Source organism: Comamonas denitrificans (assembly GCF_017368815.1).
Lineage (GTDB): Bacteria > Pseudomonadota > Gammaproteobacteria > Burkholderiales > Burkholderiaceae_C > Comamonas > Comamonas denitrificans.
Genome location: NZ_JAFNME010000003.1, coordinates 1 through 110,879 on the forward strand (window position 1 = coordinate 1; position 110,879 = coordinate 110,879).

Genomic DNA, 110,879 nt, shown 5'->3' on the forward strand with positions numbered 1-110,879 from the left:
TTGTACAACCACCAACTGCCCCAGTCAGCATTGCACAGCAAAACACCTATGCAGGCCATGAAACAGTGGCATCAAACTCACCCTGAGTTGTTCAATAAGCGACCATATGATCGTCCGGGATGCAACACCTATTCGGCAGTGAACATACACAGGGCGATTTTCTTTTAGCTGCTGCTTTTCTGAGCTGCCTATTCGGCAGTGAACAGCGGGGGGCGACGGCTCCCCATTTTTTTAGGGTTTCTGAGCTGCCTATTCGGCAGTGAACCTTGAATGACAGTAGGAACACCGCCGGAAAGTTTTCTGAGCTGCCTATTCGGCAGTGAACAGAGGGCACAGCAAGTGCTTACGGCAAAAGCTTTTCTGAGCTGCCTATTCGGCAGTGAACTTTGAGCGCCGCGCCACCGACACGGGCGAGCTTTTCTGAGCTGCCTATTCGGCAGTGAACCCCTGCCGGTGTTCGATCAGCAAAGCTGGGACTTTCTGAGCTGCCTATTCGGCAGTGAACGCTGCCCGGCAGGCACGGGCTGTTTTTTTTCATTTCTGAGCTGCCTATTCGGCAGTGAACACGATGCCAGCACCACTGGCAGAGATCATCAATTTCTGAGCTGCCTATTCGGCAGTGAACGTCAAACGCCCCGTGCCCCTGCATCTACAGCTTTTCTGAGCTGCCTATTCGGCAGTGAACTGGGACAAAAGCATTTACAAGACCGTCAAATATTTTCTGAGCTGCCTATTCGGCAGTGAACCTTGAATGACAGTAGGAACGCCACCAGAAAGTTTTCTGAGCTGCCTATTCGGCAGTGAACTTTATAAAACAACGGTTTGCGCCGTTGTTTTTTTTCTGAGCTGCCTATTCGGCAGTGAACAAGTCGGAAGGAGGCTGGACGAGCCGCGCAGGTTTCTGAGCTGCCTATTCGGCAGTGAACATCATCAGCCAAAAACAGAAAATAAACCTGATTTTCTGAGCTGCCTATTCGGCAGTGAACTACGGGTTTACCCTCGGTCTTTGGGCTTTCGGTTTCTGAGCTGCCTATTCGGCAGTGAACCCCAGGCGTTCACCGTCGGCACTGCCGCATCTTTTCTGAGCTGCCTATTCGGCAGTGAACCCTGGCCCCGAAGGGTATGAGCACCCCGCAGATTTCTGAGCTGCCTATTCGGCAGTGAACAGCTGCTCAAAGCGCGTAGGGTGGCCGCCGGGTTTCTGAGCTGCCTATTCGGCAGTGAACTCACCCAAACGGGCTGACCATCTTCAGGGTCTTTTCTGAGCTGCCTATTCGGCAGTGAACGAGTTTGTTTTCTTCCAGGTACTGAAAGGCAATTTCTGAGCTGCCTATTCGGCAGTGAACTTCAGCCTTGTTTATTCTTTAACTCCTGATTTTTTCTGAGCTGCCTATTCGGCAGTGAACTCATGGTCGGCAAAAGTGCGCCAGCTTTTGGCTTTCTGAGCTGCCTATTCGGCAGTGAACGTATCCGGTTTTTTGCTGACCAAAAAGCTGCGTTTCTGAGCTGCCTATTCGGCAGTGAACACCTGCACGCAGCCTACCTGGAGGCGCGTAAATTTCTGAGCTGCCTATTCGGCAGTGAACTCCGCGCTGCCATGGGTGATATGCAGTCTTTGTTTCTGAGCTGCCTATTCGGCAGTGAACTCGCGCTAGATCAACTCGCCAACACCTTGATCTTTCTGAGCTGCCTATTCGGCAGTGAACTCGGACCGATAGCGCTTTCCTTTACGCGCCTCCTTTCTGAGCTGCCTATTCGGCAGTGAACCCCGCCTGCGATCCCGCTGCAGCGCAGCTGCTTTTCTGAGCTGCCTATTCGGCAGTGAACATTTCAGAGGGAAGGCTGTTATAACTGGTTTGGTTTCTGAGCTGCCTATTCGGCAGTGAACACACCACGCCCATGTCCACCGAATACCACCACTTTCTGAGCTGCCTATTCGGCAGTGAACCTTGCGATGCAATCGCACTAATCAGAGGCTGTTTTCTGAGCTGCCTATTCGGCAGTGAACGAAAGGCTGGGGCCTGCGGCGCTGCTATATATTTTCTGAGCTGCCTATTCGGCAGTGAACGATTTCTTCGATCATTCGATTGCAATCCTAAATTTCTGAGCTGCCTATTCGGCAGTGAACAAGGTGCGCATCCCCGTCGGCGCTTTCGTGGCTTTCTGAGCTGCCTATTCGGCAGTGAACGGCGGCATTTAGGGCTTTAGCCCTGTTGGCATTTTCTGAGCTGCCTATTCGGCAGTGAACAACCCCCGTGGAATTTTTCAATTCCTGGGGTATTTCTGAGCTGCCTATTCGGCAGTGAACAATCTGACGATTTACAAACCCTCCCCCCTCCATTTCTGAGCTGCCTATTCGGCAGTGAACCATCGCGCAGGTCAATGCCATGTTTGAAGCTGTTTCTGAGCTGCCTATTCGGCAGTGAACGCAATGTGTCCCACGCTCTTGGCGATGTACTTTTTCTGAGCTGCCTATTCGGCAGTGAACGCCGCCCACCGCGTGCCGCCCGAGCTGATTGCTTTCTGAGCTGCCTATTCGGCAGTGAACCGCAACGAGATTCAGCCCCTGCAAACGCACCTTTTCTGAGCTGCCTATTCGGCAGTGAACCTTTGCTTTCTAATCTCGATAGCGCAATCTCTTTTCTGAGCTGCCTATTCGGCAGTGAACTGTAAACAAAGCGGGGAACCCGCGCCCACCATTTTCTGAGCTGCCTATTCGGCAGTGAACAGCAAGTATAGCTTTGCAATCTGTTGATTTTTAAAGAACAAATGCGGCAGAAGATGGTTTGCCCTAATTTTTTAGGGCAAACCGTAACCTTTTGATTTTTAAAGATTTAATTTTTAACGTAAAAAAAGGGTCAAAACCAGGGGATGCTGGCGTGGGGGCCTAGGCCGTAGGTGTTGAAGTGCCCCACCACGGCGGTGGCCAGCTGGGGGCCGTGGGCGATGAACAGGCAAAACGGTTGGCCGGTGCTGCTGCTGCGCAGGTGGGCGTAGGGCAGGTCGGGGCGGCGTTCCACGCTGTCGGGGATGGCTGCCTGGGCCTGCGCAGCGGTTTCGCCCTTGCGCTGCATACGACGGCGGCGCAGGCGTTCGGCATTGGTTTTGAACTGGCGGCGCAGCACCAGGCGGTGCGGCGCGTTGGGCGGTGCGGCGGCCAGCAGCGTGAGCACCACATGGTCGCGCATGCCGCGCAGCCAGTCTTGTGCCATCAGTGCCTCCAAGGCGTGCTGGGGGCCGTGCAGCCGCAGCACGCTGCCCAAGGTGCGTTTAGACAGGGGCGCATTCACATGCTGCGGAAAGCTGGTGCCAATGTCGCCCGCGCCGTGCTGCACCAGCGCCCGGTGCAGCTTGGCCAGCAGCGCGCCCAGCAGGTGGGCGTGGCTGAACTCGGGGTCGGGCAGCAGGGTGATGTCGATGTAGTGCGTGGTCATAGTGCCTCGCGCGTTAGCTGGCATCGCCAAACACACCGCCACGGATGAGCACGGCCATCACAAAGTGCTGCTGCTCCACGGGCGGCACCTGGTCTTTCAGCAGCCAGTGGTCCAACAGGGTGTAGAAGTCCTGCTTTTGCTTTGGCTGGCGGTAGGCCTTGCCTTGGGTGGTGACGGAGCCGTAGGGCTCCACGGCGATGGGGCCGAGCTCCTCGGCACCTTCGTACCAGGTGTCGATGGTGCGAATGGCGTTGCCGATTTTTTGCGAGTGGATGGCTGCCACGCCGTCCACGCTGTACAGCGTTTTGCTTTTGCCTGCGCTGGCTTTGTCCAGAATCAGCTCTTGCGATGGGAAGACTTCTTGCCCCGCACCTTGGCGCACTAAGGCCGTCACCCGCAGCAGCACATGCTGCGTTCCCGCCAGCCCATCCGCAATGGTTTGGCCGAGTTCTGTCAAGCCTTCTGCTTCATGATTGATAGCTGCTAGCGCTCGTGTATTCAGGGCTAGAGCGTTAAAAGACCATGTTTTTTTGGCCTGTCCGTTTTGCATGTGCTCCACGGTGACTTCTACCTGTTCGGCACCCATGCGGTTGCGCCACAGAAAGCGGCCATTGGCCAGGTTGGCGGCGTAGCGCTGCGCTAGCTCGCCAAAGCCATGCTGCTGCACATAGCCCTGCACAGTGGCCAGCAGCTTGGCCCGGTAGGCCGCACTGTTGCAGGCCGAGGGCGTGCCCGCACCGCCCAGCACGCGCAGGGTGAATTGCACCTTGAGCGTGTCGGCCTCGGCGGGCAGGGCGGCCACGTCCACCGTTTGCAGGTTGGGGTTTTCGATGGCGGCATCCAGCTTGGCCGGGTCTTGGTCTTTGGCTTTGAGGCGGTTGCTGATGGTGCCGCGCACAGATTTCTCACGGACAACCACGGGCTGCCATGCGTGCGAGTTGGCGCGGTCGTCCCAGCGGCCTGCGTGGAATACGGCGTCGGAGGGGTCCAGCTTGCGTTCAAAAGCCAGGACGGATGCGGTAGTGAGTTTGTCGGTCATGGTGTCAGTCTTTCCAAAAGGTGCTGGGAGAGGTCGATGGGCGTGGGGGTTCAGGTGTAGGCATAGGCTTCATCGTCGTCCCATGCGTCTTGCGTGTCCGTGTGGGCAGCGGTGGCGTCGTCCGCTGGCGGCGGTTGGTAGCCATTGCGGCAGCGGTACAGGCCCAGGGCGTCGTCGGTTTCGGCATGCCACAGCAGCTGGCCCAGGTGCGTCAGGCGGTGCGGGCTGATCCACTCGCCCAGCGCATAGACCGATTCCACAAAGCGCAGCGGCACGTTGGCATCGCGCGCGTTGCGCACCGTACCGGCTGCGTGTGCTTGGGGCGTGAGTGCGGCATAGCCCACGGGGATGGGCACGATCCAGCCGCTGCCTTTGCGGCGCTGTGGGTCGGCCCACTGCACCTGCCCGTCGGGCACAGGCGCTGCGCCTTCAGGCAGCACCGGCGCGTAATTGAAGCGCGCCGCGTGCAGCCAGGCGTCCAGCAGCGTGGCGGTGGGTTGAGTTGTGAGCAGGTCTTGCAGGCGCTCGGCCAGCAGGTCATCACGCCCCACCAAGGCAAAGCCCGGCAGCCACTGCCGCCGCCATTGGCGGAATGCCTTCTCTGCTGCCACGGGGTCTTCGGGCACGATGGCTATCCAGGGGCGCACGCGTTTGCCGGGCACAGGGCGTGATGGCAGCACACTGCCGCCCGCCACGCGCATACCCTCCAGGATGTGACCGGCCTGCGCTGCCCAGTCGTCCAGCTGCGCCTGGTTGCCTTGCACCAGCGCCGCCGGGGTGCCGGGCGTGCGCTTTTCTGACACGGCCAGCACCAGCGTGAGCTGCAGGTGCATGCGGCCTTCTTCCACGATGGCAGCGGTGCTGCCGTCTTTGCCGACTGGGTTGCGCGTCAGGTTGAAGTTGCGCACATAGCCTTGCGTGACCTGCTCTTGGTGGTGGTGGCACACCACGCCCACGCCGTGCAGCTGCAGCGGCACACCGGCTTGGGCCAGCTTGCGCTCTAGCGCCCACATCACGCCGGTAAAGGCCGTGATGGAGGGGAAGCTGTGCGTCAGCGGGCTGGCAATGGCATTGGCGTTTTGAATGCGCAGGTGGGGGAGGACGAGGATGGCTTGGGCTTGCGTCATGGTGTGGCCTCCGTGGCGGTGTCGTTCAGCCGCTGGCGCAGTGCGCGCAGTTGCTGTTGAAAGCCGTCCTCGTCGGTCAGCAGCTCTTTTTGCCAGGCGTGCGCTTCGGCATCGCCCAGCGGCAGCTTGCCGCGCAGTTGCGCGTTGAGCCAGTTGGCAAAGCGCTGGCCTACGGCGGCAGGCCAGTCCATCTGCAGCCACTCGCGGGCAAATTCGGCTTCGTCAGGCTGTTCGGCACGCAGCGGGTCCAGCCACAGTTGTTCGCTGCGGTGCAGATCGGCAAAGCGCTCATCATCCCGGCTCCAGCCCGGTGGCAGGAGCTGTTGCAACTCAGCTGCCAGCGACACCAACTCGTCCACCAGTGTGTCGAGCAAGGCCTCGCGCCGTTCACGGGTGGCCAGATTGGCGTCGGGGTTGGACTCCAAAAACACCCGCAGTGTCCGCACGGTGCGGCGCACCTCAGGCCGGGCGATAAACAATCGGTCGAACACGGAAGCCGCGTGCACCGGCAACCGTACCGCGCTGGTCCGCCACTTTGGCGGTAGCGACGACAGCAGGTAGTTCACCCCCCGCCGTTCGCTGTTGAGCTGGCTGATGTTCTGCGGTTTGGTACCGCCCATGTTCTGCACCGCCAAGCCGGGGTAGTCGTGGAACACGCCGTCATGCATCCTGCGCTCGCGCCGCGCCTGGCGGGCAGCCTTGTTAGCTTCGCCAAAGCGGTCTTCCTGCACCTGGGCGTGCACCGCATGGGCCAGCGAGGTGGCGTACAGCGGGGCCAGCAGGGTGTAGTGGGCATCGTCGCAGGCATCGCTGCCCGTGAGCCAGTACAGCTGCTTGGCCAGGGTGTGGCTGCTGGGGCCTTCAGCGCGGGGTTGGGTGAGCGACACCAAGGCATCGCGCAGCGCCTGGGCTTGTTGCGGGTCGGGGTGCAGGGCGGCCAGGGCATCGGCATCGTGTACCAGCAGGGCGGTGAGCAGGCTGCGCCCGTGTACTTCGAGCTTGAGCAGCTTGTACACATCCAGCGCTGCCGCATTGCCCACCACATCGCCCACAAAGCGCTCGCCCAGTGCGTGGCTGCCCAGCTCGGCCAGCGCGGGCAGGGTGCTGGGTTCTACGTATAGGCTGGTGCCGCGTGCATCGGGGTGGATGGGTTTGAGGGCGTGGGTGACGGCCTGGATTTGCTGCACGCGCCGTGCCGCATCTTCTAGCCAGGCGGAGGGCTGATGCTGCGCCAGCATCTCCTGGCGTTTGTCGTTTTCTTCGCCTTTCAGCTTGTCAAGTTTGGCGTGCAATCTCTCTTGTAAGAAGGCTGCAATCGCCTCGCGATAGCTGGCGTGATCCGCTGGTGGTGCTTCATTTTTCACTCGACCCTCACTCCTGGTAGCTAAAATGAATAGCCATCATATGTGAATATCTGCAGAAAACGCAGCTTAGAAAATCATCTGTGAGTATCTTTTGATCTGCCGCACAGGCAGCTCAGGCTTTCTTGCTAAAGCCCAAACGCTCATCCCACCACCAGCCCGCCTGCGATTCAGGCAGGCTGGCGGTGGCATAGCGCTTTGCACATTGCTCCAGCGACAAGCCCTGCGCATCTGCCAGTGCAGCCAGTTCCTCCATCAAGCCCACCTGCGGCCAGGGCGATACGCTGGGTGATGCCAGCTGCGCTGCGGGCACGGGGTGGCACAGGCTTTGGTGGATGGGCACATAAACCTTTTCGTAGCGGCGCTCCCCGTCTTGCACGCGGTGCAGTAACAGCATTTCTTCCTCTTCGTCTGGCAGCAGGGCCACGTCGTCGCGTTTTTGGTCGTCCTGGCGGAACCGCTGGAACTGCGGCAGCAGGCCGGTCAGCCACAAGGATCGGGGCGTGTCGGGCTGGGGCTCGTGCCACTGCAGGCAGGCCGCATGGGTGGGCGTTGCGGTGCCTGGGGGCTTGGGCAGCAGGCTGTCGTGCATGCGGGCGTGTTCCAGGTCTGTCCAGCGGCGGTGGGGCAGCAGCTTGTTGTCGGCTGGCAGGGCAACGCGTGGCTGTGCGTCTACCGCCCAGGCTGCGTTTATGCCGATCTCTCGCGCCAAAAGGTCGTGCAAATAGTGCGACTTGAGCTGAAAGGGTGCGTGTGCGGTTTCAAATCCCGGCTTTTCGTACGCAGGCTGACCGGGTGTTTTGAAATGCCGCAGGTTGCTGTCCAGCACCACCATGTTCACCCCGCCCACGGCCCCGCTCCGGTGCCGCCGCACGCGCCCGGCCAGCTGGATGAGCGAGCGCATGGACGAGGGCTCGACCACCGCCCAGTCGTAGTCGTGGTCGCGCCCCACTTCCGTGACGGGGCTGCCCAGCACGATGAACAGGTGGTGCGGCTCGGGGTGGGTGTCGATGAGGGCACGCAGGGCGGGGCGCTGTAGTGCGGGGTCGTGGTCGTTTTGGGCACCCCGGCGGTTGAGCAAGGTGTCCAGCTGCTGCTCGATGGCCGAGCGCAGCAGCAGCGGGAACTGCGAGTGGTACACGCACAGGTGAACGCGCACGTCGGGGGCGGGAGCGCCCAGTGCATACATGGCCAGTGCCACGTCGTACAGCGGCGCGATGTTGGCCATGCGAATGAGGCCTAGGCTCACGCACTTGCCACTGGTGGCGTCTAGGCTGTGGTTGTGGGGCCGTTGGTGCAGCTCCCATGCTTGCGCCAGCACCAGGCGGGCAAAGTCCTTGCGGCGCTCGGCTTCGTCCAAGCTGCTCCAGGTATCGGGCAAAGGCGCAATCTGCGCCAAGCGCCGCACCTCGGCCTGCTGCAGCTTGGCAACGCGCTTGCGCACGTACTGGCTGTGCGCCTCGCGGAAGGCGGGCCCGTCCGCGCAGTCTTGCGGGGTCTGGTGGAACTCGTCGATCCACAGGCAGCAGGGGTTCACTGGCTCGCTGGGCTGCTCGCTGCGGTGCTGCTGGTACACGGCACGCCCGGCGCGGTAGGCCAAAAATAGTCCTTCCACCAGCGCAGGGGCCAGCGTGGCCGAGGACAACAGCACGCGGCTGCCCAGCAGGCCTGCCCAATGCACCAGCCGGGTGAGGGCGGGCAGGTCGGCCATGTCAAAGTCGTCGGGCTCGTCCAGCACCAGATCGCTGGTCAGCAGGCGCAGCATGGGCGCGATCTGGCGGCCACCGCGCAGGCTTTCGGTGGCGGGGGTGAGGTGGTCCACGGTGCAGACCAACAGGGGCGCGGCAATGAGCGCGCGGGCTTTGGCGTCGTCGGTCAGGCGCTGCAGCAGCGGGTGCTGGTCGTTGCCCTCAAACAGCACGGTGCCTGCTTCGTCCAGCAGCGCTTGGCTGGAGGCCGAGCCGGTGGCCTGGGCCTGCTGCTCCCAGTAGTCAAACAGCGCCCGGCTGGCCGCACCGCCGACCTGGATGGCCAGTTGCTCGTCGTTCAGTTGCAGGTCGTGCTGGAACACGCGCCCGGTTTGCAGCGTGAGCGTGCGCAGCCCCATGGCAAAGGCGCAGCGCAGGCCGGTCGCTGGGTTGGCAAGCGCGTTCATCACCCGGGCGTTGCCCAGCGTCTTGCCGCAGCCGGTAGAGGCCATATTGACGATGAACGCGCCTTGCTGCGCCGCACGGGCGCGCACGCTGGTGGCCAGCTCGGCGGCCTTGTCTTGCCAGGCAAAGCGCGGGTCGGCGCTGCGTTTTTTGAGGGGCTTGTGGTGCTTGAGTGCGGGCAGGTTGTGCGTGAGGCTGGGTAGGGAGCGTGCTACCAGCGTGGCGTGGGCCTGCACACCCAGCAGGTGTTCATCTAAGGTTTGGTTAAAAATTGGGCTTTTACCCTTATGCAGCAAGCGCAAGCAGCTATCTTTTTGGTAGTCATTGCGGCGCGTATTGGCATAGAGTGGGTAGGCCGCGTTGCGGTACGGGGTGCGCTGGGTTTCATCGGTGAGGCTGGAATAGTGGTGATCGGCCAGCATCAGGCACAGGCGGGCGAGGTGCATGGCAAAGGGGTCGTGCAGCACCATGCCTTGCCCGGGGGCTTGCGACAGTGCCAGCAGCTTGCGTGCGTAGCGGGCGGCCTGCTGGCGCCAGGCAGGTTGGGTGACGGGCAGCCCGTGCGGGAAGTGCCAGTGGGCTTGCACCGTGGAGGGTTCTGCGCGCTCGCGTGGTTCGTTCCAGTCGGCGCTGATGCGCAGCAGTATGTCGTCCAAGACGTTTGAATTTAGGAAGCGGGGGCGCGCCCCAAAGCGGTGGTGAATGCGCCTTTCGTCTTCCATGTCATGTGGATCTACATCGTGTGACTTCTCTACTGGCATACAGGGCAGGCGGTGGTGGGTGAACACCAGCCAAGCCACGGCCTGGGCCAGGGGTGGCAGGTGGGCGAAGGGCAAGCGCTGCTGGGCCTGGGGCTCGTCCAGCCCATCGCGCAGCAGCCGCCCGCTGGCATGGTCTAGCCACAGCGACTCAAAGGCTTGCGCATCGGTGCTCGGTGCTGCGCAGTCTGCCAGCCGCTGCAGCCAGCCTGCGTCGTCGTCCTGCCCCACAAACGCCTGGAACAGTCGCACCGATACCCATTCATGGCGGTAGTGGTTGCGCTCGCGCAGTCCTGGGTTCTTGAGCTTGTCTTGGAATGCCTGCGTGGCTTTGCCCAAGTCGTGCAACAGGGCTGCCAAGGCGGCCAGGGCTGTGATGTGCGGCAGGTGGTGCCAGGCGTTTTCATCACCCGTGCGCAGCACGTTGCTGGTGGTGGTGTTGGTGGGCACAGCACCCTGGTCGTTGAACTGGCTGGCATCGCCCACCACCCACAGCAGTTCGCTGTGGTCGCGCCCGCGAATCCAGTGGCAGGCCACGGCGGTGTTTTTGCGCGCCGTCTGGCGCAGCAGCTTGCGCAGGGTGTCCAGCCCCGCCTGGGTGATGGGGGTTTGCCACGTGCGCTCGCCACGGCGTTCGGCAAACTGATCAAGGATGCGCCGGGTTTCGGTCAAGGCGCGCTTGGAGCATTGGGAGACAAGCAGTACGTTCATGCCGCAGCCCCCTGCCCAGGCACCGGTACACCTGCCAGGCGCGCGGTGGAGGTGGCAATCTGTTGCAGGGTCTCGATCATGAAATCGAGCGATGCGCTGCGCGTGAGTGCCTCAATGCACTGGCGGCGAAACTGCTGTTCTTCATCGCCGCGCATGGCCGACAGAAAGGCCTGCGGCAGGATCACGGCATCTTTGACCAGATCAGCCGCATCAAACACCAGGCCGCCCCGCCGCGTCTTGCCATGCAGCACGGCCAGTCCGTGGGGCAGTCCCAGTACCCAGGTGGCGGTGGCACCCAGGCCATAGGCTAGGTAGTTGCCGTGGTCCAAGAAGCGGTTGGCTGCATCGGTGCCCGTGCCGCGTTTGGCGCGGGTGAAGTCCCTGTAACCCACCGCCTCCACAGCAAGTTTGAACAAGGCTTTGGTCAGTTGGGCTTCATCGGTGAGCAGTGTGGTGACGTCGGGCGCATGGGCGATGCGTTGTGTGAATTGCGCCACCAGGGCTTGCAGGCGCACGGTATCGGCGGCAAAGCCGGCATCGCGCAGCGCTCGGGTATCCCACGCTGCTTGCAGGCGCTGTAGCCGTGCTGTTTGCAGCTGCTGGGCAGCGTGCAGGCGCAGTGCATCGTCAAACCAGAACTTCACCCAGGCTTGCAGGTACTCGGTGGGCCGGTATTCGCTCTGCGGCGTGAGCCAGGCCACCTCAACATCCACCTCATTGGCACTGAAGAGCGGCGTACCACCGCCACCGCAAAATCCCACCAGCACACCTGCCTTGGCCAGCTCGCGCATGGCAGCCTGGGTGATGGAGGTGCCGGTGCCCAGCAAAATGCTCGTGGTGTTGGCAATGGGGATGTTCCAGTACAGGCTTTTTTTGCCCGCATCGGTCACGTACTCCACCCGCCCACCGTTGACCAGTACGCGGCAGTGTTCCAGGTAGTAAATCTGGGCCCGCTTCGAATGGAGGATCGTTTTGAGATCGGTGCTGCGAATTTCCTCTGTCATCTTCCGGCCTCCATCCTCAACGCAGCAGCGCCGTCAGCGCGGGCTCCAGGTGCGGGTAGCGCCAGTCAAAGCCGCTGGCTTGCGTGCGCTGGGGCTGCAGGTGCTGGCCGCCCAGCAGCAGCACCGACATGTCGCCTAACACCAGGCGCAGCGCCCAGGCCGGGGCGGGCAGCAGGGTGGGGCGGCGCAGCACTTTGCCCAGGGTGCGGGTGAAGTCGCTGTTGCGCACCACCTCGGGCGCGCAGGCGTTGAAGGCGCCCTGGGCGTCGTCGCGCTGCAGCAGGTGGTCGAACAGGGCCACCAGATCGTCCAGATGAATCCACGGCATCCACTGCTGGCCGCTGCCCAGGCGCCCGCCCAGGCCCAGTTTGAACGGGGGCAGCAGCCGCGCCAGCATGCCGCCCTGCGCTGCCAGCACGGGGGCAATGCGCAGGCAGGCCACGCGCACGCCGTGGGCGCTGGCACGTTCGGCCTCTTGCTCCCAGGCCATGCACAGCGTGCTGCCAAAGTCTGTACCGCCGGGGGGGCTGGCTTCGGTGAGCGGCGTATCGCCCTGGTCGCCATACCAGCCGATGGCCGAGGCCGACAGCAGCACGCGCGGTGCGGTGGGCTGCTGACCTATCCAGTCCACCAACTGGCGCGTCAGCTCCACACGGCTGCGCCAGAGCAGGTCGCGGCGCGCTGCCGTCCAGGGCCGGTCGGCAATGGGCGCGCCGGCCAGGTTCACCACGGCGTCAAAGGGCGGGGCAGCGCTGAGTTCTTCCAGCCGTTGCACGCTGTGTGCGCCGCTGCACAGGCGCTGGACTTTGCGCGGGTCGCGGCTCCAGACCCACAGCTCGTGGCCTTGGCGTTGCCAGTGTTGGCACAGGGCCTGGCCAATCAGGCCGGTGCCGCCGGTAAGCAGGATGCGCATGGGGTTCTCCTTGGTGCAGTGGGGAAAAGGTGGGGAAAAGTGGGGAAGGGGTCAAAAATGATTACCAGGGAAGACGCTGGCCATCGTAGGCCCAGAAGCCGCCGCTGTCTGCGGGCTGCAGTGTGTCCAGCACGGCGAGCAGGTCGCGCGCGGCATTCGCGGCGGGGCGGCCGATCTGCGCCCCGCGAAACGGTGCCGACAGCGCCGAATCTACCGTGCCGGGGTGCAGGGCCGCCAGCACGGCCTGGGGATGGGTGCGTGCCACTTCGATGGCTGCGGTTTTGAGCAGCATGTTCAGCGCCGCCTTGGAGGCGCGGTAGCTGTACCAGCCGCCCAGGCGGTTGTCGCCGATGCTGCCCACCTTGGCCGACAGCACCGCCAGCAAGCTGCGCTCCCCTTTGGCCAGCTGCGGCGCGAAATGCGCCAGCACCAGCGCCGGGCCGATGGTGTTGGTGGCAAAGCTGGCGGCCAGGTGGGCGGCGTTGAGCTCGGTCAGGCGTTTTTCCGGGCCGCCGGTGGGGCCGGTGAGCATGCCGGTGGCCACCACGATCAGGTGCCAGGGGCCTTGCGGGCGCAGCGCTTCGGCGGCAGCGGCAATGCTGTCGGGCTTATCAAAATCAATAGCAGGCGTGCTCTGGCGGCTCAGGGTGAGCACTTGGGCGCAGCGTGGGTCGGCCTGCAGCTGTGCGGCGATGGCACCGCCGATGGCGCCGGAGGCACCCAGGATGAGGGCTTGGTAACCAGAGGGGAGGGATTGCATGGCAGGCCTTGTTCAGTGTGGGGGTGGTTACAGGGTGCCCAGCTGCTGGCGCACCTGCTGGGCGTGCGCTTGCAGGGCGGTTTGCTGCTCGGGTGGCATTTTTTGCCACTGGCGGTACACCAGCGCCAGCCGGTGGTTGGCCCCCAGCGTTTCGGCATGGCGCGCAAAAAAGTCCCAGTACAGGGCGTTGAAGGGGCAGGCGCGCGGGCCGGTCTTGAGCTTGGGGTGGTAGGCGCAGCCCTGGCAGTAGTCGCCCATGCGCTGCAGGTAGGCCGCGCTGCTGACATAGGGCTTGGTGGCGATGGTGCCGCCATCGGCGCGCTGGCTCATGCCCAGGGTGTTGGGCAGCTCCACCCATTCAAAGGCGTCGATGTAGATGCCCAAATACCAACGGTGCAGTTCGGCGGGGTCCAGCCCGGCCAGCAGGGCAAAGTTGCCAATCACCATCAGCCGCTGGATGTGGTGCGCGTGGGCGGTCTGCAGCGACTGGCGGATGGACAGTTGCAGGCAGCGCATGCGCGTGTCCCCATTCCAGAACCAGTGCGGCAGCGGCAGGTGGTGGCCCAGGGCGTTGCGCTGCTCGTAGCCCGGCATGTGCGCCCAGTAGATGCCGCGCACGTATTCGCGCCAGCCCAGAATCTGGCGCACAAAGCCTTCTACGGCGGCCAGCGGGGCATGCCCGGCGTGGTAGGCAGCCTCAGCGCGCTGCAGCACTTCCAGCGGGTGCAGCATCTTGACGTTCAGTGAAAATGAGAGCAGCGAATGAAACAGGCGCGGCGCCTGGCTGGCCATAGCATCTTCATAGTCGCCAAAGTGCGGCAGCGCGTGGGCGATGAAGGCATCCAGGCACTCCAGCGCCTCGGCGCGGTTCAGTGGCCAGCGCACCGCGTCGGCCTGCGGCTCACCCATGCTTTGCACGCCGCAGCGCTGCAGCATCTCCCACAGCGCACGGTGGTCGTGCGTGGGGCGCCAGTCGGTAGGTGCGGGCGGGGTGCCGGGCCAGGGCTTGCGGTTGTCATGGTCAAAATTCCACTGGCCGCCGATGGGCTGATCGTGCTCGTCCAGCAGCAGCCGGTAGCGGCGGCGCATGGGGCGGTAGAAATGCTCCATCAGCCACTGGCGGCGGCCGTGCATCTGGGTGGCCAGATCGTCACGCGCCGTCAGAAAGTGTTCGCTGTCCACCACGCTGCAGTGCAGGCCACTGGTGCTGGCCCAGGCTTGCAGCTGGGTATCGAGCCGCCATTCGTCAGGCTGTTGCCATTGCACCGATTGGGCACCGTAGTGGGCGGCCAGTGCGCTCAGGTTGTCGGGGATGGACTGGCGGTTGCTGGCATCATCCAGCGCCACATAGCGCACGCGGTGGCCCGCAGTGCGCAGCTGGCGCGCCAAATCGCGCATGGCGGCAAAAATGGCCAGGATTTTCTGTGCGTGGTGCAGCACGTAGTCGGTTTCCTGGCGCACCTCCATCAGCACATACACCACCTGCGCATCCACCTGCTGGAACCAGCTGTGCTGGGGGTTGAGCTGGTCGCCCAGCAGCAGGCGCAGGGTGTGGGCCGGGGCGGGGCTGCTCATGCCGTGCCCCACAGGCGTTGGTAGGTGCCGCCCGGGTCGTAGGTGGCGGCTTGTTTGATGGGGTCAAAGCGGCGCCCCCCGCGCGGGTCGGTGCCCCGGCCAGCGATGTAGAGCCAGTTGCCCTGGTTGCTGTACACGTCGTAGTCCAGTAGCTGCGCCTCAAACCACGCCGCGCCAGCGCGCCAGTCGCAGGCCAGGTCGTGGATCAAATAGCTGGCTGCCACCTGGCGCAGGCGGTTGCTCAGGTAGCCGGTGGCGGCCAGTTCGCGCATGGCGGCATCTACCAGGGGCTGACCGGTCTGGCCAGCGCGCCAGGTGGCAAAGCGCTGGTCATTGTGGGACGTGGCCTGCGCCGGGCCCAGGCCACGCGCCCGGTACAGCGCGGGGCCGTGCTGCAGGTGCAAAAAGCGGAAATAGTCGCGCCACAGCAGTTCAAACCACAGCCAGTAGCTGCCATCGCTGGCACCGTGCTCGGCCTCAAACTGCCGCAGCTGGGCCATGGCCTGGCGCGGCGACAGCGCCCCCGTGGCCAGCCAGGGCGACCATTTGCTGGAGTAGTCCAGCCCCAGCAGATCGTTGCGCGTGCGCTTGTAGCTGTGGGGCAGGCCGCGCGCCAAATACTGCTGCAGGTGGGCCAGCGCCGCTGCTTCACCGCCGTGCAGCTCGCCTTGCAGATAGGGGAAGGCGCTGCGTGCATAGGCAGCGGTTGGACTTCCTGCCAACGCTGCCAGGGTCTGTGTGGGATCGCCCAGCCAGTCGTTGGGCACATTAGGTGGCGCTGGGGGCAGCGTGGCAGGCGCTGGCAGCGGCGCGGCGGGTTGTAGCCCTGCCTGTTCAATCTGCTGGCGAAACGGCGTGAACACCGCAGGCAGACGCTGCACCGGCCAGGGCAGGTGCTGCGGGTGCAGCAGGCTGCTGTGCCACACGGTATGCACCTGCAGGCCCGCGGCGCGCAAGGCGGCAACTTCGGCCTGCTCTTCGGGCGCGGCAATGTCTTCACAGACGATGGTGCTGGCACCCACGGCGCGCGCCAGGGCAGGCAGGGCCGTAGCGGCAGGTTGATTTAAAATTAATAGCTGGCTGCGCTTATCCAATAAGCCTTTTAGTAGGTTTTGAATGGTATTGACCATCCAGGCGCGCCGGTGTGGGCCGATGCGGGCAAAGCCCCAGGCGGTGGTGGCCTGCATATCGGGCAGGCAGACCACGGGCAGCAGGTGCTGCGCACCCAGCTGGCAGGCGGCGTGCAGTGCGCTCTGGTCGTGCAGGCGCAGGTCGTTGCGAAACCAGAACAGCACCGTGCTCATGGCTGGGCTCCGGCACTGCCAGCCGTGGGGGTGGCACTGCGCTGGCGGCGGCAGCGCTCGGAGCAGTACTTCACCTCGTCCCACACATTTGCCCATTTTTTGCGCCAGGTGAAGGGGCGGCCGCAGCACTGGCAGGGCTTTTCGGGTAGGTAGGGTTTGCGGTGCATGAGGAGCGTCCTGTGTCCTGGGGCGTGGTTTATGCCGTGTGCGTTGTCAGCGTGGCGTGTACGCGCTGGGCCAGATCGCGGCCACTGAGCCAGGCACCTTCTACGGTGCCGTTGTGCAGCCAATCGCCGCACAGGCCCAGGCCTGCCTCAGGTTGCCACCAGCTGTTCACATTCAGCGGCGGTGCGGTGTCGGCATACAGCCAGCGGTGGGCGGTGGCCTGCACGCTGGCTGGATTGGGGCCGCCCAGCTGGGCAAACGCCTGCAGCAGGGCGGCGGTGACGGCGGCGGCATCGTCGTGTACGTGCGCCTCGCTCCAGGCGTGGCTGGCGTGCAGCAGCCAGGTTTCGGGGCCGCTGCGCCCGGGCTTGCTGCTGTCGCGCGCGATCCAGCGCAGGGGGCTGTGCTCGACAAAGCAGCCATCCACGGGCAGGGGCACCGGCTGGGGGCAGCGCACCATGACCGACCAGCAGGCACGCATGGGGGCGCTGCGTGCCAGGGTGGCGGCCTCGTGGGCTACTGCGTCCAGCAGGGGCGCGGCTTGGGGTGCGGGCACGGCAAGCAGCACAGCTTGGTAGCGCTGCGCTTCGGGGCCGTGCTCGGGGCTGTGCAGCTGCCAGCCAGCGCCTGCCGGGGCTTGCAGCGCTTGCACGGTGGTTTGCCACTGCAAGCGCACGGGCTGGGGCAGCTGCTCCATGTGGCGCACCAGGTGCGCGGCGGGCGAGGTCATGCGTGGGGTGCCGACAAAGCGCTGCAACGCGCTGTCGTGCAGCACAAAGTGTTGGCCATCGTGCGTGCCGATGCGGCCTTGCCACAGCGCGGCTGCGCCGGTGTGCTCCCACTCGGCCACCTGGGCGCGAAAGTGCGTATCCCGCGCGGTGAAGTACTGGGCGCCGTGGTCGCACTGCCACTCGGTGCTGGCATCGCTGCTGCGGCGCGTGCTCATGCGCCCCGAAGGGCCACGGCTTTTGTCGAACACGTGCACGTGGTGGCCCGCCTGGGCCAGAAACTGCGCACACGTCAGCCCGGCCAGGCCCGCACCCACGATGGCAATCGGCAGGCCCGCTGGGGGGAGGGAAGGGGTTGTGGCCATGGTGGTCTCCTGGGTCAAAGGGAAGAATGGGTGCTGCGCCACTGCAGAACCAGGGGCTTGAGCGCCGACAGTGGCAGCGTGGCGGTGATGCCTTCCAGCGGCTTGTGGTACAGCGCAGGGCAGGAGCCGCCCACCCACAGCGCGATCCGGGAGGGCAGCTGCGCGCGCAGCTCGCGCAGGTTGGCCAGCACCACGGTGCCGTTTTGCGCGGCGGAAAAACTCAGCAGCACCACATCCACCCGGTGCGCTTGGGCGGCCTGCACCACGTCCAGCAAAGGCGTTTGGGTGCCCAGGGACACACAGGTGCAGCCCTCCAGCACCAGCATCGCCTCCACCATCAGTAGGCCCAGGCCATGCAGCTCTTGCGGCAAGGTGGTGAGCAGCACTTTGGGCCCCAAGGCCGGGGGCGAACCATGCAGCGGAGCGAGCGAGGCAATCGCCTGGCGCAGCACGCCGGTGATGACCTCGGTGTACAGGTGCTCTTCAAAAATTTCAAACCGCCCCTGCATCCACGCCTCGCCCACGGCCACCGTCAGCGGGGCCACCAACTCGGTGATGAACGGCCCCAGGCCCATGCGCATTTGTGCATGGTGCAGGGCATGGCGCAGTCCTTGGGGGTCGTGGGCGGCAATCGTGTCCAACAGGGCCGACAGCTCGGCGGGATGGGAGGGCAGGGTGGTGCTGTTTGTCTTGGACAAAATTGCGCTGCTGGCCTGGCTGTGTTGGGACAAAAGCTGGGTCAGTGCTGCCGCATCCAGCCCAACCACTTTGTTGGGGCGCAGGCCAGCATCGAGCAGACGGCGCACCAGCTGCAGCCGCTGCACCTGCTCTGCAGGGTAGAGGCGGTTGCCACTGGCATCGCGCAAGGGTTGCGGAAAACCATAGCGCTTTTCCCATACACGTAGGGTGTCTTTGGCCAATCCTGTCTCGCGTTCGACAGCGGCAATGGGCAGGCCAGTTTCGCTAGAGGGGATAGGGGGGGCGTTCATGCGGCAGCCTCCAGGCAAAGCGGATAGAAAAGGGGTGAAACCTGAGCAGGCATGGTCATGGACAAAATCGTGATTTTTAAAATTGTCTAGGACAAAATTATGTTTGTCTAGTACAGTAGCGATCTTATCAGCCCCACACACAGCGCCTGCTGGGCGTTGGCAGATTGCGAGTCGCTATGAAAATTGCTGTCATTGGTTCGGGAATTTCGGGTTTGGCCGCTGCGCACCGTTTGCGCCAGCATGCGCGCGTCAGCGTGTTTGAAGCCGGCAACTACTTTGGTGGCCATACGCACACGGTGGATGTGACGCTGCCCAATGCGCAGGGGTACCCAGTCACCCATGGTGTGGACACCGGCTTTCTGGTGTTCAACGAGCGCACGTATCCCGGCCTGATCGCTTTACTCGATGAGCTGCAGGTGCCCAGCGCCCATTCGGATATGTCGTTTTCTGTGCAGGTGCCCGGCGCAGGGGCGCTGGGGGCACAGGCGCTGGAGTGGAGTGGCGCGAACCTGGCCACGGTGTTTGCCCAGCGCCGCAACCTGCTGCGCCCGCGCTTTTGGGGCATGTTGCGCGAGCTGCTGCGCTTTAACCAGCTGTGTACCGCCCTGGCCGAGTCGGGCGAAGAGGCGGCGCTGGCCCAGCCCTTGGGCGATTTTTTGGCGCAGCACGGCTTTGGCAGCGCGTTTCGCGATTGGTATTTCTTGCCCATGCTGGGCTGCATCTGGAGCTGCCCGACCGACCAAATGCTGCGCTTTCCAGTGGCTACCATGATCCGTTTTTGCCATAACCACGGCCTCATCCAGGTGAGCAACCGGCCGCAATGGTTCACCGTGGCCGGTGGTGCGCGCCAGTATGTCGATAAATTGCTGCGCGGCTTGGATGCGCGTTTGGGCGTGCCGGTGCAGCGCATCGTGCGCGACGCCGCTGGCGTGCAGGTGCATACCCCTGGCCACAGCGAGCGCTTTGACGCTGTGGTGCTGGCCGTGCACAGCGATCAGGCGCTGCGTCTGCTGGCCCAACCGACGGCGCAGGAAAGCCAGGTGCTGGGCGCCATCCGCTACCAGCCCAACCGCGCCGTGCTGCATACCGATGACAGCGTGATGCCGCGCCGGCGCAGCGCCTGGGCGGCCTGGAACTACGAGCGTGCCGCCAGCAGCCAGCAGGAATCGGCGCGTGTGTGCCTGCACTACTGGCTCAACCGCCTGCAGCCCTTGCCGTTTGCGCAGCCGGTGCTGGTGTCGCTCAACCCGGTACGCCCGATTGCGCGAGACAAAGTGCTGGCCGAATTCGACTACGACCACCCCGTGTTCGACCTGCCTGCGATTGCTGCACAAGACCAAGTGCCTTTGCTGCAAGGCACACAGCGCACGTGGTACTGCGGTGCTTGGACGGGCTATGGTTTTCATGAAGATGGCTTGCAGTCGGGCTACCGCGCGGCCGATTTGTTGCTAGAGCAGCTGCAGCGCCAGGAGGCCGCATGACCGCACCTGCCCCTGCGCTGGCCGCCCACCGGCCCCACATTGGCTTTGGCCATGTGTGGCACACCCGGCTGCGCCCACGCCGCCACCGTTTTATCGTGCCCACATTTTTTCTGCTGCTGCCCATGCGCACGCTGCGCGCACACCCCGAAGCGGCCGGCGTGCTGGCGCTGAACCGGCCCGGTGCGCTGGCCTTTCGCGATGCCGACCACGGCGATGGCCGCAGCCCCCAAGCGGGCGGCGCGCTGGCCTGGCTGGAAGAGCTGCTGCACAGCGAGGGCATTGACGGCGTGGATGGGGAAGTCTGGCTGCATTGCTACCCGCGCGTGCTGGGCTATAGCTTCAAGCCGGTGAGCTTTTGGTACTGCCACCGCGCCGATGGCAGCCTGCGCGCCATCGTGGCCGAGGTGAACAACACCTTTGGCGAGCGCCATGCCTACCTGCTTGATGCCCCGCAGTACGGCCAAGAGCTGCGCGCGCGCAAGGTGTTCCATGTGTCGCCGTTTTGCCCGGTGGAGGGCGGCTACCGCTTTGAGTTCAAGCGCAGCGGTGCCCAGGGCCTGCACTCCACACGCGTGCGCATTGATTTTGACGATGCCCAAGGCCCGCTGGTGCTCACCGGCGTGGCCGGGCGCTTGCAGCCGCTGGACGCTGCCAGCCGCCGCCGCGCACTGTGGCATTACCCGTTGCTCACGCTGGGCGTGATCGCTCGCATCCACTGGCACGCGCTGCTGCTGTGGGCCAAGCGTGCGCCGTTTCACCGCAAGCCTGCGCCGCCCACCCAGCCCGTAACCCGCTCTTCCACGCCTTCCACGCCGAGCCTTTGACCATGAACACCACTACCGCCTCACCGTCCGCGCTTTCGCTGCCTGCCAACATGCCCGCTGCGGCACGCCAGGGCCTGCGCCTGTTGCAACGCCTGCAGCACGGCACGCTGCACCTGGAGCTGCCCGATGGCAATGTGTTGCAGCTGGGCAGTGGTCAGCACCCGCACGCCAGCATGTGTTTGCACAACTGGCAGGTGTTTGCTGCCGTGCTGCGCTCGGGCGACATTGGCCTGGCCGAAGGCTATATCGCCCAAGACTGGAGCACACCCCACCTGGCCGACCTGCTGCGCCTGCTGATGGCCAACCGCGACGCGCTCGAATCGCTCGTCTATGGCGGCTGGTGGGGGCGGCTGGCCTACCGCCTGCGCCACCTGCTCAACCGCAACACCCGCGCGGGCAGCCGCCGCAACATTCACGCCCACTATGACCTGGGCAACGATTTCTACCGGCTCTGGCTTGATCCGAGCATGAATTACTCCAGCGCCTGGTTCCAGGGCGACTTGCAAGGTGATCTGACCCAGGCCCAGCACGCCAAAGTGCGCCGCGCTTTGCACAGCGCCGGTGTGCAGCCTGGCCAGCGCGTGCTGGAAATTGGCTGTGGCTGGGGTGCGTTGGCCGAAATGGCAGCCGGTGAGTTTCAGGCCCAGGTGACGGGCGTGACGCTGTCCACCGAACAACTGGCCTGGGGCCAGCAGCGCATGCAGGCGGCCGGTGTGGCTCCCCAGGTGGATTTGCGCTTGCAGGACTACCGCGACATTCAAGATGCCCCGTTCGATGCCATTTGCTCGATTGAGATGGTCGAAGCCGTGGGCCAAGCCTATTGGCCCAGCTACTTTGGCAGCGTGGCGCGTTTGCTGAAACCAGGCGGGCGCGCGTGCATCCAGAGCATCGTGATTGACGACGCGCTGTTCGAGCGCTACGTGCAGGGCAGTGACTTTATTCAGCAGTACATCTTTCCGGGCGGCTGCCTGCCCAGCCCGGCACGTTTTCGTGCGGCTGCCCAAGCGGCAGGCCTGCGCGTGGTGGAGGAGTTTGCCTTTGGCCGCGACTACGCCGAAACCCTGCGCCGCTGGCACCAGCGCTTTGCCCAGCAGCGCAGCAAGGTACAGGCCCAGGGCTTTGATGCGCGCTTTCAGCGCACCTGGGAGTTCTATTTGGCCTATTGCGAAGCAGGGTTTGATGCGCGCAGTATTGACGTGGTGCAGTACACCTTGATCAAAGATGGAGAGCGCCCAGCATCCAGCGGCACATTGCTATAGATTTGAGTACTTTTCAGCCTGCTTTCGCCCAGCTTTTCTCCCTAGGAGTTCTCCATGTTTTTTTCTCGTATGACCGTCGCAGCCCGCCTGTATGCCGGGTTTGGTTTGATTTTGGCGCTGCTGATCGTGGTCACGGGGGTGGCTGTGGTCAAAGTCAACCGCATTGACCAAGCCCTGCGCGACAACAACAACATCCACGTGCAGGTGCAGCGCTACGCCATCAACTTCCGTGGTTCGGCGCATGACCGCTCGATTGCCGTGCGCGATGTGGTGCTCAGCCCCACGCCTGCCGAGCGCGACAAAGAAATCGCCACCATCGCGGCGCTGGCCGATTTTTACGCCCAGTCGGCCACGCCGCTGGAAAAACTGGTCAACCGTGTGGGTGCGCCGCCGGAGTTGGCACCGCTGTATGCCGGTATTCGCAGTGCCGAAGCCCAGGCCGTGGCCAGCACCCAGGCCATCATTGCCCAGGTGCAGGCCGGTGACGCGCAAGCTGCTCAGACGCTGTGGCAGCAGGCCAAGCCGCAGTACGTGCAGTGGCTGGCAGCCATCAACAAGCTCATCGACTTCAAAGAAGCGCGCATTCAAGGGGCCAACCATAGCGCTATGCAAGAAGCGGATAGCTTTTTGAGTGTGATGTTTACCGCCTTGGCGCTGGCGCTGGTGCTGAGCGCTGCCGTGGCCTGGAGCGTGGCGCGCAGCATTGTGCGCCAGTTGGGCGCCGAGCCCGTGGCGCTGGCCGAAGTGGCCAGCCAAGTGGCCCAGGGCGATTTGCAACCGGTGGCCGGTACCGCCCAGGCCGAGCCGGGCAGCGTGCTGGCCTCGCTGGGGGCCATGCAAGCCAGTTTGGCGAGCGTGGTGGGCCAGGTGCGCCAGGCATCGAACGCCGTCACCGTAGGCTCGGAAGAAATTGCCGGGGGCAACGTCGGTTTGCTGCAACGCACCGAAGAGCAGGCGGCCAATTTGCAAAACGCGTCCTCGTCGATGGAGCAAATGACCGCCTCGGTCAAGCACAACGCCGATTCGGCCCGCCAAGCCACCCAGGTGGCAACCCTGGCCAGCGAAGCCGCGCACAAAGGCGGTGCCGTGGTGGCCCAGGTGGTCAGCACCATGGGGGAAATTACGGCCAGCAGCCACAAGATGGCCGACATCATTGGCGTGATCGACTCGATTGCTTTCCAAACCAACATCCTGGCGCTCAACGCGGCCGTGGAAGCGGCACGCGCCGGTGAGCAAGGCCGTGGCTTTGCCGTGGTGGCCGGTGAAGTGCGTGCCCTGGCTGGGCGCAGTGCCGATGCGGCCCGGGAAATCAAGGGCCTGATTGACGGCAGCGTGGCCAAGGTAGAGCAGGGCGCACGCCTGGTGGAGGATGCCGGTGCCACCATGACCGACATCGTGCAGCAGGCCCAGCGCGTGGCCAGCTTGATTGCTGAAATCAGCACTGCCACGGCCGAGCAGACCGACGGCATTGCCCAGGTGGGCGAAGCGGTGGCGCACCTGGACCGCTCTACCCAGCAAAACGCGGCCTTGGTGGAGCAAAGTGCCGCCGCCGCGCAGACACTCAAGCAGCAGGCGGCGCAGCTGGCCCAAGTCGTGAGCGTGTTCCGCCTGGGCTTTGACGCCACAGCCAGCAGCAGTGCCCACAGCAGCCCACGGCGCAGCCATGCCCTGCCAGACCGTGCTGCAAGTGCTGCACCACGCTTGCCTGGGGTGTGAGTTGATGATCTTAAAATAATAGCTGCTTGCGCTTGCTGTATATGCCGTTCAGCCCATTTTTATGCTTAAAACCTTGGCTGCGTGCCGTCGCCGCCAGCGTGCCACCGACCCAGGCACAGCGTTGGCAGCAGCGCCTGACGGAGGTGATTCCCGATGTGCAGCCGGGCGACCGGCTCACGGGCCTGTACCAGCCGGGCCAGGGGATGCGCTTGTGGCATGGCAACCAGGAGCTGGCCGCGATTGACGACGCTGAACTGGCCCGCCTGTTTTTTGGCATTTGGCTCTCGCCACAGACCTCTGAGCCAGCCCTGCGCAGTGCCTTGCTGGCACGCAGCCTCGGAGCCACAGCACCATGACCCCCTTGGCCACCCCCGCACACACCGGGCCGCTGCCACGCTGGTGGTCGGGCCCGGCCTATGGCTTGCTGGGGTTGCCGTTGGCCTTTGTGGCCTTGCCGCTGTACGTGGTGCTGCCGCACCACTACGCCAGCACCTTGGGCTTGCCGCTGGCCAGCGTGGGGGCCTTGTTGATGCTGGTGCGCCTGCTTGACGCTGCGGCAGAACCCCTGCTGGGCCGCTGGAGCGACCACCTGTACCAGGGGCCGCTGCGTGGGGTGCTGTGGGTGGCGGGTGGCTCAGCCTTGGTGCAGTTGCTGGGCTTGGCCGGGCTGTTCTTTCCTGCGGTGCAGGGGCCGCAGGCGCTGGCCGCCTGGATGGTGGCGGGCCTGCTGCTGACCTGTTTGGCGCACAGCCAGTTGGTCATTGCCCACCAGGCCTGGGGCGTGCGCTTGGGTGGCGATGCCGTGCAGCGCGGCCATGTGGTGGCTTGGCGCGAAGGGCCGGGGCTGATCGGCGTGGTCACGGCCAGTGCGCTGTCGGTGGCCTGGGGGGCTGAGCCCATGCTGTGGGTGTTTGCCCTGGCGTTGTGGATGGGGTGGCTGGCACTGTGGTGGGCACCGCGCCCGGTGGCTGCGCTAGCGCAGGGTGTGCCAGCCCGCTTGCCCTGGTCGGCCATTTGGCAGCCGCTGCGCCAAATGGCGTTTCGCCGTTTGCTGGCGGTGTTTGTCTGCAACGGCATTGCCAGCGCTATTCCGGCCGCGTTGATGTTGTTTTTTGCCCAGGACCGTCTGCAGGCCACGCAAGAGCAGATTGCGCTGTTTTTGGTGCTGTACTTTGTCACTGGGGCGCTGTCTATGCCGGGCTGGCTGCGCGCGGTGCGCCGCTGGGGGCTGGAGCGTGCCTGGCTGGGCGGCATGGTGCTGGCCATCGCCTGCTTTGGCTGGACGGCGTTTTTAGACAGTGGGCAGATTGCCGCTTTTGCGCTGATTTGCGCGCTCTCGGGCATCGCCCTGGGGGCCGATTTGGCTTTGCCGGGGGCTTTGCTGGCCCGGCTGGTGGAGCGCCAAGGTGCCCAGGGCCGCAGCGAAGGTGCTTACCTGGGCTGGTGGAATTTGGCCACCAAACTGAACTTGGCCCTGGCTGCTGGGGCTGCGCTGCCGCTGTTGCAGTGGGGGGGCTACAGCCCCGGCACCCTTGATGCCCAGGGGCTGCAGCGCCTGGCCTGGGCCTACGCGCTGCTGCCCTGCGCCCTCAAGCTGCTGGCCGCAGCGTTGCTCTACCGCTTGCTGATTCACCCTTTTCCGCTGTTGCCTGACCCAGGAGTTTCCCCATGAACACCCGCCGCCATGCCTTGCTGACCTTGCTTGCGGGCACTGCCGTACTCACCGGCTGTGCCAACCCCCAAGTGACCGACTACGCCCAGGAGCGCCCGCTGCTGGAGCTGGACCGCTATTTCAATGGCCGCATCCTGGCGCATGGGGTGTTTCAAAAGCGCAATGGTGCAGTGGCCCGCCGCTTTACCGTGGTGATGGATTGCCATTGGGAGGGCAACCAAGGCGTGCTCGACGAGGCGTTTACCTATTCCGACGGTACTACCGAGCGGCGCATCTGGCGCCTGACCAAACATGCCGACGGGCGCTACACCGGGCGGGCCGACGATGTGGTGGGCGAGGCCCAGGGCCAGACCTCGGGCAATGCCTTTCGCTGGAACTACACCTTGCGCCTGCCGGTGGACGGCAAGGAGTACGAAGTGCAGTTCGATGATTGGATGTTCTTGGTCGATGACCGGGTGCTGCTCAACCGCGCCACCATGAGCAAGTTTGGCGTCACGCTGGGCGAGGTGCTGCTCTCGTTCACCAAGCAATAAGGAGTGGTGCCATGCCTCTGAACCCTGCTATCCCCAACTGGCGCGCCAAGCGTGTGTGGCTGGTGGGTGCCTCCAGCGGCATTGGCCGCGCCGTGGCCGCGCAATTGCATGCCCAGGGTGCCCAGGTGATTGTCTCGGCACGCCAGCAGGCGCTGCTGGATACGTTTGTGCAGCAGCACCCCGGCAGCCAGGCGCTGGTGCTGGATGTGACCGATGCCCAGGCGGTACAGCACGCAGCCGATCACCTGCAGGCCCAGGCGCCGCTCGATTTGGTGTGCTACTGCGCGGGCCACTACAGCCCCATGCGCGCCGACGCGCTGGCCCTGCCCGAGCTGCTGCGCCACCAGCAAGTGAACCTAACTGGTGCGCTGCACCTGTTGGCCGCTGTGGTACCGGGCCTGCGGGCCTCGGCCCAGGCCGGGCGCACGCCGCATTTGAGTCTGGTGGCCAGTGTGGCGGGCTGGCGCGGCCTGCCGCAGAGCCTGGCCTATGGCCCGACCAAGGCCGCGCTCATCAACCTGGCAGAAACCTTGTTTTTGGACTTGCGCCCGCAGGGGGTGGGGGTGAGTGTGGTGAACCCTGGCTTTGTCGATACCCCGCTGACGCGCCAAAACAATTTCGCCATGCCCGCCTTGCTCACCCCGGAGCAGGCGGCCCAGGCCATGCTGCGCGGCTGGGAGCGCGGCGACTTTGAGCTGCACTTTCCGCGCCGCTTCACCCTGTGGCTCAAGCTGCTGCGCGTGCTGCCGTACCGCTGGTACTTTCCTTTGGTACACCGCATGACGGGGCTGTAACGCATGACGCACTTGCCCGATGCCCAAGCCGCTGCCGCCCGGCTGGCCCAGCTCTACGAGCAGCTCACCCCCGCCCGGCTGGCGCAGCTGGATGACTACTATGCCCCCGAGGCGCGCTTCAAAGACCCGTTCAACGACGTGCAGGGCGTGCCCGCCATCCGCGCCATCTTTACCCACATGTTTGAAAGCCTGGAGCAGCCGCGCTTTGTCGTCACCCAGCACGTGGCGCAGGGGCAGCAGGCCTTTTTGCAGTGGGAGTTTCACTTTCGCATGAAGCGCTGGCGCGCGCAGGTGTCGCAGTGCATTCACGGCGGCACACTGGTACATTTCGATGCCCAAGGCCGTGTGACGCTGCACCGCGACTACTGGGACACCGCCGAAGAACTCTACGAAAAGCTGCCCGTGCTCGGGCGCTTGATGCGCTGGCTGCGCCAGGCCGGCTCCACCCCTTTACCTCCCTCACCACCATGCTGACCTTGCACCACCTTGAGACTTCGCGCTCGCATCGTATTTTGTGGCTCTTGGAAGAGCTGGGCGTGCCTTACGCACTGCGCCGCTACCAGCGCGACCTGGCCACACGGCTGGCCCCGCCCGAGCTAAAACACCTCCATCCGCTGGGCAAATCGCCCGTCATCACCGATGGGGAGCTGGTAGTGGCCGAGTCGGGTGCCATTTTGGAATACCTGGCCGAGTGCTACGGTGCGCAGGCCCCGGCGGAGCTGGCCCAGCTGGAGCCCGCACGCGGCACGCCCGCGCATCGCCAGTGCCGTTTCTGGATGCACTATGCCGAAGGCTCGTTGATGAACTGGCTGGTGATGCAGCTGGTGTTTGACTCCATCCCACGCCAGCCCATGCCCTTCTTCGTGCGCCCCATCGCCCGCACCCTGTGCGCCACGGTGCAGCGCAAGCTCATCGCCCCCAACGTGCAGACCGCCCTGGCCTTCATGGAGGCGCACCTGGCCCAGCACCGCTGGTTTGCGGGCGAGCACCTGAGCCTGGCCGACTTTCAAATGAGCTTTGCTGTCGAGGCCGCCCTGGCGCGTGGCAATACAGCCAGCGCCTGGCCCCATTTGCAGGCCTACCTGCAGCGCATACAGGCCCGCCCGGCGTACCAGCGGGCGCTGGAAAAAGGCGGGCCGGTGCTGATGGCACTGTGATGTTTTTCTTTGGTTGCAGGTCGGTGCTGGCACCCAGGTAGCCGCAGGGACTCAAGTAAAATGCGCCAATGGCCACCACATCCCGCACCTCCTCCATTCCCCCTTGCAAAGCCTGCCAGGATCGGCCACCGCTGACAATTGATTTCAGCATGGCGTTTCAGCCCATCATTGATGTGCGCAGCCGCGAGGTGTTTGCCTATGAGGCGCTGGTGCGGGGGCTGGATGGCAGTGGCGCGGCCCACATCCTGGGCCAGGTGAACGAGGACAACCGTTACCAGTTCGACCAGGCTTGCCGCGTCAAAGCCGTGCGCCTGGCGGCCCAGCTGGGCATGGACTGCCACGTCAGCATCAACTTTTTGCCCAATGCGGTGTACGAACCCGCCGCCTGCATTCGCACCACCCTCGAGGCGGCGCAGCAGTACCAATTTCCGACCGACCACCTGATTTTTGAAATCACCGAAAACGAGCGTGTGGTGGACAAAGACCACCTTAAGCGCATCTTGCAAGAGTACCGGCGCCGCGGCTTTAAAACCGCCATCGACGACTTTGGTGCGGGTTACGCGGGCCTGAACCTGCTGGCAGAATTTCAACCCGACATCATCAAGCTCGACATGGAGCTGGTGCGCCACATTGACAGCAACCCGGTGCGCCACGCCATCGTGCAGGGCATTTTGGGCGTGTGCAAGGCGCTGTCGATCGAGGTGATTGCCGAAGGCGTGGAAACGCTGGCCGAATACCGCACGCTGCGTGCGTTGGGTATTCACTACTTTCAGGGCTATTTGTTTGCCAAGCCCGCGTTTGAGCAACTGCCCGCCATCCACTGGCCTGAAGACTGAAGCCGCACGCGCTGGCGGTCGCGCTACGGCGCGACGGCCACTTGGTTGCGGCCGCTGGTTTTGGCGCGGTACAGCGCCTGGTCGGTGCGCCGCAGCAGCGTGGAGCTGTATTCGCCCGGCTGCCATGCGCCCACGCCCAAAGATAGCGTGATGCTGCCCACCACGGCATCCTGTTCCTGCGCCATGGCGGCACGGATGCGCTCGGCCAGTTCTTGGGCGGCCTCTAATCTGCAACCGGGCAGCACAATCAAAAACTCTTCGCCCCCCCAGCGGATCAGCGCATCGCCGCTGCGCACCTTGCGGCTGAGCAGCGTGGCGCAGCGCTGCAGCACCCGGTCGCCCTCTTCGTGGCCAAAGCGGTCGTTGATGGACTTGAAATTGTCAATGTCGGCCAGGATCAGCGCGTAGCCCTGGCCCTCCAGTTGCGCCGCCCGCTGGCAGCGCTCTAGCTGCTGCTCGCCAGCGCGGCGGTTGAGCAGGCCGGTCAGTGCATCGTGGTGGGCCTGCTCGCGCAGCTCTTGGGTGCGCGCTATCAGCTCAGTCACGTCTTTGGTCACGCTGACATAGTGCTGGGTAGTACCCGCCTCGTCCCTGAGCGGGGTAATGGTCTGCGCCGCGTGGTAGATGCTGCCGTCTTTGCGCCGATTGGCAAAAGTGGTCTGGCAGCTGTCGCCGCGTGCCAAGGCATCGCGCAGTTGGCTGTAGAAAGCGGGGGGGTGTTCGCCCGATTGCAAAAATTTGGGCGTACGTCCCAGTACCTCGTCGCTGCGGTAGCCCGTCAGGTCTTCAAAGGCTTGATTAACAAACAAAATCTGCGCTTGTGCGTTGGCAATTACCACCGCATCCTGCGTGGCGTTCAGTGCCCGCGCCAGCAAGGCCTGGCGCTGCTCGGCACGCACCCGCTTGGTGATGTCTTGCTGCACCGAGACGTAGGCCTGCACCTGGCCCTGGGCATCGCGCACGGGGGAAATGTTCCACTCCACCAGGTAGCTGCTGCCATCCTTGCGGTAGTTCACCGTAGAGCCCTGAAAAAACGTCCCGCTGCGCAGGCATTCGCGCAGGCGCTGCAGCACTTGAGGGTCGGTTTTGGGGCCTTGCAGCAGGCGTGGCGAGCGCCCCAGCAGCTCTTGCTCGGTGTACCCCGTCATGCGGCAAAACGCCGGGTTGCAGTAAGTGATGCACGGCCCTTCACCATCCAGCGCGGCATTGGTGATGACCACGGCATTGAAAGCCTGCGCCACGGCCGTGTGCAGCAACTGCGCCAGGTCGGGGCAAGCGGGGGTGGAAGGGGCTGGCAAAGAGGTCACAAGGGTGGGTGCTTCACAAGACGGGGCGATCGCGTGGGGCTGCAAGCATACCAAGCTTGGCCCGATTCGCCTTGCTGGCCCGGTTTTCCTAGGCGCGGCACTGCCTTGGTGTGCATGCGCCTCCGCCATAATCCCCCACCATGCTGGCCTACATACTCAAACGCATTTTGCTGATGCTGCCCACGTTGCTGGGGGTGCTGCTGCTGACCTTTGTGGTGATTCAATTCGTCCCCGGCGGCCCGGTTGAGCAGTACCTGGCCGAGGCCAAGGCCGGCGCGGGCGGTGGTGGTGGGGAAGGTGGGGGGCTGGCCTACCGTGGGGCCCAGGGCGTGGATGCCCAGCGCTTGGCCGAAATCAAAGCGCTGTACGGCTTTGACAAACCAGCGCACGAGCGTTTTGTGCAGATGCTGGGGCAGTTTGCCCGCTTTGACTTGGGGCGCAGCTTTTTTCAGAACAAAGATGTCTGGCAGCTCATCCAAGAAAAGCTACCCGTCTCGGCCAGCCTGGGGTTGTGGACCTTTTTTATCAGCTACCTGGTGGCGGTGCCCCTGGGCATTGCCAAGGCCGTGCGGGCTGGTTCGCGCTTTGATCTGCTCACCACGCTGGTGATTTTGGTGGGCTATGCCATTCCGGGGTTTGTTTTGGGGCTGGCGCTGCTGGTGGTGTTTGGCGGGCAGTTGCAGTGGTTCCCGCTGCGCGGGCTTACCTCCAGCCATTGGGCCGATTTATCGCTCATGGGCAAGGTGGTGGATTACCTGTGGCACATCACCTTGCCCGTGCTGGCCATGGTGGCGGGCAGCTTTGCCGTCACTGCCATGCTGACCAAAAACGCTTTTTTGGAAGAAATCCGCAAGCAGTACGTGCTCACCGCCCGGGCCAAGGGCTTGAGCGAGCGCCAAGTGCTCTACCGCCACGTGTTTCGCAATGCGCTGCTGCCCATCGTCACCGGCTTTCCGGCGGCCTTTATCGGCGCTTTTTTTACCGGATCATTGTTGATTGAAACGCTGTTTTCTCTCGATGGCCTGGGCCTGCTCAGCTATGAAAGTGTTATCCGCCGCGACTACCCGGTGGTGCTGGGCACGCTGTACCTGTTCACCTTAATCGGGCTGGTGACCAAGCTGATTTCTGACCTGTGTTACGTCTGGGTGGATCCTCGTGTCAAATTCGACTGAAACGCTTACCCCACAAGCGCTAGCAGCTACTGAAATAGGAGTTTCTCCTGCCCGCCGTGCCTGGCGGCGCTTTGCTGACAATCGGCTGGGGCGCTGGAGTTTGTGGCTCTTTCTGGCCCTGGTGCTGCTCAGTCTGGGCGCGGAACTGATCAGCAATGACCGTCCGCTGCTGGTGCGCTACCAAGGCCAGCTCTATACCCCGCTGTGGCAGGACTACCCAGAAACCACCTTTGGCGGTGATTTTGAAACGCCGACCGATTACCTCGACCCGTTTATCCAGCAGCAACTGCAGCAAAACGGCAATTGGGCGCTGTTTGCCCCCAACCGCTACGGCGCGGACACCATCAACTACTTTGCCACCCAGCCCAACCCCGCGCCGCCGTCCCGCGCCAATTGGCTGGGCACCGACGAGCGCGGGCGCGACATGCTGGCGCAGCTGCTCTACGGCTTTCGCGTCAGTGCCTGGTTTGCCCTGGCGCTGACGGCCGTTGGTGTGGTGCTGGGGGTGTTGGCCGGGGCCGTGCAGGGTTTTTTTGGTGGCAAGACCGACTTGGCCTTCCAGCGCTTGATTGAAATCTGGGGCTCCATGCCCGAGCTGTATTTGCTCATTATTTTTAGCGCCGTGCTCGCGCCCAGCATTGGATTGCTGCTGGTGCTGCTGTCGCTGTTTGGCTGGATGGGCTTGTCGGACTACGTGCGCGCCGAGTTTTTGCGCAACCGTCAGCTCGATTACGTCAAAGCCGCACGCGCGCTGGGTGTGTCCAACGGCGCCATCATCTGGCGCCACATCCTGCCCAACAGCCTCACACCCGTGGTCACGTTTTTACCGTTTCGCATGAGCGCCGCCATTTTGGCGCTGACCTCGCTGGACTTCCTCGGCCTGGGCGTGCCCCCCGGCACCCCCAGCCTGGGCGAGCTGCTGGCCCAGGGCAAGAACAACGTCGATGCCTGGTGGATTTCGCTCTCCACCTTTGGCGTGCTGGTGCTCACACTGCTGCTGCTGACCTTCATGGGCGATGCCCTGCGCGATGCGCTTGATCCCAGAAAGGCGCAGGCATGAGCGTAGCCTCCACTCCCTTGATGCCGTTGCTGCAGGTGCAAGACCTGCACGTTGCGTTTGGTGGCAAGCCCGTGGTGCAAGGCGTGAGTTTTGCTCTGCACGCGGGCGAGAAACTGGCCCTGGTGGGCGAGTCTGGCTCGGGCAAGTCGGTCACGGCGCTCAGCCTGCTGCGCTTGCTCGATGGGGCTCAAATTGGCGGTTCAGCCTTGCTGGATGGGCGTAATCTGCTCACCTTATCGGAGCATGCATTGCGCAGTGTGCGTGGCAGCGATGTGGCCATGATCTTTCAAGAGCCGATGACCGCGCTCAACCCCTTGATGCGCATTGGCCAGCAGATTGCCGAGGTGCTGCAACTCAAGCAAGGGCTGGCGGTGAAAGCCGCCTGGGCGCAGGCCATTGAGCTGCTGGCGGCCACCGGCATCGCGCAGCCGGCGCAGCGCGCGCAGGCCTGGCCGCACCAGCTCTCGGGTGGGCAACGCCAGCGCGCCATGCTGGCCATGGCGCTGGCCAGCCGCCCCAAGCTGCTGCTGGCCGATGAGCCGACCACGGCGCTGGATGTGGCGCTGCGCACGCAGATGCTGGAGCTGCTCAGCGATTTGCAGCGCCAAACCGGCATGGCGGTGCTGCTCATTACGCACGACTTGCACCTGGTGCGCCGCTTTGCCGACCGCGTGGCGGTGATGCAGCACGGCCACATCGTTGAGCAGGCCCACACCGCGCATTTGTTTGCCAACCCGCAGCACCCCTACACGCGCCAGTTGCTCGACAGCACGCCGCAGCGCCATGTGCATCCGGTGCCAGACGATGCGCCCGTGCACATTGCCGCCGAGCAGCTGCGCGTGGCCTATCCCACCCCTTTGCCGGGGCTGCGCGGCTGGTTCAAAAAGGGCGAGTTTGTGGCCGTGCAGGGTGCCAATTTCCAGCTGTGCCAAGGGCAAACGCTGGCCGTGGTGGGTGAATCGGGCTCGGGCAAATCCACGCTGGCCCAGGCGGTGCTGGGCCTGCTGCCCAGCCAAGGGACGCTGGCCGTGGATGGCCAAGCGTGGCAGCAACCGGCGACGCGCAACACCCCCGCCAACCAAGCGTTGCGCCGCTGTGTGCAGGTGGTATTCCAAGACCCGTTCTCGGCGCTGTCGCCACGCCTGACGGTGGAAGAGATTGTGGGCGAGGGCCTGCGCGTGCATGCGCCGCAGCTCGATGCCAGCGCACGGCGCCACCGGGTGGTGCAGGCGCTGGCCGAGGTGGGGCTGCACAGCCACCAATTCCCCGGCCTGCTGCAGCGCTACCCGCATGCGTTTTCAGGCGGCCAGCGCCAGCGCCTGGCGATTGCGCGGGCCTTGATCTTGCAGCCGCAGGTGTTGGTGCTCGATGAGCCGACCAGCGCCCTGGATGCCCGCATTCAAAAACAGGTGCTGGCGCTGCTGCAGCAATTGCAGCATGAGCGGGGGCTGGCGTATTTGCTCATCACCCACGACATGGAAGTGGTGCGCGCCATGGCGCACCAGGTGCTGGTGATGAAAGATGGCGCGGTGGTCGAGTCCGGCAGCGTCGATGCCGTGCTCGATGCGCCCCAGCACCCGTACACCCAGGCCTTGGTGCAAGCCATGTTGTAAATTTTTTAATAGCTGTTTGCGCTTGATTTAAATAGATTAAGTAAGCTTTTATCCTGTTAATCTAATAAATACAAGCGGTGCATGCTCACTTAATTGATTTATTGCCGCACTGCACAGCGCCGCAATGCATGCTGAACGCGGCACAAAGCGCGGGCATAGCGCAGCGTCTGGTGGACAAAGGTGGGGAATTTTCGGCGGCTTGGCTGTCAATGGCGCTTGAGTATGAAAGAATGCAGGGTTTTTTCAACTCACCCCCTCTTTCCTTTGGAGAAATTGTCATGGGCAATAAGATCGTTACTGAAGCTGATCGCAAGCGCACCCCCCGTCCCGTTCCCCCCAATGGCTACGCTGTGCCCACCGGTGGCCGTGGCCAGCGCGTGAGCCTGGAGCGTGGTGTGCACACCCGCTTCAAGAAGAATCCGGGCAAACGCCACGGCTAAGCATCGGCAGCGCCAGCTGCTGCCAGCAGTTCGCTGCGAGCAAGCCCCGTGCGCAAGTTCGGGGCTTTTTATTTATGAGGATGAGGGTGTGCAGGCAACCGCAGAAACAACAACTTGGTATGTCGTGTGTTTGTGTGCGCAGTGGTGCAGCACGTGCCGGGCCTATGCGCCAGATTTTTTAGCCCAAGCGGGGCTGGAGCAGGTCGGCCCGGCAGAGCGCTACCTGTGGGTGGATGTTGAGGCGCACGACGATTTGCTGGGCGACTGGGATATTGAAACCTTCCCCACGCTGCTCATTGCCCAGGGGGATCAGCCCGTTTTTATGGGTGTGTTGCCACCGCAGATCGCCGTGCTTGCGCGGCTGGTGCAGTCCTACAAAAACGAGGGTGCCGCCCCTGTCGGGGTGAATGCAGCGGTGGCCGCCCTGTGGCAGCAGTTGCGGCCCCGTTTGGCGGACGCAAAATAGCACGGCGTTGCAGGCGAATTAGCCCAGTGTGGCGTTGCAGATCAATGGTTTGCAAGCTATAATCTTCGCTTCACGACCAAACGGGCGGGTTTTCACCGCCCGTTTTTTTTGGTCGTTTGTTTTTCACCGAGAAAAATTGAGAAAGATTTCAACGCAGTGGCATTGCAGCAAATTGTTGAACAAACGGTAACCGGACTGGGCTACGACCTGGTGGAGATTGAACGCACCGCCGGCGGATTGCTTCGTATCACGATTGATTTGCCTTGGACTGCGCCCACCGAAGGGGAAGCGGATTTACCAGAGGCGTTCATCACGGTCGAAGACTGTGAAAAAGTCACACGCCAGCTGCAATTTGCCCTGGAAGTTGATGGGGTCGATTACCAGCGCCTGGAGGTCTCTTCCCCCGGAATTGACCGCTTGCTGCGCAATACCGTCGATTTTGAGCGCTTTGCTGGGCAGCTGGTGGATATCACCCTCAAGGCCCCGATTGGTGCTGCGGCCCAAGGCCAGGTGCATGCCAACCGCAAAAAATTTCGCGGCACCTTGGAACGGGTGGATGCCGAGCATTGGCAAATCGTCTGGAGTGATGAGCCGCCGGTCAAGCCCGGCCAGCGCGTGAGCAAAAAACGCGAGCCTGCACCACTGCAGGCACTGGGTTTTGTGTTTGATGAATTGCAAGAGGCGCGTTTGGCGCCCGTCGTCAGTTTTAAAGGGCGTGCAGCCAAGGGCCATTAAGCCAACGGCCAGCGCGTTGAGCCAGAAAAGTAAAAGTGCACACAGGCAAACACTGTGCACGCTATAGATGCAAGAACGAAGGAGTGTGGTCGCATGAATCGCGAACTATTGATGTTGGTAGAAGCCATTTCGCGTGAAAAAAATGTCGAGCGCGACGTGGTGTTGGGCGCTGTTGAGCAAGCCTTGGCCCAGGCAAGCAAAAAACTGTTTGGTGGCGATGTGGATATTCGCGTGGCGATTGACCGCGATTCGGGCCACTACGACACGTTCCGCCGCTGGCTGGTCGTCCCCAATGATGCCGGGCTGCAAAACCCCGATGCCGAAGAATTGCTCATGGATGCCGAAGAGCGCCAGCCGGGCGTGCAAGTGGGCGACTACATTGAAGAGCAGGTCGAATCCGTGCCCATTGGGCGCATTGGCGCGATGACCGCCAAGCAAGTGATTTTGCAAAAGATCCGCGATGCCGAGCGCGAAATGCTGCTGGATGAGTACATGGCCCGGGGGGAAAAGATTTTTTCCGGCACCGTCAAGCGCATGGACAAGGGCGACATCATCGTCGAAGTGGGGCGCATCGAAGGGCGCTTGCGGCGCAGCGAAATGATCCCCAAAGAAAATCTGCGCAGTGGTGACCGCGTTCGCGCCATGATCATGGAAGTGGATTTGACCCTGCGTGGTGCGCCCATCGTGCTGTCGCGGGCTGCGCCGGAATTCATGATTGAGCTGTTTCGCAACGAAGTGCCCGAGATCGAGCAAGGCCTGCTCGAGATCAAGAGCTGCGCCCGCGATCCTGGCAGCCGTGCCAAGATTGCCGTCGTCAGCCACGACAAGCGCGTCGATCCCATCGGCACCTGCGTCGGTGTGCGCGGTTCGCGCGTGAATGCGGTGACCACCGAGTTGGCTGGTGAGCGCGTCGATATCGTGCTGTGGAGTGAAGACCCAGCCCAGTTTGTGATTGGTGCGCTGGCCCCGGCCAATGTCCAATCCATCGTGGTGGACGAAGAAAAACATGCCATGGATGTGGTGGTGGATGAGGAAAACCTGGCCATCGCCATTGGCCGTGGCGGGCAGAACGTGCGCTTGGCCTCGGACCTGACGGGTTGGAAAATCAACATCATGGACGCAGCCGAATCGGCGCAAAAGCAGGCCGAGGAAACCGATTCGGCCCGCAAGCTGTTTATGGAAAAACTCGATGTCGATGCTGAGCTGGCCGACATCCTGGTCGAAGAAGGCTTTAACAGCTTGGAAGAAGTGGCCTACGTGCCGCTGGCCGAGATGCTGGAAATCGAAGCCTTCGACGAGGAGACCGTCACCGAGCTGCGCACCCGCGCGAAAGATGCCCTGCTGACCCAAGAAATTGCCCAGCAGGAAAGCGTGGGGCAGGTTGCCGAAGACCTGCGCACCCTGGAAGGTGTCACACCAGAAATCTTGGCCAAATTGGCCGAGGGTGGCGTGCGCACGCGGGACGACTTGGCCGACTTGGCCATTGATGAATTAACCGACCTGACCGGCCAAAGTGCTGAAGAGGCCACCGCACTGATCATGCAGGCGCGTGCCCACTGGTTCAACCAAGAGCAGAACCAGGATCAGGAATAAAGGGAGGAAAGAACAAGATATGTCATTGAATACCGTGGCTGAGTTTGCCAAAGAACTCCATAAATCCCCCCAAGACCTGCTCGAGCAATTGCACGCAGCAGGCGTGGCCAAAAAATCGGCGAGTGATGCGTTGAGCGATAGCGATAAACAGCAGTTGCTGGCCCACTTGAAAAACACCAGCGGCGTGGGTGACGGAGAGCGTAAAAAAATTACGCTGACCAAGCGCTCCACCAGCGAAATCAAGCAGGCCGATGCCACAGGCAAGGCCCGCACCATTCAGGTGGAGGTGCGCAAGAAGCGCACGTTTATCCAGCGCGAAGACCCTGCCGAGGTAGCGGCCCGTGCGGCCCAGGCCGTCCAGGCTGAGCAAGAGAACCAAGAGCTGGTGCGCCGCGAGGAGCAGGCCCGCCAAGAAGTGGCGGTGATTGCCAAAGAAGAAGCGCAACTGGTGCAAGAGCGCCAGGAACGCCAAGAGCGTGAGCGCAAAGAGCGCGAGGCCGAAGAGCGTGCCCGCGCCTATGCCCAGGCCGAAACGGCCAAGCTGCGCCAAGCCAAAGAAGCCAAAAAAGAAGCCGCGGCCGAGGCTGCTGCAGCCGCGGCCGAACGCATCAAAGCGCAGGAAGAAGCTCGCCTGAAAGCCGAGCAAGAAGCCCAGGCACGTGCCAAGGAAGAGGCCGATCGCGCCAAAGACCTGGTGGATCGGCGCCGCAAGGCACTGGCCGAGGCCGAAGCCATTCGCGCCATGATGGCCGCGCCGAAAAAGGTGCTGGTTGCCAAGAAGCCAGAAAAAGTCGAAAAGCCCGAAGAGGCGAAAAAAGCCGTGGCCAGTACGGCCGCTGGAGCCAAGAAAGCGGCCCCCGGTGCCAAACCTGCGGAGGCTGGCGCTGGTGTGCGCAAAGATGCCAAAGAGGTGAAATCGGCCAAGCTGTCTTCCAGCTGGGCGGGTGACGACAGCGCCAAGAAAAAAGAAATCAAAACCCGTGGCGACACCAACAGCGGCAACCGGGGTGGCAACTGGCGTGCGGGCGGCAACAAAGGCAGCCGTGGTGGCCGCCGTGGCGGCAACGACCGCCATGAGCAGCAGCAAGTGGTGCAGCAAGAGTTCCGCGCCCTGGAGATTTCGGTGCCCGAGACCATCACGGTGGCCGAGCTGGCGCACAAGATGGCCGTGAAAGCGTCTGAGCTGATCAAGGTGCTGATGAAGATGGGCCAGATGGTCACCATCAACCAGCCGTTGGACCAAGACACCGCGATGATCGTGGTCGAAGAAATGGGCCACACCGCCAAGATTGCGGCGTTGGACGATCCGGAAGCCTTCAGCGAGGAAGATGCCGCCCAGTACACCGGCGAGCTGCTCCCGCGTGCCCCGGTGGTGACCGTCATGGGCCACGTGGACCACGGCAAAACCTCGCTGCTGGACTACATCCGCCGCACCAAAGTAGCCACGGGCGAAGCCGGTGGTATTACCCAGCACATCGGTGCCTACCACGTGCAAACGCCACGCGGCATCGTCACCTTCCTGGACACCCCGGGCCACGAGGCGTTTACCGCCATGCGTGCCCGTGGTGCCAAATCGACCGACATCGTGATCTTGGTGTGTGCCTCGGACGACGGCGTGATGCCGCAAACCCGCGAGGCCATCAAGCACGCCAAGGCCGCCGGGGTGCCCATTGTGGTGGCCTTGACCAAGGCCGACAAACCCGATGCCAACCCTGAAAAGGTCAAGCAAGAGCTGGTGGCCGAGCAGGTGGTGCCGGAAGAATACGGTGGTGATTCGCCCTTTGTGGCCGTCTCCAGCAAAACCGGTATGGGCATTGATGAGCTGCTGGAGCACGTGCTGCTGCAAGCCGAGGTGATGGAGCTGAAAGCCCCGGCCGATGCCGCCGCCAAGGGCCTGGTGATCGAGGCCCAGCTGGACAAGGGCCGCGGCCCGGTGGCCACCGTGCTGGTGCAGTCGGGCACCTTGAAGGTGGGCGACATTGTGCTGGCCGGCCAAACCTATGGCCGCGTGCGCGCCATGCTGGACGAAGACGGCAAGACCGCCAAAGACGCGGGCCCGTCTATCCCCGTCGAAATTCAGGGCCTGTCGGATGTGCCGCAAGCCGGTGACGACTTCATGGTCATGCTTGACGAGCGCCGTGCCCGTGAGGTGGCCACCTACCGCGCTGGCAAGTTCCGCAACACCAAGCTGGCCAAGCAGCAAGCGGCCAAGCTGGAGAACATGTTCTCCGACATGACCGCTGGCGACGTGCAGACCCTGTCGCTGATCATCAAGGCCGATATGCAAGGCTCGCAAGAGGCGCTGGCCGCTTCGCTGCTCAAGCTCTCGACCGACGAGATCAAGGTGCAGGTGGTGTACTCCGGCGTGGGCGGCATCAGCGAATCGGACGTGAACCTGGCGCTGGCCTCCAAGGCCATCATCATCGGCTTTAACGTACGGGCCGACGTGCAAGCGCGCAAGACGGCCGAAGGCAACGATGTCGATATCCGCTACTACAACATCATCTACGACGCGGTCGAAGAGGTGAAAGCGGCCATGTCCGGCATGCTGGCGCCCGAGCAGCGCGAAGAAATCATCGGCCTGGCCGAGATTCGCACCGTGTTCGTTGCCACCAAGATTGGCACCGTGGCCGGTTCCTACATCCTGCAGGGCCACGTTACGCGCCATGCGCATTTCCGCTTGCTGCGCGACAACGTGGTCATCTACACCGGCGAGATCGAATCGCTGCGCCGCATGAAGGACGATGTCAAAGAGGTCAAGGAAGGCTTTGAGTGCGGTATCAAACTCAAGAACTACAACGACATTCGCGAAGGCGACCAGTTGGAAGTGTTTGAGATCCGCGAGATTGCCCGTACTCTGTAATTAATAGCTATTGCCGCTTGGTGTAAAAGGATTTTTAGGTATAAATCCTTAAAAATCCTTTTTAAATCAGCGCGAATAACTCTTCTTTTAATGGCAAAAAAACCAAAACCCGCTGCGCCGCAGCGCAGCTTCAAAATCGCCGACCAGATCCAGCGGGATCTGGCCGAGTTGATTGCCCGCGAGTTGAAAGACCCGCGCGTGGGCATGGTGACCCTGCAATCGGTGCAGGTCACGCCCGACTACGCCCACGCCAAGGTGTATTTCAGCCTGCTGGTGGGCGACCCCGATACCACGCAAGAGGCGCTGAACCAAGGTGCCGGCTTTTTGCGCAATGCCTTGTTCAAGCGTTTGCACATCCACACCGTGCCGACTTTGCACTTTATCTACGACCGCACCCAGGAGCGCGCTGCCGACATGAACGCCTTGATCGCCAAGGCAGTCGCTTCGCGTGGCCCCGAACAGGACTGACACGATGACTGCCCCTCGCACCCGGGTGCAGCGGCGCCCCGTGCATGGGGTGGTGCTGCTCGATAAACCCCTGGGCCTGTCCAGCAACGATGCCTTGCAAAAGGTCAAATGGCTGCTGCGCGCCGAAAAAGCGGGCCACACCGGCACGCTCGACCCGCTGGCCACGGGCGTGTTGCCGCTGTGCTTTGGCGCGGCGACCAAGTTCAGCGCCCTGCAGCTCGATGCCCCCAAAACCTACCGCGCCATCGCCCGCCTGGGCCAAACCACCACCACGGCCGATGCCGAAGGGGCGGTGTTGCAAGAGCGCGCGGTCGATGCCGCCCAACTCACCGCCGACAACCTGGCCACTGTGGCGGCCCGATTCACCGGGGCGATTCGCCAAATACCGCCGATGTACAGTGCCTTGAAAAAAGACGGCAAAGCCCTGTACGAATATGCCCGTGCTGGAGAAACGATAGAGCGTCCCGCACGGGATATCTTTATTTATGGATTGAAAATAGCCAAAACGCAAGATGAATCTGCGCAACCAGCTATTGAAATAGAAGTAACCTGCAGCAAAGGCACCTACATCCGCACCCTGGCCGAGGATATTGGCCAGGCCCTGGGCTGTGGTGCCCACTTGCGCAGCCTGCGCCGCACCGAGACGGGCGGCCTGGGCCTGGCGCAGTGCGTCACCCTGGCGCAGCTGGAGGCCTTAGAGGGCGATGCGCGGCTGGCCCATGTGCTGCCCGCCGATCACCTGCTGCAAGGGCACACCCCCATCACCCTGGGGGCCGAGGATGCCGCCCGCTTCCTGACCGGGCTGCGCCGCCGCGGCCCCTGGGCCGATGCGGATGCGGTGGCCGTGTACGCAGACCAGCCCCGCGCCTTATTGGGTGTGGGGCACATTCATGCCGGAGAGCTGATACCCGATCGGTTACTCAGCCCCCTGGAAATTCAACAAATTCTGGAAGGGATGTCGCGCCCCTCATAAACGCGGCCTTTGGAACTTTGAGCAACACTATGAGCATACAAATTCGCAATATCGCCATCATTGCCCACGTGGACCACGGCAAGACCACCATGGTGGACCAGCTGCTGCGCTCCTCGGGCACCTTTGCCGCCCACGAAAAAGTGGTGGACACGGTGATGGACAACCACGCCATCGAGCGCGAGCGTGGCATCACCATCTTGGCCAAAAACTGTGCCGTGCGCTGGAAAGACACCCACATCAACATCCTTGACACTCCCGGCCACGCGGACTTTGGCGGTGAGGTCGAACGCGCGCTGTCGATGGTCGATGGCGTGGTGCTGCTCATCGACTCGCAAGAAGGCCCCATGCCGCAAACGCGCTTTGTGACCAAAAAGGCGCTGGCCCTGGGGCTCAAACCCATCGTGGTGGTGAACAAGGTGGACAAGCCCGGAGCCAATCCTGACAAAGTGATCAACGCCGCCTTTGACCTGTTTGACAAACTGGGTGCGACCGACGAGCAGCTGGATTTTCCCGTGGTGTATGCCTCGGGCATCAACGGCTGGTCGAGCAAAACCGAAGGTGTGCCCGGCGAGCAATGGGGCCCCGATATGTCGGCCCTGTTCGACACCATCTTGGAGCATGTGCCCGCCGTCAAAGGCGATGCCACTGCGCCGGTGCAAATGCAGGTTTCCGCGCTGGATTACTCCACCTTTGTGGGCCGTATCGGCGTAGGCCGCATCAACCAGGGCACCTTGAAGGCCGGGCAAGACGTGCTGGTCATGGCCGGCCCCGATGGCAAAAGCTACAAAGGCCGCATCAACCAGATCCACAAGTTTCAGGGTCTGGACCGTGTGCAAGTGACCGAGGCGGGCCCTTCGGAAATCGTGCTCATCAGCGGCATTGACAACGTGGGCATTGGTGAAACCATTACCGACCCGGCCAACCCCCAGCCGCTGCCGATGCTGAAAATCGACGAGCCCACGCTGACCATGAACTTCTGCGTGAACACCTCGCCGCTGGCCGGCCGCGAAGGCAAGTTTGTCACCAGCCGCCAGATTTGGGACCGCTTGCAAAAAGAGCTGCGCTCCAACGTGGCGCTGCGCGTGAAAGAAACCGACGAGGACGGGATTTTTGAAGTCTCTGGCCGGGGTGAACTGCACCTGACCATCTTGCTGGAAGAAATGCGCCGCGAAGGCTATGAGCTGGCCGTCTCCAAGCCGCGCGTGGTGTTCAAAGACATTGACGGCGAGCGTTGCGAGCCCATCGAAATGGTTACCGCCGATATCGAAGAAAGCCACCAAGGCGGCGTGATGCAAGCCTTGGGCGAGCGCAAAGGCGAGCTGGTGAACATGGAATCCGATGGCCGGGGCCGCGTGCGCCTGGAGTACCGCATTCCTGCCCGGGGTCTGATTGGTTTTACCAATGAATTCTTGAATTTGACTCGTGGTACTGGCCTGATTAGCAACATTTTTGATAGCTACGAGCCCTACAAAGGCGAAATTGGTGGCCGTAAAAATGGCGTGTTGATTTCCATGGACGATGGTGAAATCTTCACCTACGCTCTGGGCAAGCTGGACGATCGGGGCCGCATGTTTGTGAAAGCTGGCGATGCCGTGTACGAAGGCATGGTCATCGGCATCCACAGCCGTGACAACGATCTGGTGGTGAACGCCACCCGCACCAAGCAGCTGACCAACTTCCGCGTTAGCGGCAAGGAAGATGCCATCAAAATCACCCCGCCGATTGAGCTGTCGCTGGAGTACGGCGTGGAATTCATCGACGATGATGAGCTGCTGGAAATCACCCCCACCAGCCTGCGCGTGCGCAAGCGCTACCTGAAAGAGCACGAGCGCAAACGCGCCAGCCGCGATTAATCTGAGCGCCCGTCAGCGCTGACAGAAAAGCAAAAACCCCGCTAGCTTTTAATGGCTAGCGGGGGTTTTTTTATGGCTTGGACCTCAGTGCGGCAGCGCAACCGCTTTCCAGCCCGTGTGGCTGAAGTGCTGGCCGTAGGCATTGGCAGCCTTGGCCACCCGCACCACGCCAGCAGCGCGTTGATTGTCGCCATGCTTGCCTTGGGCGGCTTCGGCACCAGCCATCAGCTCGGCCACGACGATGTGCAACTGCGCGTCGGCATCGGCGGGCAGTTTGCAGTTTTCCACCATGTAGGCGATCTGCTGGTCAATGGCCTGGCCAAAGGCATCGTAATTGGCTGCTGTGGCCTTGCCCTCGTGGGCGGCGGGCAGAATCTGCGTGACCGATTGATGGACGGCGGCCATGGCTTGGCGCAGCGGTGCGTCGGTGTCCCATTTTTTGCCAGCGTTCAGTTGCAACTGCTGGGGGGCGCTGCTGCCGTGGTCATGGGCGTTGTTGGCTGCCAGTGCGGCCAGTGGCGTGAAGAGGGCGGCAGACAGTAGCAGTGCGGTGAAGGATTTCATGAAAAAGCTCCGAAGAAAGTTCGTTGGTTGGACTGTGCAAGGCCGCCAGACGTGTAGCGTGGGGTGGCCTTGCTGGCTTTAAACGAAGGGCGGGGCGCAATGTTCCATGCCCTGTGCATTTTTATTTTCGATGCAGCAATTCTTCTTCGGTTGCTTCCTGGGCATAGCGGCCCAGCAGCAGTTGCAGCAGTTGGGTGCGTTGTTGGTCGTTCAGCACGGCGCGTTCGGCCAGCAGTTGGGCGATGACGAGTTGCTGCTGCTCGTCTTGCAGATGGGCAATGGCGGTCTGCTCGGTATCAATGGCAGCGCGGTCTGGCGTGGCCGCGAAGATGTGGCGCACCAGGGCTTCGCGGTGGTGGCGAATGCCTTCCCAGTTGGTCGATAGCGCCTCCAGAAAGGGCGTTTCCAGCGCGGCCCAACGCGTGCGCTGTTCGGGTGTGAGCGCCAGGTGTTCGGGCAGGTTCAGGCTGGGCGGCGGGGCCACTGGGGCGGGACGCAGTGCCAGTGCGGCGACAACTCCCAGGTTGAGCGCCAACGAGGCAAACAGCAGGGCACGGAGCCAGGGGAAGGGTTTCATGGTCGATTCCTTCATGGTTGGTCTCTGGTGAGGCGGCAAATCTCGGCAGCAGCGCACAGGCCGCCGGGGGGGACGGGGTCGAAAACACGGGTCAGGGTGGGAGCGGGGCTGGTCACCACGCTGCCTGTGCCCAGGAGCAGGCCGCCCAGCCACACGCCCGAAACCAGGGCTGCGCTGGCGGCCAGGCCTGTTGGTAGCCAGTGGGACAGCCCGTCTGCCAGCCAATTTGGCAATCCGCCTCGCCAGCGCCACCCGGTGTGCTGGGGCTGGCGAGGTGCCAGCCGGTCTTGCCACTGCGCGGCCAAGTCACAGCCCAGGGTGGGCGTGGGCAGGCCCTGCAATTGCTGGCGCAGCGCCTGCAGGGCATCGAGCTGCGTGCGGCACATGGGGCAGGTGCCCAGGTGCTGCTGCAGGGCGGCCTCCTGCCGTGTGGGCAGGGCGTGGTCGATGAGGGCGGAAAGGTCTTCCGTACGCGGGCAGGTCATGGCAGCTCCTTGCGTTCAGTGCGGCATGTGGTGTAGCAACCCGGCGCGGGCGCGGGCAATGCGGGATTTGACGGTGCCCAGGCTGATGCCCAGCACCTGGGCAATGTCGTCATACGACAGGTCTTCGATATCGCGCAGCAGCAGGATTTCGCGGTGCTCCAGGGATAGCTGTGCCAGTGCCGTCTCCAGCGCCGTGATGCGCTGGCGGGCCTGCAGTGCCGCATCGGGCGTGGGGGTGCTGGCTGGCAACTGGCTGGTCAGTAGCTCATCGAGTGGAACAAACTGCACATGCCGGGCCCGGCGCAGGCGATCCAGCGCTTGGTTGCGGGCAATGCGAAACAGCCAGGTGGACCAGCGTGCATCCGCTCGCCAACGGGGCAGAGCCTGGTAGGCGTTTAAAAAGGTCTCTTGCGCCAGCTCACGTGCGTCTTCTTGCGAATGCGTCATGCGCAGCAGGAAGCGGTAGATGCGTTCTTGGTAGCGGGCCACCAGTTCAGCGAATGCCGCAGCCTCGCCACGCTGGGCACGGGTAATGCAGTCGGCTTCGTCGAAGGGGCTGAAGGGGGGCATGGAGGGCTTTAACGCAGGGCCGAGGAAAAAGTTCCATCTGCGTGCAAACCTGCAGATAAACCTTGCTTCAATACCCCGATCCTGCCGTAAAAGATGAGCTAAAGCCGCTATGCAATTAAGGTAAATATTGGCAATGCTTGTTGGAATGTCTTTATATTCGTGCGAAACGTGCTATGTATTTTGATGGTCTTCCGATAAGTGGCCTCTACCCAGACCAGCACCCCGTTGGTTTATTCTGCGCTATGGGGCCGGATCGGTGACGAAGCCGATCTTGCGCACCCCGGCCTTTTGTGCAGCGGCCATGGCCTGGGCCACGCGCTCGTAGCGCACGTCCTTGTCGCCCCGAATGTGCAGGTCGGGTTGATTTTCTTTGCCCCCTTCGGCATGCAGGCGCCGGGCCAGCTCGTCGTCAGAGACCGATTCTTTATTCCAGTGGTATTGCCCGTCGGCGCTGATGCTGAGGTTGATGGTTTCGGGCTTGATCAATTCCGGCTCATTGCTGGCGCGGGGCAGGTCGATATTGACCGAGTCTTTCATCACCGGCACGGTGATGATGAAGATGATGAGCAGTACCAACATCACATCCACCAGGGGGGTCATGTTGATTTCGTTCATCACCTCATCGCTGTCATCTTGGGTGCCAAAGGACATGGTTTACGCCCCTTTTTTCAGCGGCAGCACCTTGTTGCTGTCGCTGCCGTGTTTTTCAGAGCTGATGCGTGCCCCGGTCACAAAATAGGCGTGCAGGTCGTGGGCAAAGCTATTGAGGGCATTGATGATTTTTTTGTTGCCGCGCACCAAGGCGTTGTAGCCCAGCACGGCAGGAATGGCCACGGCCAGGCCAAAGGCGGTCATGATCAGCGCCTCACCCACGGGGCCGGCGACTTTGTCGATGGACGACTGGCCCGACATGCCAATGGCCACCAGCGCGTGGTAGATGCCCCACACCGTGCCAAACAGCCCGACAAACGGTGCTGTTGAGCCCACCGAGGCCAGGATCGACAGGCCTGACTGCAGGCGCTGCGTGCAGCCATCGACGCAGTAGCGCAGTGAGCGGGTGATCCAGTCGCTGATGTCCAGTGTGTCGTGCAAGTGGTCGCAGGTCTTGCGGTGATGGGCGACGGCCTCACGCCCTTCCAGGGCCATGATGCGAAACGGGTTGTCGGCCTCCATTCCCAGTTTGTCCAGGGCAATGCCAAAGTCTTCGCTGTGCCAAAAGCCTTCGGCCTTGCTCGCGTATTTTTTCATTTTTACCAGGGCCAAGGCTTTGATGATGATGACCGCCCACGAGGCCACTGACATCAGCAGCAGCAAAATTGCGACGCTGCGGGAAACAAAGTCGCCCTGCGCCCAGACGTGGGCAATACCAAATTGCGATTCCATGAAAACTCCAGGTGGTTTTATTCGAGTACGAAATTAATAGGGACGATGTTCCACATCGCTTCAGCCACGCCATTGCGTGAGCCAGGGGTAAATTTCCAGCGCCGAACGGCATCAACGGCCGCCTTGTCCAGGCGGTCAAAGCCGCTTGATTGTTGGATTTGAATTTGCTCCGGCTGGCCTTGCGCATTGACAAAAACACGCAGCATGACTTTGCCTTGCTCGCCCATGCGTCGGCTGATGGAGGGGTAGCTTGGACGGGGGTTGTTCAAGTATGCCGCGCTGCTCGATGGCATGACGATGGCCGCAGGCGCAGCGGTGTCGGTGCTGGCCTGGGCCGCCGTTGGCGCAGGTGTTGGGGTGGCGGGGGCGGTTGGCTCTGGATCCAGCGTGCCGGTGGGCGCGGTGGCTGGGGCTGGATCGGGGCTGGCAACCGCCTTGGGCAGGGGTTGCGGTTTGGGCTTGGGCTTGGGCTGTGGCTTGGGCACAGGTTTGGGCTGCACCACTGGCTCTGGCGGGGCCAGGGGTATGGGTTCGGGCATGACGATGGGTTCAGGCTCGGGCGTAATAAAGGTGGCGATCACCTGCGCAGGAATAACCATTGGGGCCGGCGTGGCACCGGGCAGGCGCTGCAGTCCCCAAAGTGCGAGCGCATGCACGGCCAACACCATGGCCGTAACGGCCACTTTGTAGCGTACAGAGTGAACAGCAGAAGATTCGAAAGAACGCATGAGGAGAGGGTGGCCTCTGGCTGGGGCAGCGCAGAAGAGGCTGTGGATTACAGCATGGGCGCTGGAGTGTCGATGGCTTTGTGCAAGGCCGCAACCGGTGCTTGGCTGCGGCATTGCGCAACCAGATCACGGGCGGTACTTTCGCAGCAGCCGCACTGGGTGGCGACCCCTAGCTCAAATTGGATATCGTCAAAGCTGCTCCCGGCATGGGCATAGCGAGCAATTTCGCGGTCCGAAATACGGCGGCAAACACAGACAATCATCACGGCATCCTTTTTTGCAGATGGTGCGATTGTAAATGTAAATCTTTCGCATTTGCACAATCCATTGTGTGCAATGGGGATTAAAAAAGCCGACCAAGGTCGGCGTTTTCTAGCAGCAAGGCATTTATTTGGTGACGTGTTTGCCGATCAGGCCAGCCAGTTCAAACATGGTGACCTGGTCTTTGCCAAAAATCGGCTTGAGTTTGGCATCAGCGTTGATGTTGCGCTTGTTGGCAGCGTCTTGCAGGTTGTTGGCCTTGATGTAAACCCACAGTTTGCTGACGATTTCGGTGCGGGGCAGAGGGGCTTTTCCCACCACGGCAGCCAGTGCTGCATCGGGAGTCAGTGGCTTCATGAAGGCGGGATTGGGTGCGCGTTTTTTAGTGGGTTCAGCAGCCGTGGCGGTGGTGCTGGCTTTCTTTGCAGTTGCCATGTGTATTCCTTCGGGGTCTTGTTGCATTGGCAGGCCCTGGTGCCAACCAAAGTGGTGCAGATGCTAATGGGAAAAACATGGGTTTCAAGCAAGGTGACAGACTTTTTCATCTGAAGTGTTGTGTTGTTGTCAGCGAAGGCGCAGCAAATGTTGGCAGTGACCTTGTTTCGGGTGTTCAATGCGCCGGTTTGTGCTGCAGCGTGCAGCACTCTTTATTTCATTAGCCGGAGTTTTCACCATGAAATTTGCTACTTGCGATTTGTGCGATGCCTTTAAAGACGACACCTCAGATGCTGTGCGCGTGCTGCCACCGGTGTTTCAACACTACGGTGCAGTAGGTCACTTTGCCGGCCCTGTGCGCACCGTGCAGTGCTTTGAGGACAACACCTTGGTCAAGCAAGCGCTTGATAGCCCAGGCGATGGTGCCGTGTTGGTGGTCGATGGCGGGGGCTCTTTGCGCAAGGCTTTGGTGGGCGGCAATTTGGCCGCTGCAGCTGCCCGCAATGGCTGGGCAGGGATTGTGGTGTGGGGCTGTGTGCGTGATGTCGCCGAGCTCAATGCCGAACAGCTGGGGATTCGGGCCCTGGGTTTGAACCCTATGCCCACCCAAAAGCGCAACCAGGGCCATGCCGACTTGGCGATTCAGATTGCTGGTGTCCGTGTGCGTCCAGGCGATTGGCTCTATGCCGATGCCGATGGCATCGTGGTCAGTGCTGCAGCGATCCATTCCTAAATTTCACATTGCAAAAAATGAATTGCATTGGATGAAATAAAAAAATGTTGCTTTGCAGCAAATGCGCACGAAAGCCTGCAGTTTTTAGAAAAAATTCAATGTTGAAATTTTTAACTACTTGTTTTTTAAAGAAATAAAAATTTGTCTTATATAAGACATAAGAGATTGATTAACTCTTCTATAAGACTTACATTAGATGCCAAGGTGTTCAAGCAAGCACCACGGTTTTTCAACTTTGTAACTGGAGATCACACATGCCTCAATCCCTGAATCAGCAACTGAGCCGTGAGCAACAAATTGCCGCCCTGGAAAAAGACTGGGCCCAAAATCCCCGTTGGAAAAGCGTCAAGCGCAATTACAGCGCTGCCGACGTAGTGCGTCTGCGCGGCAGCCTGCAGCCTGAGCACACCCTGGCCCAGCGTGGTGCGGAAAAACTCTGGGAAAAAATTAACGGTGGTGCGAAAAAAGGCTATGTGAACGCTTTTGGTGCCATTACCGCTGGCCAAGCCATGCAGCAAGCCAAAGCAGGTCTGGAGGCTGTGTACCTGTCGGGTTGGCAAGTCGCCGCTGACGGTAACACTTCCGAAACCATGTACCCCGACCAGTCGCTGTATGCCTACGACTCGGTGCCTACCATGGTGCGTCGCATCAACAATACCTTCAAACGCGCTGACGAGATTCAGTGGGGCCGTGGTGTCAATCCTGGTGATGAAGGTTTTGTCGATTACTTCCTGCCCATCGTGGCCGATGCAGAGGCTGGTTTCGGCGGCGTGTTGAACGCTTTCGAGCTGATGAAGAACATGATTGCTGCTGGCGCCGCTGGTGTGCACTTTGAAGACCAATTGGCCGCTGTGAAAAAATGTGGCCACATGGGCGGCAAAGTGCTGGTGCCGACCCAAGAAGCCGTTGAAAAACTGATGGCGGCCCGCTTCGCTGCTGACGTGATGGGTGTGTCCACCATCGTGCTAGCCCGCACGGATGCTGAAGCTGCCAACCTGCTGACCAGCGATTGCGATGCCAACGACCGTCCCTTCATCACCGGCGAGCGCACCCAAGAAGGTTTCTACCGCGTGAAAAATGGCTTGGAGCAAGCCATCAGCCGTGGTGTGGCTTACGCCCCCTACGCCGATCTGGTGTGGTGCGAAACGGGTGTGCCGGATATCGGCTTTGCCCGTGAATTTGCCCAAGCTGTACACGCTGCCTGCCCTGGCAAGCTGCTGTCGTACAACTGCTCGCCTTCGTTCAACTGGAAGAAAAACCTCAACGACAGCCAAATCGCTTCGTTCCAAGAAGAGCTGTCGGCCCTGGGTTACAAGTTCCAGTTCATCACTTTGGCTGGTATCCATATCAACTGGTACAACACCTTCCAGTTCGCCCACGCATACGCCCGTGGCGAAGGCATGAAGCACTATGTGAACATGGTGCAAGAGCCTGAATTTGCAGCCCGCGAACAAGGCTACACCTTCGTGTCGCACCAACAAGAAGTGGGTGCAGGCTATTTCGACGACGTGACCACCGTGATCCAAGGCGGCTCTTCCAGCGTGAAAGCCCTGACCGGTTCGACCGAAGAAGAACAGTTCCACTAAGCACTGTGGTAGCTAGGTCACAAACTTAGCACTCAGAAAAAGAAACGGGCTTGCTTTGCAAGCCCGTTTGTCTTTAAGTCGCTAAAATCATAGTTTTTCTAATTTACAAGGGCGAGAAAGGCATCATTGGTTATGACACCGCGAACTACAACGTCAATCACTGCTGGCCGCTAGGGCCAGAGAGTTCGCGCATCCCAAAAGCTTCCCTCTTCTTTCTTTTAGGCGCGGACTGGTTCCGCGCTTTTTTATTGTTTGCGTGGCTTGAATTTTTAAAAGTTAAAACGAAGTTATGTTGAAAATTACCCTTCCCGACGGATCCGTGCGCGAGTTTGATGGGCCGGTCACGATCATGCAGGTGGCCCAGTCAATCGGTGCCGGCTTAGCCAAAAACACCGTCGCTGGCCGTGTCAATGGACGCTTGCTAGATGCTTGCGACGTGATTGCGCAAGATGCCACGCTGCAAATCATCACCCCCAAGGACCAAGAAGGGGTGGACATCATCCGCCACTCCTGTGCCCACTTGATTGGCCATGCCGTCAAGCAGCTGTACCCCACCGCCAAGATGGTAATTGGCCCAGTGATTGAAGAAGGTTTTTACTACGATATTTCGTATGAGCGCCCCTTCACCCCTGAAGACGTGGCAGCCATTGAAGCGCGGATGAAAGAGCTGATTGCCCAAGACTACGATGTCGTTAAAAAAATGACACCGCGTGCCGAGGTGATTAAAGTTTTTGAGGAGCGCGGCGAAGCGTACAAACTGCGTTTGGTGGAAGATATGCCCAATGAAACGCAAATGGGCTTGTACTACCACCAAGAATACGTGGACATGTGCCGGGGCCCACACGTGCCCAATACCCGCTTTTTGAAAGTCTTCAAGCTCACCAAGCTGGCCGGTGCCTATTGGCGCGGTGATGCCAAGAATGAGCAGCTGCAGCGCATTTATGGCACGGCTTGGGCCGATAAAAAAGATCTGCAAGCCTACATCACCCGCATTGAGGAAGCTGAAAAACGCGATCACCGCAAGCTGGGCCGAGAGCTGAACTTATTTCACATTGATGAACACTCGCCCGGTACCGTTTTTTGGCATGCCAAAGGCTGGCAAATTTGGCAAGAAGTAGAGCAGTACATGCGCCGTGTGTACCGTGATAACGGCTATTTAGAGGTAAAAGGTCCGCAGATTCTGGATCGTACGCTCTGGGAAAAAACCGGCCACTGGGACAAATACCGTGACAACATGTTCACGACCGAGAGCGAAAAGCACGATTTCGCGCTCAAGCCGATGAACTGCCCAGGGCACATTCTGATCTTCAAGCAAGGCATTAAAAGCTACCGTGAATTGCCGTTGCGCATGGGTGAATTTGGCCAATGCCACCGCAATGAACCGACGGGTGGGTTGCACGGCATCATGCGTGTTCGCGCATTCACGCAGGATGATGGGCACATCTTCTGTATGGAAGACCAAGTGCAGCAAGAAGTGCTCAATTTCACGCGTTTGCTGCAAAAGGTGTACCAAGATTTTGGCTTTACCGACATTATTTACAAGGTGGCCACTCGCCCTGAGGCGCGCATTGGCTCAGACGAGAGCTGGGACAAAGCAGAGGCAGCGTTGTTTGATAGCCTGAAAGCCTCGGGCTGTGAATACCAAGTTGCTGTGGGTGATGGCGCTTTTTATGGCCCCAAAATTGAGTACACCTTGAAAGATGCTTTGGGTCGCCAGTGGCAGTGCGGCACGATTCAAGTCGATTTTTCTATGCCAGAGCGCTTGGATGCGGAGTATGTCGGCGAAGACGGCAATCGCCATCGCCCCGTGATGCTGCACCGGGCCATTGTGGGTTCGATGGAGCGTTTTATCGGGATTTTGATTGAGCAGCATGCGGGTGCTTTGCCCGTATGGCTGGCACCGCAGCAAGTGGCGGTACTCAATATCACCGATGCGCAAAGTGATTACGTGCAGGAAATTGTCGCAAAAGTGCAAAAAGTACTGCCAGATCATGCACTCAAGATTGCCGCAGACCTTCGCAATGAAAAGATCACGTATAAAATACGCGAACATGCATTGCAAAAGCTTCCCTATATCTTGGTCGCAGGCGACAAAGAAAAAGCTGCTGGCACCGTTGCTGTGCGGGCGCGAGGGAATAAAGATCTTGGCGTGATGAGTGTGCAAGCCTTCATCGATTTGCTAGCCCAGGATATTGCCAATAAAGCTTAAAAGTATTAACGCGGGCTTGTCCCGCGTGCTTTGTGTGTAGGAAGCTACCCTTTTCGTAGCGTTTAAATTTTAGGGTGAGAGCCATAGCTACAGAATTTCGTGATCGTCGCCAGCGTGAAGAGCGCAAGCACCGTTTGAACCGTGAAATCTCCGCACCAGAAATCCGCTTGATGGGGCCGGACAACGAAGCCTTGGGCATCGTGCCTTTGCAAGAGGCGCTGCGTGCGGCCGGTGAGTTGGATGTGGATTTGGTGGAAATTGCTGCCACAGCCAGCCCCCCGGTATGTCGGTTGATGGACTACGGCAAGTTTAAATACCAAGAGCAGAAGAAGGCTGCCGAGGCCAAGGCCAAGCAAGCGGTTGTTGAGATCAAGGAAGTGAAATTCCGTCCCGGCACGGATGATGGTGACTACAACATCAAACTGCGTAATATCCGACGCTTTTTGGGGGAGGGCGATAAGTGTAAAATCACGCTTCGCTTTCGTGGTCGCGAGATTACGCACCAGCAGCTGGGCTTGGATTTGCTCAACCGCTTGCGCGACGATCTGGCCGACTCCATCCAAGTGGAGCAGTTTCCCAAGTTGGAAGGCCGCCAAATGGTGATGATGATTGCCCCAGCACGTAAAAAGCCAGGGGCAGGCAAACCTGCTGAAGCAGGCGCACCAGAAAAAGCAGAGTAATTACCCCTTTGCAGGAGCTTGTCTGAAGCACTTTGTGCCCCAGACAAGCTTTTGTATTGCCCTGGATTTTTTCTGGGGTAAATAAGTGACTCGAGGCCAACAAGTTTTGCTGTGGTGGCAAACGCCTTGCGAGCACAAGTAACAGGAGCATTTCAATGCCCAAAATGAAAACCAAGAGCAGCGCGAAGAAACGTTTTCGCGTCCGTCCGGGTGGCACCGTCAAGCGCGGTCAAGCCTTCAAGCGTCACATCTTGACCAAGAAGACCACCAAGAACAAGCGTAACCTGCGTGGCATCGTCAATGTGCATGAGTCCGATGTGGCCTCTATTGCCAAGATGATGCCTATGGCTGGCCTGTAATTTTTTAGACGAACAAGGAGTAAACATATGCCTCGCGTCAAACGTGGTGTAACGGCCCGTGCCCGTCACAAAAAAGTTCTGGCTCAAGCCAAAGGTTTCCGCGGCCGCCGCGGTAATGTCTTCCGCGTCGCCAAACAGGCGGTGATGAAGGCCGGTCAGTACGCTTACCGTGACCGCCGCAACAAGAAGCGCGTGTTCCGCCGTCTGTGGATCACCCGTATCAATGCGGCTGCACGCGAATTGGGTCTGACCTACAGCCAGTTCACCAATGGCCTGAAAAAGGCTGCCATCGACATCGACCGCAAAATGCTGGCCGACATCGCTGTGCACGACAAGGCTGCGTTTGGCAGCATCGTGGAACAAGTAAAAGCCAAGCTGGCTGCTTGAGTTCACGATCGGTAGTTATAAATAATAGCTACTGACGCACTATCAGCAAGGGCTAGGGCTTGAAAAGGCACTAGCCCTTGTTGTATTTGAATATTGAAGTATTGAAAATGCGACAGCAAGGTCGCAAGCAAAGTCAAAGTCGCTATGAACGAATTGGATTCCCTGGTTGCCAGCGCCCGCGAGTTGTTCGCGCAGGCGGCTACCCCTGTTGAGTTGGAAAACGCCAAAGCCCAGTTTTTGGGCAAAGCCGGCAAGATGACCGAGCTGATGAAGGGCATGGCGCAGCTGTCCGTAGAAGAGAAGAAAACCCGGGGCGCTGCCATCAACGTGACCAAGCAGGCCATTGAAGCGGCCCTGACCGAGCGCCGCAATGCCCTGGCCGAGGCCCAGTTGCAGGTGCAATTGCAGGCCGAGCGCCTGGATGTCACCTTGCCGGGCCGCCAGCGTGGCCAGGGGGGCTTGCACCCGGTGTCGCTGACCTTGGAGCGTATTGAGGGGATTTTTGCCTCGATGGGCTTTGAAGTGGCCGAGGGTCCAGAGATTGAGTCTGACTGGTTCAACTTCACCGCGCTCAATACCCCGGAAGACCACCCGGCGCGTTCGATGCACGACACGTTTTATGTCGAAGGCGGCACGCCGCAGGCCCCGAATTTGCTGCGCACGCACACCAGCCCGATGCAGGTGCGCCATGCTGTGCAGCACGTCAAGCGCTACCGCAACCAGCTCGATGCAGGGCAGGGCATGCCCGAGATTCGTGTGATTGCCCCCGGTCGCACCTACCGTGTGGATTCGGATGCCACGCACTCGCCCATGTTTCACCAGTGCGAAGGCTTGTGGATTGGTGAGAACGTGAGTTTTAAAGACCTGAAGGTCGTATTTACCGACTTTTGCAAGACGTTTTTTGAAAGCGATGACCTGGTGCTGCGCTTTCGCCCGAGCTTTTTCCCGTTCACCGAGCCATCGGCCGAAGTGGACATCCAGTTCCAAAGCGGCCCCTTGGCGGGCAAGTGGCTGGAAGTGGCCGGCAGCGGCCAGGTGCACCCCAATGTGGTGCGCAACATGGGTTTAGACCCCGAGCGCTTTATCGGTTTTGCCTTTGGCATGGGGCCCGATCGCCTGACCATGCTGCGCTATGGCGTGAATGATTTGCGCCTGTTCTTTGATGGCGATATCCGCTTCTTGTCCCAATTTAATAAGTAAAAAGTGAGCTGTTTGCGCAGCTGTATGGATATTTCAGATTGTTTTTAGCCTGAAATGTTGATAAGTAAAGCGGGAACAGCTATCTTTTAATGATTGTGCGCTGAGGCTGCCTCGGCGCATGCGATGGAAAAAAACATGCAGTTTCCTGAATCTTGGTTGCGCCAATACTGCAACCCTCCGCTGAGCACCCAGGCCCTGGCCGATACCTTGACCATGGCTGGTCTGGAGGTGGAAGAGCTGGACCCGGTGGCTCCACCCTTTACCGGCATTGTGGTTGGTGAGATCAAAGAAGCCGTGCAACACCCGGATGCTGACCGTCTGCGGGTGTGCCAGGTGGATGTGGGCGGCCCTGAGTTGCTGAGCATTGTCTGCGGTGCGCCCAATGCCCGCGTCGGCATTCGTGTGCCCTGCGCCACCGTGGGGGCCGAGTTGCCGCCCGGGCCGGACGGCAAGCCGTTCAAAATCAAGGTGGGCAAGCTGCGCGGCGTGCCCAGCTTTGGCATGCTGTGCTCGGCCAAAGAGCTGGGGGTGGATGAGGATGCCAGTGGCCTGCTGGAGCTGCCCCTGGATGCGCCGCTGGGCCAGAACTTGCGCGAGTACCTGAACCTGGACGACACGCTGTTCACCCTCAAACTCACGCCCAATCTGGCGCACTGCCTGAGCGTTTACGGCGTGGCCCGTGAGTTGTCGGCACTGACCGGAGCCCCCCTGGCGGCGCTTGAATTTCCGCACGCCAGTGTGGGGCACCAAGACAGTTTGCCGGTAGAAATTCAAGCGCCTGACCTGTGTGGCCGCTTTTCGGGCCGCATCGTGCGCGGTGTCAATACCCAAGTCAAAACGCCGCAGTGGATGGTTGATCGCCTGGCGCGTTGTGGCCAGCGCTCGGTGGCGCCGCTGGTGGATATTTCCAACTACGTGATGTTTGAGCTGGGCCAGCCGACGCATATTTTTGACCTCGACAAAATCCACGGCGGCCTGCAAGTGCGCTGGGGGCAGGCCGGTGAGCAGCTCAAGCTGTTGAACGGCAGCACCGTCACGGTGGATGGGCAGGTGGGGGTGATTGCCGATGCCAATGGGCTGGAATCGCTGGCCGGCATTATGGGGGGCGATGCCACGGCGGTGTCGGATGGCACGCAGAACATCTACATTGAAGCGGCTTTTTGGTGGCCCAAGGCCGTGGCCGGCCGCTCGCGCCGCTTTAATTTCTCGACCGATGCCGGGCACCGTTTTGAGCGCGGTGTCGATCCGGCCCACACGGTGCAGGTGATTGAGCGCATTACCGAGCTGGTGCTGCAAATTTGCGGCACCGCCGACACCACCTGTGGCCCGATTACCGATGTCCAGCCCAACGTGCCCGCGCCCAAGCAAGTGCAGCTGCGCGTGGCGCGTGCCGCCAAAGTGATTGGCATGCCAGTGACCCAACAGCAATGCCTGGATGCGTTGAACGGCCTGGGCTTGCCCGCAGTGGCCGTGGGCAGCGAGGCGGTGGCGGTGACGGCGCCGACCTTCCGCTTTGACATCAATCTGGAAGAGGATTTGATCGAAGAAGTGGCCCGCATGATCGGCTACGAGCAATTGCCCACCAGCAAACCGCTGGCACCGATTGCGCCCAAACTGCTGAGCGAAAACCGCCGCAGCCCGTTTACCGTGCGCCATTTGCTGGCCGGTTTGGGCTACCAGGAAACCATTAACTTCAGCTTTGTTGAAGAAAAGTGGGAGCAAACCCTGGCCGCCAATAAAGACCCTATCCGGTTATTGAACCCGATTGCCAGCCATTTGAGCGTGATGCGCTCCTCTTTGTTGGGTTCTTTGCTGCAGGTGCTCAAGTTCAACCTCGATCGCAAAGCCGCGCGCGTGCGCGTGTTTGAATTGGGGCGCGTGTTTTTTAAAGATGCTGCGGTTGAAGAATCTGACACCACCGTCCAAGGCTTTGACCAGCCGATGCGGGTGGCTGGGTTGGCCTACGGCAGCAATGCGCCGCTGCAATGGGGTGTGCAGGATGGCCGCGTCGATTTCTTTGATGTGAAGGGCGACGTGCAAGCGCTGCTGGCCCCGCTGCAAGCAAGCTTTGAACCCGCTGAACACCCCGCCATGCACCCTGGCCGTTGCGCCCGGGTGGTGCTGGCCGGGCAAGAAATTGGCCATGTCGGTGAGTTGCACCCGCAGTGGTGCCAGCAGTGGGATTTGCCGCAGGCCCCGGTGATGTTTGAACTGGCGCTGCAGGCTGTGCTGCAGCGCCCGGTGCCGCAATTTACGCCGGTGCCCAAGCACCAGGCGGTGGAGCGCGACATTGCGGTGGTGGTCAAAGAAAGCGTGACCCATGCCCAGCTGATGGCGGCCGTGCATGCGGCGGTGCCGGCGCAGACGCTGCGCTCGGCGGTGCTGTTTGATGTCTTCCGCCCGAAAAAGCTCAAACCGGGTGAAGTCGCCAGTGCCGGTGCGTTGGCACACGATGAGAAAAGTTTGGCCGTGCGTTTGACCTTGGGCCGCCAGGCCGAAGCCTTGACCGATGCCGATATTGATGCTGCCATGCAGGCGGTGATTGCTGCCTTGGCCGAACAACTCGGTGCCAAGCTGCGAGGATGAAGATGATGGAAGAAAACTTTGAAGCCGGTGCCTTGACCAAGGCCGAATTGGTCGATTTGCTGTTTGAGCAAATGGGAATGAATAAGCGCGAAGCCAAAATGGTGGTCGATGGCTTTTTTGACCTGATTTGTCAAAGCTTGGTGCGTGGTGAAGACGTCAAACTCTCGGGGCTGGGCAACTTCCAGGTGCGTGAAAAAGCCCCCCGTCCAGGGCGCAATCCCCGCACCGGGGAGTTGGTGCCGATTGCTGCCCGCCGGGTGGTGACCTTCCACGCCAGCGCAAAATGCAAGGAATTGATGCACGCCGCCACATAAATTTAGCCAGTTTGTAAAACTGCGGGTTTTTCCCCTCTATAATCCGCAGCTTCGGCGTGTAGCGCAGCCTGGTAGCGCACTTGCATGGGGTGCAAGGGGTCGCGAGTTCGAATCCCGCCACGCCGACCAATTTAAAAGCCCTTGGATTGCTTCAATCCAAGGGCTTTTTCTTGTTGGCTTTGATTGGCAGAAAAGTGCTTTAAGCAAATTCTGCGCTGTGTATTTGGGTTGGGACGGCCAGTACCCGGTAGGCCACAACATCCAAGGCGGGGTAGCTGGCACCTTGCTTGTCTGTCCAGACTTTTGGTGTGAGGGGGCCGACGATGGACACCACATCGCCCTCTTGCAAATCCAGTAGCTGTTTGCAGGGGACGGGGTCAAAGGCGACAACATTCACAAACAGGCTGCTGGGGATTTCGGCGGCCGCGTTGGGGCGCAAGTTGCCGTCTCCGACGGTGGCACGCATCCGGGCCACCATGAAGGTTTTGCCAAAGCGGTCGGTGCGCTCGCTGGGGTCGGTGGTCAGGCGTCCGGTGATCAAGCCTTCAATCATGGAATAAAACTTTCGTGGCGAATCAAAAAAAATAGGTAAAAAAACAAAAAAGGCCAACATTTTAAAATGTTGGCCTTTTGGAATCAATGGTCGGCGTGGCGGGATTCGAACTCGCGACCCCTTGCACCCCATGCAAGTGCGCTACCAGGCTGCGCTACACGCCGACAAGATTCAAATTATATACCGGATTTAAAGCGTTTCACAAGATGCGTCAAGCCAAAGCACACAAGTAGGTTGCGGGTTTGGAGTCTGCGCAGGGGTGGTGCTGGGCAATCAAGGGTTTCAGGGAATTTTCTACAATCGCGCCTTTGCAACTTTTCTTTGTTTTTTTGTTATGACGCAACCCACTGAGCGCCCCGCACTGCCCGATCACCTGTCGATAGACCCCCGCAGCCCGCACTTTGTGGCGGCGGTGTTTGAGCACGATGTTGGGATTCGTTTTAATGGCCAAGAGCGCCAAGATGTGGAGGAGTACTGCGTGAGCGAAGGCTGGGTGAAGGTGCCGGCCGGCAAAACCCTGGATCGCAAAGGGCGGCCTTTGCTGATGAAGCTCAAAGGCACGGTGGAGGCGTATTACCGTTGATTCCAGGCCATGGCCCTGCAGTGGCAAGCTGCGGTGGCAGTGTTGCCAGATAAAGCCAGATAAAAAAAGCGCTCCTTTCATAGGAGCGCTTTTTTATGGTCAGCCTGGCCGGGCTGGCGATTTAAACCGCCAGCAGCTCTACGTCAAATTTGAGGGTGGCGTTGGGGGGAATGACACCACCGGCACCGTAAGCGCCGTAGCCCAGCTCAGGGGGGATGATCAAGGTGCGCTGGCCACCCACTTGCATGCCTTGCACGCCTTCGTCCCAGCCGCGAATGACCATGCCTGCGCCCAGGGCAAACACAAAGGGGTCGTTGCGGTCTTTGCTGGAATCAAATTTGGCACCTTGCTGCCCGTTTTGGTACAGCCAGCCGGTGTAATGCACGGTGACTTGTTTACCTGCCACAGCAGTGGCACCCGTGCCGGTGACGGTGTCTTCGTATTGCAAGCCAGAGGCGGTTTGTTGCAGAGCCATAAATGCTTTCGTTTTCGTCGTTGTGTAGGGGGCTAAAAGGAAGTCGAAGCGCTGGGGTTAGTCTTTGTTTTTGACCCAACGATTGGCAAAAGCCTGCAAGTCGTTCAGGCGTTTGAGCAGGTCCTGGCCCTGCAAGGTGACGGTGTAGCCATCGCTGCCGTGCTCCATGAAGCCAGCTTCGCGCAGTTCTTTGATGCGGGTGTTCAAGGTGTTGGGGGTGATGCCGCCCACGCTGTCTTGCAGCAGGCGGAAGGTTTGGGGGTAGCCATCGCGCAGGGCCCAGAGAATGCGCAGGGCATAGCGGCGCTCTAGCTGGTCAAACAGTTGATGAATGGCGATATTGTCTTTCAAACTCATGGGTGCTTCTCCTAGTGCTGCGCCGTGGTGGCGCGTCATTACGCTACAAGTTTAGTAGCTCTGGAGTTGGGGCGGCAACAAAATGCGCGTCAAAAGGGTGCAATTGATTAAAAAATGTTGCTTCGCTGCTACGGTTCTTGGGGGAAAGAAAACGGTGCAAAAAAAATAGCACCCAGGCCAACTGGCAGCTTTGGGTGCTTGGGGTTGCAACGCAGCACAGCAGGGTGTGCTGCGGTGTCGCTTAGAACGTGTTCATGGTCTCGAATGAAGGTGTGGGGGATGCGGTTCGGGATGGGTTGCGAGGCGCAAACCACAGCAATAGCTTGGCTATTGCGAGGATTTGCAACGACGCAGACCGCCCGAAGCCGCGCCCGCACACCCATGAGGAGATCGTGAACACGTTCTTAGGCTCAGATGGCCGCTTCGGGGGTGTCTTTGGGGGCCTCTTTTGGGGTGAGTGCGGCCAGTTTGGCGGCTAAAAATTCGTCATAGCCTTTTTGCACCAGTTCAAAGGTTTGGTTGATGCCTTGGGCAATCGGGCTGCCTTCGCCCAGCACGCCCAGCCCATTCAGGATGTCGCTGGCCTCGTTGAAGCCTTGTTCAAAACCACCGCGAATCAGCTCGACAAAATTGCGGATGACGTCCTCGGGCGCATCGTTTTTGTGCTGGGCGGCATAGGCTTCAAAAAACGCGGTGGACATGCTCACGATGCGGCTGGCGGTGCCCTCGGGGCTGTTGTCCTGGCCCATGGCTTGGCCAATCGCATCGGGGCCCAGCTCGGGAGCTAAATATTCGTTGATGCCGTCAATGGCGGTGCGGTACAGCAAGGCCATGCTGTTGTTGCCCGCTTGCAATGACACTTGCAGCGATGCTTGCAAAATTTGGGCGTTCAGCGTGTCGCGCTGGCCTTGGGGGCGGCTTTGGCTGGCCGCTTTGGCTTGGGTGAGCGCATCGTTGGCTGCGGGGGATGGGGTGGTGGGTTGGCTTGGGGCCAGGCTGGCGGTGGGTGCAACCATGGTGTTCTCCTGCGCTTGTGAGAGGGGGTGCCCCTTTTATCGGCAGGCGCAGGGAAAACTAAAGCCTTATTTTTTAGCGGATGGTTGGCATCGGGGGGTTATTGGCCTTGCTCTGCCAGCAGCTCTTGCAGGGTTTGCACTTGCAGGCGCAGGCGCTGGTTTTCTTCTTCCAAGGTGGCGATGCGCGCTTGCAGGGCCTGGGTGTCGGCGGGTGCGTGGGGGGCCGCGTCGCCGTGCTCGGCTGGGTTGTGGGCTTGGCTGGCTTTTTCTTGGCGGGCAACTTTTTGGGCTTGGCGGATGCGCTTGGCGGCCTCTTTCAGGCCCTGGGCACCGTCTTGGGCGGCAGTTTGTTGCTCGGCCACGGGCAGCTTGGCCAGCACAGCGGCGGTGCTGAGCGAGAGTTCGCCATTTTTGATGGCAGCCACCAGCTCGGGGGCGGCTTTTTCTTGGATGGTTTCAATGTGCTTGACCTGGGCAGGAGACAGGCGGGCGGCCCGTGCCAGGGCTTCGCGGGTGTCCAGGGCCTGGTCCGGCACTTTCGGGACGCTGGCCAGTGCGGCCTGGCTGGCCTCGGTGGGGTCGTCGGCTGCGTCGTGCTGGGTGGCTTGCTGCACGGCGGTGGCGGCGGTGGCGCGGCGCTGGGCGATGATTTCGCGCTTGCGCAGGGCCAGCACGCCGCGCTGAAAGTCCGAGATGCTGCGCCGGCCCAGGTGCTGGTCAATCATCCACAGGTGCACGTCTTCCATGCTCGCAAACTGGGTGTTTTGCACGGTTTGAAAGGGCAGGCCATGTTTTTGGCAAATGCCGTAGCGGTTGTGCCCGTCCACCAAGATATTGCCCCACAGCACCAAGGCATCGCGGCAGCCTTCGGCCAGGATGCTGCGCTCCAGGGCATCGTGTTCGTCTGGGGTAAGGGGGTCGATATAGGCTTTGAGTTCGGGCAGGACGGTGATTTCAGCAGACATGGCAGATAAAAATAAAGAAGCACTCTGCGCAATGGCACAGAGTGCTTTTAGATGGTTAGATAGTATTTTTAAGCTTATTTAAGCGCAAGGCGCTATTTTAAATAGCTTACTTGGTGCCAAAAATGCGGTCGCCCGCATCGCCCAGGCCGGGCAGGATGTAGCCATGATCGTCCAGCTGGCGGTCGATGGCGGCGGTGTAGATGTCCACATCCGGGTGGGCGGCTTGCAAGGTGGCGATGCCCTCAGGGGCGGCCAGCAGGCACATGAATTTGATGCTTTTGGGCTGGCTACGGTTTTTCAGGTGGCTGACGGCGGCGGCGGCCGAGTTGCCCGTGGCCAGCATGGGATCGACGACGATGGCATCGCGCTCGCACATTTTGTCGGGCATTTTGTAGTAGTACTCGACCGGCTGCAGGGTCTGCGGGTCGCGAAACAGGCCAATGTGGCCGATGCGCGAGCCGGGCACCACGTTGAGCATGCCGTCCAAAAAGCCGTTGCCCGCCCGCAGGATGGACACCAGCACCAGCTTTTTGCCGTCGATGACTTTGCCGGTGGTGGTCTCCAGCGGGGTTTCGATCTCGATCTCTTGCAGCGGCATGTCGCGCGTGAGCTCGTAGGCCATCAGCGTGGACAGCTCGCCCAGCATGCGCCGAAAGCTGTTGGTGCTGGCTTCTTTGCGGCGCATCAGGGTCAGTTTGTGCTGGACGAGGGGGTGGTCAATCAGGTGAACAGTGCTCATGGGGGCGCTGGAAAATGGGGGTGAAAAAAGAAAGCAACCAACCAGGGGCGCAAAAAAAACCGCCAGCGGGTGCGGCGGTTTTCGCGTGGAAGGTACAACCGTGTGGGGCTGAACTTTACTGGTATTTTTTCTCCAGCGCATCCCAGATGGGCTTGTTTACCAAACGCTGGCGCTCGGCAAACGAGGCGACCAGGTTGGGGTCTTCTTGGATGTGGCCTTCGTTTTTCAGCACGCCCAGGGCGCGTTGCATGCCGGCCACCGCGCCTTGCAGGGCGGCGTTGGCGTACAGCACGATGCCGTAGCCCATTTTGGCCAGCTCTTCGGTGCTGGTGATGGGCGTTTTGCCGCCGATGACCATGTTCATCAGCTGGGGCGTTTTCAGGCGCTGGGGCAGGGCGGCGATGTGCTCGGCGCTGGTCACGGCTTCGACAAACAGCAGGTCGGCCCCCGCCTCGGCGTATTGCTGGGCACGTTCCACCGCTGCGTCAAAACCGTGGATGGCGGCGGCATCGGTGCGGGCCATGATGATGGTGCCCTCGTTGCGGCGTGCATCGCACGCGGCCTTGATCTTGCCGATCATTTCGCTGGCTTCAATCACTTCTTTGCCGTTGAAGTGGCCGCAGCGCTTGGGGCTGACCTGGTCTTCCAGCTGGATGCAGTCGGCCCCGGCGCGCTCTAGGGTGCGGATGGCGTGGTAGGTGTTCAGCGCGTTGCCAAAGCCGGTGTCGGCATCGACGATCAGCGGCACCTCTACCGCGTCGCGGATGCGGGCGGTGTGGTCGGCAATGTCGGTCAGGCCCATAAAGCCTTGGTCGGGCAGGCCAAACCACATATTGGTCACGCCAGCGCCGGTCACATAAATGGCTTCAAAGCCCATGTCGGCCACCAGGCGGGCGGACATGGCGTTGAACGCGCCGGGCACGATCACGCCGCGGCGTTGGGCGATCAGGGAGCGCAGTTGTTGTTGGGTGGTGCTCATAACAATCCTTTGCTGTGCAAGTGAAAAAAGCTGGCCCCAAATAGCGAGGGCCAGCCTTCATGGTTTCAATAGCTTGTTGCGCTTGTTAAATAAGGATTTCAGCATGTTTTATGGCTGAAATCGTTTATTTATTAGCGGTAGCAGCTACGTTGTTCAATGATTACTTGCGCTCGTCGATGGGCACAAACTTCAGATCGTCCGGGCCGGTGTAGTTGGCGCTGGGGCGGATGATCTTGTTGTCGATGCGCTGCTCGATGATGTGCGCGGCCCAGCCGCTGGTGCGGGCGATCACAAACAACGGCGTGAACATGGCGGTGGGCACGCCCATCATGTGGTAGCTCACGGCGCTGAACCAGTCCAGGTTGGGGAACATTTTTTTGACTTCCCACATGACCGATTCCAGGCGCTCGGCGATGTCGTACATCTTGGTGGAGCCTGCCTCGTCCGACAGCTGCTTGGCCACGCCTTTGATGACCACGTTGCGCGGGTCGCTGATGGTGTACACGGGGTGACCAAAGCCAATGACCACTTCCTTGCGCTCCACGCGGGCGCGGATGTCGGCTTCGGCTTCATCGGGGTTGTCGTAGCGCTTTTGGATTTCAAAAGCCACTTCGTTGGCACCGCCGTGCTTGGGGCCGCGCAGTGCGCCGATGGCGCCGGTGATGGCCGAGTACATGTCGCTGCCCGTGCCGGCAATCACGCGCGAGGTGAAGGTGGAGGCGTTGAACTCGTGCTCAGCGTACAGGTTGAGCGAAATGTTCATGGCCTTGACCCAGCTGTCGGCGGGCTTGGCACCGTGCAGCAGGTGCAGGAAGTGGCCGCCGATGCTGTCGTCGTCGGTTTCCACTTCGATGCGGCGGCCATTGGTGCTGAAGTGGTACCAGTACAGCAGCATGGAGCCCAGCGAAGCCATCAGGCGGTCGGCGATGTCGCGTGCGCCCGCGATGTTGTGGTCGTCTTTTTCCGGCAGGGTGCAGCCCAGCACGGACACGCCGGTGCGCATCACGTCCATGGGGTGGCTGGAAGCGGGCAGCTGCTCCAGCGCCGCCTTGACGTTGGCGGGCAGGCCGCGCAGGGCCTTGAGCTTGGCTTTGTAGCCCTTGAGTTCTGCGCGGGTGGGCAGCTTGCCGTGTACCAGCAGGTGGGCGACTTCTTCAAATTCGCACTGGTCGGCCAGTTCCAGAATGTCGTAGCCACGGTAGTGCAGGTCGTTGCCGGTCTTGCCGACGGTACACAGCGCGGTGTTGCCAGCGGTCACGCCGGACAGGGCCACAGACTTTTTGGGCTTGAAGGTGGGGGCTGCTTGTTCAGTGGTCATCGTGTCGCTCCTTGGAATGAAAAAAGGGGAAAGGGAAAAGAAGGGGTTATTCGAGGGTTTCGGCGGGCACGCGCACCCAGCCTTCCATCAGGATGCGGGCGCTGCGGCTCATGACCGCCTTGGTCACTTGCCACTGGCCATTCACCTGCTTGGCTTCTGCACCCACGCGCAGCGTGCCCGAGGGGTGGCCAAAACGGACGGCTTCGCGCTCACCGCCACCGGCGGCCAGATTCACCAGCGTGCCGGGCACAGCGGCGGCGGTGCCAATGGCCACGGCGCAGGTGCCCATCATGGCGTGGTGCAGCTTGCCCATGGACAGGGCGCGCACCAGCAAATCCACATCGCCCGCTTCAATGGCTTTGCCGCTGGAGGCGGTGTAGCTTTTCGGGGGGCTGACAAAGGCAATCTTGGGCGTGTGCTGGCGCTTGAGGGCTTCTTCCGGCGTTTTGATCAGGCCCATGCGCAGGGCCCCGGCGACGCGGATTTTTTCAAAGCGTTCCAGCTGCGCGGGGTCGTTGTTGATGTCTTCGCGCAGTTCGGTGCCCTGGTAGCCGATGTCGGCCGCGTTCACAAACACGGTGGGGATGCCGGCGCTGATCATGGTGGCGGGAAAGCTACCCACGCCGGGCACGTCCAGCGTATCGACCAGGTTGCCGGTGGGGAACATCGCGCCGCCGTCGTCGCCATCGTCCGAGGGGTCCATGAATTCGAGCACGATCTCGGCAGCGGGGAAGGTCACGCCGTCCAGCTCAAAATCGCCCGTTTCTTGCACCTGCCCGTTGGTGATGGGCACGTGGGCAATGATGGTTTTGCCAATGTTGGCTTGCCAGATGCGCACCACGCAGGTGCCGCTGCCCGTGCCATTACCTGGGATGCGGCTGGCATCGACCAGCCCGGCGTGAATGGCAAACGCGCCCGCAGCGGTGGACAGGTTGCCGCAGTTGCCGCTCCAATCGACAAAGTCGGTGTTGATGGAGACTTGCCCGTAGAGGTAGTCCACGTCGTGATCGGGGCGCGTGCTTTTGGACAGGATCACGCACTTGCTGGTGCTGGAGGTGGCACCGCCCATGCCGTCGATGTGGGCGCTGTAGGGGTCGGGGCTGCCGATCACGCGCTGAAACAGCCGGTCGCGCGCGCGGCCTGGTACTTGGCAGCTTTCGGGCAGGTCTTGCAGGCGAAAGAACACGCCCTTGCTGGTGCCGCCCCGGATGTAGGTGGCAGGGATGCGAAGTTGGGGTTGTGGCATAAAGATTGAACCTTTCATAGCTTGTTGCGCTGTTAAATAAAGGGTTTCAAGGCATTAATACCTTGAAACCCTTATGTATTAAGCGGCACCAGCTAGGAAATCCTGCGCAAAGCGCTGCAGCACGCCGCCCGCTTCGTAGATGGATACCTCTTCCGCCGTATCCAGGCGGCAGGTCATGGGCACACGCACCACTTCGCCGTTTTTGCGCTGAATGACCAGGGTCATGTCTGCGCGTGGGGCCAGATCGCCTTCCACGTCATAGGTTTCAGTGCCATCCAGCTGCAAGGTGTTGCGGTTGGTGCCGGGTTTGAACTCCAGCGGCAGCACGCCCATGCCGATCAGGTTGGTGCGGTGGATGCGCTCAAAGCCTTCGGCCGCAATGGCTTCCACACCGGCCAGGCGCACGCCCTTGGCGGCCCAGTCGCGGCTGGAGCCTTGGCCGTAGTCGGCCCCGGCGACGATGATCAGCGGCTGGCGGCGGTTCATGTAGGTTTCAATCGCCTCCCACATGCGCATGACCTGGCCTTCGGGTTCGACCCGGGCGAGCGAGCCTTGTTTGACCGTGCCGTCCGGGTTTTTCACCATTTCGTTGAACAGCTTGGGGTTGGCAAAGGTGGCACGCATGGCGGTCAGGTGGTCGCCGCGGTGGGTGGCGTAGGAGTTGAAGTCCTCCTCGGGCAGGCCCATCTTGGCCAGGTACTCACCGGCAGCCGAGTCGGGCAGGATGGCGTTGGACGGCGACAGGTGGTCGGTGGTGATGTTGTCCGGCAGGATGGCCAGCGGGCGCATGCCTTTCAGGGTGCGGGGGAAGGCGGCCAGTGCGCCCACGCCCTCGGTATCCCAGTAGGGCGGGCGGCGAATGTAGGTGGAGGTGGGCCGCCAGGCGTACAGGGGCGAGGTTTTTCCCCCTTTGCTGCGGTGGATGCTGAACATGGGTTCGTACACCGCGTGGAATTGCTCGGGCTTGACGCTGGCGGCAACGATGGCATCAATCTCCGCATCGCTGGGCCACAGGTCTTTCAGGGTGATGGGCTTGCCTTGGGCATCAAAGCCCAGCGCGTCCTGCTCGATGTCCAGGCGCACCGTGCCAGCCAGCGCGTAGGCGACGACCAGCGGGGGCGAGGCCAGGAAAGCCTGTTTGGCATAGGGGTGGATGCGCCCGTCAAAGTTGCGGTTGCCCGAGAGCACGGCGGTGGCATACAGGTCGCGGTCGATGATTTCTTGCTGAATCTTGGGATCAAGCGCACCGCTCATGCCGTTGCAGGTGGTGCAGGCGTAGGCGACGATGCCAAAGCCCAGCTTTTCCAGCTCGGGCAGCAGGCCGCTGTCTTCCAGGTACAGCTTGGCCACTTTGGAGCCGGGGGCGAACGAGGTTTTCACCCACGGTTTGCGCACCAGGCCCAGGGCGTTGGCCTTTTTGGCCACCAAGGCGGCAGCCACCACGTTGCGCGGGTTGCTGGTGTTGGTGCAGCTGGTGATGGCGGCAATGATCACCGCGCCATCGGGCATCAGGCCTTGGGCTTCTTCGCCCTTGCCCGCTTGCAGCTTGGCGGCATCGGCAATGCCGCGCTCGGCCAGATCGCTGGTGGGCAGGCGGCGGTGCGGGTTGCTGGGGCCAGCCATGTTGCGCACCACGGTAGAGAGGTCAAAGCGCAGCACGCGCTCGTACTGGGCGGTTTTCAGCGCATCGGCCCACAGGCCGGTTTCCTTGGCGTATTGCTCGACCAAGGCCACCTGGGCGGGTTCGCGGCCGGTGAGTTTCAGGTAGTCGATGGTTTGCTGGTCGATGTAGAACATCGCCGCCGTGGCACCGTACTCGGGGCACATGTTGGAGATGGTGGCGCGGTCGCCAATGGAGAGGCTGTCGGCACCCTCGCCGAAAAACTCCACGTAAGCGCCCACTACGCGCTCTTTGCGCAGGAATTCGGTCAGCGCCAGCACGATGTCGGTGGCGGTGATGCCGGGCTGGCGCTGGCCGGTCAGCTCCACGCCGACGATGTCGGGCAGGCGCATCATGCTGGCGCGGCCCAGCATCACGGTTTCGGCCTCCAGGCCGCCCACGCCCACGGCGATCACGCCCAGCGCATCGACGTGCGGGGTGTGGCTGTCGGTGCCCACGCAGGTGTCGGGGAAGGCCACGCCGTCGCGCAACTGGATGACAGGGCTCATTTTTTCCAGATTGATCTGGTGCATGATGCCGTTGCCCGCAGGGATTACGTCCACGTTCTTGAACGCGGTTTTGCACCAGTCGATGAAGTGGAAGCGGTCGGCGTTGCGGCGCTCTTCGACTTCGCGGTTTTTCTCGAACGCATCGGGGTCAAAGCCGGCGTATTCCACGGCCAGCGAGTGATCGACGATGAGCTGGGTGGGCACCACCGGGTTCACCTGGGCCGGGTCGCCGCCTTGCTCGGCAATGGCATCGCGCAGACCGGCCAGATCGACCAGCGCTGTCTGGCCCAGGATGTCGTGGCAGACCACGCGGGCGGGGTACCAGGGAAAGTCCAGATCGCGCTTGCGGTAGATGAGCTGCTTGAGCGCATCGGTCAGCAGCGCCGGATCGCAGCGGCGCACCAGTTGTTCGGCCAAGATGCGGCTGGTGTAGGGCAGGCCAGCGTAAGCGCCCGGCTCAATGGCATCAATGGCGGCGCGGGTGTCGTAGTACTGCACGTCGGCAGTGCCGGGCAGGGTTTTGCGGTAGGCGTTTTGGTTCATAAAAGGCGGTTTCTTTCTGGATGGACCGAGGAGGCTGCACAAGCTTGATTTGCAATTTACGCAAAACCAGGCGCTTCTAAAACACTGAATTTGCAAAACATAGTAAATTGCACGTCGCTAATTTGCAAATTTTGCGAATTTCTACCTTGGTAAGCACGACGATGTCCAAAATTTTTATGGGAGTGCGCCTGCGCTCCCTGCGCCAAGAGCGCGGCATGACGCAGGTGGCGCTGGCGCAGGCCTTGGGTATTTCGCCCAGTTATTTGAACCAGTTGGAGCAAGACCAGCGGCCGTTTACGGTGTCGGTGCTGCTGAAAGTCCACCGTGTGCTGGGGGTGGATATTCAGCAGTTTTCCGAAGACGAACAGGCGCGGCTGGTCGCCCAGCTGTCCGATGCGGTGGCCGCAGTCCCGGATCTGCCCGCCGTGCCGCAGGCCGAGCTGCGCGAGCTGGCGGCCAAGTTGCCCCAGCTGTCGCAAGCCCTGCTGGCCCTGCACCGGCGGCATCAGCAAGACACCCAGCGCCTGCACACCCTGGCCGATCGGCTCAGCCGCGTTGGCATGGATGAAGCCCCGGGCTGGGTGGACGATGCCTTGCCCCCAGGCCAGATGCCGTTTGAGGCCGTGCGTGATTTCTTTTTTGCCCACCGCAATTACTTTGACAGCCTGGATCGCGCCGCCGAGGCGCTGGCCCAGCAGGCCCAAGCCCAAGGCGGGGCGCTGCCCGAATGGCTGACCCAGCATTTGCGCCACCAGCACGGCGTGTTTGTGCTGCGCAGCGAAGCCGGTGATGCCCCCCTGCGCCGCTTTGATGCCGCCAGCCGCACCTTGCATCTGTCGGCCGATTTACAGCCCAGCCAGCAAGCCTTTCAATTGGCCACGCAGTTGGCGTTGCTGGAGCTGCAGCCGCAAATGCAAACCTTGCTGGCCACCCACCACTGGCAAGACGAGGCCACGCGCCGTCTGGCCAGCATTGGCCTGGCCAACTACGTGGCCGGGGCGCTGATCCTGCCCTATGGGCGGTTTTTGCAGGCGGCCGAAAGCCTGGGCTACGACATTGAGCTGCTGGGCCAGCGTTTTGGCGTGGGCTATGAGATGGTGTGCCACCGCCTCTCGACCCTGCAGCGCTCGGACGCGCCGGGGGTGCCGTTTTTCTTTATCCGCGTCGATCGTGCGGGCAACATCAGCAAGCGCCAGTCGGCCACGCACTTTCACTTTTCCAAGACCGGTGGCTCGTGCCCGCTGTGGAATGTGTACGAGGCCTTCGCCCAGCCCGGGCGCATCCTGCCGCAACTGGCCAGCATGCCCGATGGGCGCGTGTATCTGTGGATTGCCCGCAGCATCACCCACGAAGGGCGCGGTTGGGGCATGCCGGGCAAAACCTTTGCCATTGGCCTGGGCTGCGATGTGCAGCATGCGCAGCGGCTGGTGTATTCCAAGGGACTGGATTTGCGCAACCTGCAGGCGGCCACCCCCATTGGCATGGGCTGCAAGGTGTGCGAGCGCACCGCTTGTCCGCAGCGGGCGTTTCCCTTCACGGGCAAACCGCTGCGGGTCAATACCGATGAGAGCAGCTTTGTGCCGTACGGCGTGGGACAGTGAGGGCCCTGCGGGCAAACCCTGGCGTTTTTCTGGGTAAGGGTGGCAGTCAGCACTCTATAATTTATTTAAAAATATATTGTGTTTGAATAAATTAACTAATTGACGCTTCTTACTCCAGGAGACAAGCATGGACCGCATCAACAACTTCAACCGCCGGGACTGGCTCAAGCTGCTGACGGCGGGTGCCGCCGCCGCTTGCGCCACGCACAGTGCCCAGGCCCAGGCAGCGCAGCCGGTCAAGACGGCTGCTCGCATCGTGATTGCGGGGGCCGGGGCGGCGGGGTTGGCGGCGGCTTCGCGTCTGGCGCAGCAGTTGTCGGGTGCCCAAATTACGCTGGTGGACGCGCGCAAAGAACACTATTACCAGCCTGGTTTTACCCTGGTGGGCGCGGGCATCAAACCGGCGGACTATGTGGTGTCACAAACGGGCAGTTATGTGCCCTCTGGGGTGCAGTGGGTGCAAGAGCGCGTCACCGAGATCGACCCCGAGGGCAACAAGGTGGTTACGCAATCGGGCCAGGTGCTGCCGTATGACTTTTTAATAGTCGCCACCGGCCTGCAGCTGGAATATGGCCGCATCGAAGGCATGGAGCCGGGCCTGATTGGCCAGCATGGCATTGGCAGCATCTACAACGGCCCGGATGCCGCAGCCGCCACCTGGGGCTTGATGAGCCAGTTTGCCACCCAGGGCGGACGCGGCGTGTTCACCCGCCCTGGCACCGAGATGAAGTGCGCCGGTGCGCCGCTCAAATACACCTTTCTCAGCGAAGACCGCGCCACGCGCCAGGGCGGACGCAGCAAGGCAGAGTTTGTTTATTTCTCGAACAACGCGGCCTTGTTCAGCGTGCCCATCGTCTCGGAGAGAAGGTGCGCATGCTATTCAAAGAGCGCAACATCCAAACCCAGTACCACCGGGTGCTGACAGCCATTGACCCCGGCAAACGCATTGCCACTTTCAAGACCCAAGAGGGCACCGAAGAGCAGAACTGGGACTTCATTCACATCATCCCGCCCATGCTGGCCCCAGAAGCCGTGCGCAACAGCCCTTTGCCCTGGCAAAGCGGTAACTGGGCTGCCGAGGGCTGGATGGAGGTGGACAAAGGCACGCTGCGCCACGTGCGCTACCCCAACGTCTTTGGTGTGGGCGACATTGCCGGCGTGCCCAAGGGCAAGACGGCGGCCAGCGTGAAGTGGCAGGTGCCGGTGGCCATCGATCACTTGGTGGCCGATATTCAGGGCAAGCAGTCCGATGCGCGGTACAACGGCTACACCTCCTGCCCCCTGATCACCCGCCTAGGCCAGGCCATGCTGGTGGAGTTTGATTACGAAAATAATCTCACGCCCTCCTTCCCCGGGGTCATTGCGCCGCTGGAGGAGCTGTGGATCAGCTGGGTCATGAAGACCATGGCCCTCAAGCCCACCTACATCAGCATGCTGCGTGGTCAGGCTTGATTCCCAGAACCCCGAACCCCAAGAAGGAAACCCGTCATGAAAGAACTCGATCCGCTGATTTTCTGGTACGTCTTTCAAGAGATGCTGGGCGCACCGCTGCTGTGGTTGCTCATTATTTTGATAGCTGGAGGCACTTTGGCCTTCTTATTTTTACTATTCAAAGAGCGCACAATCGTTGCTCGGCGCATGGTAGGTGCTCAAGCAATAGGATTGCTCGGCGGTGCGCTGGCCCTGGTGGTGATGGCCAAGGTGTCGTCCTCGGGCTTTACCGATGCAGGCGGCCCGGCCGACTGGTTTTTGATTGCCCTGGTCTTTGGCCTGGGGGCTGTGGGCACCACGGTGTTGGGTTACACCGTGGCGGGCTATATGCACTGCAAATGCCCGAGGGCTGCAAAGGCCTAGCCGCTCGTGGCGCTGGGGCTTTTTTAGCGCCGCCCGCGTTGCATGATGGCGGTGCCCAGCACCGCCAAAGTGCCGCCAATGAGCAGGCTGGTATCCAGTGCCTCGTGCAGCAGCAGCGCCGACACCGCCACCCCCACCACCGGCACCAGGGTGATGTAGCCGGCTGCCGCGCCTGCACCCAGGCGCTTGACCCCATCAAAGAACCAGGCATAGGCCAGGGCCGTGGCACCAAAGGCCAAGAACAACAAAGCCCCCCAGGCACTCCAGCCGCTGTGCAGGGCCGCTTGCACTCCGGCAGGGCCTTCCACCAGCAAGCTGGCCACAATCAAAAACAGCGCCCCAAAGCTGGCCGTCACCGCCGTGGCCGAGAGCGCATCCACCCCATTCATCACCCAGCGCCCCAGCAAGGTGTAGCCCACCCAACAGGCCACACAGCCCAGAATCAGCCACTCGCCCAAGCCCAGCTGCCCCTGCAAAATGTGCAAGGGGTTGCCTTGGGAAATCACGATGATGGCGCCGCAAAACGCCATGGCCATGCCCAGGCCGATGATGGCATTGAGCCGTTCTTTGAACAGCCACACCGCCAGCAGCAGCGTGACCACCGGATTGAGGGTGATCAGCAAGGCCGCCTTGCCCGCCGGCAGGTACTGCAGCCCCGACAGGAACAGGCTGGCATAGCCAAATACCCCAACAAAACCGCCTAAAGCCATACCCATCCAGCGCTTCGTGCTCCAGTTTTTAAGTTGTGTGAAGCCGCCACTGTGGTACATCCACGGCAGCAACACCAGCAGCGCCAGCACAAACCGCAAGCTGGCGGCTGCCAGCGGTGGCATGGCCTGGGCCACGATGCGCCCGGCGGGCCAGGAGGCCCCCCACAGAATGACCATGCCTAGCATGCGGGCGTGGGGGCCAAAGTTGGAAAGTCGTAGCATAGGGGGCGCACTATAGGCTTGCTGCACCTGCGTGGTGCTGGATAGTGCCAAGAGGTTTGGGAAAGAGCAGGCCTTTAGGCAGGCCTGGGGGGGGATATTGGATGTTGGGTGGCTGGTGCCAAGCGGCCAGGTCAGCGCCCTTCGCGGGAATTGTTCACCAAGCGTTGCAGTGCCTCTTGGTTGAGGATGCGGATATGGCGCTGTTTGACCTCTACCATGCCATCTTCGACAAATTTGGAGAAGGTGCGGCTGACGGTTTCGAGTTTGAGGCCCAGGTAACTGCCAATTTCTTCGCGCGTCATGCGCAAAATCAGCTCCGAAGAAGAAAAACCGCGTGAATGCAGGCGTTGCACCAAATTCAAAATAAATGCGGCCAGCCGTTCCTCGGCCCGCATGCTGCCCAGCAGCAGCATCACACTGTGCTCGCGCACGATTTCACGGCTCATGACTTTGTGCACATGCGATTGCAGCGCCGTGACTTCGCGGGAGATTTCTTCGATGCGGTTAAACGGCATCACGCACACTTCGGCGTTCTCTAGCGCAATCGCATCGCAGGTGTGGTGATTGTGAACAATGCCATCCAAGCCAATGATTTCCCCCGCCATTTGAAAGCCGGTGACTTGGTAGCGACCGTCCTCGGTGGCGACACAGGTTTTGAAAAATCCGGTGCGAATGGCGTAGAGCGAGGTGAAATCTTCACCGTTTTGAAACAGCATGTCGCCACGCTTGATCTTGCGCCGGGTGGCGACCACCTCTTCAATGCGCTGCATTTGCTGGCAGTCCAGGCCCACGGGCATGCACAGTTCGCGCAGATTGCAATTGGAGCAGGTAACTTGTATGGATGCAGTGGTAGGAGTCATTGAGCCAAGACCGCCGTTGCCCGGGGCAAAGAGATAAAACAAAGGAAGACACGGGGCATTTGGGGTAAGCCCGTGCTGCGCTGACTTAGGTCAAATTATCACCCGATTCCTTTTAAATAAATAATTGACACACGTCAAGTCGGTAGCTTGGTTATTTACCCGAAAATAAAGGGCTTACCAAGGAGAAGATTGCCCATGAGTATTGTCACGCCCGATTTGCTGCGCCGTTATGACGTGCCAGGGCCACGCTATACCTCCTACCCGACGGCTGACCGCTTTGTTGAGGCCTTCCGCGAAAAAGATTACATCGTTGCGCTGCAGCAGCGCAAAGTGCTCTCTGCCACGGCAGTGCAGCCACTGTCGCTGTACATCCACATTCCGTTTTGTGAATCGCTGTGCTACTACTGCGCGTGCAACAAAATCATCACCAAACACCACGATCGGGCGGCAAAGTACTTGCAGTATCTGGAGCGTGAGCTCGATTTGCATGTGCAGCACCTGGGGCGTGGGCAGGTGGTGAGTCAGCTGCATTTTGGGGGGGGAACACCGACGTTCTTGTCCGATGAAGAGCTTGCCAGCCTGATGCAGGTACTGCGGGCACGGTTTGAGTTTGCCCCCGATGGTGAATATTCGATTGAGGTGGATCCCCGCACGGTCACGCCTGAACGCTTGCAAGTGCTATGGGATATTGGCCTGAACCGCCTGAGCTTTGGCGTGCAGGATTTTGACTCTGATGTGCAGCAAGCCGTGCATCGCATTCAGCCGGCTGAACAGGTGTTTGCCTTGGTCGAGGCGGCCCGCAAAATCGGTTTTAAATCGCTGAACGTCGATTTGATCTACGGCCTGCCCAAACAAAATCCGCAATCCTTTGCCCGTACGCTGGAGCAGGTGGGGGAGTTGCGGCCTGATCGCATTGCCTTGTATGGCTACGCCCACCTGCCTGAGCGCTTCAAGTCGCAGCGGCGCATTTTGCGGCCTGACTTGCCCACAGCGGGTGACAAGCTGGAAATGCTTTCGGCAGCCATTGATAGCTTTATCGATGCAGGTTATGTGTACGTGGGGATGGACCACTTCGCCCTGCCGGACGATGCCTTGGCGATTGCCAAACGCCAAGGGCGCTTGCACCGCAACTTTCAAGGCTATAGCACCCAGCCCGATTGCGATTTGATTGCTTTGGGTGTGTCGGCCATTGGCCGCATTGGCGGCACTTACAGCCAAAATGCGAAAACTTTGGACGAGTATTACGATTTGATCGACCAAGGTTTGCTGCCCATTGTGCGTGGTTTGGCGCTGTCTAAAGACGACTTGATTCGCCGCGCCGTGATCATGGCCATCATGTGCCAAGGCGAGCTGTTGTTTGAATCCATCAACAACGCCTGGCTGATTGATTGCAAGCAGTACTTTGCTGCTGAGTTTGAGTTGCTGCGTGGCCAGCAAGAAGAGGGCTTGGTTGAAGTGTTGGACGACTGTATTCGTGTCACTTCCAAGGGATGGTTTTTTGTCCGTGGGGTGGCCTTGGTGTTTGACCGCTATTTGCAAGCCGCGCGCAGTCGGGAGCGCTTTTCGCGGATCATCTGATCCATGCTGATCTCTTTGCTGTGGACAACCTTATTCATGGGGCTCGTAGGGGGGCCCCATTGTCTTGTCATGTGTGCAGCGCCCTGTGCGCTGGTTGCCTCTGGTGGTGCTTCTGACCAGGCCGCATCGCGTTGGCGTTGGCTGAGTTTTCACGTTGGGCGTTTGCTCGGCTATAGCGCCTTGGGGGCGTTGGCTGCCTGGGCCATGGGCGAGATGGCCTGGCTGGCCAGCACCACCACGTGGCTGCGTCCTGTGTGGACGGGCATGCATTTGGCCATTTTGTTTTGGGGTGGGCTAATGCTGCTCCAGGGCCAACAGCCGCGCTGGCTGGAGGCCGGTGGGCGGGCTGTGTGGCGCAAAGTGCAGCCCTTGGTGACGCAACCCAGTGGTAGCTTTTTGGCGGGTATGGCCTGGGCACTTTTGCCATGTGGGTTGTTGTATTCGGCAGTGCTGACCGCCGCCTTGGCGGCCAATCCTGGCTTTGGGGCGCTGAGTATGCTGGCTTTTGGCGTGGGGTCGGGCCTGTGGCTGTGGCTGGCTCCGCTGGCTTGGCGTTTGCTGCAAGGGGCCGTGGGGCGTTGGCGCAGCGATTGGGGCACCCGGGCGGCGGGGGCGATGCTGGTGGGGGTTGCGTTGTGGGCGCTGTGGCTGGATGCGGTGCATGGGCCAGAGCTGTGGTGTGCGACCTAGCCAAGCGTTGGCGGGTGCCAGCGCTGCACATAAGGCATAAGGTGTCTGCAAAACTACCGGGCCGTCAACCTGAACCGGGGGTTCAGGTGGGCGAGGGCAGCCTGGCGTTGGGTTCATCTGACGCGAGACGATCACGCTCCCCAGGCAATGTACCAAGCCCGTGCTCAATGAGCATTGGTTCAAGGCAATATAAAGCCCGACAGAATTGCAGACGGCGCGATTTTAGCAAGCCTGCAGGGGCAGGGCTTACAAAATAATTAAATTGTTGGTGCGGGTGCCAGCACCCGGTCTAGGCGCTCAACCAGGGCGTTCAGGCGGGCCTGCTCGGCGGCAGTGGGTGCGGTGCAGATGGGGGCTGGCTGCGGTTGCAGCAGCTGCTGCTGAATGTGCTTTTGCAAGGCCTGGTTTTGGAAGGCAAAGTTCACGGCCGCCAACACGGCAGCCTGTTCGCGGGTGCGCACTTTGGCCAATTCACACAAGGGCTGCATGGCCTGGTTGGCTTTGACCACGGCTTCGAGCAAGGCGGCTTCTTGCCCATCGGGGCAGCTTAAAACATAGTCTTGCTGCAAAATTTTTACGGAAACTTGGCTCATGCCTCCTCCTGGTCAGCGCTGTGTGTGCTTTGATTGACGGGCAATTGCGCGATCAAGGTATCAATGCGGGCGCGGGCTGCTTGCAGGCGCAAGCGCAGCGAGTCACGCTCTTGGAGGGTGGCGTTGAGTTGCGCCTGCAGCTCGGTGTGGGCGTGCGCCAGTGCTTCGTAGCGACTGAGCAAGGCCTCGGTACGCGCGGCCAGATCGTCAAGGGAAAAAGTGGTGGTCATGCAGGGGTCGATTGTAGGCGTTGCGCTGATTTTTGTGCGGCGCAGCAAATGCAACAGATGGTGAATTGGTCAGGGCTTCTACAATCCTGGTGGTGGTGCAATTTTCTAAAAAAATAGCGTATACCGCTTGTTTAATCAATAAAAACTAGTAAATGAATCTTAAAAATATGTCAGTAAAGCGATTCATGCTATGGCTTGTATGGTTTTGCAGTGGTTTGCCGCTTCAAATTCAGGCCCAGACGGCCCCTGCGCTGGACCGTGCTCCCCAGCGGATTGTGAGTTTGCAGCCAGCATTGACCGAGGTGCTGTGCGCTTTAGAGCAGTGCCAGCGCCTGGTGGGCATAGACCGCTATTCGAGCTGGCCGGCTGAGGCCCTCGCCCATTTGCCCAAGGTGGGGGGCGGCCTGGATCCGAGCCTGGAGGCCATCATCGCCCTGCAACCCGATGCGGTGCTGCTGTCGCGTGCCGCCCCGGTGGGGGAGCGTTTGCGGGCTTTGGGTGTGCGCACGGTGGTGCTGGATGCGCAAAACCTGGCCGAGGTGCAGCACATGATCGTCACCATTGCCGCTTTGGTCCACCAGCCTGCAGCGGGGGCGCAACTGTGGCAGCAGCTGCAAGCAGCGCTGGATGGCGTGGCGCAGCGCTTGCCGCCGACGATTGCTGGCACCCGCGTGTATGTTGAAGTGGGGCAAGGGCCGTATGCCGCTGGGGCCAGTTCTTATCTGGGTGAAATTTTGACCCGCATGGGCATGGTCAATGTGGTGCCGGCAGAAATGGGGCCTTTCCCCTTGGTGAGCCCCGAGTTTGTGCTGCGTGCGGCCCCGCAAGTGGTGATTCAAGGCGCGGCCGCGGCCGCTGCGCCCCCTTTTCCTGGATGGGGGCAATTGCCTGCGGTGCGCGAGCAGCGCATTTGCCGTTTTGATGCGGAGCAAATCAATATTTTGGTGCGCCCTGGCCCGCGCATGGCACAGGCTGCGCAACTGCTGGCCCAGTGCTTGATCGACAAGGCCCCTCGCCATGCCAAGCCATCCTCTTTGTAACACCGCGCCCGCCGCCCGTTGGCTGGGGCTGGCTTTGGTGCTGCTCAGCCTTGGGTTGCTGGCGATGGGGGTGGCGGTGGGCAGCACCGGGCTGGAGGCGGTGTGGCGCTGGCCGCACGATGCCATTGCCCAGCAAATCATTGTGGAGATTCGCTTGCCGCGCACGCTGGGGGCCTGGCTGGCCGGGGCGCTGCTGGGCTTGGCTGGAGCGGTGGCGCAAGGATTGTTTCGCAACCCTTTGGCCGATCCGTATCTGTTGGGCAGTGCTTCCGGGGCGGCGTTGGGCGGGGCGCTGGCCTTGCTGTTGGCCGGTGGTGCCCCGCTGGGCTTGCTGTGGCTGCCGCGGCTGGGCATGACGGGGATGGCGTTTATGGGGGCTGCCGGTGCGGTATTTTTGGCGCTGGTTTTGGCCCAAGGCAGTCAGCAGGGCTTGCGCCTCTTGCTGGCCGGGGTGGTGGTGGGGGTGGTGCTGGGTGCGGTGCGCGATGGGTTGGAGCTGCGCTACCCCGAGATTTTGCAGCCCATGAAAGCCTTTGGCCTGGGCAGCACCGCGTTGGTTGGCTGGGCCGCGTGCGCTGTGATGGCCGCAGCCTGGCTGCTGTGTTTGGCCGCCGCCTGGAGTCTGGCGCGGGCGTTGGATGGCTTGGCCCTGGGCGAGGCCACGGCCGCCAGTTTGGGCCTGCCTTTGACAGCGATGCGCTTGGGGCTGCTGGCCGTGCTGGCACTGGCCACGGGCACGGCGGTGGCGCAAACGGGGTTGATTGCTTTTGTCGGTCTGGCTGCGCCGCATTTGGTGCGCAGCCTGGTGCAGGGGCCCCACCGCACCAGTGTGGTGCTGGCCAGTGCCATGGGGGGGGCGTTGCTGTTGGCGGCGGATATTTTGGCGCGGGGCTTGCTGGCCCCTCAGGAGTTGCCCGTCGGTGTGGTCACCGCCTTGCTGGGGGGGAGCTACCTGCTGGTGCTGATGTACCAGCGCAGAATGCGGGACTTGGCATCATGAAAAAGATAGCTATTAGCGCTGAATCTATCAGCGTTAATGCCAAAAATAGATGTATTTTGAACCGGGTGAATACGGCGATTTTTGCCGGACAATGGACGGCCATTGTGGGCCCCAATGGTGCGGGCAAATCGACGTTGCTGCGCGCCCTGGCCGGGCTGCAACCGCTGGCCCATGGGCAGGTGCAATTGCTGGGCCAGCCCTTGGCCCAGTGGCCGCGCAAGGCCCAAGCCCGGCAGCTGGCCTGGTTGGGCCAAGGCGAGGCGGCCCCCGCTGACTTAAGCAGTTACGACGTGGCCATGCTGGGCCGCCTGCCGCACCAAAACTGGCTGGCGGCCCCCAGTGCCGCCGACCATGCGGCCGTGGCCCAGGCGCTGCAGGCCACCCAGGCCTGGGATTGGCGCGATCGGCCTTTGGGGGAGCTTTCCGGTGGCGAGCGCCAGCGCGTGCTGCTGGCCCGGGCTTTGGCTACCCAGGCCCCGGTTTTGCTGATGGATGAGCCTTTGGCCAATCTGGATCCCCCCCACCAAAGCGACTGGATGGCCACAGTGCGCCGCCATGCTGCCCAGGGGGGCACGGTGGTGAGTGTGTTGCATGAGTTGGGGGTGGCGCTGCAATCTGACTGCTTGATCATTCTGCAGGCCGGGCAGCTCGTACACCACGGGCCCAGCGATGATGCCGTGACCCATGCGGCGCTGGAGGCGGTGTTTGACCAGCGAATTCGGGTGTGTGCGGTGCAGGGGCAGTGGGTTGCGCTGCCGGTGTAGCGGCGCTGGCCCCCGCCCCCCCCGCTTTGCGTCGCTGCCAGCGCCATCCGGCAGGACGGGGGAAGCGCGCGACTTGGAGGTTGATGCTTACTTACTGTGCTGCAGCGCGTGCGCTGGCGGCTTTGGCCTGGGCGGCTTCGAGTTGCTGCTGCAGGGCGGCGGCTTCGGCCTCGGCGGCTTTGGCATCGGCTGCGGCCTGGGCTTTGGCGGCGGCATTGGGGTCTTCTGCCTTGTCACCTTGGAAGGTGCTGGCCAAGGCATTGCCGGCCATGGTGCCCACCACCGCACCCACCGCAGCGCCGGCAACGGTGCCCATCATGCCGGAGCCAGCGCTGGCCGCTGGAGCCGCTGCGGCAGGTGCTGGGGTTGCAGCAGCGGTGGCCGGTGCTGCCGGGGTGGCGGGTGTGGCGGCTGCAGGGCGTTGGGCAGCGGCCGGAGCGGCAGGGGCCGCGGGGCTGGCCGGTGCTTTGCTGACCGCTGCGGGGCGTGCCATGGGCTTTTTCGCCCCCCCCAGGCGTTTGGCTTGGGCAACGGAAGGGATGGCAAAGGCTGCGATCGTGACGGCCAGGACAGAGGCGGTTGCACGCAGGGAAGTCGTTGTCATACGGATTACTTTCTTTGGGGTTGGAGAGGTTTTAGGGCCTGCTTTGGAGGGAGGGGTGGGGCCAGAGTTCCCAGAAAAAATGCGCCGAGAAGAAAAAAATTTCCTCATAAAAAAGAGCTTGTTCCGCACGAAAAATCAATATTTCAGCAGCTAAACAGGCTGAAACCTTTTTGATTCAAGCGCAAGCAGCTATCTTTTACTTCAGGCTGCCCGATAAGAACTTGGCCAGCCGCTCGCTTTGCGGGTGAATGAGCACCTGCTTGGGGTCGCCTTGCTCTTCGATCAGGCCCTGGTGCAAAAAGACCACGTGGTTGGAGACTTCGCGGGCAAAGCCGATTTCGTGGGTGACGACGACCATGGTGCGCCCCTCCTGGGCCAGCACCTGCATGACGCGCAGCACCTCGCCGACCAGTTCGGGATCGAGGGCGCTGGTGGGCTCGTCAAACAGCATCACCTCGGGCTCGACCGCCAGGGCGCGGGCAATGGCCACACGCTGCTGCTGGCCGCCGCTCATGTGGTTGGGGTAAACGTCTTCGCGCCCTTCCAGGCCAACCAATTGCAGGTATTTGCGGGCGCGGGTGATGGCTTCGTCTTTGGGCAGGCCCAGCACGTGGATGGGCGCTTCGATGATGTTTTGCAGCACGGTTTTGTGCGCCCACAGGTTGAAGTGCTGGAACACCATGGCCAGCTTGGTGCGCAGGCGCTGCAGTTGCTTGGGCTGCACGGCCTCCAGCTCGCCATGGCGCCCGGCCTTGAGCTGCAGCTCTTCCCCGGCGACGATGATGCGGCCTTGTTGGGGCTTTTCCAGCAGGTTGATGCAGCGCAGCAAGGTCGATTTGCCAGAGCCGGAGCTGCCGATCAGGCTGATCACGTCGCCCGCGCGGGCATGCAGGGTCACGCCTTTGAGCACTTGGTTGCTGCCGTAGCTTTTGTGGATGTTTTCGGCCTGGAGTTTGAAGGCGGTGGTATCGGTCATGGGCTGAAATAAAGGCTTAATTACTGCGTGGGGCTAGGTAGGCCAGATAGCGTTTTTCCAGCAGGCGGAAAAAGCCGATCAGGGCAAAGGTCACGCACAGGTAGAGGACGGCGGCGGCCAGGTAGGCCTCAAACGGCAGGTAGTAGTCCGAGTAGATTTGGCTGGCCACGGCGGTGATGTCGGTCAGCGCCGGGACGGTGCTGGCCAGGCTGGTGGAGTGCAACATCATCACCACCTCGTTGCTGTAGGGCGGCAGGGTGCGGCGGATGGCGCTGGGCAGCACGATGCGGGCCATGATCTGCCAGCGGCCCATGCCCATGGCGCGGGCGGCCTCGACCTCGCCGGGGTCGGTCTCGCGGATGGCCCCGGCCAGCATTTCGGCGGTGTAGCCGCCGGTGTTCAGCGCAAAAGCCAGCAGGGCGCAGAAGAAGGGCTCTTTAAAGTGCGTCCAGGGCCAGACGGCATCCCAGCGCTCTTGAATCCAATCGAGCTGCGCCAGGCCGTAATAAATCAAATACACCTGAATGAGCAGCGGCGTGCCGCGCACAAAATAGGTAAAGCTGCCGACCAGCTTTTGCAGCACCCAAGGGCCGTTGGTCAATGCCAGGGCGCAGGCCACGGCCAGCACCGCGCCGATGCCCAGGCTGGACAGCAGCAGCGATAAGGTGGTGAGCAGGCCGTGCCAAAAGGCCAGCAGTTGTTCGGTCTCGAAAATGATTTCCCAACTCATGGTGAATGCTTCCTTTGGTTAGAGTTGGACTTTTTCGGTGCCCAGGCTGTAGCGGGCGTTGATGCGCTTGAGCACGCTGAGCGAGACGCTGGTGAAAACCAGGTACAAGGCCGCGGCAAACATTAAAAAGATAAACGGCTCGCGCGTGGCGGCACTGGCCTGCTTGGCCATATAGGTCATGTCGTGCAGGCTGATCAGACTGACCAGGGCGGTGGCCTTGATCAGCACCAGCCAGTTGTTGGTGTAGCCGGGCAGGGCGTAGCGCACCATTTGCGGCAGGGTGATGCGCAAAAAGGTGCGCACTGGCCCCATGCCAAAGGCCCAGGCCGCTTCCATCTGCCCCTTGGGGATCGAGAGGATGGCCGCGCGAAAGGTCTCGGTCATGTAGGCCCCGTAGATAAAACCCAGGGTGGCCACACCGGCGATGAAGGGGTTCAAATCCAGCACATAGTCTGAGCCCATGGCCTCGAACAGGTTGTTGATGCCGATGGCGGCACCGTAAAAGACCAGCAGCATCAGCACCAGCTCGGGGATGCCGCGCACCACGGTGGTGTACAGCGTGGCCAGCCAGACCAGGGGGCGGCGGCCCGAGAGCTTGGCAGTGGCCCCCAGCAAACCCAGTACGGTAGAGACCAGCAGCGAGGCCAGCGAGACGGCCACGGTCAGCAGCGCCCCTTGCAAAATGGAAATGTAGTAATGGCTCATGCGCAGTACAGCTAAGAAAACAGCGAGCCCGCCCACTTGCAATCAAATGGGCGGGCTGGTGAGAGCGGCAAATCAGGCCTGCAGGGCGGGCTTAGTTGCCGTAGGGGTCAAAGTCGAAGTATTTTTTGGCGATTTTGTCGTAGGTGCCATTGGCGCGGATGGTTTTGATGGCCGCGTTGATCTGGCCGATCAGCTCTTTTTGGCCTTTGCGGGCCGGAATGCCAATGCCATCGCCGTAGTACTTGGTGTCGTACTGGTCAGGGCCAACGTAGCCGTAGTCCTTGCCCTCGGGCTTGCGCAGGAAGCCGCCGTGTACTTCCACCTTGTCGGCCACAGTGCCATCGAGGCGGCCAGCGTTGATGTCCAGGTACACCTGGTCTTGCGCTTCGTAGGGCACGACGTTTACGCCAGCGGGTTTCAATTCGCCCATGGCCCATTTCTCTTGGGTGCTGCCTTTGAGCACGCCGATGGACTTGCCTTTGAGGGAGGCGGGGCCGGTGTATTCCGTGCCCTTTTTCACCACGATGGCGCTGGGGGTTTTGTAGTAGCGCTCAGAGAAATCGACCACTTTGCGCCGCTCGTCGGTGATCGACATGGAGCTGACGATGATGTCGTACTTGCGCGCTTGCAGGCCGGGGATCATGCTGTCCCACACCTGTTCGACGAAGACGCACTTGCGCTTCATCTCGGCGCACAGGGCTTCGGCAATGTCCACGTCAAACCCGGTGGGTTTGCCGTCGGCAGTTTTAAAGGTAAAGGGTTCGTAGGTGGGGTCAATGGCCACCTTCAGGGGTTTGAGATCGGCGGCCTGTGCGGTAAAGGTGCAGGCCGCCAACAAGGCCAGCCCAAGCAGTTTTTTGCTCATAAATTTACCTTCCTTGGATGGACAAGATTCCTGTGATCCCCCCTTGCCACGGCAAGGGCGGGGGTGCGTGGCATTGTAAGAGTTTGCTTTCGGGCTTTTATTGCGGTTTGCACGGATAGTGTCTTATTGAATGTTTTTCATCATAAAACATTGACGATTTGACCAATTGTGTCGCTTTTATTGCAATAAATTAAGGGTATGTACTGAACCGTTCCTTGAGCAAAGTGGCAGCGGCCTCTGGGTCGGGGGCGTTCACCAACGCCCGCACCACGGCAATGCTGCCCACGCCGGTGGCGCGCACGGCGGCGAACTGCTCGGCACCGATACCGCCGATGGCCACCAGTGGCGTGCCGCGCAGCAGCTGGGCGTAGGCCGCCAGCCGGGCCAAGCCTTGCGGGGCGGTGGCCATTTTTTTCAGTGTGGTGGGAAAAACGGCACCCAGGGCGATGTAGCTGGGGTGTACCGCGTGGGCTTTGCACATTTCCGCATAGCCGTGGGTGCTGATGCCCAGGCGGGTGCCGCTGGTGCGGATGCGCTGCAGCGCACCGGCGGGCAGGGCATCGAGGTCTTCTTGGCCGATGTGGATGCCGTAAGCACCGGCGTGCAGGGCCGCTTCCCAATGGTCGTTGATGAACAAGCGGGCCCCCGTGCCCTGCACGGCAGCCACGGCGGCCTGCACCTGGGCGTGGATGGCGCAGGGGTCATCGCTTTTAAAGCGCAGCTGCACCGTGGGCACACCGGCGCGGGCCATGCGGCCGACCCAGTCGGCATCGGGCAGCACGGCGTACAGGCCCAATTGCTGCGGGCAGGGGGCAAAGGCGTGGGCCGGGTCGGGGGCGCTCAGACCGAAATCTGCCGCATGGCTGGGCCAGAGGCTGGCATCAAACGCCCCCAGGCGCTGGCTTTGCCGCTGCCAGGCCAGCGCCAGGGTGTGGGCATCGCAGGCGATAAAGCCCAGCTGACTGCAGGCGCTGAGGGCGGCTTGGTAGATGGGGTCAGCGCCGTCGTCGATGGCGGGCGTGGGCTGGGCGGGCAGACCGTCCTGCCCGGCAAAGCGGGCGCGGTGCGCGGCCAGGATGGCGGCCTGCAGGGTGGCGATGGATGCGTCGTTCATGCGGCGTGGTTTATGTGTGCTTTATGCGTGGTGCCAGAAAGGGGTGCCCAGCGTGGGGGTGCTGGGCTGGGCGGCGGTTTGCTCGGCCATGGCCCCGGCGCGGTAGGCGTTGCGCCCGGCCTGGGTGGCATCGGCAAAAGCACCGGCCATGGCCACGGGGTCTTGCGCCAAGGCGACGGCGGTGTTGAGCAGCACGCCGTCAAAGCCCCACTCCATCACCGTGCAGGCGTGGCTGGGGCGGCCCAGCCCGGCATCAACGATCAGCGGCACGTCCAGGCGCTCGCGCAGCATCTGCATGGCGTAGGGGTTGGCCGGGCCACGGCCCGTGCCAATGGGGGCGGCCCAGGGCATGACGGCCTGGCAGCCCACATCGACCAGGCGCTGGCACAGCACCAGGTCTTCGGTGCAGTAGGGCAGCACGTTGAAGCCGTCCTTGATCAGGATGTCCGCCGCCTGCACCAGGTTGAGCGTGTCGGGCTGCAGGGTGTAGTCGTCGCCAATGAGTTCGAGCTTGATCCAGGGTGTGTCGAACACTTCGCGGGCCATTTGTGCGGTGGTGATGGCTTCTTGCAGGCTCATGCAGCCGGCGGTGTTGGGCAGCACCGGCACGTTCAGCTGTTTGAGCAATTGCCAGAAGCTGGCCCCGGCATCTTGCACCTGGGCGGTGTTGCTGCCCTGGCGGCGCAGCGCGGCGGTGACCATGGCCGGCTGGGCGCGGCGCACGGCGGCTTCCAAAATGGCGGGCGAGGGGTAGCGCGAGGTGCCCAGCAGCAAGCGGCTGCTGAAGGTCTGGCCGTACAGGGTCAAGGGTGTATCTGGCATGGTATTCATTAAATTGAGAGCTGCTTACGCATGATTTATCTATGTTTAAGACTATTTATAGTCTGAAAACAAATAAATAAAAGCGCAAGCAGCTATTGTTTTAACCTCCCGTTACCGGGGCAATCACTTCCAGCCGATCCCCTTCTTGCAGGGGTTGGTGGGCGTACTGGCTTTTGGGGACAAAGCGGGTGTTCAGCGCCACCGCGTAGGGTGGTTGGGCATTCCACTGCGCCAGGGCATCGGCCACGGTGGCGCTGGCTGCGGCCAGTACCACGGGTTGTTGGTTGATCAGGATGTGCATAACGGCAAAGTTTAGCCTTGCAGCACCGGCACCTGCATCTGTGCGGCCAGAGGGCTGGTGCCGTCGGCCAGTACCTGCAGGGTGATGTCGTGCATGGTGGGGCTGATCATGAAGCCATGGCGGTACAGGCCATTGACCTGTAGCACGCGCTCGCCCACCCAGCGCAGGGCGGGCAGGTTGTCTGGCAGGGTGGGGCGCAGGCCGGTGTTCAGTTCTAGGATGCGCGCCTCAGCAAAGCCGCTGTGTACGGTGTAGAGGGCGCTTAATAGCTCCATCGTCGAGCGCAGGCTGGCCGGGCCGGCATCGCTGGATTCGATCTCGGTGGCACCGATGACGAAAACGTGGTTTTCCTTGGGTGCGATGTAGAGCGAATAGCGCGGATGAATCAGGCGCGTGGGGCGCTGCAGGGTCACTTCGGGCGCGTGCACGCGAATCACCTCGCCGCGCACGCCGCGCAGCTGCGGCCAGGCGCTTTGGGCACCCAGGCCCCGGCAGTCCAGCACCAGGTCGGGCTGACCGGGTTGGCCGGGGGCAAAGTCGCTCAGCTCTTTGGGGCTGTGCCAGTGCAGGGCCACGCCCAGGGTGTGCAGTTCAGCCACCAGGGCGGGCAGCAGCTGGCGGTTGTCCAGCTGGCCCTCGTCCGGCAGCAAGATGCCCGCCTGAAAGCGCCCTTGCAGCGCAGGCTCAACGGCGGCCAGGCGCTGGGCATCCAGTTGCTCGGGGCGCGGCAGGCTGGTGTTGAGGTGGTAGTTTTTGTCGAACAGGCCGGCCAGGCGCTGGGCCTCGGGCCCATCTTGGCGGTGCCAGACGATGAGGGTGCCGTTGCGCTGAAAGTACACCGGGGTTGCCAGACTGTGCAGCAGCTGCGGCCAGCGCTCTAGGCTGTGCTGGCCCATGCGCACCACGTTGGGTTCGGTCACCGCCGATTCGGCCAGCGGCGCCAGCATGGCTGCGGCCACCGGGGCGGCAGCGCCGTCGGCGCTGGGGCCGTGGGCATCGAACACTTCGACCTGGTGGCCTTGGCGGGCCAGGCTCAGGGCCAGCAGGCGGCCCATCAGGCCAGCGCCTAAAACGGTGATGCGGGAGGGGTTGGTCAGTGTGAACATGGCAGGGTGCAGCTCCAGAATGTCAAGGGCAAAACCAGGACAAAACCGGGCGCAATGGCGCCTGCTGATAGAAACTCCCCACGCCAGCATGATCTGGATCGGGTCTTGGGGGCCAGGCCCCAGGGTATGTTCTCAGTCGCGCAGCTGTTGTTGCAAACAGCGGGACACCCCTGTTTCGTCCGTAGAGCGGCAATTACAGCACAGCCCGCTGGCCTGGGGGGGCTGCGGGCTGTGGAAAAACGGCACAAGTTTGGGCTAGATCAGCAACGCATCGCGCTGGTGGCTGAATCGCGCAGGCCTTGCAGTACGTTCAGATCCAGCCCGGCGTTGTTGTGCTCCAGCACCCGCTCGGCGCGGTAGCTGGAGCGCACCAGCGGGCCGGAGACGACCTCTAAAAAGCCCATCTCCATGCCGATGTCGCGGTAGCGCAGGAACTCCTCGGGGGTGACAAAGCGCTGCACCGGCAGGTGGTTTTTCGTGGGGCGCATGTATTGGCCAAAGGTGACCACGTCCACATTGGCGGCGCGGATGTCGGTCAGGGCCTGCACCACCTCTTCGTCGGTCTCGCCCAGGCCCAGCATCAGGCTGGTTTTGGTGACGGTCTGGGGCGCGTAGCTTTTGGCAAATTTCAGCACGTCCAGCGTGACCTCGTAGCTGGCCCGCGCGTCGCGCACGGGGTGGGTCAGGCGCTGCACGGTTTCTAAATTTTGGGCATAGGTGGCCAGCCCGGCATCGAGCACCTGGGCCACCAGGTGGTGTCGGCCTTGGAAGTCGGGCGTGAGCGCTTCGATCGCGGTCTGCGGCATGCGCTCATGAATGGCGCGAATGCAGGCGGCATAGTGGCCTGCGCCCAGGTCGTCCAGGTCATCGCGGTCCACCGAGGTCAGCACCACGTATTTCAGCCCCATCAGCGCCACCGCATCGGCCACGTTGGCCGGTTCTTGGGGATCGAGCCAGCCGTGTGGGTTGCCGGTATTGACGGCGCAGAACTTGCATGCCCGCGTGCAGACCGAGCCCATCAGCATCAGCGTGGCCGTGCCGCGTCCCCAGCATTCGGTGATGTTGGGGCATTTGGATTCAGCGCACACCGTGTGCAGTTTGTGCGAGCGCACAATGTCCATCACCGCTTCGTATTTGGCCCCATTGGGCACACGGATGCGCAGCCAATCGGGCTTTTTCTCGGCATCGGCAATGGCGGCCAGGGCGTTGGGCTTCATGCCATCGAGCACCGCCTTGGTGCCTTCCGGGGTGACGATTTTGGAGCCCGAAGTGGGCCGTTGGCGGTGGATGGTAATAGTCTGTTCGCTCATGCTAAAAAAGCCCTTGGCTGCTGGGCAGCGGTCAATATCGTAAACCGGGCAAATTGTATCGACCCGGCCTGTGGGCTGGCGGGCGGGCGCTTGATTCCAGCAACCAGCGCGTGGGATGGCAGCGCCAGGAGGGCCGACAAGGCGGATGGCTGCACTAGGGTTTACGCTAGGAAAGCAAAAAATTGGGATGGATTTTGCTTCCTAGAATCATTCGATAAATTTGCAATTCAAAGAAGGAGACAGCTATGACCGCCTTGCTCGATGCCATTCGCAGCAAAACCGACAGTGCCTTGGCCAGTGGCGATTTAAGCCCCCTGGAAACCAGCGAAACGGTGGTGGAGCAAAACGGCTTGCGCTTTATCGTGCGCTGGGCCGAAGCCCTGGCCCGCAAGGATGCGGCCAAAGCCGCCGCCCCGGCCGCTGCGCCAGCACCTGCCGCCGGGGCCGATGCCGTGATCTTGCCCGGTGGCCCGCGCGACCCCAATTTCAATCCCTTTTTAAACCCCGACCCGGCCCTGACCGTGGGCCCCATCGGCACGCAGCACACCATCGTGCTGAATAAATTTCCCGTCTGCTTGCACCACCTGGTGCTGGCGCGGCGCGATTTTGCCGAGCAGCTCACCCCGCTGGAGCTGTGCGATTTTGAGGTGCTGGCACAGCTGCTCTGCACCCTGGACGGCTTGGGCTTTTACAACGGGGGTGCCCCCGCCGGGGCCAGCCAGCGCCACAAACACGTGCAATGGGTGCCGGCCGAGCCCGGCAATGCCTCGCTGGCGCAACTGGCGGCGGGCTTGCCGGCCGATGCCCAACCGGGCGTGGTGTACCGCCACCCGGCCTTGCCCATGGCGCACGCTTTGCTCAAGGTGGATGTCGGCCTGGGTGCAGACCAGAACGCCAGCGCCGCCGCCATGCTGGCCGCCTACCACCAGGCGCGTGCCGACCTGGGGCTGGTGCCCGGGGCAGATGGATTGCTGCCGTCGTTCAACATGCTGGTGGGCAGCGGTTGGCTGCTGTTGGTGCCGCGCAGCCAAGAGCACTTTGAAGGGGTGTCGATCAACGCCCTGTCGTTTGGCGGCACGATTTATGTGCGCCAGCCCGAGCAGGTGGAGCTGATTCGCCAGACCGGCCCGCTGCAGGCCCTGGGCCGCGTGGGGCGGACGCTATCCTAAAAAGATAGCTGTTAGCGCTTGTTTTTAGTCATAATTATTGAAAAACAATCAATAAACTAGGCTATACAAGCGCCAGCAGCTCTTATTATTTTTGTGACCGACTGGCCCACACCCACAAACCCACCCCGGCCAGCACCATGGGCACGCACAGCCACTGCCCCATGCTCATGCCCAGCGAGAGCAGACCCAGGAAATCATCGGGCTCGCGAAAGTACTCGGCCACAAAGCGCAGGCTGCCGTAGCCCACTAAAAACGCAGCGGCCACCTGTCCGGTTTTGCGCGGCCCTTTGGCGTACCACCACAGCAGGGCAAACAGCAGCAAACCTTCCAGCAAAAACTGGTACAGCTGCGAAGGGTGGCGCGGCAACATGCTGCCGCTGTGCGGAAAAACCATGCCCCAGGGCAAGTCAGCACTGCTAAAGCGGCCCCACAACTCGCCATTGATAAAGTTGCCAATGCGCCCTGCGGCCAGGCCGGTGGGCACACACGGCGCGACAAAATCGGCCACCTGCAGCCACGGGCGCTGGCGCGAATGGGCAAACCACAGCATGGCGCCAATCACACCCAGCAGGCCGCCGTGAAAGCTCATGCCCCCCGTCCAGACCGCAAAGATTTCCAGGGGATGGCTCAGGTAATAACCGGGTTTGTAAAACAGACAGTAGCCCAAGCGCCCACCAACAATCACCCCCAGCACCCCGAGAAAGAGGATGTCCTCCACATCCTTGCGGCTCCAGGACTGGTTGACGGGCAAGTGGGCAAACGCCGGGTGCTGCAAGCGGCGCAGCCCCAGCAGCATGAACAGGCCAAACGCTGCCAGGTACGTTAGCCCATACCAGTGCACGGCCAGCGGCCCCAGCTGCAAGGCCACGGGGTCGATTTGTGGGTACATCAGCATGGCACCGCCCTTTATGCTTGGGCGGGCTGAACGCTGCCCGCCGTGGTGGTTGTGGTTGTGGTGGTAGCCGCTGCGCTGCGCTGGCGCACCGCTTCGTACAAGCACACGCCGCTGGCGACCGAGACGTTCAGGCTCTCCACCGCGCCGCACATGGGAATGTGGATCAGGCCATCGCAGGTTTTGCGGGTGAGTTGGCGCATGCCATCGCCCTCGGCCCCCAGCACCAGGGCCACGGGGCCGGTGAAATCGGCCTGAAACAAACTTTGCGGGGCATCGCCACTGGTGCCGATGATCCAAATGTTGCGCTCTTTAAGTTCATTCAAGGTGCGCGCCAGATTGGTCACCATAAAGTAGGGCACGGTCTCGGTGGCCCCACTGGCCACCTTGGCCACGGTGGCGTTGATGCCAGCCGCATGGTCTTTGGGCGCAATCACGGCATGCACCCCAGCGCCATCGGCCACACGCAAGCAAGCACCCAGGTTGTGCGGATCGGTCACGCCATCGAGCACCAGCAGCAAGGGGTTGCGCACGCCTTGGGCTTCTAAGTCATCCAGCAAATCATCCAGTGAATGCTGCTGGGCCAGGGCTTCAACCCGCGCAGCCACGCCTTGGTGGCCATGGCTGCCGGCCAATTTGGCAATGCGCAGGGCATCGGCCTCGATCAAGCGCACGCCTGCCTCGCGGGCACGCTCTAAAAATTGGCGCATGCGGGCATCGCGCCGGGTCGCTTCGTAATAGACCTCCACAATGGTGTGTGGAGCAGTTTTTAGGCGAACGCCTACGGCATGAAAGCCAAACAGAACTTTAGGGGAAGACATAGGGGCCGGATTATCAGGCCTGCCCCGGTTGGCGGTGGTGCTGCCCGTGCATTTTTCCCTTGGTGTGGCCCTGCCGCCAAGGGCATAGAAAAATATGCCAACCCATATTTAGGGCATCGCTTACCCCCTACACTCGCGCGTTTTGATTGTTTTCAAACCTGCCCGGCTACCCGTTGGGCGGGCTTTTTTTGATTGGCACCCCCATCATGCTTCACCGTCCTTTGCTTGGCTGGCTGCAACGCACCAGCATCGTTACGCAAATTGTTATCAGCCTGGTTGCGGGCACCATCTTTGCCCTGGTCTGGCCCGATGCGGCTGCCCGCGTCGAAATCCTGGGGACTTTGTTCATTTCGGCCCTGAAAGCGGTGGCCCCAATCCTGGTGTTAATTTTGGTGATTGCCGCCATCAGCAACCAACAGCCGGGCCAAACCACCCAGCTCAAGCCAATTTTGGGGCTGTACCTGGTGGGTACCTTGAGCGCGGCCATGGTCGCCGTGGTCGCAAGCATGGCGTTTCCCTCCACCTTGGTGCTCAAAGATGCCTCCACCGGCATGACCGCCCCGGGTGGCATCAGCGAAGTGTTGCTACAGCTTTTGAAGAACATGGTGGACAACCCCGTCAATGCGCTGCTGCACGCCAACTACATTGGCATTTTGGTGTGGGCCGTTGGCATGGGCATTGCCCTGCGCCAAGGGGCGGAGCACACCCGCCAAGTGATGACCGATTTCTCACACGGCATCACCTTGATCATTCAAGCTGTCATTCGTTTGGCCCCAGTGGGTATTTTTGGCCTGGTGGCCTCGACCATTGCCACCAACGGTACGCAAGTGCTGGCCGGTTATGCCCATTTGCTGCTGGTGCTGATCGGCTGCATGCTGTTTATTGCATTGGTGGTTAATCCCGCCATCGTGTGGTGGAAACTTCGCCGCAACCCCTACCCGCTGGTGCTGATGTGCCTGCGCGAAAGCGGCGTAACCGCCTTTTTTACCCGCAGTTCCGCCGCCAATATTCCGGTCAATCTGGCGATTGCCCAGCGCCTGAACCTGGATCCCACTACCAGCGGCGTGGCCATCCCCCTGGGGGCCACGATCAATATGGCAGGCGCGGCCATCACCATCAGCGTGCTGACACTGGCCGCTGTGAACACCATGGGCGTGGTGGTGGATGTTCCTACGGCGCTTTTGCTGTGTGTGGTCTCGGCCGTTTGCGCTTGCGGTGCCTCGGGGGTGCCCGGCGGCTCGCTGCTGCTCATTCCTTTGGCCTGCTCGTTGTTTGGCATTTCCAATGATGTGGCCATGCAAGTGGTGGCCGTGGGCTTCATCATTGGCGTGCTGCAAGATTCGGCAGAAACGGCGCTCAACTCTTCGACCGACATCATCTTTACCGCTGCGGCTTGCATGGCCGACCAGCAGCGCAAAGCCTAATCACCGCTGCTGCCCGGCATGGCGCCGGGCCAGGGGCTGCCTACAAGGCCGCGCTAGAATCCGCAGTTTGTCCAAGTACTACTTCCTGCCCGTTTGAGAAAGATGGCCTATGCTGGAATCAATCCGCAAGCACTCCAAATTTGTGATGATTTTGCTGTTTTTGCTCATCATCCCTTCGTTTATTCTTGTTGGAATTGACAGCAACTACTTCTCTGGCTCCAGCCCCGTCGTCGCGCGGGTGGATGGCAAAGACATCACCCAAGACGATTGGGACAATGCCCACCGGATGGAAGCCGATCGCCTGCGTGCAGAGCAACCGGGTTTGGATGCCAAGCTATTGGATACCCCTGAGGCCCGCTATGCCACGCTGGAGCGGCTGGTGCGTGATCGCGTCTTTCAGGTGGCGGCACAAAAACTCCACCTTGCCGCCAGCGATGCCACGTTAGCCCGTGAATTGCAAAAAATCCCGGCTATTGCCAATCTGCGGAAGGCCGATGGCTCTTTGGATACGGAAGGCTATCGCAATCTTTTGGCTGCCCAAGGCATGACCCCAGAGGGCTTTGAAGCCTCCGTGCGCCGAGACATCTCTTTGGGCCAAGTGCTGGGCGGGGTGATGAATTCCGCCTTGGCCACCCAGCCGATTGCTGATTTGGCTTTGGATGCACTGCAGCAGCGCCGTGAAATTCAACTCGCGTTGTTTGATACGGCCCGCTACAGCGACCAGGTGCAGCCCACCGACGCGGACCTGCAAGCCTATTACGAGCAGCACAAAACCCAGTACGAGCAGGCCGAGCAAGCCAGCATTGAATACTTGGTGCTTGATTTGCCAGCAGTGCGCGCACGCATCACCATCAATGAAGATGATTTGCGCACCTACTACAAAGAAAACGGCGCACGCCTGGCCGGGGTGCAACAAGAGCGCCGCGCAAGCCATATCTTGATCAACGCTCCCAAAACCATGCCCGCCGCCGAGCGCGAGGCCGCCAAAGCCAAAGCCAATGAATTACTGGCCCAAGTCAAAGCCGAGCCGGCCAACTTTGCCAGCGTGGCCAAAACCCATTCGCAAGACCCAGGGTCTGCTCCCCAGGGCGGTGATTTGGGCTTTTTTGCCCGTGGTGCGATGGTTCCAGAGTTTGAAAAAATCGCTTTTTCCTTGAACAAAGGCGAAATCAGTGACGTAGTGGAGACCGAATTTGGCTACCACATCATTCAGCTGACGGATACGAAAGAGCCGGCGATTCCCTCTTTTGACGCGCTGCGCCCCAAAATCGAAGAAACCCTGAAAGACCAGCAAGCCCAGCGCCAGTTTGCAGAAGCAGCCGAAAACTTTACCAACAGCGTGTACGAACAGTCCGAAAGCCTGAGCCCCACCGCTGAAAAACTCGGTTTGACAATACAGCATGCCGACAATGTGCAGCGCATCCCTGGGCCCAACGCAGTCGCACCGCTGAACAACGAACGCTTCTTAGAAGCCTTGTTCTCTAGCGACAGCTTGAGCAACCAACGCAATACCGATGCCGTCGAGTTCGGCAGCAGCCAGCTGGTGTCTGGACGCATCGTTGCCTATACCCCGGCCAAACAATTGGGCTTGGATGAAGTGCGCGATCAGGTGCGTGCCCAGTACATTGCACAAGAAGCTGCCAAGCTGGCCCAAAAACAGGGTGCGACTGAGCTTGCTGCCTGGCAGGCAGATGCCACCAAAGCGGGTAAGCAGCTACAGGCCCCGGTCGTAGTCTCCCGCGCTGAAACGCAAAATATTTCGCCCACTGTGATCGCTGCAGCACTGCAGGCGCCGGTCAGCCAGCTGCCCACTTTTGTCGGTGTGGATCTGGGTGCTGCGGGCTACGCGATTGCCAAGATCAACGCTGTTTTGCCCACTGAAGACAAGCCTAAAGAATTGTCCGAGATGGCTTTAATTCAATATGAACAACTACATAGCCAAGCCGAAGGCGCGGCCTACTACGAAATGTTGAAGAAGAAATTCAACGTTCAATTCAAAATTAGCAAACCTTAAGTGAACAATTTCTAAAAAGTGCCAAAAAACACGCTATAATTCAATCTTTCTACGGTGGCTGTAGCTCAGTTGGTAGAGTCCAGGATTGTGATTCCTGTTGTCGTGGGTTCGAGCCCCATCAGCCACCCCAAATAAAATAAAAACCCCGCTATCTGTCAGATAGCGGGGTTTTTTGTTTTTGAACGATGGGGCATCACTTCCCCCGCAAAACTATAGCGAGGGTGCCGCAAACGGGCATTTGCACCAGCCACAATCAAAACCGGGCAAGCAGGACAGCAAGACAAAATCAAAAAATGCAGATTCGCGAAACCAAAGGGGTCTCAACAGCCCCCGAGGCTGATGAAAGCGCCTTGTGCAGCCCAGCAGCGCCTGGAATAAAAAAAGCCGCTAGCGTTTGCGTAGCGGCTTTTTTTATTGGGAAAAATTTAGTCGGTGATTTCTGAATCGTTGTCGGTTTTCGCTTCTTGATCGACCAGCATTTTGTTTTCGGTGGTGGCAAATTTACTGTACTTGCCCAGGATGCTGACCAGCTGCCCGTAGGCGCGGGGGTTGCCGGCCAGGCATTCGCGTTGCTCCAGGAAGTCGGCTTCGCCGGTGAAGTTGCCGATCAGGCCACCTGCTTCGGTGACCAGCAAGCTGCCGGCAGCGACATCCCAAATGGATAAGCCCGTTTCAAAAAAACCATCGCAGTAGCCGGCGGCGACGTAGGCCAAGTCCAGTGCGGCTGCGCCGGGGCGGCGTACGCCAGCGGTGCGTTGGGTAATTTCGCTGAACATGCGCATATAGGCGCGGAAGTTGTCGCCTGGGCGGAAGGGAAAGCCGGTGGAGACCAGGCAGTCTTTCAACTGGGTGCGCTTGGAGACGCGGATGCGCCGTTCATTGAGGAAAGCCCCCCGGCCCCGGGTGGAGGTAAACAGGTCGTTGCGGGTGGGGTCGTACACCACGGCGTGCTCGATCTTGCCTTTGAAGGCCAGGGCGATGCTGACGCAGTAAACGGGAAAGCCGTGGATGAAGTTGGTGGTGCCGTCCAGCGGGTCGATGATCCAGACGTAGTCTGAATTTTTTGCGCCATGTTCTTGGCCCGATTCTTCGGCCAGGATGCCGTGGCCCGGGTAGGCGCTCAGCAGGGTGGAGATGATGGCTTCTTCGGCAGCGCGATCGACTTCGGTGACAAAGTCATTCACCTGTTTTTGTGCGACGCGTACGGATTCGATATCCAGGGCTGCGCGGTTGATGATGGAGCCTGCGGCGCGGGCGGCCTTGATGGCCACGTTGAGCATGGGGTGCAATGAGGACGACATAAATTGTGCAAAAGGCAGCCGGCGCTTGTGCAAAGACGGCACAAGGCGTGAGATATATCGTGCAAATTGGCACCGCTGGCTGCGGGTGAAGAACGGTAAAGCCATCGCCCGGCGATGCGGGCAGCGACAATAGAGGGCAATATTTTAACTGCCTAGTCCCAAACTGTGCTGGGCGATGATGATGAAAACCCGTTTTGTTTTAATAGAAACCAGCCACGCTGGCAATGTAGGGGCGGCGGCCCGGGCCATGAAGACCATGGGTTTTGATGATTTGGTGCTGGTGCGCCCGCGCTGGGCGAATGTGCTGCGGCGTGAAGAAACCATTCAGCGGGCCAGTGGGGCGCTGGACGTGCTGGCCAAGGCGCGCATTGTCGATAGCCTGGACGAGGCATTGGACGGCATCAGCCACCTGTGCGCCACGGCGATGACCCCGCGCGACTTTGGCCCGCCGGCTTCGACCCCGCGCGAGCACTTTGCTGCTTTGGTGCAGTCTTGGCAAAAACAAGAGCTGCAAGCGCATGCTGTTAAAGGGCTAGAGCCTGATTTGAATGAAAATTTAACCCTGGCCGCTGGGCCGGGTGAGTGCGGTGTGGGCCTGCTGTTTGGCTGTGAGCGTTTTGGCATGGCCAATGAGGATGTGTACCGCTGCGATGTGGCGCTGCGTATTCCGAGCAATCCACAGTTTGGCTCGCTGAACCTGGGGGCTGCCATTCAGTTGGTGGCCTATGAATGGCGCCAGGCGCTGGGTGGGTTTACTGATGCGCTGCCGATTGCGCAAGTCCAGCGGGCTGATGCCCAGCAGGTGGCTGGGATGTTGGGGCATTGGCAGCAGGCGCTGGAGCATGTGGGGTTTTTGGACCCGGCGGCACCGAAAAAACTGATGCCGCGCCTCAATCAATTGTTCAACCGTGCGCAGCTCAGCCCAGAAGAAATCCACATCTTGCGTGGAATTGCCAAGGCGATGCTGCACAGTACTCCGGCCAAGCACTAAACTTTCGGGTTTCCCCTTGCTTGTCTTCATTGTTCTTAACCGCCCCTTGATGGGCTTTGCTTGATGTTTTCACGCCTGCGTTCCGATATCCAGTGCATTCTTGAGCGCGACCCGGCAGCGCGCAGCGTCTGGGAAGTTATCACCTGCTATCCCGGCCTGCATGCCATTTGGTGGCACCGGCCTGCGCATTGGTGCTGGAAGCATGGGCTTAAATGGCTGGGGCGGTTTACTTCGCACCTGGGGCGGTGGCTGACGGGGATTGAAATTCATCCCGGTGCGGTGATTGGTGAGCGGGTGTTCATTGATCACGGCATGGGCGTGGTGATTGGCGAGACGGCGGTGGTTGGCGATGGCTGCACGATTTACCACGGCGTGACCTTGGGCGGCACCTCGCTCTACAAAGGGACGAAGCGCCATCCTACGTTGGGGCAGAACGTGGTGGTGTCCGCCGGGGCCAAGGTGTTGGGCGGCTTTGAGGTGGGCGATGGCGCCAAAATTGGCTCCAATGCGGTGGTGCTCAAGCCCGTGCCCGCCGGGGCCACGGCGGTGGGGATTCCGGCCCGCATCATTGCCGCTCAGCAAGGTGAAAGCGCCGATGTGGCCCATCTGCAGCAGCAAGATTTGATGGGGCCGCAAACCCAGGCCAAGGCCGCAGCCGATGCGGCGGCGAAAGTGGCGGCGGCAGCGGGCACCAGGCCCTCAGGCTTTACTGCTTACGGGATTACGCAAGAGGACGATCCCATCAGCCAAGCCATGCGCAGCCTGGCCGAAGGCACCGCGACGCACGACCAGCAATTGCAGCTGCTGTGGCAGGCGGTGGAAAAGCTCTCGGCCAAGCTCAATGCCGATTGCCTGCCGTGCGAGAGCGAACGCACCAGCCATTTTGAAAAAGACCGCATTGACCAGATTTTGGGCAAGTAAGCGGCAGCCACCCTGGCCGCCCAGTTCGCCGATGGGCCAGGCGTGCGCGGTTGTGCGCGGTTTTGTAGTGGCACTGTTATGAAAAATCATTGAAAGGACTTTGGCATGGATGTCTCCCAAGCTCTGCGCGCGCGCCGTTCCGTGCGTGCGTTTACCCCCCAGGTGCCCAGCGCTGCGCTGGTGCAGCAGTTGATGGAGGATGCCGCGCTGGCGGCCTCGGGCGGCAATCTGCAGCCCTGGCGTGTGGCGGCCTTAACGGGGGGGCCGCTGCAGGCTTTGCTGGTGGAGGTGGCGGCCACCCCGGCGCAGGAAAGCGATGGCTTGCTCTCTTACCCGCCGGATTTATGGGAGCCCTACCGCACGCGCCGCTTTGTCAATGGCGAAGACATGTACCGCTGCCTGGGCATCCCGCGCGAAGACAAGCCGGCCCGCCTGCGCCATTTGGCCAAGAATGCGCAACTGTTCGGCGCACCCGTCGGAATATTTGTGTTTACCGATGCCCGCATGGGCTACCCGCAGTGGCTGGACTTGGGGATTTATCTGCAGTCTCTGATGCTGCGCGCCACCGAAGAGGGCTTGGCCACCTGTGCCCAAGGGTTTTGGCGGCGCTATAGCGCGTTGGTTCACCGCCATGTGGCGATGCCCCAGGGCTACCAATTGGCGTACGGCCTGGCTTTGGGGTACGAAGATACGGCCGCACCGGTGAATGCATTGCGCACTGCGCGGGCCGATTTTGCTGAATGGGGCAGCCTGCAAGGGTTTGAATAAAAGAAGTGCTTTGCGCTTGACTACCAACGATTTTGAAGTGTTTAAGCCTTTATTCCTTTGATAAACAAGCGCAAACAGCTATAAAAAAGCGATAAAAAAAGCCAGCAGTGAGGGTGCTGGCTTTTTTTGTTGGGTGCCGCAGCGCAGGCTGCGGCGGGCGGGGGCCGGTGCTGGGTGTTACTTGACGTTGCGGGTGGCTGCGCCGGTGAACAGCTGGCGGGGACGGCCGATTTTGTACTCAGGGTCACCCATTTGCTCGTTGAGCTGGGCGATCCAGCCCACAGTGCGGGCCAGGGCGAAGATGCCGGTGAACAGATTGACGGGGATGCCAATGGCGCGTTGCACGATGCCCGAGTAGAAGTCCACGTTCGGGTAGAGCTTGCGCTGCACGAAGTAATCGTCTTCCAGGGCGATTTTTTCCAGCTTTTTGGCCAGGGCAAACAGGGGGTCGTTTTCCAGACCCAGTTCGGCCAGGATCTCGTTGCAGGTTTCCTGCATCAGCTTGGCGCGCGGGTCGTAGTTTTTGTACACGCGGTGGCCAAAGCCCATCAGTTTCACGCCGCTGCTCTTGTCTTTGACCTGCTCCATGAACTCGCCCACCTTGGCGATACCGCCATTGGCTTGGATGTGCTCCAGCATGTTCAGGCAGGCTTCGTTGGCACCGCCGTGGGCAGGGCCCCACAGGCAGGCGACACCGGCTGAGATGGCGGCAAATGGGTTGGTGCCCGACGAGCCGCACAGGCGCACGGTGGAAGTCGAGGCGTTTTGCTCGTGGTCAGCGTGCAGGATGAAGATGCGGTCCAGGGCGCGCTCCACCACCGGATTGACTTTGTACTCTTCGCAGGGGTTGCCAAACATCATGCGCATGAAGTTGCCAGCGTACGACAGGTCGTTTTGCGGGTACATGAAGGGCTGGCCCACGCCGTATTTGTAGGCCATGGCCACCAGGGTCGGCATTTTGGCGATCAGGCGGATGGCGGCAATTTCGCGGTGCTCGGCGTTGTGCACGTCGGTGCTGTCGTGGTAGAAGGCCGACAAAGCGCCCACTAAGCCGGTCAGCACGGCCATGGGGTGGGCATCGCGGCGGAAGCCACGCAGGAAATACTGCATCTGGTCGTGCACCATGGTGTGCTGGTTCACGCGGGCTTCAAAGGCGGCTTTTTCCTGGGCGTTGGGCAGTTCGCCGTTCAGCAGCAGGTAGCAAGTTTCCAGGAAGTTGCAGTTGTTGGCCAGTTGCTCGATGGGGTAGCCACGGTAGAGCAATTCGCCCTTGTCGCCGTCAATGTAGGTGATGGCCGATTGGCAGGCAGCGGTCGAAAGGAAACCGGGGTCGTAGGTAAACATGCCCGATTGGCCGTACAGCTTGCGGATGTCGATCACATCCGGGCCGACAGTGCCCTGGTAAACGGGCAGCTCAACACTGGGGGCACCGTTGCTAAACGAGAGGGTTGCTTTGTTGTCAGCGAGTTTCATCTCCAACTTCCTTTTCAGTCATTTCAGTCATGCCACTGAAACCGTGGCGGGCTTTTTTGGGGCAGTACGGCGGAATTAGCGCTTGCGCACCATCTCCAGCACTGCGGTTACTTCGGGGGTATCCAGATCGCCCTGGGGCTCGGTGCGCCGCAAGAACAAATTCATCAAATCGTTGTCCGCCAAGTTCATCAGGGCGGTCCAGGCATCGGCATGCCGCTGCGTCAGCTGGTGGCCGTAGGTCGTAAAAAACCGCTCGATGTACAAGTCGTTCTCGACCAGCCCGCGCCGGCTACGCCAGCGCAGGAGGTCGATTTCGCGTTGTTCGAGCAGCGTATCTGCTGCGGCCATGGCTTAAATGGTGCGGCGGGCGACCAATTCCTTGATCTTGCCGATGGCTTTGGCGGGCTTCAAACCCTTGGGGCACACGTCCACGCAGTTCATGATGGTGTGGCAGCGGAACAGGCGGTAGGGGTCTTCCAGATTGTCCAGGCGCTCGGAGGTGCTCGTGTCGCGGCTGTCGGCGATGAAGCGGTAGGCTTGCAGCAAGCCGGCCGGACCAACGAATTTGTCCGGATTCCACCAGAAGCTGGGGCAGGCGGTCGAGCAGCTGGCGCACAAGATGCATTCGTACAAGCCATCGAGCTCTTCGCGCTCTTCGGGCGACTGCAGGCGCTCTTTGTCCTCGGCGGCGTAGATATCGCTTTGCAGGTAGGGCTTGATGGAGTGGTACTGCTTGAAGAACTGCGTCATGTCCACGATCAGGTCGCGGATCACGGGCAGGCCCGGCAGGGGCTTCAACACGATGTCCCCTTTCAGGGTGTTCATGTTGGTCAGGCAGGCCAGGCCGTTTTTGCCGTTGATGTTCATCGCATCCGAGCCGCACACGCCTTCGCGGCAGGAGCGGCGAAAGGCGATGGTGGGGTCCATTTTCTTTAGCTTGACCAAGGCATCGAGCAGCATGCGCTCGTGGCCATCGAGCTCTACTTGCACGGTTTGCATGTAGGGCTTGGCATCTTTATCAGGGTCGTAACGGTAGATTTTGAAGGTACGTAGCATGGTGATCTTCTTTAAAAAGCAGCGTGAATGACAAGGCGCTTAGAACGTGCGCACTTTGGGTGGAATGCTTTCCACGGTCAAAGGCTTCATGTTCACGGGCTTGTAGGTCAGGCTGTTGGTGGCGCTGTCCCACAGCGTGTGCTTCAGCCATTCCTTGTCGTTACGGCCCAGGGGATGCTCTGGGTGGTCGGCAGGGTGCTCGTAGTCGTACACGGTGTGGGCACCACGGCATTCTTTGCGGGCGGCGGCCGACACCATGGTGGCTTGGGCCACCTCGATCAGGTTGTCCACCTCCAGCGCTTCCATGCGGGCGGTGTTCCACACTTTGGATTTGTCCTGCAAGGTAACTTGGCCCACTTTTTGGCGGATTTCGGCGATTTTGACCACGCCTTCGTCCATGCTCTTTTGCGTGCGGAACACGCCGGCATGGGTTTGCATGGTTTGGCGGATTTCGCCAGCCAAGTCTTGGGCGTAGATGCCGTCCTTGGAGTTGTCCAATTGGTTCAGACGCTCAAGGGTGCGGTCGCTGCCGTTGGTAGGCACTTCTTTGTGTTCGCCAAAGTCTTTGACGTACGAGGTGATGTGCTTGCCCGCAGATTTGCCAAATACCAGCAAATCGAGCAGCGAGTTGGTGCCCAGGCGGTTGGCACCGTGTACCGATACCGCAGCGCATTCGCCCACGGCGTACAGGCCATTGACGACCTTGTTCTGTGTGCCATCCCAGGTGACCACTTGGCCGTGGATGTTGGTGGGGATGCCGCCCATTTGGTAGTGAATGGTGGGCACGACGGGAATGGGCTCTTTGGTGATATCGACGTTGGCAAAGTTGTGGCCAATCTCTTCCACCGAGGGCAGGCGCTTGCGAATGGTTTCGGCACCCAGGTGGTCCAGCTTCATCAGGATGTAATCCTTGTTGGGGCCACAGCCGCGACCTTCTTTGATTTCCTGGTCCATCGAGCGCGAGACGAAGTCACGCGGTGCCAAGTCTTTTAAAGTAGGGGCGTAGCGTTCCATGAACGCTTCGCCTTCGCTATTCAAAAGAATAGCGCCTTCCCCACGACAGCCTTCGGTTAGCAGAACGCCAGCACCAGCAACGCCAGTGGGGTGGAACTGCCAGAACTCCAAATCTTGTAGCGGGATGCCAGCGCGCGCTGCCATGCCTAGGCCGTCGCCGGTGTTGATGAAGGCGTTGGTCGAGGCTTGGAAAATACGGCCTGCGCCGCCGGTGGCCAGCAGCACGGCTTTGGCGTGCAGCTCGTACAGGTCGCCGGTTTCCAGTTCGATGGCGGTTACGCCCACCACGTCGCCTTGGGTGTTGCGGATCAAATCCAGCGCCATCCACTCGACAAAGAAGTTGGTTTTGTAGGCCACGTTCTTTTGGTACAGGGTGTGCAGCATGGCGTGGCCGGTACGGTCAGCCGCTGCGCAAGCGCGTTGCACGGGTTTTTCGCCGTAGTTGGAGGTGTGGCCACCAAAGGGGCGCTGGTAGATGGTGCCGTCGGCGTTGCGGTCAAACGGCATGCCAAAGTGTTCCAGCTCGATCACCACCTTGGGTGCTTCGCGGCACATGAATTCGACCGCATCTTGGTCAGAGAGCCAGTCTCCGCCTTTGATGGTGTCGTAAAAGTGGTAGTGCCAGTTGTCCTCGCTCATATTGCCCAGCGATGCCGAAACGCCACCTTGCGCGGCCACGGTGTGCGAGCGGGTGGGGAAAACCTTGGACAGGGAGGCCACCGACAGGCCGGCCTTGGACAGTTCAATCGCGGCACGCAGCCCCGAGCCGCCGGCGCCGACGATCACAACGTCAAATTTACGCTTGGTGATATTTGCTTTGGAGTAGCTCATTCTTAACTTTCAAATAATGCGTCATTCACAGCCAGCGGCTTAAATGCGCCACAAAACTTCAAAACCCCAGGCAGCGCAGCCCACGAGCCACACCACGGTCAAGGATTGCAAGGTAAAGCGCAGACCGGCAGCAGGCACATAGTCCATCCAGACGTTGCGCACCCCTACCCAGGCGTGCCACAGCACCGAGACGATGACGCTGGCGGTGATGAACTTCATCCATTGGGGGGCAAAAATGCCGGCCCACAGCTCGTAGCCGATAGGGCCTTTGGTCAGCAGCAGCTGGGCCAGGATGATGGCGGTGAACGCGATGATCACAACGGCGCTGGCGCGTTGCACCAGCCAGTCACGGGCACCGTAGTGGGCGCCGGTGACGATGCGTTTGGTGCCGTAATTCACGGAAGACATAGCTTTTTCCTTTGTAAAACGGGTGAATGCGGTGAAATCAGTACAGGCCAAACAGCTTGGCGCCCAGCACAATGGTCAGGCCCAGGCTGACCACCAGCACGGCGATGGCCGAGGAGGCACCCCACTGTTTGGTGATGCGCTCGTGGTTCATATCCACCAAAATGTGGCGAATGCCGGCGCACAGGTGGTGCAGATAACCCCAGATCAGGCCCAGGGTGGCCAGTTTGATCAACCAGCCTGGTACAAAGCCCAAGCCTTCGTTGAAAGCGCCCTTGAAGGTGGCAAATGAAATTTCCGAGGACAGTGAGGTGTCGAACATCCAAAAGACGAAAGGCAACAAGATAAACATCAGCATGCCGCTAATGCGGTGCAGGATGGATACCTTGCCAGCCCACGGCAGGCGGTAGGTCGGGAGGTCACTGAAGACGTTAATGTTGCGGAACTCGGGCCGCTTTTTGGCTTGGTCGGTCATGATTGTCAGACTTTCGATGATGTAACTGCGTGGTAATCGCAAAAAGGCAAACGGACGGGATTTTATGGCAAGCCCATGGCATGAGGCTTACAACGATTAACTTAATGCATTGCGGTAGTGGTGGCTGTCGGTCAAATACAGGCCCCGGCGCAGTTCCATGGGCTTGTCGTTGTAGGTGAAGGTGACACGTTCGACGCTTAAGACGGGTGTTGCCGTTGTGGTGTTAAGCCATTGGGCTTGCTGCGCATCGGGCAGGACGGCACGGATTTTTTCTTCTGCACGCACCATGCGCACCCCATATTCCATTTCAAACATGGCATAGGTGGGGCCGGGGTAATGGGCCATTTGCTCAGCGTTGAGGCCTTTGAAGACGGGGCTGGGCAGCCAAATGTCTTCCAAAATGGTGGGCGTGTTGTTAAAAGAAAGTATGCGGCGCACATGGATGACGCTGTCGCCAGTGCGCAATTGCAGTGTGCGGGCAATGTCGGCGCTGGCACGAATGCGTTTGCATTCGATGATGCTGCGCTGGGCGCGCCCTTCATCTTGCTGTTGGCCAATGTCGGGATGCAGTTGCAAAAAGCGGTATTGCACCTGCTCTTCATTGTGTGTGGCGACAAAAGTGCCTTTGCCTTGGCGGCGGGTTACCAAGTTTTCTGCGGCCAATTCATCAATGGCTTTGCGCACTGTGCCCTGACTGACCTTGAAGCGGCCAGCCAACTCGATTTCGCTGGGGATGAGCTCGCCCGGTTTCCACTCTCCCGCTTGCAAGCTTTGCAAAATCAGGCCTTTGATTTGTTGGTACAAGGGACTGAAGGCGGGCGTTTGCACCACCGCGCTGTCGTTGCGCGCAGGGGTTGGGGTGTCGGGGGAAAGGGCGGTATTGGGAGGCATGTTTAAAACAGGTGCTGTTCAGTCTGTATGGTCGCAGGCTGAAGAAGCATGGTGTTCCGTGCCATCTATCATATCTTATATAAGACATAAGACAAGCTGTACGCACACCTGTGCAGAGATCGTAAACATGTTCTGGCCAGCAGGTTCAGGTGCTGGCGATTTGCCCTGCTTGCGCAATGGTGTCAGCCAGAGTGCCTAAAAAAGCTTCGCGCTCGGTGGTGGTGACATCAAAAAGCTCCAGTACCCCAGCCCCGCGAAAGGCGGCAAACACGGTGATGGCGACCCCCTGGGGGTGAGGGTGGTGCTCGGTGATTTCAGGGAAGGTTTGCAAAAATTGCGCATAAAACCCGTGGTCCACTTGCACCCGCTGTGCATTGATGTGGGCAAACAAGGCGGAAGAAGGCTTGCAGCCTAAAAACAAACTCCACGCTGCTTGGTAGTGGGGCGTGCAAAAAACATTCTTCCAGGCCCGCTGGACAAAATCGTGGGCCCGCTCAGGCAGGGGCAGTGCGCGGTCTGGCCAGATGCTGCCTTGGGCGCTCAAGGGTTCTGTGATTTCTTGTACCAGCCGCTCCATGAGCGCATCCCGGGTTTTGAAATGGTGCTGCAAAGCCCCCAGCGAGACTTGCGCTTTGCGGGCGATGGCCTGCAAGGTCGCCCCCTTAAAGCCTTCTTCGTGCAGCAGTTGCAGCGCAGCGTCAATCAGTTTGCGTTGGGTGTTTTCTACGCGTTCGGTCTGTGAGATGCGTTGGCGGCGGTGGGGCGTACGATCCATTGCGGGCAAGAAAAAAGGGAGATAAAGGCTTGATATATAGCATGCAAGCGATGGCTGCTTGCATAACTTTGTACAAAAGTCTATAGGTGAAATTTTTAATTAAATAAAACTTTATTGTTTTTATAGTTGATATCTGTCAATTATTTACACGATCAAGGATCATCGCAATGACCGACCTGACAAGCAATCCTATGGGGCTGATGGGCTTTGAGTTTGTTGAATTCGCCTCACCCAAGGCCGGGGTGCTGGAGCCTTTGTTTGAAAAAATGGGCTTTACCGAGGTGGCACGCCACCGCTCGAAAGATGTGTCTTTGTACCGCCAGGGCGATATCAACTTCATCATCAACCGCGAACCAAAAAGTATAGCTGGCTACTTCGCTGCAGAGCACGGTCCAAGTGCTTGTGGCTTGGCATTTCGCGTCAAAGATGCGCACCATGCTTTTAAACGTGCATTAGAACTGGGCGCACAGCCGATTGATATTCCCACCGGGCCGATGGAGTTGCGCTTGCCAGCCATTAAAGGCATTGGCGGAGCGCCCTTGTACCTGATCGACCGGTTTGAAGACGGTAAATCGATCTACGACATTGATTTTGAGTGGCTGCCCAACGTGCAGCGCCACCCGCAGGGCTTTGGTTTTTCAGTGGTGGATCACCTGACGCACAACGTTTACCGAGGGCGCATGGCGCACTGGGCAGATTTTTACGAGAGGCTGTTCAACTTCCGCGAGATTCGCTATTTCGACATCCAGGGTGAATACACCGGCTTGACCTCCAAAGCCATGACTGCGCCTGACGGGCTGATCCGCATCCCCCTGAATGAAGAGGCCAAACAAGGCGGCGGGCAGATCGAAGAGTTTTTGATGCAGTTCAATGGCGAAGGCATTCAGCACATCGCGCTGCTGTGCGACAACTTGGTTGCGGCGATTGACCAATTGCAGCTGGCCGGCATCCCGCTGCTGACAGCACCCAATGAGGTCTATTACCAAAACCTGGAAAAACGCTTACCGGGCCACGGCCAGCCGGTGCCCGATTTGCAGGCGCGGGGCATTTTGCTCGATGGCACGACTGAGGGCGGAAAGCCGCGCTTGCTACTGCAAATTTTTTCTGAGCCGCTGCTCGGGCCCGTATTCTTTGAATTCATTGAACGCCAGGGCGATTACCGTGAAGGCTTTGGTGAAGGCAATTTCAAAGCGTTGTTTGAATCGTTGGAGCGCGATCAGGTGCGCCGTGGTGCGATTGCCGGGGCGCTTGCTGCTGAGGCGGGCTAACCACCAAGGAGTATTGCTATGCATAAATTGACTTCTGCCGAATTACCAGCCGCCTTGGCCCAGGTGCCGCACTGGCGCTACCAAGACGAGCGCGGTGGGTTGATTGCCCGCCAATTTGTTTTTCATGATTTTGTTCAAGCCATGGGATTTATGACCCAGGTGGCCTTGGTCGCCGAGCGCAGCAACCATCATCCGGAATGGTTCAATGTGTACAACCGGGTGGAGGTGGTGCTCACCACCCATGACGTGCAGGGCTTGTCGCAGCGCGATATTGATTTGGCCCAAGCGATGGAGCGCATTGCCGCAGCGTGGCCTCCGCAGGAGCCGGCATGAGTGCTGAAAAGCATGGATTGGCTGCCGCCAGCTACCAGCCCCAGCGCCCAGATTGGACGATTGAGCAACACTGGCAGCACTACAGCGCTGAAGAGCACGCCACCTGGAAAACCTTGTTTGAGCGGCAAAGCCGTCTATTGCCTGGGCGGGCTTGCGATGCATTCATGCAGGGCTTGCAGGCGCTGGCGATGAGTGCTGAGCACATTCCGAATTTTGAGCAGCTCTCCGAAGAGCTTATGCGCCACACCGGCTGGCAAGTCGTGGCAGTGCCGGGTTTGGTGCCTGATGAGGTGTTTTTTGACCACTTGGCCCACCGGCGTTTTCCGGCGGGGCAGTTTATTCGGCGCAGTGACCAGCTCGATTACTTGCAAGAGCCGGACGTTTTTCACGATGTGTTTGGCCATGTGCCCATGCTCATGCACCCGGTGATGGCTGACTTTATGCAGGCTTATGGCCAGGGGGGGCTGAAAGCCCAATCTCTGGGCTTGCTTGACCAATTGGCACGGGTGTATTGGTACACCGTGGAGTTTGGGCTGGTGCAGCAAAGCGATGGGTTGCGCATCTACGGGGCCGGAATTGTGTCCTCGGCGACCGAATCGGTCTTTGCCCTGGAGAGCGACTCGCCCCACCGTATCCGGTTCGACCTCGATCGGGTCTTGCGCACCCAGTATCGGATTGATGATTTTCAAGAAATTTACTTTGTCCTGCCCGACCTGGCGGACCTGTTGAACTTGGCCCGCATTGACTTTAAACCCCATTACGAACGGGTGCGTGGGGCACCAAGCCATCTGCCAGGTGTTATCGTCCCGGGCGATCAAGTGCTGACCCAGGGAACGGGGCAGTACCACCACGCACAAGGAGACCGACCGTGAAGCGCAGCCACAAAAAAACCGCCTTAATCACCGGGGCTACAGGCCAATTGGGCTGGGCGGTGGCCAATTTTTTGCATGACCAAGGCTGGCGCTTGTTGCTCTTGGCCCGCAACGGGCAGGCCATGCAGCTGGCCTTTGGGCATTTGCCCGATGTGGTGTTGCTGGATGTGGATTTGACCCAGCGCGAGGCCTTGATTGCGCGGGTGCAAGCCGCTTTGGGGCAAGAGGCGCACCTGGATGCCGTGTGCCATCTGGCCGGCGGTTTTCATATGGGCGATGGGGTTGATGCGCTCTCGCTGCCAACGTGGGAGTACTTGCTCAACCTCAATACCACCAGCTTTTTGAATTTGGCCGCCGCCGTGGTGCCTACGCTCAAGCAGCAAGGCGCTGGCCATGTGGTCACGGTCGGGGCGGCTGCAGCCGCCCGCGGACAGGCCCACATGGGGGCCTATTGCGCAGCCAAAAGCGCCTTGCAGCGGCTGACCGAAGCCTTGTCGGCCGAGCTGAAAATGGACGGCATCAATGTCAATTGCGTGCTGCCTACCGTGCTCGATACGCCAGACAACCGCGCCGCCATGCCCGATGCCAACCCCGCCACGTGGGTGCAGCCCAAGGACTTGGCCGAGGTGATTGGCTTTTTAATCACGGACGGAGCGCGGGCCATTCATGGTGCGGCCATTCCAGTGGCAGGGCGCGTGTAGCCGAGGTGTTTTTCGGGGGGCTTTGTCAGCACCGAGTCAGAGTACTGAAATTGAGTATTGATATCTTATATAAGACATAAGACAAATTGACCGAAGGCCTTAATCGGCGTTAAACTCTGCGCCTGACGGTGGTGCTTGTAACCGGTTGGTATCTGAAGCAAGCAGCCACCGCGCTGTTTACCACCCACTCGGAGTTCTCATCCATGAGCAAAGCACCTGTTCGCGTCGCCGTCACCGGCGCTGCTGGCCAAATCGGTTACGCCCTGTTGTTCCGCATCGCCTCGGGCGAAATGCTGGGCAAAGACCAGCCCGTCATCCTGCAACTGCTGGAAATTCCTGACGAAAAAGCCCAGAACGCCTTGAAGGGCGTGATCATGGAACTCGAAGACTGTGCTTTCCCCCTGCTGGCTGGCATCGAGGCCCACGCCGACCCCATGACCGCCTTCAAAGACACCGACTACGCCCTGCTGGTCGGTGCCCGTCCGCGCGGCCCCGGTATGGAGCGCTCGGACCTGCTGGCGGCCAATGCCCAAATCTTTACCGCCCAGGGCAAGGCCCTGAACGCTGTGGCCAGCCGCAACGTCAAAGTGCTGGTGGTTGGCAACCCCGCCAACACCAACGCCTACATCGCCATGAAGTCGGCCCCCGATCTGCCGGCGAAAAACTTCACCGCCATGCTGCGCCTGGACCACAACCGCGCCGCTTCGCAACTGGCTGCCAAAACCGGCACCAAAGTGGGCGATATCCGCAAACTGACCGTGTGGGGCAACCACTCGCCCACCATGTACGCTGACTACCGCTTTGCTACCGTCAATGGCGAAAGCATCAAAGACAAAATCAACGACCAAGTGTGGAACAAAGACGTGTTCCTGCCCACCGTGGGCAAGCGCGGCGCCGCCATCATTGCAGCGCGTGGCCTGTCGTCGGCCGCCTCGGCAGCCAACGCTGCCATTGACCACATGCGCGACTGGGCCCTGGGCTCCAACGGCGAATGGGTGACCATGGGCGTGCCTTCCAATGGCGAGTACGGCATTCCTGCCGGCATCGTGTTTGGCTTCCCCGTGACCACCGAAAACGGCGAGTACAAAATCGTCGAAGGCCTGGAAATTGACGCGTTCTCGCAAGAGTGCATCAACACCACCTTGGCCGAGCTGCAAGGCGAACAAGACGGTGTAAAACACCTGCTCTGATAAAGCAGAGCTGTTTCCGCTGGTAAACAAAGGATTTCAAGGTTTTTAAGCCTTGAAATCCTTGATTTAAAAGCGGTAATAGCTCCTTTTTTTAGAGAAATGCTGCAACGGTTTTTGATCAAAAAAACCGTTGCACCATTGCTTTATCCGCTTTTCTTTTTGGCTTTTTGCTTTGCTCCTGCATGACCACGACCTCGCACCCCCAAGACATTTTGCTCGGCGCCCAAGCGGCCGCCCCCGTCTTGCCCGTGTGCGATCACTTCAGTGGCCAGCCTGAGCGCATGCGCAAAAGCCTGCAATTGCAGGCGCAAATGACCGCCGAGCTGGGGCGCTGCGTATTCGATGTCACCCTCGACTGCGAAGATGGCGCCACGGTGGGGCAAGAAGTGGCCCATGCCAATGCGGTCGCGGCCTTGGT

Annotated in this window: 111 protein-coding genes, 3 tRNA genes and 1 CRISPR repeat array (1 of these 115 running past the window's edge); of the genes, 55 read left to right on the forward strand and 59 right to left on the reverse strand. The window is 60.9% G+C overall.

The window, feature by feature from the left end:
• Positions 1-176: 176 nt before the first annotated feature.
• Positions 177-2,728: direct repeats of the CRISPR family, unit length 28 nt; unit sequence TTTCTGAGCTGCCTATTCGGCAGTGAAC.
• A gap of 130 nt (positions 2,729-2,858) precedes the next feature.
• The 13 genes from cas6f to J1777_RS01785 all read right to left on the reverse strand — a co-directional run bounded on the left by cas6f (position 2,859) and on the right by J1777_RS01785 (position 18,386).
• Positions 2,859-3,434, reverse strand: a complete 576-nt coding sequence (gene cas6f / locus J1777_RS01725) for a type I-F CRISPR-associated endoribonuclease Cas6/Csy4 (protein ID WP_207574116.1) — start codon at positions 3,432-3,434, stop codon at positions 2,859-2,861.
• A gap of 13 nt (positions 3,435-3,447) precedes the next feature.
• The gene (gene csy3, locus J1777_RS01730) at positions 3,448-4,473 is read right to left on the reverse strand and encodes a type I-F CRISPR-associated protein Csy3 (protein ID WP_207574117.1); all 1,026 of its coding nucleotides are present in this window, start codon (positions 4,471-4,473) and stop codon (positions 3,448-3,450) included.
• A gap of 50 nt (positions 4,474-4,523) precedes the next feature.
• Positions 4,524-5,600: a type I-F CRISPR-associated protein Csy2 gene (gene csy2, locus J1777_RS01735; protein WP_207574118.1), complete on the reverse strand. Its 1,077-nt coding sequence runs from the start codon at positions 5,598-5,600 to the stop codon at positions 4,524-4,526.
• On the reverse strand, positions 5,597-6,892 hold the full coding sequence (gene csy1, locus J1777_RS01740; RefSeq protein WP_242700332.1) for a type I-F CRISPR-associated protein Csy1: 1,296 nt from the start codon (positions 6,890-6,892) through the stop codon (positions 5,597-5,599). The genes csy2 and csy1 overlap by 4 nt, the downstream gene beginning before the upstream one ends.
• 184 nt (positions 6,893-7,076) lie before the next feature.
• The gene (gene cas3f / locus J1777_RS01745) at positions 7,077-10,583 is read right to left on the reverse strand and encodes a type I-F CRISPR-associated helicase Cas3f (RefSeq protein ID WP_207574119.1); all 3,507 of its coding nucleotides are present in this window, start codon (positions 10,581-10,583) and stop codon (positions 7,077-7,079) included.
• Positions 10,580-11,587: a type I-F CRISPR-associated endonuclease Cas1f gene (gene cas1f, locus J1777_RS01750; protein ID WP_207574120.1), complete on the reverse strand. Its 1,008-nt coding sequence runs from the start codon at positions 11,585-11,587 to the stop codon at positions 10,580-10,582. The genes cas3f and cas1f overlap by 4 nt, the downstream gene beginning before the upstream one ends.
• Before the next feature lie 16 nt (positions 11,588-11,603).
• The gene (locus J1777_RS01755; protein WP_207574121.1) at positions 11,604-12,500 is read right to left on the reverse strand and encodes a TIGR01777 family oxidoreductase; all 897 of its coding nucleotides are present in this window, start codon (positions 12,498-12,500) and stop codon (positions 11,604-11,606) included.
• A 61-nt stretch (positions 12,501-12,561) separates the two neighbouring features.
• A complete protein-coding gene (locus J1777_RS01760) occupies positions 12,562-13,260 on the reverse strand; it encodes an SDR family NAD(P)-dependent oxidoreductase (protein ID WP_207574122.1) in 699 nt (232 codons plus the stop codon).
• A gap of 27 nt (positions 13,261-13,287) precedes the next feature.
• Complete coding sequence (locus J1777_RS01765; RefSeq protein ID WP_207574123.1) at positions 13,288-14,835, reverse strand: cryptochrome/photolyase family protein; 1,548 nt, start codon at positions 14,833-14,835, stop codon at positions 13,288-13,290.
• Entirely contained in the window at positions 14,832-16,139 is a 1,308-nt protein-coding gene (locus J1777_RS01770) for a DASH family cryptochrome (RefSeq protein WP_207574124.1), read from the reverse strand. The genes J1777_RS01765 and J1777_RS01770 overlap by 4 nt, the downstream gene beginning before the upstream one ends.
• On the reverse strand, positions 16,136-16,306 hold the full coding sequence (locus J1777_RS14555; protein ID WP_207574125.1) for a DUF2256 domain-containing protein: 171 nt from the start codon (positions 16,304-16,306) through the stop codon (positions 16,136-16,138). Before J1777_RS14555 ends, J1777_RS01770 begins: the two co-directional genes overlap by 4 nt.
• 29 nt (positions 16,307-16,335) lie before the next feature.
• On the reverse strand, positions 16,336-17,397 hold the full coding sequence (locus J1777_RS01780; protein ID WP_207574126.1) for an NAD(P)/FAD-dependent oxidoreductase: 1,062 nt from the start codon (positions 17,395-17,397) through the stop codon (positions 16,336-16,338).
• 14 nt (positions 17,398-17,411) lie between these two features.
• On the reverse strand, positions 17,412-18,386 hold the full coding sequence (locus J1777_RS01785; protein WP_207574127.1) for a MerR family transcriptional regulator: 975 nt from the start codon (positions 18,384-18,386) through the stop codon (positions 17,412-17,414).
• Between the two features lie 176 nt (positions 18,387-18,562).
• On the opposite strand from J1777_RS01785, the gene J1777_RS01790 reads away from it, so the two are divergent.
• The 11 genes from J1777_RS01790 to J1777_RS01840 all read left to right on the forward strand — a co-directional run bounded on the left by J1777_RS01790 (position 18,563) and on the right by J1777_RS01840 (position 28,658).
• Positions 18,563-19,867, forward strand: a complete 1,305-nt coding sequence (locus J1777_RS01790) for an NAD(P)/FAD-dependent oxidoreductase (RefSeq protein ID WP_207574128.1) — start codon at positions 18,563-18,565, stop codon at positions 19,865-19,867.
• The gene (locus J1777_RS01795) at positions 19,864-20,691 is read left to right on the forward strand and encodes a DUF1365 domain-containing protein (protein WP_207574129.1); all 828 of its coding nucleotides are present in this window, start codon (positions 19,864-19,866) and stop codon (positions 20,689-20,691) included. The genes J1777_RS01790 and J1777_RS01795 overlap by 4 nt, the downstream gene beginning before the upstream one ends.
• Before the next feature lie 2 nt (positions 20,692-20,693).
• Positions 20,694-21,950, forward strand: coding sequence for an SAM-dependent methyltransferase (locus tag J1777_RS01800; RefSeq protein WP_207574130.1), 1,257 nt, complete (start codon positions 20,694-20,696; stop codon positions 21,948-21,950).
• A 54-nt stretch (positions 21,951-22,004) separates the two neighbouring features.
• On the forward strand, positions 22,005-23,666 hold the full coding sequence (locus J1777_RS01805) for a methyl-accepting chemotaxis protein (protein ID WP_207574131.1): 1,662 nt from the start codon (positions 22,005-22,007) through the stop codon (positions 23,664-23,666).
• A gap of 41 nt (positions 23,667-23,707) precedes the next feature.
• Positions 23,708-24,022 carry a chalcone isomerase family protein gene (locus J1777_RS01810; RefSeq protein WP_423220530.1) on the forward strand — a complete coding sequence of 105 codons (315 nt, stop codon included), beginning with the start codon at positions 23,708-23,710 and terminating at the stop codon, positions 24,020-24,022.
• Positions 24,019-25,338: an MFS transporter gene (locus tag J1777_RS01815; protein WP_207574132.1), complete on the forward strand. Its 1,320-nt coding sequence runs from the start codon at positions 24,019-24,021 to the stop codon at positions 25,336-25,338. Before J1777_RS01810 ends, J1777_RS01815 begins: the two co-directional genes overlap by 4 nt.
• Complete coding sequence (locus J1777_RS01820; RefSeq protein ID WP_207574133.1) at positions 25,335-25,871, forward strand: DUF3833 domain-containing protein; 537 nt, start codon at positions 25,335-25,337, stop codon at positions 25,869-25,871. The genes J1777_RS01815 and J1777_RS01820 overlap by 4 nt, the downstream gene beginning before the upstream one ends.
• 11 nt (positions 25,872-25,882) lie before the next feature.
• The gene (locus J1777_RS01825; RefSeq protein ID WP_207574134.1) at positions 25,883-26,665 is read left to right on the forward strand and encodes an SDR family NAD(P)-dependent oxidoreductase; all 783 of its coding nucleotides are present in this window, start codon (positions 25,883-25,885) and stop codon (positions 26,663-26,665) included.
• Positions 26,666-26,668: 3 nt separating this feature from the next.
• On the forward strand, positions 26,669-27,139 hold the full coding sequence (locus tag J1777_RS01830; protein ID WP_207574135.1) for a nuclear transport factor 2 family protein: 471 nt from the start codon (positions 26,669-26,671) through the stop codon (positions 27,137-27,139).
• Positions 27,133-27,822: a glutathione S-transferase family protein gene (locus J1777_RS01835; RefSeq protein ID WP_207574136.1), complete on the forward strand. Its 690-nt coding sequence runs from the start codon at positions 27,133-27,135 to the stop codon at positions 27,820-27,822. Before J1777_RS01830 ends, J1777_RS01835 begins: the two co-directional genes overlap by 7 nt.
• A gap of 68 nt (positions 27,823-27,890) precedes the next feature.
• Positions 27,891-28,658, forward strand: coding sequence for an EAL domain-containing protein (locus tag J1777_RS01840; protein ID WP_207574137.1), 768 nt, complete (start codon positions 27,891-27,893; stop codon positions 28,656-28,658).
• A 23-nt stretch (positions 28,659-28,681) separates the two neighbouring features.
• Here the strand turns inward: J1777_RS01840 and J1777_RS01845 are convergent, their stop codons facing one another.
• The gene (locus tag J1777_RS01845; RefSeq protein WP_341352925.1) at positions 28,682-29,965 is read right to left on the reverse strand and encodes a sensor domain-containing diguanylate cyclase; all 1,284 of its coding nucleotides are present in this window, start codon (positions 29,963-29,965) and stop codon (positions 28,682-28,684) included.
• A 140-nt stretch (positions 29,966-30,105) separates the two neighbouring features.
• On the opposite strand from J1777_RS01845, the gene J1777_RS01850 reads away from it, so the two are divergent.
• The 11 genes from J1777_RS01850 (at position 30,106) to typA (ending at position 43,201) form a co-directional block, all read left to right on the forward strand.
• Entirely contained in the window at positions 30,106-31,137 is a 1,032-nt protein-coding gene (locus tag J1777_RS01850; protein ID WP_207574139.1) for a microcin C ABC transporter permease YejB, read from the forward strand.
• Entirely contained in the window at positions 31,121-32,197 is a 1,077-nt protein-coding gene (locus J1777_RS01855) for an ABC transporter permease (RefSeq protein ID WP_341352926.1), read from the forward strand. Before J1777_RS01850 ends, J1777_RS01855 begins: the two co-directional genes overlap by 17 nt.
• Complete coding sequence (locus J1777_RS01860) at positions 32,194-33,810, forward strand: ABC transporter ATP-binding protein (protein WP_207574140.1); 1,617 nt, start codon at positions 32,194-32,196, stop codon at positions 33,808-33,810. Before J1777_RS01855 ends, J1777_RS01860 begins: the two co-directional genes overlap by 4 nt.
• A 278-nt stretch (positions 33,811-34,088) precedes the next feature.
• A complete protein-coding gene (locus J1777_RS01865) occupies positions 34,089-34,250 on the forward strand; it encodes a hypothetical protein (protein WP_207574141.1) in 162 nt (53 codons plus the stop codon).
• Positions 34,251-34,338: 88 nt separating this feature from the next.
• Positions 34,339-34,716 (forward strand): thioredoxin domain-containing protein, encoded by a 378-nt coding sequence (locus J1777_RS01870; protein WP_207574142.1) that lies wholly within the window; start codon positions 34,339-34,341, stop codon positions 34,714-34,716.
• Between the two features lie 156 nt (positions 34,717-34,872).
• On the forward strand, positions 34,873-35,451 hold the full coding sequence (gene rimP / locus J1777_RS01875) for a ribosome maturation factor RimP (protein WP_207574143.1): 579 nt from the start codon (positions 34,873-34,875) through the stop codon (positions 35,449-35,451).
• A gap of 93 nt (positions 35,452-35,544) precedes the next feature.
• Positions 35,545-37,044: a transcription termination factor NusA gene (gene nusA / locus J1777_RS01880; protein WP_207574144.1), complete on the forward strand. Its 1,500-nt coding sequence runs from the start codon at positions 35,545-35,547 to the stop codon at positions 37,042-37,044.
• 19 nt (positions 37,045-37,063) lie between these two features.
• On the forward strand, positions 37,064-39,907 hold the full coding sequence (infB, locus tag J1777_RS01885; protein ID WP_207574145.1) for a translation initiation factor IF-2: 2,844 nt from the start codon (positions 37,064-37,066) through the stop codon (positions 39,905-39,907).
• A 90-nt stretch (positions 39,908-39,997) separates the two neighbouring features.
• On the forward strand, positions 39,998-40,375 hold the full coding sequence (rbfA, locus tag J1777_RS01890) for a 30S ribosome-binding factor RbfA (RefSeq protein WP_207574146.1): 378 nt from the start codon (positions 39,998-40,000) through the stop codon (positions 40,373-40,375).
• A gap of 4 nt (positions 40,376-40,379) precedes the next feature.
• The gene (truB, locus tag J1777_RS01895; protein WP_207574147.1) at positions 40,380-41,348 is read left to right on the forward strand and encodes a tRNA pseudouridine(55) synthase TruB; all 969 of its coding nucleotides are present in this window, start codon (positions 40,380-40,382) and stop codon (positions 41,346-41,348) included.
• Between the two features lie 29 nt (positions 41,349-41,377).
• The gene (typA, locus tag J1777_RS01900) at positions 41,378-43,201 is read left to right on the forward strand and encodes a translational GTPase TypA (RefSeq protein WP_207574148.1); all 1,824 of its coding nucleotides are present in this window, start codon (positions 41,378-41,380) and stop codon (positions 43,199-43,201) included.
• Positions 43,202-43,285: 84 nt separating this feature from the next.
• Here the strand turns inward: typA and J1777_RS01905 are convergent, their stop codons facing one another.
• The 9 genes from J1777_RS01905 to J1777_RS01945 form a co-directional block, all read right to left on the reverse strand.
• Positions 43,286-43,765, reverse strand: coding sequence for a hypothetical protein (locus J1777_RS01905; protein ID WP_207574149.1), 480 nt, complete (start codon positions 43,763-43,765; stop codon positions 43,286-43,288).
• Positions 43,766-43,886: 121 nt separating this feature from the next.
• Complete coding sequence (locus J1777_RS01910; protein WP_207574150.1) at positions 43,887-44,342, reverse strand: Spy/CpxP family protein refolding chaperone; 456 nt, start codon at positions 44,340-44,342, stop codon at positions 43,887-43,889.
• 11 nt (positions 44,343-44,353) lie between these two features.
• Positions 44,354-44,827 carry an anti-sigma factor family protein gene (locus tag J1777_RS01915; RefSeq protein ID WP_207574151.1) on the reverse strand — a complete coding sequence of 158 codons (474 nt, stop codon included), beginning with the start codon at positions 44,825-44,827 and terminating at the stop codon, positions 44,354-44,356.
• A gap of 15 nt (positions 44,828-44,842) precedes the next feature.
• On the reverse strand, positions 44,843-45,397 hold the full coding sequence (locus tag J1777_RS01920) for an RNA polymerase sigma factor (RefSeq protein ID WP_207574152.1): 555 nt from the start codon (positions 45,395-45,397) through the stop codon (positions 44,843-44,845).
• A gap of 240 nt (positions 45,398-45,637) precedes the next feature.
• Positions 45,638-46,048: an ExbD/TolR family protein gene (locus J1777_RS01925; RefSeq protein ID WP_207574153.1), complete on the reverse strand. Its 411-nt coding sequence runs from the start codon at positions 46,046-46,048 to the stop codon at positions 45,638-45,640.
• Positions 46,049-46,051: 3 nt separating this feature from the next.
• Positions 46,052-46,780 (reverse strand): MotA/TolQ/ExbB proton channel family protein, encoded by a 729-nt coding sequence (locus J1777_RS01930; RefSeq protein ID WP_207574154.1) that lies wholly within the window; start codon positions 46,778-46,780, stop codon positions 46,052-46,054.
• A 17-nt stretch (positions 46,781-46,797) separates the two neighbouring features.
• Positions 46,798-47,508, reverse strand: coding sequence for an energy transducer TonB (locus tag J1777_RS01935; RefSeq protein ID WP_207574155.1), 711 nt, complete (start codon positions 47,506-47,508; stop codon positions 46,798-46,800).
• A 47-nt stretch (positions 47,509-47,555) separates the two neighbouring features.
• Complete coding sequence (locus J1777_RS01940) at positions 47,556-47,771, reverse strand: (2Fe-2S)-binding protein (RefSeq protein WP_207574156.1); 216 nt, start codon at positions 47,769-47,771, stop codon at positions 47,556-47,558.
• Between the two features lie 124 nt (positions 47,772-47,895).
• Positions 47,896-48,204, reverse strand: a complete 309-nt coding sequence (locus J1777_RS01945; RefSeq protein WP_207574157.1) for an SWIB/MDM2 domain-containing protein — start codon at positions 48,202-48,204, stop codon at positions 47,896-47,898.
• A gap of 238 nt (positions 48,205-48,442) precedes the next feature.
• Between J1777_RS01945 and rraA the strand changes: the two genes are divergently transcribed.
• The 10 genes from rraA to J1777_RS01995 all read left to right on the forward strand — a co-directional run bounded on the left by rraA (position 48,443) and on the right by J1777_RS01995 (position 58,387).
• Entirely contained in the window at positions 48,443-48,937 is a 495-nt protein-coding gene (gene rraA / locus J1777_RS01950; RefSeq protein ID WP_207574158.1) for a ribonuclease E activity regulator RraA, read from the forward strand.
• 254 nt (positions 48,938-49,191) lie between these two features.
• Entirely contained in the window at positions 49,192-50,523 is a 1,332-nt protein-coding gene (aceA, locus tag J1777_RS01955; protein WP_207574159.1) for an isocitrate lyase, read from the forward strand.
• 289 nt (positions 50,524-50,812) lie between these two features.
• Positions 50,813-52,732: a threonine--tRNA ligase gene (gene thrS, locus J1777_RS01960; RefSeq protein WP_207574160.1), complete on the forward strand. Its 1,920-nt coding sequence runs from the start codon at positions 50,813-50,815 to the stop codon at positions 52,730-52,732.
• Positions 52,733-52,806: 74 nt separating this feature from the next.
• A complete protein-coding gene (infC, locus tag J1777_RS01965) occupies positions 52,807-53,412 on the forward strand; it encodes a translation initiation factor IF-3 (protein ID WP_207574161.1) in 606 nt (201 codons plus the stop codon).
• Between the two features lie 155 nt (positions 53,413-53,567).
• Positions 53,568-53,771, forward strand: a complete 204-nt coding sequence (gene rpmI / locus J1777_RS01970; RefSeq protein ID WP_207574162.1) for a 50S ribosomal protein L35 — start codon at positions 53,568-53,570, stop codon at positions 53,769-53,771.
• A gap of 27 nt (positions 53,772-53,798) precedes the next feature.
• Positions 53,799-54,158 (forward strand): 50S ribosomal protein L20, encoded by a 360-nt coding sequence (gene rplT, locus J1777_RS01975; protein ID WP_207574163.1) that lies wholly within the window; start codon positions 53,799-53,801, stop codon positions 54,156-54,158.
• Positions 54,159-54,302: 144 nt separating this feature from the next.
• Positions 54,303-55,358, forward strand: a complete 1,056-nt coding sequence (gene pheS, locus J1777_RS01980) for a phenylalanine--tRNA ligase subunit alpha (RefSeq protein WP_207574164.1) — start codon at positions 54,303-54,305, stop codon at positions 55,356-55,358.
• 135 nt (positions 55,359-55,493) lie between these two features.
• Positions 55,494-57,944 (forward strand): phenylalanine--tRNA ligase subunit beta, encoded by a 2,451-nt coding sequence (gene pheT / locus J1777_RS01985; protein WP_207574165.1) that lies wholly within the window; start codon positions 55,494-55,496, stop codon positions 57,942-57,944.
• Entirely contained in the window at positions 57,941-58,258 is a 318-nt protein-coding gene (locus tag J1777_RS01990; RefSeq protein WP_207574166.1) for an integration host factor subunit alpha, read from the forward strand. The genes pheT and J1777_RS01990 overlap by 4 nt, the downstream gene beginning before the upstream one ends.
• Positions 58,259-58,310: 52 nt before the next feature.
• Positions 58,311-58,387, forward strand: a tRNA-Pro gene (locus tag J1777_RS01995).
• A gap of 70 nt (positions 58,388-58,457) precedes the next feature.
• Here J1777_RS01995 and J1777_RS02000 read toward each other — a convergent pair.
• Positions 58,458-58,811, reverse strand: a complete 354-nt coding sequence (locus tag J1777_RS02000; RefSeq protein WP_207574167.1) for a single-stranded DNA-binding protein — start codon at positions 58,809-58,811, stop codon at positions 58,458-58,460.
• Positions 58,812-58,898: 87 nt separating this feature from the next.
• Positions 58,899-58,975, reverse strand: a tRNA-Pro gene (locus J1777_RS02005).
• 170 nt (positions 58,976-59,145) lie between these two features.
• Here J1777_RS02005 and J1777_RS02010 point away from each other — a divergent pair.
• On the forward strand, positions 59,146-59,394 hold the full coding sequence (locus tag J1777_RS02010) for a DUF3297 family protein (RefSeq protein ID WP_207574168.1): 249 nt from the start codon (positions 59,146-59,148) through the stop codon (positions 59,392-59,394).
• 121 nt (positions 59,395-59,515) lie between these two features.
• Here the strand turns inward: J1777_RS02010 and J1777_RS02015 are convergent, their stop codons facing one another.
• From J1777_RS02015 to acnD, 9 genes are all read right to left on the reverse strand, one after another.
• Complete coding sequence (locus J1777_RS02015) at positions 59,516-59,869, reverse strand: FKBP-type peptidyl-prolyl cis-trans isomerase (protein ID WP_207574169.1); 354 nt, start codon at positions 59,867-59,869, stop codon at positions 59,516-59,518.
• Positions 59,870-59,926: 57 nt separating this feature from the next.
• On the reverse strand, positions 59,927-60,226 hold the full coding sequence (locus J1777_RS02020; protein ID WP_207574170.1) for a winged helix-turn-helix transcriptional regulator: 300 nt from the start codon (positions 60,224-60,226) through the stop codon (positions 59,927-59,929).
• Between the two features lie 410 nt (positions 60,227-60,636).
• On the reverse strand, positions 60,637-61,242 hold the full coding sequence (locus J1777_RS02025) for a DUF5610 domain-containing protein (protein ID WP_207574171.1): 606 nt from the start codon (positions 61,240-61,242) through the stop codon (positions 60,637-60,639).
• A 98-nt stretch (positions 61,243-61,340) separates the two neighbouring features.
• Complete coding sequence (locus J1777_RS02030) at positions 61,341-62,207, reverse strand: ParB N-terminal domain-containing protein (RefSeq protein ID WP_207574172.1); 867 nt, start codon at positions 62,205-62,207, stop codon at positions 61,341-61,343.
• Positions 62,208-62,313: 106 nt separating this feature from the next.
• Positions 62,314-62,946 carry a uracil phosphoribosyltransferase gene (gene upp, locus J1777_RS02035; RefSeq protein WP_207574173.1) on the reverse strand — a complete coding sequence of 211 codons (633 nt, stop codon included), beginning with the start codon at positions 62,944-62,946 and terminating at the stop codon, positions 62,314-62,316.
• 115 nt (positions 62,947-63,061) lie between these two features.
• Complete coding sequence (locus J1777_RS02040) at positions 63,062-63,925, reverse strand: isocitrate lyase/PEP mutase family protein (RefSeq protein ID WP_207574174.1); 864 nt, start codon at positions 63,923-63,925, stop codon at positions 63,062-63,064.
• Positions 63,926-64,085: 160 nt separating this feature from the next.
• Positions 64,086-65,243 (reverse strand): bifunctional 2-methylcitrate synthase/citrate synthase, encoded by a 1,158-nt coding sequence (gene prpC, locus J1777_RS02045; RefSeq protein ID WP_207574175.1) that lies wholly within the window; start codon positions 65,241-65,243, stop codon positions 64,086-64,088.
• Between the two features lie 46 nt (positions 65,244-65,289).
• Positions 65,290-66,489, reverse strand: coding sequence for a 2-methylaconitate cis-trans isomerase PrpF (gene prpF, locus J1777_RS02050; RefSeq protein ID WP_207574176.1), 1,200 nt, complete (start codon positions 66,487-66,489; stop codon positions 65,290-65,292).
• A 78-nt stretch (positions 66,490-66,567) separates the two neighbouring features.
• A complete protein-coding gene (gene acnD / locus J1777_RS02055; protein WP_207574177.1) occupies positions 66,568-69,201 on the reverse strand; it encodes a Fe/S-dependent 2-methylisocitrate dehydratase AcnD in 2,634 nt (877 codons plus the stop codon).
• A gap of 161 nt (positions 69,202-69,362) precedes the next feature.
• Here acnD and J1777_RS02060 point away from each other — a divergent pair, with 161 nt between their 5' ends.
• From J1777_RS02060 to J1777_RS02070, 4 genes are all read left to right on the forward strand, one after another.
• A complete protein-coding gene (locus tag J1777_RS02060; RefSeq protein ID WP_207574178.1) occupies positions 69,363-70,802 on the forward strand; it encodes a short-chain fatty acyl-CoA regulator family protein in 1,440 nt (479 codons plus the stop codon).
• A 127-nt stretch (positions 70,803-70,929) separates the two neighbouring features.
• Positions 70,930-71,724: an FAD-dependent oxidoreductase gene (locus J1777_RS14240; protein WP_242700333.1), complete on the forward strand. Its 795-nt coding sequence runs from the start codon at positions 70,930-70,932 to the stop codon at positions 71,722-71,724.
• Positions 71,676-72,254: an NAD(P)/FAD-dependent oxidoreductase gene (locus J1777_RS14245; protein WP_242700334.1), complete on the forward strand. Its 579-nt coding sequence runs from the start codon at positions 71,676-71,678 to the stop codon at positions 72,252-72,254. Before J1777_RS14240 ends, J1777_RS14245 begins: the two co-directional genes overlap by 49 nt.
• A gap of 36 nt (positions 72,255-72,290) precedes the next feature.
• Positions 72,291-72,656 carry a DUF5368 domain-containing protein gene (locus J1777_RS02070; protein WP_207574179.1) on the forward strand — a complete coding sequence of 122 codons (366 nt, stop codon included), beginning with the start codon at positions 72,291-72,293 and terminating at the stop codon, positions 72,654-72,656.
• A gap of 23 nt (positions 72,657-72,679) precedes the next feature.
• Here J1777_RS02070 and J1777_RS02075 read toward each other — a convergent pair whose 3' ends face one another.
• Both J1777_RS02075 and fnr read right to left on the reverse strand, forming a co-directional pair.
• Positions 72,680-73,588 (reverse strand): DMT family transporter, encoded by a 909-nt coding sequence (locus J1777_RS02075; RefSeq protein ID WP_207574180.1) that lies wholly within the window; start codon positions 73,586-73,588, stop codon positions 72,680-72,682.
• Between the two features lie 131 nt (positions 73,589-73,719).
• Complete coding sequence (gene fnr, locus J1777_RS02080; protein WP_207574181.1) at positions 73,720-74,448, reverse strand: fumarate/nitrate reduction transcriptional regulator Fnr; 729 nt, start codon at positions 74,446-74,448, stop codon at positions 73,720-73,722.
• A gap of 195 nt (positions 74,449-74,643) precedes the next feature.
• Between fnr and hemN the strand changes: the two genes are divergently transcribed.
• Positions 74,644-76,026 (forward strand): oxygen-independent coproporphyrinogen III oxidase, encoded by a 1,383-nt coding sequence (gene hemN, locus J1777_RS02085; protein WP_207574182.1) that lies wholly within the window; start codon positions 74,644-74,646, stop codon positions 76,024-76,026.
• 3 nt (positions 76,027-76,029) lie between these two features.
• Positions 76,030-76,716, forward strand: a complete 687-nt coding sequence (locus J1777_RS02090; RefSeq protein WP_207574183.1) for a sulfite exporter TauE/SafE family protein — start codon at positions 76,030-76,032, stop codon at positions 76,714-76,716.
• A gap of 257 nt (positions 76,717-76,973) precedes the next feature.
• Here the strand turns inward: J1777_RS02090 and J1777_RS02095 are convergent, their stop codons facing one another.
• Entirely contained in the window at positions 76,974-77,309 is a 336-nt protein-coding gene (locus tag J1777_RS02095; RefSeq protein ID WP_207574184.1) for a cell division protein ZapA, read from the reverse strand.
• The gene (locus J1777_RS02100; RefSeq protein WP_207574185.1) at positions 77,306-77,539 is read right to left on the reverse strand and encodes a DUF904 domain-containing protein; all 234 of its coding nucleotides are present in this window, start codon (positions 77,537-77,539) and stop codon (positions 77,306-77,308) included. Before J1777_RS02100 ends, J1777_RS02095 begins: the two co-directional genes overlap by 4 nt.
• A gap of 215 nt (positions 77,540-77,754) precedes the next feature.
• Between J1777_RS02100 and J1777_RS02105 the strand changes: the two genes are divergently transcribed.
• Genes J1777_RS02105 through J1777_RS02115 form a run of 3 tightly spaced genes read left to right on the forward strand, consistent with a single transcriptional unit; the run spans position 77,755 to position 80,343 of the window.
• On the forward strand, positions 77,755-78,579 hold the full coding sequence (locus tag J1777_RS02105) for an ABC transporter substrate-binding protein (RefSeq protein ID WP_207574186.1): 825 nt from the start codon (positions 77,755-77,757) through the stop codon (positions 78,577-78,579).
• A complete protein-coding gene (locus J1777_RS02110) occupies positions 78,557-79,579 on the forward strand; it encodes a FecCD family ABC transporter permease (RefSeq protein ID WP_207574187.1) in 1,023 nt (340 codons plus the stop codon). Before J1777_RS02105 ends, J1777_RS02110 begins: the two co-directional genes overlap by 23 nt.
• Complete coding sequence (locus tag J1777_RS02115) at positions 79,576-80,343, forward strand: ABC transporter ATP-binding protein (protein WP_207574188.1); 768 nt, start codon at positions 79,576-79,578, stop codon at positions 80,341-80,343. Before J1777_RS02110 ends, J1777_RS02115 begins: the two co-directional genes overlap by 4 nt.
• Before the next feature lie 91 nt (positions 80,344-80,434).
• Here the strand turns inward: J1777_RS02115 and J1777_RS02120 are convergent, their stop codons facing one another.
• From J1777_RS02120 to lipA, 10 genes are all read right to left on the reverse strand, one after another.
• The gene (locus tag J1777_RS02120) at positions 80,435-80,947 is read right to left on the reverse strand and encodes an ABC transporter substrate-binding protein (protein WP_207574189.1); all 513 of its coding nucleotides are present in this window, start codon (positions 80,945-80,947) and stop codon (positions 80,435-80,437) included.
• A 196-nt stretch (positions 80,948-81,143) separates the two neighbouring features.
• Complete coding sequence (locus J1777_RS02125; RefSeq protein ID WP_207574190.1) at positions 81,144-81,923, reverse strand: ABC transporter ATP-binding protein; 780 nt, start codon at positions 81,921-81,923, stop codon at positions 81,144-81,146.
• A gap of 16 nt (positions 81,924-81,939) precedes the next feature.
• The gene (locus tag J1777_RS02130) at positions 81,940-82,653 is read right to left on the reverse strand and encodes an ABC transporter permease (protein WP_207574191.1); all 714 of its coding nucleotides are present in this window, start codon (positions 82,651-82,653) and stop codon (positions 81,940-81,942) included.
• 18 nt (positions 82,654-82,671) lie between these two features.
• A complete protein-coding gene (locus J1777_RS02135) occupies positions 82,672-83,358 on the reverse strand; it encodes an ABC transporter permease (protein WP_207574192.1) in 687 nt (228 codons plus the stop codon).
• A gap of 91 nt (positions 83,359-83,449) precedes the next feature.
• A complete protein-coding gene (locus tag J1777_RS02140; RefSeq protein WP_207574193.1) occupies positions 83,450-84,223 on the reverse strand; it encodes a lysine/arginine/ornithine ABC transporter substrate-binding protein in 774 nt (257 codons plus the stop codon).
• A 190-nt stretch (positions 84,224-84,413) separates the two neighbouring features.
• Positions 84,414-85,337 (reverse strand): thiamine phosphate synthase, encoded by a 924-nt coding sequence (locus tag J1777_RS02145; RefSeq protein ID WP_207574194.1) that lies wholly within the window; start codon positions 85,335-85,337, stop codon positions 84,414-84,416.
• A 21-nt stretch (positions 85,338-85,358) separates the two neighbouring features.
• A complete protein-coding gene (locus J1777_RS02150) occupies positions 85,359-86,168 on the reverse strand; it encodes a thiazole synthase (protein WP_207574195.1) in 810 nt (269 codons plus the stop codon).
• A gap of 91 nt (positions 86,169-86,259) precedes the next feature.
• Positions 86,260-86,460 carry a sulfur carrier protein ThiS gene (gene thiS, locus J1777_RS02155; RefSeq protein ID WP_207574196.1) on the reverse strand — a complete coding sequence of 67 codons (201 nt, stop codon included), beginning with the start codon at positions 86,458-86,460 and terminating at the stop codon, positions 86,260-86,262.
• Between the two features lie 11 nt (positions 86,461-86,471).
• Positions 86,472-87,566, reverse strand: coding sequence for an FAD-dependent oxidoreductase (locus J1777_RS02160; protein ID WP_207574197.1), 1,095 nt, complete (start codon positions 87,564-87,566; stop codon positions 86,472-86,474).
• A 260-nt stretch (positions 87,567-87,826) separates the two neighbouring features.
• The gene (gene lipA / locus J1777_RS02165; protein WP_207574198.1) at positions 87,827-88,876 is read right to left on the reverse strand and encodes a lipoyl synthase; all 1,050 of its coding nucleotides are present in this window, start codon (positions 88,874-88,876) and stop codon (positions 87,827-87,829) included.
• 245 nt (positions 88,877-89,121) lie between these two features.
• Here lipA and J1777_RS02170 point away from each other — a divergent pair, with 245 nt between their 5' ends.
• The gene (locus tag J1777_RS02170; RefSeq protein WP_207574199.1) at positions 89,122-90,045 is read left to right on the forward strand and encodes an ATP adenylyltransferase family protein; all 924 of its coding nucleotides are present in this window, start codon (positions 89,122-89,124) and stop codon (positions 90,043-90,045) included.
• Positions 90,046-90,130: 85 nt separating this feature from the next.
• Here J1777_RS02170 and lgt read toward each other — a convergent pair whose 3' ends face one another.
• Together lgt and rlmB are read right to left on the reverse strand one after the other, a co-directional pair.
• Complete coding sequence (gene lgt / locus J1777_RS02175; RefSeq protein WP_207574200.1) at positions 90,131-90,940, reverse strand: prolipoprotein diacylglyceryl transferase; 810 nt, start codon at positions 90,938-90,940, stop codon at positions 90,131-90,133.
• An 11-nt stretch (positions 90,941-90,951) separates the two neighbouring features.
• A complete protein-coding gene (gene rlmB, locus J1777_RS02180; RefSeq protein WP_207574201.1) occupies positions 90,952-91,758 on the reverse strand; it encodes a 23S rRNA (guanosine(2251)-2'-O)-methyltransferase RlmB in 807 nt (268 codons plus the stop codon).
• Between the two features lie 206 nt (positions 91,759-91,964).
• Here rlmB and sstT point away from each other — a divergent pair, with 206 nt between their 5' ends.
• The 3 genes from sstT (at position 91,965) to J1777_RS02195 (ending at position 95,326) form a co-directional block, all read left to right on the forward strand.
• Complete coding sequence (sstT, locus tag J1777_RS02185; protein WP_207574202.1) at positions 91,965-93,182, forward strand: serine/threonine transporter SstT; 1,218 nt, start codon at positions 91,965-91,967, stop codon at positions 93,180-93,182.
• A gap of 109 nt (positions 93,183-93,291) precedes the next feature.
• Complete coding sequence (locus tag J1777_RS02190; protein WP_207574203.1) at positions 93,292-95,196, forward strand: SurA N-terminal domain-containing protein; 1,905 nt, start codon at positions 93,292-93,294, stop codon at positions 95,194-95,196.
• A 54-nt stretch (positions 95,197-95,250) separates the two neighbouring features.
• Positions 95,251-95,326 (forward strand) — tRNA-His (locus J1777_RS02195).
• Between the two features lie 295 nt (positions 95,327-95,621).
• Here the strand turns inward: J1777_RS02195 and J1777_RS02200 are convergent.
• Positions 95,622-96,497 (reverse strand): inositol monophosphatase family protein, encoded by an 876-nt coding sequence (locus J1777_RS02200; RefSeq protein ID WP_207574204.1) that lies wholly within the window; start codon positions 96,495-96,497, stop codon positions 95,622-95,624.
• A 181-nt stretch (positions 96,498-96,678) separates the two neighbouring features.
• On the opposite strand from J1777_RS02200, the gene J1777_RS02205 reads away from it, so the two are divergent.
• From J1777_RS02205 to J1777_RS02215, 3 genes are all read left to right on the forward strand, one after another.
• Positions 96,679-97,488: an RNA methyltransferase gene (locus J1777_RS02205; RefSeq protein WP_207574256.1), complete on the forward strand. Its 810-nt coding sequence runs from the start codon at positions 96,679-96,681 to the stop codon at positions 97,486-97,488.
• 63 nt (positions 97,489-97,551) lie between these two features.
• Entirely contained in the window at positions 97,552-98,409 is an 858-nt protein-coding gene (gene cysE / locus J1777_RS02210) for a serine O-acetyltransferase (RefSeq protein ID WP_207574205.1), read from the forward strand.
• A 105-nt stretch (positions 98,410-98,514) separates the two neighbouring features.
• On the forward strand, positions 98,515-99,177 hold the full coding sequence (locus J1777_RS02215) for a nitroreductase (protein ID WP_207574206.1): 663 nt from the start codon (positions 98,515-98,517) through the stop codon (positions 99,175-99,177).
• 177 nt (positions 99,178-99,354) lie between these two features.
• Here J1777_RS02215 and J1777_RS02220 read toward each other — a convergent pair whose 3' ends face one another.
• The 8 genes from J1777_RS02220 to J1777_RS02255 all read right to left on the reverse strand — a co-directional run bounded on the left by J1777_RS02220 (position 99,355) and on the right by J1777_RS02255 (position 106,097).
• The gene (locus tag J1777_RS02220; RefSeq protein ID WP_207574207.1) at positions 99,355-100,650 is read right to left on the reverse strand and encodes a citrate synthase; all 1,296 of its coding nucleotides are present in this window, start codon (positions 100,648-100,650) and stop codon (positions 99,355-99,357) included.
• 75 nt (positions 100,651-100,725) lie between these two features.
• Entirely contained in the window at positions 100,726-100,998 is a 273-nt protein-coding gene (locus tag J1777_RS02225) for an FAD assembly factor SdhE (protein WP_207574208.1), read from the reverse strand.
• A 3-nt stretch (positions 100,999-101,001) separates the two neighbouring features.
• Complete coding sequence (locus tag J1777_RS02230; RefSeq protein WP_207574209.1) at positions 101,002-101,706, reverse strand: succinate dehydrogenase iron-sulfur subunit; 705 nt, start codon at positions 101,704-101,706, stop codon at positions 101,002-101,004.
• 39 nt (positions 101,707-101,745) lie between these two features.
• Positions 101,746-103,551, reverse strand: a complete 1,806-nt coding sequence (gene sdhA, locus J1777_RS02235; protein ID WP_207574210.1) for a succinate dehydrogenase flavoprotein subunit — start codon at positions 103,549-103,551, stop codon at positions 101,746-101,748.
• Between the two features lie 39 nt (positions 103,552-103,590).
• Positions 103,591-103,959 (reverse strand): succinate dehydrogenase, hydrophobic membrane anchor protein, encoded by a 369-nt coding sequence (sdhD, locus tag J1777_RS02240; RefSeq protein WP_207574211.1) that lies wholly within the window; start codon positions 103,957-103,959, stop codon positions 103,591-103,593.
• 37 nt (positions 103,960-103,996) lie between these two features.
• Positions 103,997-104,431, reverse strand: a complete 435-nt coding sequence (sdhC, locus tag J1777_RS02245; RefSeq protein ID WP_207574212.1) for a succinate dehydrogenase, cytochrome b556 subunit — start codon at positions 104,429-104,431, stop codon at positions 103,997-103,999.
• A gap of 96 nt (positions 104,432-104,527) precedes the next feature.
• Positions 104,528-105,322 carry a GntR family transcriptional regulator gene (locus tag J1777_RS02250; protein WP_207574213.1) on the reverse strand — a complete coding sequence of 265 codons (795 nt, stop codon included), beginning with the start codon at positions 105,320-105,322 and terminating at the stop codon, positions 104,528-104,530.
• A gap of 145 nt (positions 105,323-105,467) precedes the next feature.
• Positions 105,468-106,097, reverse strand: coding sequence for a TetR/AcrR family transcriptional regulator (locus tag J1777_RS02255; protein WP_207574214.1), 630 nt, complete (start codon positions 106,095-106,097; stop codon positions 105,468-105,470).
• A 167-nt stretch (positions 106,098-106,264) separates the two neighbouring features.
• Here J1777_RS02255 and hppD point away from each other — a divergent pair, with 167 nt between their 5' ends.
• From hppD to J1777_RS02285, 6 genes are all read left to right on the forward strand, one after another.
• Entirely contained in the window at positions 106,265-107,365 is a 1,101-nt protein-coding gene (gene hppD / locus J1777_RS02260; protein WP_207574215.1) for a 4-hydroxyphenylpyruvate dioxygenase, read from the forward strand.
• Between the two features lie 18 nt (positions 107,366-107,383).
• Positions 107,384-107,698 (forward strand): 4a-hydroxytetrahydrobiopterin dehydratase, encoded by a 315-nt coding sequence (locus tag J1777_RS02265; protein WP_207574216.1) that lies wholly within the window; start codon positions 107,384-107,386, stop codon positions 107,696-107,698.
• A complete protein-coding gene (phhA, locus tag J1777_RS02270) occupies positions 107,695-108,570 on the forward strand; it encodes a phenylalanine 4-monooxygenase (protein ID WP_207574217.1) in 876 nt (291 codons plus the stop codon). The genes J1777_RS02265 and phhA overlap by 4 nt, the downstream gene beginning before the upstream one ends.
• A complete protein-coding gene (locus J1777_RS02275; protein ID WP_207574218.1) occupies positions 108,567-109,271 on the forward strand; it encodes an SDR family NAD(P)-dependent oxidoreductase in 705 nt (234 codons plus the stop codon). The genes phhA and J1777_RS02275 overlap by 4 nt, the downstream gene beginning before the upstream one ends.
• A gap of 203 nt (positions 109,272-109,474) precedes the next feature.
• Positions 109,475-110,461, forward strand: a complete 987-nt coding sequence (locus tag J1777_RS02280) for a malate dehydrogenase (protein WP_207574219.1) — start codon at positions 109,475-109,477, stop codon at positions 110,459-110,461.
• 182 nt (positions 110,462-110,643) lie between these two features.
• Positions 110,644-110,879, forward strand: partial view of an HpcH/HpaI aldolase/citrate lyase family protein gene (locus tag J1777_RS02285; protein WP_207574220.1) — the beginning only. Its footprint extends 790 nt past the window's final position; only the first 236 of its 1,026 coding nucleotides appear in the window; it begins with the start codon at positions 110,644-110,646; its stop codon lies beyond the right edge, outside the window.

Coding starts and splice junctions, on each gene's coding strand:
- J1777_RS02160 (WP_207574197.1), bottom strand. CDS start 87,566: ATGTTCACACTGACCAACCCCTCCCGCATCACCGTTTTAGGCGCTGGC.
- J1777_RS01940 (WP_207574156.1), bottom strand. CDS start 47,771: ATGATTGTCTGTGTTTGCCGCCGTATTTCGGACCGCGAAATTGCTCGC.
- J1777_RS02265 (WP_207574216.1), top strand. CDS start 107,384: ATGCATAAATTGACTTCTGCCGAATTACCAGCCGCCTTGGCCCAGGTG.
- J1777_RS14240 (WP_242700333.1), top strand. CDS start 70,930: ATGGACCGCATCAACAACTTCAACCGCCGGGACTGGCTCAAGCTGCTG.
- rlmB (WP_207574201.1), bottom strand. CDS start 91,758: ATGTCTTCCCCTAAAGTTCTGTTTGGCTTTCATGCCGTAGGCGTTCGC.
- J1777_RS02075 (WP_207574180.1), bottom strand. CDS start 73,588: ATGCTACGACTTTCCAACTTTGGCCCCCACGCCCGCATGCTAGGCATG.
- J1777_RS02090 (WP_207574183.1), top strand. CDS start 76,030: ATGCTGATCTCTTTGCTGTGGACAACCTTATTCATGGGGCTCGTAGGG.
- J1777_RS02225 (WP_207574208.1), bottom strand. CDS start 100,998: ATGGCCGCAGCAGATACGCTGCTCGAACAACGCGAAATCGACCTCCTG.
- upp (WP_207574173.1), bottom strand. CDS start 62,946: ATGAGCACTGTTCACCTGATTGACCACCCCCTCGTCCAGCACAAACTG.
- hemN (WP_207574182.1), top strand. CDS start 74,644: ATGAGTATTGTCACGCCCGATTTGCTGCGCCGTTATGACGTGCCAGGG.
- J1777_RS01805 (WP_207574131.1), top strand. CDS start 22,005: ATGTTTTTTTCTCGTATGACCGTCGCAGCCCGCCTGTATGCCGGGTTT.
- J1777_RS01760 (WP_207574122.1), bottom strand. CDS start 13,260: ATGCAATCCCTCCCCTCTGGTTACCAAGCCCTCATCCTGGGTGCCTCC.
- rpmI (WP_207574162.1), top strand. CDS start 53,568: ATGCCCAAAATGAAAACCAAGAGCAGCGCGAAGAAACGTTTTCGCGTC.
- J1777_RS01865 (WP_207574141.1), top strand. CDS start 34,089: ATGGGCAATAAGATCGTTACTGAAGCTGATCGCAAGCGCACCCCCCGT.
- acnD (WP_207574177.1), bottom strand. CDS start 69,201: ATGAACCAAAACGCCTACCGCAAAACCCTGCCCGGCACTGCCGACGTG.
- J1777_RS01990 (WP_207574166.1), top strand. CDS start 57,941: ATGAAGATGATGGAAGAAAACTTTGAAGCCGGTGCCTTGACCAAGGCC.
- prpC (WP_207574175.1), bottom strand. CDS start 65,243: ATGACCACTGAACAAGCAGCCCCCACCTTCAAGCCCAAAAAGTCTGTG.
- J1777_RS01785 (WP_207574127.1), bottom strand. CDS start 18,386: ATGAACGCCCCCCCTATCCCCTCTAGCGAAACTGGCCTGCCCATTGCC.
- J1777_RS01765 (WP_207574123.1), bottom strand. CDS start 14,835: ATGAGCAGCCCCGCCCCGGCCCACACCCTGCGCCTGCTGCTGGGCGAC.
- J1777_RS02170 (WP_207574199.1), top strand. CDS start 89,122: ATGACCGCCTTGCTCGATGCCATTCGCAGCAAAACCGACAGTGCCTTG.
- csy2 (WP_207574118.1), bottom strand. CDS start 5,600: ATGACGCAAGCCCAAGCCATCCTCGTCCTCCCCCACCTGCGCATTCAA.
- aceA (WP_207574159.1), top strand. CDS start 49,192: ATGCCTCAATCCCTGAATCAGCAACTGAGCCGTGAGCAACAAATTGCC.
- J1777_RS02110 (WP_207574187.1), top strand. CDS start 78,557: ATGCCAAGCCATCCTCTTTGTAACACCGCGCCCGCCGCCCGTTGGCTG.
- J1777_RS01795 (WP_207574129.1), top strand. CDS start 19,864: ATGACCGCACCTGCCCCTGCGCTGGCCGCCCACCGGCCCCACATTGGC.
- J1777_RS02145 (WP_207574194.1), bottom strand. CDS start 85,337: ATGAACGACGCATCCATCGCCACCCTGCAGGCCGCCATCCTGGCCGCG.
- J1777_RS02250 (WP_207574213.1), bottom strand. CDS start 105,322: ATGCCTCCCAATACCGCCCTTTCCCCCGACACCCCAACCCCTGCGCGC.
- infB (WP_207574145.1), top strand. CDS start 37,064: ATGTCATTGAATACCGTGGCTGAGTTTGCCAAAGAACTCCATAAATCC.
- J1777_RS02070 (WP_207574179.1), top strand. CDS start 72,291: ATGAAAGAACTCGATCCGCTGATTTTCTGGTACGTCTTTCAAGAGATG.
- J1777_RS01755 (WP_207574121.1), bottom strand. CDS start 12,500: ATGCGCATCCTGCTTACCGGCGGCACCGGCCTGATTGGCCAGGCCCTG.
- J1777_RS01860 (WP_207574140.1), top strand. CDS start 32,194: ATGAGCGTAGCCTCCACTCCCTTGATGCCGTTGCTGCAGGTGCAAGAC.
- rraA (WP_207574158.1), top strand. CDS start 48,443: ATGAAATTTGCTACTTGCGATTTGTGCGATGCCTTTAAAGACGACACC.
- typA (WP_207574148.1), top strand. CDS start 41,378: ATGAGCATACAAATTCGCAATATCGCCATCATTGCCCACGTGGACCAC.
- pheS (WP_207574164.1), top strand. CDS start 54,303: ATGAACGAATTGGATTCCCTGGTTGCCAGCGCCCGCGAGTTGTTCGCG.
- thrS (WP_207574160.1), top strand. CDS start 50,813: ATGTTGAAAATTACCCTTCCCGACGGATCCGTGCGCGAGTTTGATGGG.
- J1777_RS02200 (WP_207574204.1), bottom strand. CDS start 96,497: ATGTCGTCCTCATTGCACCCCATGCTCAACGTGGCCATCAAGGCCGCC.
- cas6f (WP_207574116.1), bottom strand. CDS start 3,434: ATGACCACGCACTACATCGACATCACCCTGCTGCCCGACCCCGAGTTC.
- J1777_RS02120 (WP_207574189.1), bottom strand. CDS start 80,947: ATGACAACGACTTCCCTGCGTGCAACCGCCTCTGTCCTGGCCGTCACG.
- J1777_RS02010 (WP_207574168.1), top strand. CDS start 59,146: ATGACGCAACCCACTGAGCGCCCCGCACTGCCCGATCACCTGTCGATA.
- J1777_RS02095 (WP_207574184.1), bottom strand. CDS start 77,309: ATGAGCCAAGTTTCCGTAAAAATTTTGCAGCAAGACTATGTTTTAAGC.
- sdhD (WP_207574211.1), bottom strand. CDS start 103,959: ATGTCTTCCGTGAATTACGGCACCAAACGCATCGTCACCGGCGCCCAC.
- J1777_RS01810 (WP_423220530.1), top strand. CDS start 23,708: ATGCCGTTCAGCCCATTTTTATGCTTAAAACCTTGGCTGCGTGCCGTC.
- sdhA (WP_207574210.1), bottom strand. CDS start 103,551: ATGAGCTACTCCAAAGCAAATATCACCAAGCGTAAATTTGACGTTGTG.
- J1777_RS01935 (WP_207574155.1), bottom strand. CDS start 47,508: ATGCGTTCTTTCGAATCTTCTGCTGTTCACTCTGTACGCTACAAAGTG.
- rplT (WP_207574163.1), top strand. CDS start 53,799: ATGCCTCGCGTCAAACGTGGTGTAACGGCCCGTGCCCGTCACAAAAAA.
- J1777_RS02220 (WP_207574207.1), bottom strand. CDS start 100,650: ATGAAACTCGCTGACAACAAAGCAACCCTCTCGTTTAGCAACGGTGCC.
- J1777_RS02115 (WP_207574188.1), top strand. CDS start 79,576: ATGAAAAAGATAGCTATTAGCGCTGAATCTATCAGCGTTAATGCCAAA.
- J1777_RS02230 (WP_207574209.1), bottom strand. CDS start 101,706: ATGCTACGTACCTTCAAAATCTACCGTTACGACCCTGATAAAGATGCC.
- sdhC (WP_207574212.1), bottom strand. CDS start 104,431: ATGACCGACCAAGCCAAAAAGCGGCCCGAGTTCCGCAACATTAACGTC.
- sstT (WP_207574202.1), top strand. CDS start 91,965: ATGCTTCACCGTCCTTTGCTTGGCTGGCTGCAACGCACCAGCATCGTT.
- J1777_RS02100 (WP_207574185.1), bottom strand. CDS start 77,539: ATGACCACCACTTTTTCCCTTGACGATCTGGCCGCGCGTACCGAGGCC.
- cysE (WP_207574205.1), top strand. CDS start 97,552: ATGTTTTCACGCCTGCGTTCCGATATCCAGTGCATTCTTGAGCGCGAC.
- J1777_RS01905 (WP_207574149.1), bottom strand. CDS start 43,765: ATGAAATCCTTCACCGCACTGCTACTGTCTGCCGCCCTCTTCACGCCA.
- J1777_RS02030 (WP_207574172.1), bottom strand. CDS start 62,207: ATGTCTGCTGAAATCACCGTCCTGCCCGAACTCAAAGCCTATATCGAC.
- J1777_RS02280 (WP_207574219.1), top strand. CDS start 109,475: ATGAGCAAAGCACCTGTTCGCGTCGCCGTCACCGGCGCTGCTGGCCAA.
- J1777_RS01770 (WP_207574124.1), bottom strand. CDS start 16,139: ATGAGCACGGTGCTGTTCTGGTTTCGCAACGACCTGCGCCTGCACGAC.
- cas3f (WP_207574119.1), bottom strand. CDS start 10,583: ATGAACGTACTGCTTGTCTCCCAATGCTCCAAGCGCGCCTTGACCGAA.
- rbfA (WP_207574146.1), top strand. CDS start 39,998: ATGGCAAAAAAACCAAAACCCGCTGCGCCGCAGCGCAGCTTCAAAATC.
- J1777_RS01835 (WP_207574136.1), top strand. CDS start 27,133: ATGCTGACCTTGCACCACCTTGAGACTTCGCGCTCGCATCGTATTTTG.
- thiS (WP_207574196.1), bottom strand. CDS start 86,460: ATGCACATCCTGATCAACCAACAACCCGTGGTACTGGCCGCAGCCAGC.
- J1777_RS02040 (WP_207574174.1), bottom strand. CDS start 63,925: ATGAGCACCACCCAACAACAACTGCGCTCCCTGATCGCCCAACGCCGC.
- J1777_RS01800 (WP_207574130.1), top strand. CDS start 20,694: ATGAACACCACTACCGCCTCACCGTCCGCGCTTTCGCTGCCTGCCAAC.
- lipA (WP_207574198.1), bottom strand. CDS start 88,876: ATGAGCGAACAGACTATTACCATCCACCGCCAACGGCCCACTTCGGGC.
- J1777_RS02205 (WP_207574256.1), top strand. CDS start 96,679: ATGAAAACCCGTTTTGTTTTAATAGAAACCAGCCACGCTGGCAATGTA.
- J1777_RS02130 (WP_207574191.1), bottom strand. CDS start 82,653: ATGAGTTGGGAAATCATTTTCGAGACCGAACAACTGCTGGCCTTTTGG.
- lgt (WP_207574200.1), bottom strand. CDS start 90,940: ATGCTGATGTACCCACAAATCGACCCCGTGGCCTTGCAGCTGGGGCCG.
- J1777_RS02150 (WP_207574195.1), bottom strand. CDS start 86,168: ATGAATACCATGCCAGATACACCCTTGACCCTGTACGGCCAGACCTTC.
- J1777_RS01920 (WP_207574152.1), bottom strand. CDS start 45,397: ATGCCCCCCTTCAGCCCCTTCGACGAAGCCGACTGCATTACCCGTGCC.
- J1777_RS01945 (WP_207574157.1), bottom strand. CDS start 48,204: ATGGCAACTGCAAAGAAAGCCAGCACCACCGCCACGGCTGCTGAACCC.
- nusA (WP_207574144.1), top strand. CDS start 35,545: ATGAATCGCGAACTATTGATGTTGGTAGAAGCCATTTCGCGTGAAAAA.
- pheT (WP_207574165.1), top strand. CDS start 55,494: ATGCAGTTTCCTGAATCTTGGTTGCGCCAATACTGCAACCCTCCGCTG.
- J1777_RS02125 (WP_207574190.1), bottom strand. CDS start 81,923: ATGACCGATACCACCGCCTTCAAACTCCAGGCCGAAAACATCCACAAA.
- fnr (WP_207574181.1), bottom strand. CDS start 74,448: ATGACTCCTACCACTGCATCCATACAAGTTACCTGCTCCAATTGCAAT.
- J1777_RS01930 (WP_207574154.1), bottom strand. CDS start 46,780: ATGGAATCGCAATTTGGTATTGCCCACGTCTGGGCGCAGGGCGACTTT.
- truB (WP_207574147.1), top strand. CDS start 40,380: ATGACTGCCCCTCGCACCCGGGTGCAGCGGCGCCCCGTGCATGGGGTG.
- J1777_RS01825 (WP_207574134.1), top strand. CDS start 25,883: ATGCCTCTGAACCCTGCTATCCCCAACTGGCGCGCCAAGCGTGTGTGG.
- J1777_RS01915 (WP_207574151.1), bottom strand. CDS start 44,827: ATGACCTGCCCGCGTACGGAAGACCTTTCCGCCCTCATCGACCACGCC.
- J1777_RS02190 (WP_207574203.1), top strand. CDS start 93,292: ATGCTGGAATCAATCCGCAAGCACTCCAAATTTGTGATGATTTTGCTG.
- J1777_RS01840 (WP_207574137.1), top strand. CDS start 27,891: ATGGCCACCACATCCCGCACCTCCTCCATTCCCCCTTGCAAAGCCTGC.
- J1777_RS02015 (WP_207574169.1), bottom strand. CDS start 59,869: ATGGCTCTGCAACAAACCGCCTCTGGCTTGCAATACGAAGACACCGTC.
- J1777_RS02000 (WP_207574167.1), bottom strand. CDS start 58,811: ATGATTGAAGGCTTGATCACCGGACGCCTGACCACCGACCCCAGCGAG.
- J1777_RS02020 (WP_207574170.1), bottom strand. CDS start 60,226: ATGAGTTTGAAAGACAATATCGCCATTCATCAACTGTTTGACCAGCTA.
- J1777_RS01790 (WP_207574128.1), top strand. CDS start 18,563: ATGAAAATTGCTGTCATTGGTTCGGGAATTTCGGGTTTGGCCGCTGCG.
- J1777_RS02215 (WP_207574206.1), top strand. CDS start 98,515: ATGGATGTCTCCCAAGCTCTGCGCGCGCGCCGTTCCGTGCGTGCGTTT.
- J1777_RS01780 (WP_207574126.1), bottom strand. CDS start 17,397: ATGGCCACAACCCCTTCCCTCCCCCCAGCGGGCCTGCCGATTGCCATC.
- csy3 (WP_207574117.1), bottom strand. CDS start 4,473: ATGACCGACAAACTCACTACCGCATCCGTCCTGGCTTTTGAACGCAAG.
- J1777_RS01910 (WP_207574150.1), bottom strand. CDS start 44,342: ATGAAACCCTTCCCCTGGCTCCGTGCCCTGCTGTTTGCCTCGTTGGCG.
- J1777_RS01925 (WP_207574153.1), bottom strand. CDS start 46,048: ATGTCCTTTGGCACCCAAGATGACAGCGATGAGGTGATGAACGAAATC.
- J1777_RS01850 (WP_207574139.1), top strand. CDS start 30,106: ATGCTGGCCTACATACTCAAACGCATTTTGCTGATGCTGCCCACGTTG.
- J1777_RS02025 (WP_207574171.1), bottom strand. CDS start 61,242: ATGGTTGCACCCACCGCCAGCCTGGCCCCAAGCCAACCCACCACCCCA.
- J1777_RS01820 (WP_207574133.1), top strand. CDS start 25,335: ATGAACACCCGCCGCCATGCCTTGCTGACCTTGCTTGCGGGCACTGCC.
- J1777_RS01815 (WP_207574132.1), top strand. CDS start 24,019: ATGACCCCCTTGGCCACCCCCGCACACACCGGGCCGCTGCCACGCTGG.
- hppD (WP_207574215.1), top strand. CDS start 106,265: ATGACCGACCTGACAAGCAATCCTATGGGGCTGATGGGCTTTGAGTTT.
- J1777_RS01830 (WP_207574135.1), top strand. CDS start 26,669: ATGACGCACTTGCCCGATGCCCAAGCCGCTGCCGCCCGGCTGGCCCAG.
- J1777_RS02135 (WP_207574192.1), bottom strand. CDS start 83,358: ATGAGCCATTACTACATTTCCATTTTGCAAGGGGCGCTGCTGACCGTG.
- J1777_RS14555 (WP_207574125.1), bottom strand. CDS start 16,306: ATGCACCGCAAACCCTACCTACCCGAAAAGCCCTGCCAGTGCTGCGGC.
- J1777_RS02060 (WP_207574178.1), top strand. CDS start 69,363: ATGTCCAAAATTTTTATGGGAGTGCGCCTGCGCTCCCTGCGCCAAGAG.
- prpF (WP_207574176.1), bottom strand. CDS start 66,489: ATGCCACAACCCCAACTTCGCATCCCTGCCACCTACATCCGGGGCGGC.
- cas1f (WP_207574120.1), bottom strand. CDS start 11,587: ATGACAGAGGAAATTCGCAGCACCGATCTCAAAACGATCCTCCATTCG.
- J1777_RS02255 (WP_207574214.1), bottom strand. CDS start 106,097: ATGGATCGTACGCCCCACCGCCGCCAACGCATCTCACAGACCGAACGC.
- J1777_RS14245 (WP_242700334.1), top strand. CDS start 71,676: ATGCTATTCAAAGAGCGCAACATCCAAACCCAGTACCACCGGGTGCTG.
- phhA (WP_207574217.1), top strand. CDS start 107,695: ATGAGTGCTGAAAAGCATGGATTGGCTGCCGCCAGCTACCAGCCCCAG.
- J1777_RS02140 (WP_207574193.1), bottom strand. CDS start 84,223: ATGAGCAAAAAACTGCTTGGGCTGGCCTTGTTGGCGGCCTGCACCTTT.